106 protein-coding genes, 1 pseudogene and 2 riboswitches (1 of these 109 only partly in view) are annotated in these 115,343 nt (G+C 67.0%); of the genes and pseudogenes, 48 read left to right on the forward strand and 59 right to left on the reverse strand.

Features of this window, described 5'->3' with window-relative positions; all coding sequences use genetic code 11:
* From lgt to AB0N05_RS30890, 7 genes are all read right to left on the reverse strand, one after another.
* Positions 1-298 carry the start of a prolipoprotein diacylglyceryl transferase gene (gene lgt, locus AB0N05_RS30860; protein ID WP_364700352.1) on the reverse strand. 896 nt of this gene lie to the left of the window's left edge, so the window shows 298 of its 1,194 coding nt (coding positions 1-298); it begins with the start codon at positions 296-298; its stop codon lies off the left edge, out of view.
* A gap of 133 nt (positions 299-431) precedes the next feature.
* Positions 432-1,787: a glycerol-3-phosphate transporter gene (glpT, locus tag AB0N05_RS30865; RefSeq protein WP_364700354.1), complete on the reverse strand. Its 1,356-nt coding sequence runs from the start codon at positions 1,785-1,787 to the stop codon at positions 432-434.
* Between the two features lie 187 nt (positions 1,788-1,974).
* Positions 1,975-2,775 carry a tryptophan synthase subunit alpha gene (gene trpA / locus AB0N05_RS30870; protein ID WP_364700357.1) on the reverse strand — a complete coding sequence of 267 codons (801 nt, stop codon included), beginning with the start codon at positions 2,773-2,775 and terminating at the stop codon, positions 1,975-1,977.
* On the reverse strand, positions 2,772-4,055 hold the full coding sequence (gene trpB, locus AB0N05_RS30875) for a tryptophan synthase subunit beta (RefSeq protein WP_364700359.1): 1,284 nt from the start codon (positions 4,053-4,055) through the stop codon (positions 2,772-2,774). Before trpB ends, trpA begins: the two co-directional genes overlap by 4 nt.
* A gap of 8 nt (positions 4,056-4,063) precedes the next feature.
* Entirely contained in the window at positions 4,064-4,882 is an 819-nt protein-coding gene (gene trpC, locus AB0N05_RS30880) for an indole-3-glycerol phosphate synthase TrpC (RefSeq protein ID WP_364700361.1), read from the reverse strand.
* Between the two features lie 148 nt (positions 4,883-5,030).
* Positions 5,031-6,104 carry a TIGR02234 family membrane protein gene (locus AB0N05_RS30885; protein ID WP_364700363.1) on the reverse strand — a complete coding sequence of 358 codons (1,074 nt, stop codon included), beginning with the start codon at positions 6,102-6,104 and terminating at the stop codon, positions 5,031-5,033.
* A complete protein-coding gene (locus AB0N05_RS30890; RefSeq protein ID WP_364700365.1) occupies positions 6,101-7,645 on the reverse strand; it encodes an anthranilate synthase component I in 1,545 nt (514 codons plus the stop codon). The genes AB0N05_RS30885 and AB0N05_RS30890 overlap by 4 nt, the downstream gene beginning before the upstream one ends.
* A gap of 187 nt (positions 7,646-7,832) precedes the next feature.
* Between AB0N05_RS30890 and AB0N05_RS30895 the strand changes: the two genes are divergently transcribed.
* From AB0N05_RS30895 to AB0N05_RS30910, 4 genes are all read left to right on the forward strand, one after another.
* Complete coding sequence (locus AB0N05_RS30895; RefSeq protein ID WP_364700367.1) at positions 7,833-8,129, forward strand: hypothetical protein; 297 nt, start codon at positions 7,833-7,835, stop codon at positions 8,127-8,129.
* Positions 8,130-8,256: 127 nt separating this feature from the next.
* A complete protein-coding gene (locus AB0N05_RS30900; RefSeq protein ID WP_364700369.1) occupies positions 8,257-8,715 on the forward strand; it encodes a peroxiredoxin in 459 nt (152 codons plus the stop codon).
* Positions 8,716-8,835: 120 nt separating this feature from the next.
* Positions 8,836-9,450, forward strand: coding sequence for a permease (locus AB0N05_RS30905; RefSeq protein ID WP_364700371.1), 615 nt, complete (start codon positions 8,836-8,838; stop codon positions 9,448-9,450).
* Between the two features lie 135 nt (positions 9,451-9,585).
* Positions 9,586-10,137 (forward strand): MarR family transcriptional regulator, encoded by a 552-nt coding sequence (locus tag AB0N05_RS30910; RefSeq protein WP_364700881.1) that lies wholly within the window; start codon positions 9,586-9,588, stop codon positions 10,135-10,137.
* Positions 10,138-10,148: 11 nt separating this feature from the next.
* On the opposite strand, the gene hisI is transcribed toward AB0N05_RS30910, so the two are convergent.
* A complete protein-coding gene (hisI, locus tag AB0N05_RS30915) occupies positions 10,149-10,505 on the reverse strand; it encodes a phosphoribosyl-AMP cyclohydrolase (RefSeq protein ID WP_364700373.1) in 357 nt (118 codons plus the stop codon).
* 99 nt (positions 10,506-10,604) lie between these two features.
* Positions 10,605-10,781: riboswitch (M-box (ykoK) riboswitch) on the forward strand.
* 297 nt (positions 10,782-11,078) lie between these two features.
* Between hisI and AB0N05_RS30920 the strand changes: the two genes are divergently transcribed.
* Positions 11,079-11,288 (forward strand): hypothetical protein, encoded by a 210-nt coding sequence (locus tag AB0N05_RS30920; protein ID WP_364700923.1) that lies wholly within the window; start codon positions 11,079-11,081, stop codon positions 11,286-11,288.
* Positions 11,289-11,522: 234 nt separating this feature from the next.
* On the opposite strand, the gene hisF is transcribed toward AB0N05_RS30920, so the two are convergent.
* The 8 genes from hisF to hisD form a co-directional block, all read right to left on the reverse strand.
* A complete protein-coding gene (gene hisF, locus AB0N05_RS30925; protein ID WP_364700375.1) occupies positions 11,523-12,296 on the reverse strand; it encodes an imidazole glycerol phosphate synthase subunit HisF in 774 nt (257 codons plus the stop codon).
* 4 nt (positions 12,297-12,300) lie between these two features.
* On the reverse strand, positions 12,301-13,119 hold the full coding sequence (locus AB0N05_RS30930; protein ID WP_364700377.1) for an inositol monophosphatase: 819 nt from the start codon (positions 13,117-13,119) through the stop codon (positions 12,301-12,303).
* 3 nt (positions 13,120-13,122) lie between these two features.
* Positions 13,123-13,854 (reverse strand): bifunctional 1-(5-phosphoribosyl)-5-((5-phosphoribosylamino)methylideneamino)imidazole-4-carboxamide isomerase/phosphoribosylanthranilate isomerase PriA, encoded by a 732-nt coding sequence (priA, locus tag AB0N05_RS30935; protein WP_364700379.1) that lies wholly within the window; start codon positions 13,852-13,854, stop codon positions 13,123-13,125.
* Positions 13,855-13,906: 52 nt separating this feature from the next.
* Positions 13,907-14,359: a MarR family transcriptional regulator gene (locus AB0N05_RS30940; RefSeq protein ID WP_364700381.1), complete on the reverse strand. Its 453-nt coding sequence runs from the start codon at positions 14,357-14,359 to the stop codon at positions 13,907-13,909.
* A gap of 353 nt (positions 14,360-14,712) precedes the next feature.
* Positions 14,713-15,354 (reverse strand): imidazole glycerol phosphate synthase subunit HisH, encoded by a 642-nt coding sequence (hisH, locus tag AB0N05_RS30945; RefSeq protein ID WP_364700383.1) that lies wholly within the window; start codon positions 15,352-15,354, stop codon positions 14,713-14,715.
* Positions 15,351-15,965, reverse strand: coding sequence for an imidazoleglycerol-phosphate dehydratase HisB (gene hisB / locus AB0N05_RS30950; protein WP_364700385.1), 615 nt, complete (start codon positions 15,963-15,965; stop codon positions 15,351-15,353). The genes hisH and hisB overlap by 4 nt, the downstream gene beginning before the upstream one ends.
* Before the next feature lie 32 nt (positions 15,966-15,997).
* The gene (locus AB0N05_RS30955; protein ID WP_364700387.1) at positions 15,998-17,128 is read right to left on the reverse strand and encodes a histidinol-phosphate transaminase; all 1,131 of its coding nucleotides are present in this window, start codon (positions 17,126-17,128) and stop codon (positions 15,998-16,000) included.
* Positions 17,125-18,462 (reverse strand): histidinol dehydrogenase, encoded by a 1,338-nt coding sequence (gene hisD, locus AB0N05_RS30960; protein ID WP_364700389.1) that lies wholly within the window; start codon positions 18,460-18,462, stop codon positions 17,125-17,127. The genes AB0N05_RS30955 and hisD overlap by 4 nt, the downstream gene beginning before the upstream one ends.
* A gap of 857 nt (positions 18,463-19,319) precedes the next feature.
* On the opposite strand from hisD, the gene AB0N05_RS30965 reads away from it, so the two are divergent.
* Positions 19,320-20,162: an LLM class flavin-dependent oxidoreductase gene (locus AB0N05_RS30965; RefSeq protein WP_364700391.1), complete on the forward strand. Its 843-nt coding sequence runs from the start codon at positions 19,320-19,322 to the stop codon at positions 20,160-20,162.
* A 31-nt stretch (positions 20,163-20,193) separates the two neighbouring features.
* Positions 20,194-21,018, forward strand: coding sequence for a PH domain-containing protein (locus tag AB0N05_RS30970; RefSeq protein ID WP_364700393.1), 825 nt, complete (start codon positions 20,194-20,196; stop codon positions 21,016-21,018).
* 59 nt (positions 21,019-21,077) lie between these two features.
* Here the strand turns inward: AB0N05_RS30970 and yidC are convergent, their stop codons facing one another.
* The 4 genes from yidC to AB0N05_RS30990 form a co-directional block, all read right to left on the reverse strand.
* Positions 21,078-21,875 carry a membrane protein insertase YidC gene (yidC, locus tag AB0N05_RS30975; protein ID WP_364700395.1) on the reverse strand — a complete coding sequence of 266 codons (798 nt, stop codon included), beginning with the start codon at positions 21,873-21,875 and terminating at the stop codon, positions 21,078-21,080.
* 112 nt (positions 21,876-21,987) lie between these two features.
* Positions 21,988-22,287, reverse strand: a complete 300-nt coding sequence (locus AB0N05_RS30980; RefSeq protein ID WP_364700397.1) for a DUF6412 domain-containing protein — start codon at positions 22,285-22,287, stop codon at positions 21,988-21,990.
* A gap of 181 nt (positions 22,288-22,468) precedes the next feature.
* The gene (locus AB0N05_RS30985; protein ID WP_364700399.1) at positions 22,469-22,756 is read right to left on the reverse strand and encodes a putative quinol monooxygenase; all 288 of its coding nucleotides are present in this window, start codon (positions 22,754-22,756) and stop codon (positions 22,469-22,471) included.
* A 44-nt stretch (positions 22,757-22,800) separates the two neighbouring features.
* On the reverse strand, positions 22,801-23,832 hold the full coding sequence (locus AB0N05_RS30990) for an aldo/keto reductase (RefSeq protein WP_364700401.1): 1,032 nt from the start codon (positions 23,830-23,832) through the stop codon (positions 22,801-22,803).
* A gap of 141 nt (positions 23,833-23,973) precedes the next feature.
* Here AB0N05_RS30990 and AB0N05_RS30995 point away from each other — a divergent pair, with 141 nt between their 5' ends.
* Positions 23,974-24,828, forward strand: coding sequence for a helix-turn-helix transcriptional regulator (locus tag AB0N05_RS30995; RefSeq protein ID WP_364700403.1), 855 nt, complete (start codon positions 23,974-23,976; stop codon positions 24,826-24,828).
* Here AB0N05_RS30995 and AB0N05_RS31000 read toward each other — a convergent pair.
* On the reverse strand, positions 24,821-25,543 hold the full coding sequence (locus tag AB0N05_RS31000; RefSeq protein WP_364700405.1) for a thioredoxin domain-containing protein: 723 nt from the start codon (positions 25,541-25,543) through the stop codon (positions 24,821-24,823). The two genes, AB0N05_RS30995 and AB0N05_RS31000, sit on opposite strands and share 8 nt — an antisense overlap.
* 242 nt (positions 25,544-25,785) lie before the next feature.
* Between AB0N05_RS31000 and AB0N05_RS31005 the strand changes: the two genes are divergently transcribed.
* The 6 genes and pseudogenes from AB0N05_RS31005 to AB0N05_RS31030 all read left to right on the forward strand — a co-directional run.
* Positions 25,786-26,091 carry a hypothetical protein gene (locus tag AB0N05_RS31005; RefSeq protein WP_364700407.1) on the forward strand — a complete coding sequence of 102 codons (306 nt, stop codon included), beginning with the start codon at positions 25,786-25,788 and terminating at the stop codon, positions 26,089-26,091.
* 93 nt (positions 26,092-26,184) lie between these two features.
* Entirely contained in the window at positions 26,185-30,453 is a 4,269-nt protein-coding gene (locus tag AB0N05_RS31010) for a hypothetical protein (protein WP_364700409.1), read from the forward strand.
* 69 nt (positions 30,454-30,522) lie between these two features.
* A complete protein-coding gene (locus AB0N05_RS31015) occupies positions 30,523-31,056 on the forward strand; it encodes a hypothetical protein (RefSeq protein WP_364700411.1) in 534 nt (177 codons plus the stop codon).
* A 27-nt stretch (positions 31,057-31,083) separates the two neighbouring features.
* Positions 31,084-31,356 carry a hypothetical protein gene (locus tag AB0N05_RS31020; RefSeq protein WP_364700413.1) on the forward strand — a complete coding sequence of 91 codons (273 nt, stop codon included), beginning with the start codon at positions 31,084-31,086 and terminating at the stop codon, positions 31,354-31,356.
* 40 nt (positions 31,357-31,396) lie between these two features.
* Complete coding sequence (locus tag AB0N05_RS31025; protein WP_364700415.1) at positions 31,397-31,963, forward strand: hypothetical protein; 567 nt, start codon at positions 31,397-31,399, stop codon at positions 31,961-31,963.
* Between the two features lie 246 nt (positions 31,964-32,209).
* A pseudogene (locus AB0N05_RS31030) lies at positions 32,210-33,475 on the forward strand (ATP-binding protein); the annotation flags it as partial.
* A gap of 237 nt (positions 33,476-33,712) precedes the next feature.
* Here the strand turns inward: AB0N05_RS31030 and AB0N05_RS31035 are convergent.
* The 3 genes from AB0N05_RS31035 to AB0N05_RS31045 form a co-directional block, all read right to left on the reverse strand.
* A complete protein-coding gene (locus AB0N05_RS31035) occupies positions 33,713-34,315 on the reverse strand; it encodes a maleylpyruvate isomerase family mycothiol-dependent enzyme (RefSeq protein ID WP_364700417.1) in 603 nt (200 codons plus the stop codon).
* A gap of 101 nt (positions 34,316-34,416) precedes the next feature.
* Positions 34,417-36,018: a serine/threonine-protein kinase gene (locus tag AB0N05_RS31040; RefSeq protein WP_364700419.1), complete on the reverse strand. Its 1,602-nt coding sequence runs from the start codon at positions 36,016-36,018 to the stop codon at positions 34,417-34,419.
* Between the two features lie 296 nt (positions 36,019-36,314).
* Entirely contained in the window at positions 36,315-37,259 is a 945-nt protein-coding gene (locus tag AB0N05_RS31045; RefSeq protein ID WP_364700421.1) for an NAD(P)-dependent oxidoreductase, read from the reverse strand.
* 107 nt (positions 37,260-37,366) lie between these two features.
* Here AB0N05_RS31045 and AB0N05_RS31050 point away from each other — a divergent pair, with 107 nt between their 5' ends.
* Positions 37,367-39,856: an FtsX-like permease family protein gene (locus AB0N05_RS31050; RefSeq protein WP_364700423.1), complete on the forward strand. Its 2,490-nt coding sequence runs from the start codon at positions 37,367-37,369 to the stop codon at positions 39,854-39,856.
* On the opposite strand, the gene AB0N05_RS31055 is transcribed toward AB0N05_RS31050, so the two are convergent.
* Both AB0N05_RS31055 and AB0N05_RS31060 read right to left on the reverse strand, forming a co-directional pair.
* Positions 39,857-42,157, reverse strand: a complete 2,301-nt coding sequence (locus AB0N05_RS31055) for an MMPL family transporter (protein ID WP_364700425.1) — start codon at positions 42,155-42,157, stop codon at positions 39,857-39,859.
* 94 nt (positions 42,158-42,251) lie between these two features.
* On the reverse strand, positions 42,252-43,235 hold the full coding sequence (locus AB0N05_RS31060; RefSeq protein WP_364700427.1) for a prolyl oligopeptidase family serine peptidase: 984 nt from the start codon (positions 43,233-43,235) through the stop codon (positions 42,252-42,254).
* A 166-nt stretch (positions 43,236-43,401) separates the two neighbouring features.
* On the opposite strand from AB0N05_RS31060, the gene AB0N05_RS31065 reads away from it, so the two are divergent.
* Positions 43,402-44,580: a winged helix DNA-binding domain-containing protein gene (locus tag AB0N05_RS31065; protein WP_364700429.1), complete on the forward strand. Its 1,179-nt coding sequence runs from the start codon at positions 43,402-43,404 to the stop codon at positions 44,578-44,580.
* 320 nt (positions 44,581-44,900) lie between these two features.
* On the opposite strand, the gene AB0N05_RS31070 is transcribed toward AB0N05_RS31065, so the two are convergent.
* Genes AB0N05_RS31070 through AB0N05_RS31085 form a run of 4 tightly spaced genes read right to left on the reverse strand, consistent with a single transcriptional unit; the run spans position 44,901 to position 48,532 of the window.
* Positions 44,901-45,872: a glycine betaine ABC transporter substrate-binding protein gene (locus AB0N05_RS31070; protein ID WP_364700431.1), complete on the reverse strand. Its 972-nt coding sequence runs from the start codon at positions 45,870-45,872 to the stop codon at positions 44,901-44,903.
* A complete protein-coding gene (locus AB0N05_RS31075) occupies positions 45,869-46,669 on the reverse strand; it encodes an ABC transporter permease (protein ID WP_364700433.1) in 801 nt (266 codons plus the stop codon). The genes AB0N05_RS31070 and AB0N05_RS31075 overlap by 4 nt, the downstream gene beginning before the upstream one ends.
* Positions 46,666-47,889, reverse strand: coding sequence for an ATP-binding cassette domain-containing protein (locus AB0N05_RS31080; protein ID WP_364700435.1), 1,224 nt, complete (start codon positions 47,887-47,889; stop codon positions 46,666-46,668). Before AB0N05_RS31080 ends, AB0N05_RS31075 begins: the two co-directional genes overlap by 4 nt.
* The gene (locus tag AB0N05_RS31085; protein WP_364700883.1) at positions 47,882-48,532 is read right to left on the reverse strand and encodes an ABC transporter permease; all 651 of its coding nucleotides are present in this window, start codon (positions 48,530-48,532) and stop codon (positions 47,882-47,884) included. The genes AB0N05_RS31080 and AB0N05_RS31085 overlap by 8 nt, the downstream gene beginning before the upstream one ends.
* Before the next feature lie 166 nt (positions 48,533-48,698).
* Here AB0N05_RS31085 and AB0N05_RS31090 point away from each other — a divergent pair, with 166 nt between their 5' ends.
* Positions 48,699-50,585 carry a CocE/NonD family hydrolase gene (locus AB0N05_RS31090; protein WP_364700886.1) on the forward strand — a complete coding sequence of 629 codons (1,887 nt, stop codon included), beginning with the start codon at positions 48,699-48,701 and terminating at the stop codon, positions 50,583-50,585.
* On the opposite strand, the gene AB0N05_RS31095 is transcribed toward AB0N05_RS31090, so the two are convergent.
* The 3 genes from AB0N05_RS31095 to AB0N05_RS31105 are packed head-to-tail and all read right to left on the reverse strand — an operon-like array spanning position 50,489 to position 52,724.
* Complete coding sequence (locus AB0N05_RS31095; RefSeq protein ID WP_364700437.1) at positions 50,489-52,000, reverse strand: sodium:solute symporter family protein; 1,512 nt, start codon at positions 51,998-52,000, stop codon at positions 50,489-50,491. The two genes, AB0N05_RS31090 and AB0N05_RS31095, sit on opposite strands and share 97 nt — an antisense overlap.
* Positions 51,997-52,269 (reverse strand): DUF3311 domain-containing protein, encoded by a 273-nt coding sequence (locus AB0N05_RS31100; RefSeq protein WP_364700439.1) that lies wholly within the window; start codon positions 52,267-52,269, stop codon positions 51,997-51,999. Before AB0N05_RS31100 ends, AB0N05_RS31095 begins: the two co-directional genes overlap by 4 nt.
* Before the next feature lie 56 nt (positions 52,270-52,325).
* Complete coding sequence (locus AB0N05_RS31105) at positions 52,326-52,724, reverse strand: nuclear transport factor 2 family protein (RefSeq protein ID WP_364700441.1); 399 nt, start codon at positions 52,722-52,724, stop codon at positions 52,326-52,328.
* A 73-nt stretch (positions 52,725-52,797) separates the two neighbouring features.
* On the opposite strand from AB0N05_RS31105, the gene AB0N05_RS31110 reads away from it, so the two are divergent.
* From AB0N05_RS31110 to AB0N05_RS31120, 3 genes are all read left to right on the forward strand, one after another.
* Positions 52,798-53,451, forward strand: coding sequence for a TetR family transcriptional regulator (locus AB0N05_RS31110; protein ID WP_364700443.1), 654 nt, complete (start codon positions 52,798-52,800; stop codon positions 53,449-53,451).
* Positions 53,430-54,314, forward strand: coding sequence for an LLM class F420-dependent oxidoreductase (locus AB0N05_RS31115; protein ID WP_364700445.1), 885 nt, complete (start codon positions 53,430-53,432; stop codon positions 54,312-54,314). The genes AB0N05_RS31110 and AB0N05_RS31115 overlap by 22 nt, the downstream gene beginning before the upstream one ends.
* A gap of 150 nt (positions 54,315-54,464) precedes the next feature.
* Complete coding sequence (locus AB0N05_RS31120; protein ID WP_364700447.1) at positions 54,465-54,950, forward strand: TerB family tellurite resistance protein; 486 nt, start codon at positions 54,465-54,467, stop codon at positions 54,948-54,950.
* Positions 54,951-55,021: 71 nt separating this feature from the next.
* Here AB0N05_RS31120 and nadC read toward each other — a convergent pair whose 3' ends face one another.
* Positions 55,022-55,882 (reverse strand): carboxylating nicotinate-nucleotide diphosphorylase, encoded by an 861-nt coding sequence (nadC, locus tag AB0N05_RS31125; RefSeq protein ID WP_364700449.1) that lies wholly within the window; start codon positions 55,880-55,882, stop codon positions 55,022-55,024.
* A gap of 25 nt (positions 55,883-55,907) precedes the next feature.
* A complete protein-coding gene (locus AB0N05_RS31130; RefSeq protein ID WP_364700451.1) occupies positions 55,908-57,539 on the reverse strand; it encodes an L-aspartate oxidase in 1,632 nt (543 codons plus the stop codon).
* A gap of 68 nt (positions 57,540-57,607) precedes the next feature.
* On the opposite strand from AB0N05_RS31130, the gene AB0N05_RS31135 reads away from it, so the two are divergent.
* Positions 57,608-57,829: a cold shock domain-containing protein gene (locus AB0N05_RS31135; protein WP_364700453.1), complete on the forward strand. Its 222-nt coding sequence runs from the start codon at positions 57,608-57,610 to the stop codon at positions 57,827-57,829.
* A 26-nt stretch (positions 57,830-57,855) separates the two neighbouring features.
* Here AB0N05_RS31135 and nadA read toward each other — a convergent pair whose 3' ends face one another.
* On the reverse strand, positions 57,856-58,893 hold the full coding sequence (gene nadA, locus AB0N05_RS31140; protein WP_364700455.1) for a quinolinate synthase NadA: 1,038 nt from the start codon (positions 58,891-58,893) through the stop codon (positions 57,856-57,858).
* Between the two features lie 269 nt (positions 58,894-59,162).
* Here nadA and AB0N05_RS31145 point away from each other — a divergent pair, with 269 nt between their 5' ends.
* The gene (locus tag AB0N05_RS31145; protein ID WP_364700457.1) at positions 59,163-59,813 is read left to right on the forward strand and encodes an NUDIX domain-containing protein; all 651 of its coding nucleotides are present in this window, start codon (positions 59,163-59,165) and stop codon (positions 59,811-59,813) included.
* Positions 59,814-59,986: 173 nt separating this feature from the next.
* Entirely contained in the window at positions 59,987-60,193 is a 207-nt protein-coding gene (locus AB0N05_RS31150; protein ID WP_364700459.1) for a DUF5988 family protein, read from the forward strand.
* 37 nt (positions 60,194-60,230) lie between these two features.
* Here AB0N05_RS31150 and AB0N05_RS31155 read toward each other — a convergent pair whose 3' ends face one another.
* The 4 genes from AB0N05_RS31155 to bioB form a co-directional block, all read right to left on the reverse strand.
* Positions 60,231-60,410, reverse strand: coding sequence for a hypothetical protein (locus AB0N05_RS31155; protein ID WP_364700461.1), 180 nt, complete (start codon positions 60,408-60,410; stop codon positions 60,231-60,233).
* 113 nt (positions 60,411-60,523) lie between these two features.
* Positions 60,524-61,237 (reverse strand): DUF2567 domain-containing protein, encoded by a 714-nt coding sequence (locus AB0N05_RS31160; protein WP_364700463.1) that lies wholly within the window; start codon positions 61,235-61,237, stop codon positions 60,524-60,526.
* Positions 61,237-61,452, reverse strand: a complete 216-nt coding sequence (locus tag AB0N05_RS31165) for a hypothetical protein (RefSeq protein ID WP_364700888.1) — start codon at positions 61,450-61,452, stop codon at positions 61,237-61,239. Before AB0N05_RS31165 ends, AB0N05_RS31160 begins: the two co-directional genes overlap by 1 nt.
* A gap of 97 nt (positions 61,453-61,549) precedes the next feature.
* Positions 61,550-62,587 carry a biotin synthase BioB gene (gene bioB, locus AB0N05_RS31170; protein WP_364700465.1) on the reverse strand — a complete coding sequence of 346 codons (1,038 nt, stop codon included), beginning with the start codon at positions 62,585-62,587 and terminating at the stop codon, positions 61,550-61,552.
* A gap of 111 nt (positions 62,588-62,698) precedes the next feature.
* Here bioB and AB0N05_RS31175 point away from each other — a divergent pair, with 111 nt between their 5' ends.
* The 4 genes from AB0N05_RS31175 to AB0N05_RS31190 all read left to right on the forward strand — a co-directional run bounded on the left by AB0N05_RS31175 (position 62,699) and on the right by AB0N05_RS31190 (position 66,685).
* Entirely contained in the window at positions 62,699-63,283 is a 585-nt protein-coding gene (locus AB0N05_RS31175; protein WP_364700467.1) for a TetR/AcrR family transcriptional regulator C-terminal domain-containing protein, read from the forward strand.
* A 219-nt stretch (positions 63,284-63,502) separates the two neighbouring features.
* Positions 63,503-63,572: riboswitch (cobalamin riboswitch) on the forward strand.
* Positions 63,573-63,627: 55 nt separating this feature from the next.
* Positions 63,628-64,659, forward strand: a complete 1,032-nt coding sequence (locus tag AB0N05_RS31180; RefSeq protein WP_364700469.1) for an iron ABC transporter permease — start codon at positions 63,628-63,630, stop codon at positions 64,657-64,659.
* On the forward strand, positions 64,656-65,669 hold the full coding sequence (locus AB0N05_RS31185) for an ABC transporter ATP-binding protein (RefSeq protein ID WP_364700472.1): 1,014 nt from the start codon (positions 64,656-64,658) through the stop codon (positions 65,667-65,669). The genes AB0N05_RS31180 and AB0N05_RS31185 overlap by 4 nt, the downstream gene beginning before the upstream one ends.
* Positions 65,666-66,685, forward strand: coding sequence for an ABC transporter substrate-binding protein (locus tag AB0N05_RS31190; RefSeq protein WP_364700474.1), 1,020 nt, complete (start codon positions 65,666-65,668; stop codon positions 66,683-66,685). Before AB0N05_RS31185 ends, AB0N05_RS31190 begins: the two co-directional genes overlap by 4 nt.
* Positions 66,686-66,689: 4 nt before the next feature.
* On the opposite strand, the gene AB0N05_RS31195 is transcribed toward AB0N05_RS31190, so the two are convergent.
* From AB0N05_RS31195 to AB0N05_RS31230, 8 genes are all read right to left on the reverse strand, one after another.
* On the reverse strand, positions 66,690-67,838 hold the full coding sequence (locus tag AB0N05_RS31195) for an alpha/beta hydrolase (protein ID WP_364700476.1): 1,149 nt from the start codon (positions 67,836-67,838) through the stop codon (positions 66,690-66,692).
* A 42-nt stretch (positions 67,839-67,880) separates the two neighbouring features.
* On the reverse strand, positions 67,881-68,348 hold the full coding sequence (locus AB0N05_RS31200) for an SRPBCC family protein (RefSeq protein WP_364700478.1): 468 nt from the start codon (positions 68,346-68,348) through the stop codon (positions 67,881-67,883).
* 116 nt (positions 68,349-68,464) lie between these two features.
* A complete protein-coding gene (locus AB0N05_RS31205; RefSeq protein ID WP_364700480.1) occupies positions 68,465-69,676 on the reverse strand; it encodes a HAMP domain-containing sensor histidine kinase in 1,212 nt (403 codons plus the stop codon).
* Between the two features lie 272 nt (positions 69,677-69,948).
* Entirely contained in the window at positions 69,949-70,635 is a 687-nt protein-coding gene (locus AB0N05_RS31210) for a response regulator transcription factor (protein ID WP_364700482.1), read from the reverse strand.
* Entirely contained in the window at positions 70,632-71,876 is a 1,245-nt protein-coding gene (locus tag AB0N05_RS31215; RefSeq protein ID WP_364700484.1) for a DUF1501 domain-containing protein, read from the reverse strand. Before AB0N05_RS31215 ends, AB0N05_RS31210 begins: the two co-directional genes overlap by 4 nt.
* A gap of 22 nt (positions 71,877-71,898) precedes the next feature.
* Positions 71,899-73,134: a DUF1800 family protein gene (locus tag AB0N05_RS31220; protein ID WP_364700486.1), complete on the reverse strand. Its 1,236-nt coding sequence runs from the start codon at positions 73,132-73,134 to the stop codon at positions 71,899-71,901.
* Between the two features lie 310 nt (positions 73,135-73,444).
* Entirely contained in the window at positions 73,445-74,134 is a 690-nt protein-coding gene (gene bioD / locus AB0N05_RS31225; protein ID WP_364700488.1) for a dethiobiotin synthase, read from the reverse strand.
* Between the two features lie 84 nt (positions 74,135-74,218).
* On the reverse strand, positions 74,219-75,376 hold the full coding sequence (locus AB0N05_RS31230) for an 8-amino-7-oxononanoate synthase (RefSeq protein ID WP_364700490.1): 1,158 nt from the start codon (positions 75,374-75,376) through the stop codon (positions 74,219-74,221).
* 85 nt (positions 75,377-75,461) lie between these two features.
* Here AB0N05_RS31230 and AB0N05_RS31235 point away from each other — a divergent pair, with 85 nt between their 5' ends.
* On the forward strand, positions 75,462-75,773 hold the full coding sequence (locus tag AB0N05_RS31235; RefSeq protein WP_364700492.1) for a hypothetical protein: 312 nt from the start codon (positions 75,462-75,464) through the stop codon (positions 75,771-75,773).
* Between the two features lie 343 nt (positions 75,774-76,116).
* Here the strand turns inward: AB0N05_RS31235 and AB0N05_RS31240 are convergent, their stop codons facing one another.
* Positions 76,117-77,385, reverse strand: coding sequence for an adenosylmethionine--8-amino-7-oxononanoate transaminase (locus AB0N05_RS31240; protein ID WP_364700494.1), 1,269 nt, complete (start codon positions 77,383-77,385; stop codon positions 76,117-76,119).
* 119 nt (positions 77,386-77,504) lie between these two features.
* Between AB0N05_RS31240 and AB0N05_RS31245 the strand changes: the two genes are divergently transcribed.
* Genes AB0N05_RS31245 through treY form a run of 3 tightly spaced genes read left to right on the forward strand, consistent with a single transcriptional unit; the run spans position 77,505 to position 83,125 of the window.
* Complete coding sequence (locus tag AB0N05_RS31245) at positions 77,505-78,578, forward strand: bifunctional helix-turn-helix transcriptional regulator/GNAT family N-acetyltransferase (protein WP_364700496.1); 1,074 nt, start codon at positions 77,505-77,507, stop codon at positions 78,576-78,578.
* A gap of 9 nt (positions 78,579-78,587) precedes the next feature.
* Positions 78,588-80,705 (forward strand): glycogen debranching protein GlgX, encoded by a 2,118-nt coding sequence (gene glgX / locus AB0N05_RS31250; protein ID WP_364700498.1) that lies wholly within the window; start codon positions 78,588-78,590, stop codon positions 80,703-80,705.
* Positions 80,706-80,716: 11 nt separating this feature from the next.
* On the forward strand, positions 80,717-83,125 hold the full coding sequence (gene treY, locus AB0N05_RS31255) for a malto-oligosyltrehalose synthase (RefSeq protein WP_364700500.1): 2,409 nt from the start codon (positions 80,717-80,719) through the stop codon (positions 83,123-83,125).
* 13 nt (positions 83,126-83,138) lie between these two features.
* Here treY and AB0N05_RS31260 read toward each other — a convergent pair whose 3' ends face one another.
* Positions 83,139-84,389, reverse strand: coding sequence for a DUF2235 domain-containing protein (locus AB0N05_RS31260; protein ID WP_364700502.1), 1,251 nt, complete (start codon positions 84,387-84,389; stop codon positions 83,139-83,141).
* A gap of 186 nt (positions 84,390-84,575) precedes the next feature.
* Between AB0N05_RS31260 and AB0N05_RS31265 the strand changes: the two genes are divergently transcribed.
* Positions 84,576-85,259, forward strand: coding sequence for a response regulator transcription factor (locus AB0N05_RS31265; RefSeq protein WP_364700504.1), 684 nt, complete (start codon positions 84,576-84,578; stop codon positions 85,257-85,259).
* A 147-nt stretch (positions 85,260-85,406) separates the two neighbouring features.
* Here AB0N05_RS31265 and ilvA read toward each other — a convergent pair whose 3' ends face one another.
* Both ilvA and AB0N05_RS31275 read right to left on the reverse strand, forming a co-directional pair.
* Complete coding sequence (gene ilvA, locus AB0N05_RS31270; RefSeq protein ID WP_364700506.1) at positions 85,407-86,762, reverse strand: threonine ammonia-lyase IlvA; 1,356 nt, start codon at positions 86,760-86,762, stop codon at positions 85,407-85,409.
* Positions 86,763-86,985: 223 nt separating this feature from the next.
* Positions 86,986-87,420 (reverse strand): nitroreductase family deazaflavin-dependent oxidoreductase, encoded by a 435-nt coding sequence (locus AB0N05_RS31275; protein ID WP_364700508.1) that lies wholly within the window; start codon positions 87,418-87,420, stop codon positions 86,986-86,988.
* A gap of 101 nt (positions 87,421-87,521) precedes the next feature.
* Here AB0N05_RS31275 and AB0N05_RS31280 point away from each other — a divergent pair, with 101 nt between their 5' ends.
* Together AB0N05_RS31280 and AB0N05_RS31285 are read left to right on the forward strand one after the other, a co-directional pair.
* Positions 87,522-87,743, forward strand: coding sequence for a hypothetical protein (locus tag AB0N05_RS31280; protein WP_364700510.1), 222 nt, complete (start codon positions 87,522-87,524; stop codon positions 87,741-87,743).
* 62 nt (positions 87,744-87,805) lie between these two features.
* A complete protein-coding gene (locus AB0N05_RS31285) occupies positions 87,806-88,420 on the forward strand; it encodes an MspA family porin (RefSeq protein WP_364700512.1) in 615 nt (204 codons plus the stop codon).
* A gap of 11 nt (positions 88,421-88,431) precedes the next feature.
* Here AB0N05_RS31285 and dnaE read toward each other — a convergent pair whose 3' ends face one another.
* Entirely contained in the window at positions 88,432-91,980 is a 3,549-nt protein-coding gene (gene dnaE, locus AB0N05_RS31290; RefSeq protein WP_364700514.1) for a DNA polymerase III subunit alpha, read from the reverse strand.
* Positions 91,981-92,161: 181 nt separating this feature from the next.
* Here dnaE and AB0N05_RS31295 point away from each other — a divergent pair, with 181 nt between their 5' ends.
* The 7 genes from AB0N05_RS31295 to acs all read left to right on the forward strand — a co-directional run bounded on the left by AB0N05_RS31295 (position 92,162) and on the right by acs (position 100,247).
* Entirely contained in the window at positions 92,162-93,346 is a 1,185-nt protein-coding gene (locus tag AB0N05_RS31295) for a histidine kinase (protein ID WP_364700516.1), read from the forward strand.
* 39 nt (positions 93,347-93,385) lie between these two features.
* The gene (locus AB0N05_RS31300) at positions 93,386-94,180 is read left to right on the forward strand and encodes a LytTR family DNA-binding domain-containing protein (RefSeq protein ID WP_364700518.1); all 795 of its coding nucleotides are present in this window, start codon (positions 93,386-93,388) and stop codon (positions 94,178-94,180) included.
* Positions 94,177-94,530: a hypothetical protein gene (locus AB0N05_RS31305; protein WP_364700520.1), complete on the forward strand. Its 354-nt coding sequence runs from the start codon at positions 94,177-94,179 to the stop codon at positions 94,528-94,530. Before AB0N05_RS31300 ends, AB0N05_RS31305 begins: the two co-directional genes overlap by 4 nt.
* 1 nt (position 94,531) lies before the next feature.
* The gene (locus tag AB0N05_RS31310; RefSeq protein ID WP_364700522.1) at positions 94,532-96,073 is read left to right on the forward strand and encodes a cation acetate symporter; all 1,542 of its coding nucleotides are present in this window, start codon (positions 94,532-94,534) and stop codon (positions 96,071-96,073) included.
* A gap of 204 nt (positions 96,074-96,277) precedes the next feature.
* Entirely contained in the window at positions 96,278-96,568 is a 291-nt protein-coding gene (locus AB0N05_RS31315) for a DUF485 domain-containing protein (protein WP_364700890.1), read from the forward strand.
* Complete coding sequence (locus AB0N05_RS31320) at positions 96,565-98,199, forward strand: cation acetate symporter (protein WP_364700524.1); 1,635 nt, start codon at positions 96,565-96,567, stop codon at positions 98,197-98,199. Before AB0N05_RS31315 ends, AB0N05_RS31320 begins: the two co-directional genes overlap by 4 nt.
* 86 nt (positions 98,200-98,285) lie before the next feature.
* The gene (gene acs, locus AB0N05_RS31325; RefSeq protein WP_364700892.1) at positions 98,286-100,247 is read left to right on the forward strand and encodes an acetate--CoA ligase; all 1,962 of its coding nucleotides are present in this window, start codon (positions 98,286-98,288) and stop codon (positions 100,245-100,247) included.
* Between the two features lie 48 nt (positions 100,248-100,295).
* Here the strand turns inward: acs and AB0N05_RS31330 are convergent, their stop codons facing one another.
* A complete protein-coding gene (locus AB0N05_RS31330; protein ID WP_364700526.1) occupies positions 100,296-101,549 on the reverse strand; it encodes a serine hydrolase domain-containing protein in 1,254 nt (417 codons plus the stop codon).
* Positions 101,550-101,687: 138 nt separating this feature from the next.
* Between AB0N05_RS31330 and AB0N05_RS31335 the strand changes: the two genes are divergently transcribed.
* The gene (locus AB0N05_RS31335; protein ID WP_364700528.1) at positions 101,688-103,070 is read left to right on the forward strand and encodes an alpha/beta fold hydrolase; all 1,383 of its coding nucleotides are present in this window, start codon (positions 101,688-101,690) and stop codon (positions 103,068-103,070) included.
* Between the two features lie 61 nt (positions 103,071-103,131).
* Positions 103,132-103,770 carry a class I SAM-dependent methyltransferase gene (locus AB0N05_RS31340; RefSeq protein WP_364700530.1) on the forward strand — a complete coding sequence of 213 codons (639 nt, stop codon included), beginning with the start codon at positions 103,132-103,134 and terminating at the stop codon, positions 103,768-103,770.
* Here the strand turns inward: AB0N05_RS31340 and AB0N05_RS31345 are convergent.
* From AB0N05_RS31345 to AB0N05_RS31360, 4 genes are all read right to left on the reverse strand, one after another.
* Positions 103,736-104,140: a VOC family protein gene (locus AB0N05_RS31345; RefSeq protein WP_364700894.1), complete on the reverse strand. Its 405-nt coding sequence runs from the start codon at positions 104,138-104,140 to the stop codon at positions 103,736-103,738. The genes AB0N05_RS31340 and AB0N05_RS31345 overlap by 35 nt on opposite strands.
* Before the next feature lie 150 nt (positions 104,141-104,290).
* Positions 104,291-104,497 carry a hypothetical protein gene (locus AB0N05_RS31350; protein WP_364700532.1) on the reverse strand — a complete coding sequence of 69 codons (207 nt, stop codon included), beginning with the start codon at positions 104,495-104,497 and terminating at the stop codon, positions 104,291-104,293.
* A gap of 104 nt (positions 104,498-104,601) precedes the next feature.
* A complete protein-coding gene (locus AB0N05_RS31355; protein ID WP_364700534.1) occupies positions 104,602-105,282 on the reverse strand; it encodes a response regulator in 681 nt (226 codons plus the stop codon).
* A complete protein-coding gene (locus AB0N05_RS31360; RefSeq protein WP_364700536.1) occupies positions 105,264-107,336 on the reverse strand; it encodes a sensor histidine kinase in 2,073 nt (690 codons plus the stop codon). The genes AB0N05_RS31355 and AB0N05_RS31360 overlap by 19 nt, the downstream gene beginning before the upstream one ends.
* Before the next feature lie 162 nt (positions 107,337-107,498).
* On the opposite strand from AB0N05_RS31360, the gene AB0N05_RS31365 reads away from it, so the two are divergent.
* The 3 genes from AB0N05_RS31365 to AB0N05_RS31375 are packed head-to-tail and all read left to right on the forward strand — an operon-like array spanning position 107,499 to position 110,292.
* Complete coding sequence (locus tag AB0N05_RS31365) at positions 107,499-108,326, forward strand: ABC transporter ATP-binding protein (RefSeq protein WP_364700538.1); 828 nt, start codon at positions 107,499-107,501, stop codon at positions 108,324-108,326.
* On the forward strand, positions 108,316-109,221 hold the full coding sequence (locus AB0N05_RS31370; RefSeq protein WP_364700540.1) for an ABC transporter permease: 906 nt from the start codon (positions 108,316-108,318) through the stop codon (positions 109,219-109,221). The genes AB0N05_RS31365 and AB0N05_RS31370 overlap by 11 nt, the downstream gene beginning before the upstream one ends.
* An 18-nt stretch (positions 109,222-109,239) precedes the next feature.
* Entirely contained in the window at positions 109,240-110,292 is a 1,053-nt protein-coding gene (locus AB0N05_RS31375) for an ABC transporter substrate-binding protein (RefSeq protein WP_364700542.1), read from the forward strand.
* A gap of 89 nt (positions 110,293-110,381) precedes the next feature.
* On the opposite strand, the gene rarD is transcribed toward AB0N05_RS31375, so the two are convergent.
* Positions 110,382-111,260: an EamA family transporter RarD gene (gene rarD / locus AB0N05_RS31380; RefSeq protein WP_364700896.1), complete on the reverse strand. Its 879-nt coding sequence runs from the start codon at positions 111,258-111,260 to the stop codon at positions 110,382-110,384.
* A 263-nt stretch (positions 111,261-111,523) separates the two neighbouring features.
* Between rarD and AB0N05_RS31385 the strand changes: the two genes are divergently transcribed.
* Together AB0N05_RS31385 and AB0N05_RS31390 are read left to right on the forward strand one after the other, a co-directional pair.
* Positions 111,524-114,151 (forward strand): cation-translocating P-type ATPase, encoded by a 2,628-nt coding sequence (locus AB0N05_RS31385; RefSeq protein WP_364700544.1) that lies wholly within the window; start codon positions 111,524-111,526, stop codon positions 114,149-114,151.
* Positions 114,152-114,460: 309 nt separating this feature from the next.
* Positions 114,461-115,288, forward strand: a complete 828-nt coding sequence (locus AB0N05_RS31390; RefSeq protein ID WP_364700546.1) for a PhzF family phenazine biosynthesis protein — start codon at positions 114,461-114,463, stop codon at positions 115,286-115,288.
* Positions 115,289-115,343: the final 55 nt, after the last annotated feature.

Here is a 115,343-nt window from a genome sequence, read left to right on the forward strand (position 1 = left end):
GGTGCCCGCCCTCGCCGAAGTACTTCTGATAGTCGGTGGCCACGTGGTAGAGCCGCCCGCCGACCAAGCCGAACGGGACCGCGAACATGGCCACGTCCAGGACATTGCCCGCCTGCCCACCGCGCTGCTGCCACCGCTTCTCGCCCAGCCAGATGGCGACGACGATGCCGATGATGATGCACAGCGCGTAGGCGCGCAGTGGAAACGGTCCGAGGTCCCACACACCGCGGGACGGACTCGGAATGTAGGCCAGCACGTCGGAGGCCGGGAGGCTGTCGGCCAGGGCTCGTATGGTCACGCGCCCACCCTAGTGGAATCGGCGACGAACCCGGCGGCCCCGCACGCCGCGCCGCGACACGCACGACTCGCCGGGTAGCCGACACTGCCCCGGGCACATACTCGCGCCCGGGGCAGTTGTGTTGCGGCAGAGGCTACTTGACCTCGACCAGCTCCAGTTCTTCTTTATGCTTCTTCTCGCTGATCACGGTCAGGATGAGCAGCAGTACCGCGGCCACGGAACCGCCGATGAGGATGGTGAAGCCGCCATTCCAGCCGAAGTGATCGACGGTGAATCCGACCACGGCGCTGGCCGCGACCGAACCGCCCAGGTAGCCGAACAGGCCGGTGAAGCCCGCCGCGGTGCCCGCGGCCTTCTTCGAAACCAGTTCCAGCGCATGCAGGCCGATCAGCATGACCGGGCCGTAGATGAGGAAGCCGATCACGATCATGCAGGCCATGCTGACGGCGGGCATATCGGCGGGGGCCAGCCAGAAGGCGACAGTCGCCACGGTCACCAGGGTCATGAAGAACACGCCCGTCGCGCCGCGATTGCCACGGAACACCTTGTCCGACATCCAGCCCGCGAGCAGCGTGCCCGGAATGCCCGCGTACTCGTAGAGGAAATACGCCCACGAGGACTTGTCGACGGTGAAGCCCTTGACCTCCTTGAGGTAGGTCGGCGACCAGTCGAGCACGCCGTAGCGCAGCAGGTAGATGAAGACGTTGGCGAAGGCGATGTACCAGAGCAGCTTGTTCGGCAGGATGTACTTGCGGTAGATCTCCTTGGCCGTGAGCTCCTGCTCGTCCTTCTCCGAGTAGTCCTTCGGGTAATCGTTCTTGTACTGCTCGATCGGCGGCAGGCCCTCGGACTGCGGGGTGTCCCGCATGAGCACGTACGCGATGACGGCGATGACGATCGCAAAGAACGCGGGCATATAGAACGCCGAACGCCAGTCGTGGAACCAGGCCATGCCCAGCAGGAACAGCAGTGCGGGCAGGCCGCCGCCGACATTGTGCGCGGTATTCCACAGCGACACCACGCGGCCGCGTTCCTTCTGCGACCACCAGTGCACCATGGTGCGTCCCGCGGGCGGCCAGCCCATGCCCTGCACCCAGCCATTGATGAACAACAGCACGAACATGATCAGCACGCTGGAGGTCGCCCATGGCACGAAGCCCATGAAGAGCATGACCGCGGCCGACAGCAGCAGGCCCAGCGGCAGGAACAGCCGCGGGTTCGAGCGGTCGGAGATCGCGCCCATGACGAACTTGGAGACGCCGTAGGCGAGGGAGAGCGCCGAGAGCGCCAGGCCGAGCTGGCCGCGGCTGTAGCCCTCGTCGATCAGGTGCGGGAAGGCCAGCGCGAAGTTCTTGCGCACCAGGTAGTAGGCGGCGTAGCCGACGAAGATGCCGATGAAGATCTGCCACCGCATCCGTTTGTAGTACGGATCGATGTCCTTTTCCGGCAGCCGCTCCTTGTGTGGTGCGGGCGCGAGGAAGCTCAGCATGGGCGGACATTAACTGAGAGTTGTCTGTAACTGCAAATTCGGTTTACCTGGGCAAATAAGCGCGCTTGGAGGTCGGACTTATCCGACTGCCGCCCGATCGCTAGCTAATTGCCCATTTACCGGACCGCGACACGAGCAAAAGGCGCGTATCGAATTCGATACGCGCCCTTCAGCTTTCGAGAACGACCTACGAGGTGACGGCCGCCGAGCGCACGCCCAGCGCCAATTCCTCGGTCAGCGTGCGGACCGCGTCCAGGCCCTGCGCAGCCGCGGACACCAGCGCCGAGCCGACGATGACACCGTCCGCATAGGAGGCGATTTCGGCCGCCTGCGCGCCATTGCGCACACCCAGGCCGACACCGATCGGAATATCGGAGTGGGCGCGAATGCGGGCGCACAGCGCGGGAGCCATCGAGGACACCGCGTCACGCGCGCCCGTCACACCCATGGTGGAGGCCGCGTACACGAAGCCGCGCGAGGCCTCCAGGGTCTTGACCAGACGCTCCTCCGTGGAGGACGGGGCCACCAGGAAGATGCGATCCAGATCGTGCGAGGACGAGGCCACGAACCAGTCGTCGGCCTCCTCCGGAATCAGGTTGGGCGTGATCAGGCCGAGGCCGCCCGCCGCCGCGAGATCGCGGGAGAAGGTGTCGACGCCGTACTGCAGCACCGGATTCCAGTAGGCCATGACGACGGCCTTGCCACCGGCCTGGCTGATGGCCTCCACGACCTTGAACACGTCGCGTACGCGCACACCGCCGCGCAGCGCCTGCTCGGCGGCGGCCTGAATGGTCGGGCCGTCCATCACCGGATCGGAGTAGGCGACGCCGACTTCGATGACGTCACAACCGGATTCGACCATGGCGACGCAGACGTCGATGGAGCCCTGCACATCCGGGTAACCGGCGGGCAGGTACCCGATCAGCGCGGCACGATCCTCTTCACGGCAGGCCGCGAAGGTATTGGCGAGGCGAGACTGCTGGCTCACTTGTGTTCGCCCTCCTTGTCGAAGAGCCCGAACCAGCGGGCCGCGGTGTCCATATCCTTGTCGCCGCGACCGGAGAGGTTCACCAGAATGATCGCGCCCTCGCCCAATTCCTGGCCCAGCTTCAGCGCACCGGCGACGGCGTGCGCCGACTCGATGGCCGGAATGATGCCCTCGGCCCGGCTCAGCAGCAGGAGCGCGTCCATCGCCTCGGTATCGGTGATGGGCCGGTACTCGGCGCGGCCGATATCGTTCAGGAGCGCGTGCTCCGGACCGACACCCGGGTAGTCCAAACCGGCGGAGATGGAATGGGATTCGATGGTCTGGCCGTCCTCGTCCTGCAAGAGGTACGAGTACGCGCCCTGGAACGCTCCGGGGCGGCCACCGGCGAAAGTGGCGGCGTGGCGGCCGGTTTCGACGCCGTCGCCCGCGGCCTCGTAGCCGATCAGGCGCACGTCGGCGTCATCGATGAAGCTGTGGAAGATGCCGATGGCATTGGAACCGCCACCGACACAGGCGGTCACGGCATCGGGCAGCCGACCCGTGAGCGCCTGGATCTGCACCCGGGCCTCCATGCCGATAATGCGTTGGAAGTCGCGCACCATCATGGGGAACGGGTGCGGGCCCGCGGCGGTGCCGAAGCAGTAGTAGGTCTCGTCGGCATTGGTGACCCAGTCGCGCAGCGCCTCGTTGATGGCGTCCTTGAGCGTCTGCGAACCCGTTGTCACACTGATGACTTCGGAGCCGAGCAGGCGCATGCGGGCCACATTCAGCTGCTGCCGGACGGTGTCGACGGCGCCCATGTAGATGACGCACTCGAGGCCGAGCAGCGCGCACGCGGTCGCCGTGGCGACGCCGTGCTGGCCCGCCCCGGTCTCCGCGATGACGCGGGTCTTGCCCATGCGCTTGGCAAGCAACACCTGACCCAGCACATTGTTGATCTTGTGAGATCCGGTGTGGTTCAGGTCTTCTCGCTTGAGCACGATGCGAGCGCCGCCCGCGTGCTTGGCCAGGTTCTTGCATTCGAACACCGGCGACGGCCGCCCGGTGTAGTCGCGCTGCAAGCGGTCCAGCTCATCGAGGAAGTTCGGGTCCACGCGGCACTTGTCGTACTCGGCGGTGACCTCCTCGATCACGGCCATGAGCGCCTCGGGGACGTGCCGCCCGCCGTAGACACCGAAGTGCCCGCCCAGATCGGGCTCGTGCGCACTCTTGTGCGATACGCCCTCACTGGCCTGCGGGAGGCTGTTGTTCTTACCGAGAATGTGATTCGTCTGAGTCATCGGCTCTCTCACCGGCCCCGACGGACCGGCTTAGGGCAGGAGGGGTGAGTTCCGGCGGTCACCAGCTCGGCGACGGCCGCGCGAGGATCACCGCTGGTCACCAGGCCCTCGCCGACGAGCACGGCATCCGCGCCCGCACCGGCGTAGGCCAGCAGATCGGCGGTGCCGCGAATGCCGGACTCGGCAATGCGGATCACTTCGCTGGGCAGACCGGGTGCGATGCGCGCGAACACATCCCGATCCACCTCGAGGGTCTTGAGATTTCGGGCGTTCACGCCGATCACGGAGGCACCGGCCTGAAGCGCGCGATCCGCCTCTTCCTCGGTGTGCACCTCGACCAGTGCGGTCATGCCGAGGGATTCGGTGCGGTCGATGAGCGAGGCCAGCACGTCCTGCTCCAGGGCCGCCACGATCAGCAGGATGACATCCGCGCCGTGGGCGCGGGCCTCATGGATCTGGTACGGGCCGACGATGAAGTCCTTGCGCAGGACCGGGATGTCGACGACCGCGCGGACCGCATCCAGATCCGCGAGCGAACCATTGAAGCGGCGCTGTTCGGTCAGGACGCTGATGATGCGCGCGCCACCGTCTTCATAGGCGCGGGCCAATACGGCCGGGTCCGGGATGGCGGCCAGGGAACCCTTGGACGGGCTGGCCCGCTTCACCTCGGCGATGACGCCGATGCCGTCCGCATGCAGAGCGGCCTTGGCGTCTCGCGGGGAAGGCGCTTTTGTGGCAGCCTGCTTCACAGCCTGGAAATCCAGGAGGGCTTCCCGAGCGGCCACATCCGCGCGGACCCCGTCGAGAATCGAGTCGAGTACCGTCATCTGGCTCGAATCCTTTCTGGGGAGACGGACTTGCTGCCTGAGAATCCCCCCAGGCGCTGTCTCACCGATGACTGAAAGAGTAAATGGCTATGTTCCCGCCGCTGACGGCGGGGGCGGAACCAGGAGCAACGCTGCTCCAACTTCCTGTTCACGCGGGCTTGTGGCCCGCTGCCCCGCTACCTGGATCATCGTGTGCGGCAGGGGCATTGGTTTCATCGTCGGTCGGATCCGCACCGGCATCCAGGGCATCCCAGAGCACACGGCCCGACAACTGCTCGCGCGGCCCGGATTGTGACCCGGATTCCCCGCCCTGAGCATGGGCGTGATGTTCGGCAACCTGTTCGGCCGCCGCCGACTTCCGGAAGACCGGATTGTCGTACTTCCCGGACATTCGCGCGGACTCGGCGGGCATGCGCGTGAGCAGGACACCGGCCGCGAACGCGGCCACCGCGCCGATGAGCGTCAGCACCGCGGGAAGCGACGAGGTATCAGCTTTGTCCGCATGCTCCCAAGTACGCAACTCGGCCAGCCGCCCGGCCCGCTCCACGGTCTTGCCCTGCCCCATGAGCAGCGCATACGCGGGCACGGCGGACACCGCGGCCAGCACCGCCACCACAACACCCAGAATGCGGCGCACCCAGCCTCTCGCGGCGAACACCGCGGCCATGGTGGCCACCAGCGCCAGCGCCAGTGGGGTCAATGCGCCGAACCACGTCGCACCGCCCAGATTCACGGTGCGTGGCGGCCCGAGCTCACTGGTGACATCGAGCTTTACCCACGTCATCCGCGACGCCACCCACAGCAGTCCCGCCGCGATCGCCAGCAACGCCACGGCACCGATCGGCTTGCGCCGCTTGGCCGCAGCGTCCGCCTCAGCGGCTCGCGCGTCCGCCTCGGCCTGGGCCGCATCCGATTCGGCGGCTGCCACATCCGATTCGATCCCCGCGACGTCGGATTCGATCGCCGCCGCATCGGATTCGGCGGCCGCGACATCTGCTGCGACAGAGCGCAGCTCAGCATCCAGGGCGGCGGTCTCCGCGGCGGCGGATCGCGCATCGCCCTCGGCGGTGGCACGGTCGGCGGCCGCGGCCTTCCGGTCGGCCTCGCGACCGTCCGAATCACGCTGCGAGGCAGCCGCGTCCGCCGAGGCCGGTTCGGGGGTCTGCGAGTCGTGCTGTGCCGCCGTGCTTTCCGAGGCCGGGGTGGGCTTCGGATCGGTCATTGCCCGTCACCGTTCGGCTTGTAGGCCCGCAGTGTTTCGGCGGCGGCGACGGCCTTCAGGACGGCCATGGCCTTATTGCGGGATTCGACGTCCTCGTAGTCGGGGTCGGAGTCGGCTACGACGCCCGCGCCCGCTTGGACGTAGGCGGTGCCGTTCTTGAGGAGGGCGGTGCGGATGCAGATGGCGGTGTCGGCGTCGCCCGCGAAATCGAGGTAGCCGACCACGCCGCCGTAGATGCCGCGGCGAGTGGTTTCGAGTTCCTCGATCAACTCCATGGCGCGGACCTTCGGTGCGCCGGAGAGGGTGCCCGCCGGGAAGCAGGCGTTCACGGCGTCGAGGGCGATCTTGCCGTGGGCCAGACGGCCGGAGACCGTGGAGACCAGGTGCATGACGTGTGAGTAGCGCTCGATGTGGCGGTACTCGGTGACGCGCACGGTGCCGGGCTCGCAGACGCGCCCGAGGTCATTGCGGCCGAGGTCGACGAGCATGAGGTGCTCGGCGTTCTCCTTCTCGTCGGCGAGCAGGCCCTTTTCGAGGAGGAGATCGTCCTCCTCGGTGGTCCCGCGCCAGCGCGTGCCCGCGATGGGATGGGTCGTCGCGACCCCGTCCTTGACCGTCACGAGCGATTCGGGGCTGGATCCGACTATGGAGAAGGCGGTGCCGCCGGAGCCGTCCGGAATGTGCATGAGGTACATGTACGGGCTCGGGTTGGAGGCGCGCAGCATGCGGTACAGGTCGATCGGGGTGCCGCCGTACTCCATTTCGAAGCGCTGCGAGAGCACCACCTGGAACGCCTCGCCCGCCTCGATCTCCTTGATCAGGCGGCGCACCCCGGCCCCGAATTCCTCGGAGGTGCGCTGGCGGCGGTAGTTCGGCTCGGGGCGGTCGAACACCGACACGGTGGAATCGGCGGGCGCGGCCAGGGCCTCGGTCATGCGGTCCAGGCGGGCGACCGCGTCGTCGTAGGCCTCGTCCACGCGCTCGTCGGTGCCATTCCAGTTCACGGCATTCGCGATGAGCGTGATCGCACCCTCGTGGTGGTCGAAGGCGGCCAGATCGGTGGCCAGCATGAGGACCATCTCGGGCAGTTCGAGGTCGTCGTCGGCCAGGCTGGGCAGGCGTTCCATCCGGCGGACCGCGTCATAGCCGAGGTAGCCGACCATGCCGCCGGTCAAAGGCGGCAATCCGGGCAGGCGTTCGGTGCGCAGGACCTGCAGGGTTTCGCGCAGCGCGGCGAGGGGGTCACCACCGGCCGGAGCGTCGGCCGGAGTCTGGCCGAGCCAGGCCGCCTCGCCGTCGACCACGCTCAATGCGGTCGGGCTGCCCGCGCCGATGAACGACCATCGAGACCAGGAGCGGCCGTTCTCCGCGGACTCCAGCAGGAAGGTTCCCGCCCGGTCCGCGGCCAGTTTGCGATAGGCCGAAAGAGGAGTCTCGGAGTCCGCCAACACCTTTCGAATCACCGGTACGACCCGGTGATCGGCCGCGAGCAGACGGAACTGTTCACGGGAGGTGGTGGAGGTGGTCGACGTGCCGCTCATGCACCCATCATTCCAGGCCCACCTACCGGTATGTAATTCGCGCTCCCCGCCCAGCCGAAGCGCCACCGGCCGCGAATACTCGATGCGGTCGTCACTACACTCGCGGCAATCTGCTCTGCCCGCAGATATGAGAGGTCGCACGGATATCTGAATCTTGCTCCGCCCAATCGAGAGGAGTTCAACACAGATGTACCCCTCGCAACCGGTCGCACCGGAGGGTCCCCGGCACGCTCAGCAGCTCGGCTCGCACCCCGGTCAGCCGCCGCGGATGATGAATATGAACCAGGGCGGCAAGGCCTCCGCCATCGCCTCGTTCGTCACGTATGTGAAGGCCTTGGAGGCACTCGACCCGCGTAGCTTCCCAGAGGAGTATGCCGAGCACACCGACCGCATTCGGGAGCTCAAGCCGTTCCTGCGGGCGCACGGCATTCTCGATGTCATGGATATCAAGAACCCCGAGGTGGCCGCTCTCATCGGCGTCTAGCGACTCCGCAGGCTTTCCGGCCCGCGCACGGACCATCCGGTCCGGCGCGGGCCCGCTCATCTCCGGGGTATCCCCCCGAAACTTTCCCGGAGGCGCGACCTCCGAATAGGCCTGTAATCTCCTGCGTATGAAGCCAGGTCAGCTCGCTCCCAACTTCGAGCTTCCCGATCAGTCCGGCACCACCCGCTCCCTCGATTCGCTGCTGGCGGAGGGGCCGGTCGTGCTCTTCTTCTATCCCGCCGCGAACACGCCGGTGTGCACCGCCGAGGCGTGCCATTTCCGGGATCTCGCAGGCGAATTCAAGGCGCTCGGCGCGTCCTGCGTCGGCATCAGCGCGGACTCGGTGGACGTGCAGTCCGGATTCGCGGAGAAGCAGGGCCTGGGTTACCCGATCCTGTCCGACGCGGGCGCGAAGGTGGCGGCCGAGTTCGGCGTCAAGCGCGGGCTGCTCGGAGCCATCGCGCCGGTCAAGCGCACCACGTTCGTGATCGACAAGGACCGCAAGATCGCCAAGGTGATCTCCAGCGAGATCCGCGCCAATGTGCACGCCGACGAGGCCCTGGAATTCTTGCGTCAGCGCGGCTGATCCGGACAATCCTCGCGGTGCCTCTGAGCGGCACCCGGTTGGTGAGCCCTGAGCGGCGCACCCGAGGGGCCCCGCGCGGCGCTGCCTGACGCGCCGGGCGGGGCGGCATACGCTGGGTCTATGACTACGCCCAGCGAGGTGACCACGCCCGGCGGAGATGTGCCGGAGCGCAAGCATTCGTCGTTCGTCACGTGGCGCAATCGGATCATCGCGGGCGTGATCGTCGCGGTGGTGCTGTGGGTGTCGTATTTGATTCTGGCCGCGTTCATTCCACGGTGGTGGGCGCAGCGAATCGCCGAAAACGTGCACGGGAGTTTCGCCAAGGGCATTTGGTCCGGTTTGGCAATGGGTGCCGTATGTACGGCGGTGCCACTTTTCCTGCTGTTGCTGGCGGTGCTGATCCGGGGTAAACGGGGCGGTCCGTTTATTGCGGGCGCTGCGGCCGTTCTCGCCCTCGCGGCGGCCATACCGAATTTGATGACGCTGACCATCGTGCTCGGGAACTCGAATGCCGCACACGCCGGTGAACGCATTCTCGATGTCGACGCGCCGGGATTCCGCGGGGCCGCGCTGGTGGGTGCGATCGCGGCGGCGGTGCTGTTCCTGCTGGTGGCATTTCTCTTGGTGCGCAGGCGATTCCGCCGCCATCGTGCCGAGAAACAGCGCACCGAACCGGAAAAGCCTCGCGTATCGACCGAACCGCCGATGAATCCCGCCGAACCGCGCGAGTACTGAATTCGCATCCGACACGCGTGATGGATGTCACGTCATTCAGCAACCTCGTGCGTGCTGAGCGAAATCGTGGCAAACTTTGACGTGCGGGTGACTGGTGTTGCTGTTCCGCCAATCGTTTGGTTAGAGCGCACAACGATGTCACTTGGCTGCTACGAGAGGGCTGGCACGGTGACCAAGTGGTTGAATCCCATGGAACAGGGAGCTTGGCGAGCCCTTGTCGCCCTCACGACCCGCCTCCCCGCCGCACTGGATACTCAGCTCCAACGTGAGTCCGGGATTACCCATTTCGAATACTTCGTGATGACTCTGCTCTCCGAAGAACCAGGCCACCGGTTGCAACTGAGTGAGCTTGCGCAAAAGGCAAACGCATCGCTATCGCGTCTCTCGCATGTGATCTCGAAACTTGAACGCCTGGGCTGGGCGCAGCGCGTCACCATCACGGGCCGCCGCGGGGCGCAGGCCGTGCTCACCGATGCGGGATTCCGCAAGGTCACCGAGGCCGCGCCCGGATATGTGGAAACCGTGCGCGGCTTGGTGTTCGACGGTCTCGACAAAGACCAGACCAAAGAGTTGCTCGAATTGAGCGAGGCCCTGGTGGCGCAATTGGAGAAGGGCCTGGCCCGGGGCCTCGGCCGATCCGCCCGCCAGGCACCGCATTTCGATGCCGACGGGACCGAAAAGCTCTGATCCACAAGCTGTTACAGGAGCCGATCACCCTGGGACAGCAGCACATCGGTGTCGAAGCAGGTGTGCGTGCCGGTGTGGCAGGCCGCGCCCTCCTGATCGACGACCAGCAGCACGGTGTCGCCATCGCAATCCAGGCGCACCTCGTGCACGTACTGGGTGTGGCCGGAGGTCTCGCCCTTGACCCAGTACTGCTGCCGGGACCGCGAATAGTAGGTGCCCTTGCGGGTTTCCAGCGTGCGGGCGAGGGCCTCGTCGTCCATCCACGCCATCATGAGCACATCGCCGGTGCCACGCTCCTGCGCGATGGCGGCGAACAGGCCGTCCTCATTGCGCTTGAGGCGGGCGGCGATTGCGGGATCGAGACTCATGCACACTGTTATACAGGGCGAGTTCGGGCGGTCCGGCAATCACCCTGCCCGGTAATCGCCTTGACGAAATGGAAAACCTGCACCACTATGGGTGGAGTTCATGCACCTCGATAGGTGAGGCTCCTACGCGAACACAGGCCACTGATCTGACGACGTCGAGAGACGCCCAAGGTTAGGACAGGTTTTCCCGGATTAAGGGATAACCCGAAGTGGCTTCCCGGCTAACCCGCCGGGACACGTCGCGTAGTGCCGAAACTCTGACGAGAGGGGTGCTCACCAGGCTTTTTGCCCGTGATGCGACTCCTGCAGTGCCCTGCTTCGGCGCCCCCGTACGCCCATGCCGCCAGGAGGTGAGTACCACAGTTGAAACCCGGTGACAGTCCGCATCCGGATGCACTCGACTGCATTCACTTACCCCGTCGCGGCTCGCATTCCCACTGATTCTTCAGCGGCGCAGCGCATTTCTCTTCGACAATTGTCCTATTGACGACAATTGCCGGTGAGTCATGCCCAGCAAACCCTGAAATCATTTCGGCGCGTGCAGATTGCGACTCGCAATTCAGGAGTTAGACCATGACCAACGCAACCCTTACCACCAACACCCCAACCCGCCGCACCGGCCCCTCCCGCCTCACCGCCGCGGTCCTCACCAGCTGCCGCCGCGGTGCGGGCCGAATCTGGGCCCGCACCAACCTGACCCCGGAAGAGCGCGCCAACCTCCTGGCCAGCCACACTCCCCCGGCCATTGTCAGCGCCTCCCTCGGCTACCACTCGCCCCGCTAGGCCCGGCCCGCCGAGCTGGGCAGACTCAGGCCCTCGAAACGTCGACGCCCTGACCGAAGCGCTGAACGCTGCTCGCATACTGCCGCACGGTGCAGTGGGCTAAGACGCAGTACATCAACAGGTTTCAGAGCTGGCTGTAGCTTCCGACCGCTCGTCCGCTACAGCTCAGGGGAAAGGCACGGCCTCCGGTGCGTCACCGGGGGCCGTGCTCATTTCCGCAAAGTGTTTCTGCCGTCAGCGGACGATGATGCCTTCGGTGCGCATGGCGTCCTTCACCTGGCCGATGGTGAGATCGCCGAAGTGGAAGACGCTGGCGGCCAGTACGGCGTCCGCGCCGGACTGCACGGCGGGGGCGAAGTCTTCGACCTTGCCCGCGCCGCCGGAGGCGATGACGGGGACCGAGACCGCGGCGCGGACGGCGCGAATCATGGGCAGGTCGAAACCGGCCTTGGTGCCGTCGGCGTCCATGGAGTTGAGCAGGATCTCGCCGACGCCCAATTCCGCACCGCGCACGGCCCATTCGACGGCGTCGATGCCGGTGCCGCGCTTGCCGCCGTGCGTGGTGACCTCCCAGCCCGAGGGCGTGGGGTCCTGGCCCTGCGGCACGGTGCGGGCATCCACCGACAGCACGATGCATTGCGAGCCGAAGCGTTCCGACATCTCGCGCAGCACTTCGGGTCTGGCGATGGCGGCGGTATTCACCGACACCTTGTCCGCGCCCGCGCGCAGCAGCCGGTCCACGTCCTCGACGGTGCGCACGCCGCCGCCGACGGTGAGCGGGATGAAGATCTGCTCGGCGGTGCGGGTGACCACGTCGATCATGGTGCCGCGGTCGCCGGTGGAGGCGGTCACGTCCAGGAAGGTCAGTTCGTCCGCGCCCTGCGCGTCGTAGGCGGCGGCCAGTTCCACGGGATCGCCCGCGTCCCTCAGGTTTTCGAAGTTGACGCCCTTGACCACGCGGCCGGCGTCCACGTCCAGGCACGGAATTACGCGCACTGCCAACGTCATTGCTCTACCTCTCGTCGGAACTGTCAGCGACGCGGCTCACTTCGTCGTTGATCATGTCCAGTAGTTCCTCGTGCACTCCGGGCGCGGCGGCCAGCACCGATCCGGATTCGATGGTCCAGTCCCGCCCGCGCAGGTCGGTGACCACGCCGCCGGCGGCGCGCACCAGCGCCACTCCGGCCGCATTGTCCCAGGGGTGGTGGCCGAAGACCACTGCCCCGCCCAAGACGCCGGATGCGGTGTAGGCCAGGTCGATTCCGGTGGAGCCGTGCATGCGCATCCGGCCGGACAGGCGGCTCAGCGCGCCCATCAGGTTGAACCGGAAGATGCCCGGAATGCGGCCTTGCCCATCGATATTGAAGGTTCCGAAGCCGATCATGGCGTTGGAGAGTTTGCCGGGTTCCAGGCGCGGCAGGGGCTGCCCGTTCAGGTAGACCGGTCCGCCCACGCGGGCGGCGTAGCGCTGTCCGAGGCCGGGCAGCCAGGTCAGACCCAGCACCGGCACACCTTCCTGCACCAGCGCCAGCAGCATGCCGGACAGTGGGTGCCCGGAGGAATAGTTGAAGGTGCCGTCGATGGGGTCGAGCACCCAGGCGGTGCCCGAAAGCAGCTGCGGCCCACCGAATTCCTCACCGTGCACCGGAATCCCGGTGCGCGCCAGCAGTTCCCGCGAGAGCGTGCGCTCCAGCTCCAGGTCCAGCTCGGTGGCGAAGTCATTGCGGCCCTTCTGGACCGCGCTGGGTGCGCCGACGCCCTCGACGAACCGCGAGGCAGCGCCGTCGAGTGCGTCTCGGGCAATGCTGAGCAGTTCGTCGAGGTCGGTCACGGGCTAGCGCACCGCCGCGAGGGCTTCGGGCAGGGTGAATCGGCCGGCGTAGAGCGCCTTGCCGATGATCGCGCCCTCCACGCCCTCCTCGACCAGGCCCGCGATGGCGCGCAGGTCGTCGAGGACGGAGATGCCGCCGGACGCGATGACCGGGGCGTCGGTGGCATTGGCGACCATGGTCAGCAGTTCCAGGTTCGGGCCGGTGAGGGTGCCGTCCTTGCTCACGTCGGTGACGACGTAGCGGGAGCAGCCGTCACGTTCGAGGCGCTCGAGTACTTCCCACAGGTCGCCGCCGTCGGTGACCCAGCCGCGGCCGCGCAGCCGCCAGTCACCGTCGATCAGTTTGACGTCCATGCCGACCGCGATCTTGTCGCCGTATTCGCCGATGGCGCGGGCGCACCACTCCGGGTTCTCGATGGCGGCGGTGCCGAGGTTGACGCGGGCACAACCGGTCGCGAGGGCCGCCTTCAGCGATTCGTCATCGCGAATGCCGCCGGACAGCTCCACCTTCACATCGAGCTCACCGATCACCTCGGCCAGCAGGTCGCGATTGCTGCCCTTGCCGAATGCGGCGTCCAGATCCACCAGATGCACCCACTCGGCCCCGGCATGCTGCCAAGCCAGAGCGGCATCGCGCGGCGAACCGTAATTGGTTTCGCTGCCCGCCTCCCCCTGAACCAGGCGCACGGCCTCACCATTGGCGACATCGACGGCAGGTAGCAGCACAAGACTCACGGGAGCATCCTAGTGGTTATCGATCGGCGAGCCGTCGTCGGCCTGGGGTCGGTCAGCCCCGGTCGTGGGTTTCCAGAATGCGGGTGAGGGTCAGTACGAAGTTGGCTCGCTCGGCGGCGGTGAAGCCCGGGAGGAGTTCGGATTGGGCTGCTTCCAGGCGGACGTCGAGGTCGTGGAGGTGGGTGGCTCCGGCCTTTGTGAGGGTGATGGTGTTGCGGCGGCGGTCGGCGGGGTCGGGGGTGCGGTTCACGAAACCGCGGTCGGTGAGGTCGTTGATGGCGGCGACGATATCGCTGCGGTCTATGCCGGTGCGGCGGCCGAGGTCGGCCTGGCTGAGGGGGCCGGACTCGTCGAGGGTGACGAGTAGGGCGTAGTGGTAGCGACGCGAGCCCGTGGGCTCCAGGGCTCGGTCCGTCGCACGATTCGCGAGTATGGCGACCTGATTGACCAGTCGTGTGGGCAGCGCACGCAGCCTGCCGGATGCTCCCTCGTGTGCGGTCTCCATGCCCGCACTCTAACAACACTTGTTGGTTCCACCCACGATCGGATACATTGGTGCCACCAACGTTGGATCAACCAACAGTTTGTTCGAAAGGCCCCACCGATGAACAAGATTCGCTACGCCTTGCCGCTGCTCCCAACCCTTCAGCCCAAGTGACGAGCATGCACTGACTGAGTGGCCACTCGACGTATGCCCCAGCCATTACATGCTCGTGCTCGGATCGATGGCGAGTGTTCATTCATGCAGAGGTTCGGCGGCGTGTTGCCTGCACCATTGGACGCTCGTTGGGGTGGGGGTGGGATGAGATGGCGAAACCCCCGCTGGTGGCGGGGGTTTCGGTGGTTGCGGGGTGGGCTCTAGAGGGATTGGACCCAGTTGTGGAGGAGTTGGGCACCTGCATCGCCGGACTTTTCCGGGTGGAATTGGGTGGCCGACAACGGGCCGTTCTCGACTGCGGCCAGGAAGGGGACGCCGTGTTCGGACCAGGTGAGTTTGGCGGGGGCCAGGTTGCTGTTGTTGTCGTCCCAGGCCCAGTTCTGGGCGGCGTAGGAGTGGACGAAGTAGAAGCGGGTGTCGGCGTCCATGCCTGCGAACAGGACGCTGCCCTCGGGAGCCTTGACCGTGTTCCAGCCCATGTGCGGGAGGACGGGGGCGTCCAGGCGCTCGACGACGCCGGGCCATTCGCCGCAGCCTTCGGTTTCTACGCCGAATTCGACGCCGCGTTCGAAGAGGATCTGCATGCCCACGCAGATGCCGAGGACGGGGCGGCCGCCCGCGAGGCGCTTGCCGATGATGCGGTCGCCGCGCACGCCGAGCAGGCCTGACATGCAGGCGGCGTAGGCACCGACGCCGGGGACCACGAGACCGTCTGCGTTCAAGGCGATTTCGGGGTCGGCGGTGACGGTGACGTCCGCCCCCGCGCGGACCAGGGCGCGTTCGGCGGAGTGCAGGTTGCCGGAGCCATAGTCGAGCAAGGCAAGGGTCTTCTTGGCGCTCATAGGGTTCCCTTGGTGGAGGGGACGCCGCTCACGCGCGGGTCGAGTTCGACGGCGGCGCGCAAAGCCCGTGCCACCGCCTTGAATTCGGCTTCGGTGATGTGGTGCTGGTCGCGGCCGTAGAGGACGCGCACGTGCAGGGCGATGCGGGCGTTCAGCGCGATCGACTCGAAGACGTGGCGGTTCAGGACAGTCGAGTAGGACGCGCCGGGGCCCGCGGACGGAATCACGGTGTGCAGCAGGTGTTCCGGTTCGCCGACGTGCACGCAGTACGGGCGGCCGGAGACATCCACGATGGCCTGGGCGAGGGTTTCGTCCATGGGGATGAAGGAGTCGCCGAAGCGGCGGATGCCCTTCTTGTCGCCGAGCGCCTGCGCCAGGGCCTGGCCGATGACGATGGCGGTGTCCTCGACGGTGTGGTGCGCCTCGATCTCGATATCGCCCTTGGCCTGCACGGTCAGGTCGAAGCTGCCGTGCTGGCCGAACGCGGTCAGCATGTGGTCGTAGAACGGGACGCCGGTGGAGATATCGGTCTTGCCGGTGCCGTCGAGGTTCAGTTCGACCATGATGCTGGATTCGCGGGTGGTGCGTTCCACGCGGGCGATTCGGTTCATGCTCGCTTCCATGTTTTTCATAGGCCGGGCGCTCATAGGGCGACCAGCTCGGTCGCGGCCAATTTCGCGCTGACACGCAGGAATTCGTCGTTCTCGGCGACCAGGCCGATGGTGGTGCGCAGGTAGCCGGGGATGCCGACATCTCGGATGAGGACGCCCTCGTCCAGATAGTGCTGCCAGGCGCGGGCGGAATCGGCGAAGCGGCCGAAGAGGACGAAGTTGGCGGTGGAGGGGATGACCTCGTAACCCATGTCACGCAAGGCGGCCATGACGCGATCGCGTTGCGCCGCCAATTCGGCGACGCTGGCGAGGGTTTCATCGGCATGGCGCAGGGCCGCACGCGCGGCGGCCTGAGTGACCACGGACAGGTGGTACGGCAGGCGCACCAGCAGCATGGCGTCGATGACGGCGGGTGCGGCCACCAGATAGCCGAGGCGACCGCCTGCGAAGGCGAACGCCTTGCTCATGGTGCGGCTGATCACCAGCTTGGCGGGGTAGCGGTCGATGAGCTCGATCGCGCTTGCCTCGCTGGAGAATTCGCCGTATGCCTCGTCCACCACGACGATGCCGGGGGCGGCCTCGAGGATTCGGACCAGGTCGTCCTGCGGAATGCTGTGGCCGGTCGGGTTATTGGGGCTGGTCACGAAGACCACGTCGGGGCGGCGATCGTGAATCACCATGACCGCGTAGTCGATATCGAGCGAGAAGTCGCCATTGCGCTTCGCCTCGATCCATTCGGTGTCGATGCCCTCGGAGATGATCGGGTGCATCGAGTACGACGGCACGAAACCCAGTGCGCTGCGGCCGGGTCCGCCGAAGGCCTGCAACAGCTGTTGCAGGATTTCATTGGATCCATTGGCGGCCCACACATTCGAGACGTCCACCGCGACACCGGTTTGCCGGGTCAGGTAGGCGGCCAGGTCGGTGCGCAGGCCGACGGCGTCGCGGTCCGGGTAACGGTGCAGGTCGGCGGCGGCGGCGCGCACGGATTCGGCCACGTCGTCGATCAGGGCCTTGCTCGGCGGGTGCGGGTTCTCATTGGTGTTCAGCTGCACCGGCACCGTCAATTGCGGTGCGCCGTAAGGGCTCTTGCCGCGCAGGTTCTCGCGCAGCGGCAGATCATCCAGGGAGATACCGGCCCCGGGAACGGTCACAGAGTTCACGAGAGCTCCCCGAAACGCGCCTGCACGGCCTGACCGTGGGCGGGCAGATCCTCGGCATTGGCGAGTGCGACCACATGCCCGGCGACATCCTTGAGCGCCGCCTCGGTGTACTCGACGACGTGAATGCCGCGCAGGAAGGTCTGCACGCTCAAACCCGAAGAGTGCCGGGCACATCCGGCGGTCGGCAGCACGTGGTTGGAGCCCGCGCAATAGTCGCCGAGGCTGACCGGGGCCCATGCGCCGACGAAAACCGCTCCGGCACTGCGCACCTGGGCGGCGACGGCGGAGGCATTCGCGGTCTGGATCTCCAGGTGCTCGGCGGCGTAGGCGTTCACCACGCGCAGGCCCTGGGCGATGTCATCAACGAGCACCGTGCCGGACTGCTTGCCGGACAAGGCTTCCGTGACGCGATCGTGGTGCTTGACGACCGCCATTTGCGCGGTCAGGGCGGCATCCACCGCGTCGGCCAGTTCCGGGCTGTCGGTGACGAGCACGCTGGCGGCCAACACATCGTGCTCGGCCTGGGAGATGAGGTCCGCGGCCACGTGCACCGGATCGGCGGTGGCGTCGGCCAGAATGGCGATCTCGGTCGGGCCCGCCTCGGCATCGATGCCGACCAGCCCGCGGCACAGCCGCTTGGCGGCCGTCACATAGATATTGCCCGGACCGGTGATCATGTCCACCGGCTCGAGCTGCGCGCCATCGGTATCGGTGCCGCCGTAGGACAGCAGTGCGACCGCTTGCGCGCCACCCACCGCCCACACTTCCTCGACACCCAGCAGCTGAGCGGCCGCCAGAATGGTCGGGTGCGGCAGTCCGCCGAACTGCGCCTGCGGCGGGGAGGCGACCACGAGCGATTCGACGCCCGCGGCCTGCGCCGGGACAACGTTCATGACCACGCTCGACGGGTAGACGGCATTGCCGCCCGGCACATACAGTCCGACCCGCTCGACCGGCACCCACCGCTCGGTGACGGTGCCGCCCTCGACGACCTCGGTGGTCTTATCGGTCCGCCGCTGATCCGCGTGCACCTTGCGAGTCCGCTCGATGGCGACCTCCAGCGCGGCCCGCACGGCCGGATCCAGTTCCTCGAGCGCCTTGGCGAGTTCGGCCGCGGGTACCCGCACCACCGCAGGGGTCACGCCATCGAACTTCTGGCTGAACTCCTGCGCGGCCTGCACGCCCCGATCGCGAATAGCCTCCACGACCGGCCGCACATGATGCAGCACCGAGTCCACGTCAACCCCTCCGCGCGGCAGAGCCACGCGCAGTTCGGCGGCAGTGGGCGTACGTCCGCGCAGATCAGTGCGGGCGAGCTCGATGCGGCTAGTCATAGCGCTGTGCAGTCCTTGTCTGTGCTGAATCGAAGGGGTCCGCAAGCAGCCGAAACTGCCCACGACCAGCTACCACACTATCCGGTCGCCCCCAGCCCTTTTCCGCCCCACCGTGGTCCACCGCCCCCGCAACCCCCAGATGCGACCCACCTCACACCCAACCACCCCCACACCCAGCATCCGACCAGCGTGACACCGCGATCCCTCTCATCCCCCGCAAGCACCCGCGATCCGAACCGATGAGGGACCTGTGGTGGCGCGAAAAACGCTCTCATTCCGCCACTACAGCTCCCAAGTGCGGCAGCAGTTGCCGATGAGTCCGGCCCAGAGGTCGCAGATTGCCGACCCAGGCCACCTGAGCGAGGGCTTGGCCAATGGGCGAGGGAGCTGTGGTGGCGTGAAAGGCGCTCATATTCCGCCACTACAACTCCCTCGGCTCGGCGGCCGTGCCGATGAGTGCGGCCCAGGCCATCTGCGCGAGAGGTGGTCGGTGGGGTGAGGGAGCTGTGGTGGTGTCGAATGCCCCGAAATTCCGCCACCACAGCTCCCTCGGCCGCCAGCGGCTCGAGCCCAGCGCGGACGAGCCGAGCGATTGACCATTGGCCGAGAGAGCTCTGGCGGCGGTGGGGTCCGGATTCCCGACATCATTGCTCCCTCGGTCGCCAGCGGCCCCGGCGCGGGCACACGATGGGTGAGAGGCGAGTGCCGTGCCGCCGAGTTGGGCGCCGGCACGGACTAATCGAGCGGTCAGCCAACGGCTGCGGGAGCTTTTGGTGGTGGAAGGTCTGGGGAATGGGATGCGGGGGTGGGGGTGGGGTGGATAGGTTGGTGGGGTGACTGTTCTCGGTGCTGTGTCGATGCCTCAGATTGCTCCTGAACGTCTTGCGGCCGTGGGGGTTGCGGCTGAGGAGAGTGGGGTGGAGGAGCTTTGGTTGTGGGAGGACTGTTTTTGGGGTGGGGGGATTGCTTCGGCGGCAACGGTGTTGGCTCGGACCGAGCGGGTTCGGGTGGGGATCGGGGTTATGCCGGTGCCGCTGCGGAATGTGGCTTTGACGGCTATGGAAGTGGCCATGTTGGCGCGGATGTATCCGGGGCGGGTGATTCCCGGGTTCGGGCATGGGGTGCAGGAGTGGATGGGGCAGGTGGGGGCTCGAGTGGACTCGCCTATGACGCTGCTCAGAGAACAGCTCGGTGCGCTGCGGGGGCTGTTGAATGGTGAGAAGGTCAGTGTCGCAGGGCGATACGTGACGCTCGAGGAGGTGGCCTTGGATTGGCCGCCGATCGAGACGCCCGTGATCGCTGCCGCCGCCACCGGACCGCGCACCGTGCGACTCGCGGGCGAGCTTGCCGATGCGACCATTCTTACTTCGCGGACTTCGCCCGATGGGGTTCGCTCCGCGCGGGCGCTCATCGATGAGGGGCGCGCGAAGGCTGGGCGCACCGATGACCATCGAGTGATCGTCTATGTCCGCACGGCGACCGGGCCCGATGCCGCCGCACGCCTCGAGCTCGCGCAGGATCGTGAGGGCACCGAGGTGGGCGCGGGTGTCGCGGGTGGGCCGGAGACGGTTGCGGATGCGGTGCGCCGGTATGCCGAGGCGGGCGCGGACACCGTTGTGCTGGAACCGATCGCGGATCACCCGGACCCGGTGGAATTCATTCGCTTTGTCGGAGAGCAGGTGCGGCCGCTGCTCGCGTGATCGCGCCACAGCACGCTAGAGTCCCGCAGCCATGGGGAGCGACACGGTTGCGGAGTTCACGACGGCACCGGCCGGGTACTGGCCGACCGGGGCGCCTCGCCCGCCTTCGGTGAGTTTGGGAGCCGGGCTCACGCTCGGGGTCATCCCGCTCGGATTGGGTGTGGCGGCGGTGCTCGCGGGTGCGCGGGTGTTGCGCGATGGCAGTTTCGAGATCTATGGCGCGTTCGGGATCGCGCTCGCGTGCCTGCTGTCGATCGCCTGCATTGCTGCCATGGTCGTGGGTATCGCGATGCTGCGCCCGCCGGTGCTGCTCGAGTCGGACGGCATTGTGATCACCCGGGGATTGTGGACGAACGGGCTGTTCTATTGGTTCGCGTGCTCGACCCTGTGTGCCGGACTGTGGCTGCTGGTGAGTGTGAGCGCGGGCGCGTGGCTGGCGGCCGCGCTCGGGCTGATCTTGTTCGCGGTGGCGGCGGTCTGCCTGTGGGCGCTCGTGCACGAGAGCCGTGCCCGTCTGGAGATCGACTCCGAGGGGATGCGGCTGACCGTCCCGCATCGCGATCGCGAATTCCCCTGGGATGCCATCTCCGATGTCCGCCTCGAGCGGGTGCGGGTCGGAAGCGCCGATGTCCCTCAGATCGAATTCCATTGCCGGACAGCCGCGGTGGTCACCCACCGCGGCTCCCGGCCAACGGCCTTCGAGAAGGACGGCCCGACCGGCCGCCCCTACCGAATCAAGTTCAAGGGCCTCCCGGTGCGCCCGGAAGCGCTGCTGGCGACCATCGAATTCATGATCGCCCATCCGGACGAACGCACCGGGCTCACCGCGCGCGAGATCGCCGCGACTCTGGGCTGATCAGACCACGACCTCGAGTTTTCGATTTCAGATTTCCCACCGGGACGAGTGCGCCAGGCTCACCGCCTCGGAGATCGCCGGGACTCTGGGCTGACCACCACGGCCTCGGCATCCAGCTTGCGGTGGACCAGGTGCTGCTGCGCGAAGGTGCACGCGTTCTGGGCCACGAAATACAGCAGGATCGCCACCGGGAAGATGAAGCCCGCGATGAGCGCACCGGCCGGAAAGACCCACAGCGCCAGCATGTTCATCACATTCGTCTGAGCCGTGGGTTCGGCACCGGTCTCCCGCTGCCGGGCCACCGAGAAGCGCGCGGTGAAATGCGTGGCGATCGCGGCGATCGCCATCAGCGGAATCGCCACCGCGGCAACGGATCCGAAGGTGTCACCGGCACTGGACAGCGTCGCGCCGAGGTGCACCCCGAACAGCTTCGCCTCGAGGAACGAGTCCACCTGGTCAGCGGAGAACACGTAGTTGGCGGTGTGTGCGTCCTGGAACGAGCGCAGCACATGGAACAGCCCAAGGAACACCAGCGTCTGCCCGACGAGTGGCAGGCAGCCGAGCAGGACATTGACCCCGTTCTCCTGCTGCAACTTCTGCATCTCGGCGGCCTGCTTCTCGGTATTCCCGGCGTGCTTGCGCTTGATCTCCTGCATCTGCGGAGCCATCCGGGCCAAAGCCCGCTGGAACCTCATCTGCGCCAGGAACGGCCGGAACAGCAATGCGCGCAAGGTAATCACCAGGAACACGATCGCCAGCACCCACGCCACCCCACTGGCAGCGCCGAACACCGAAGCGAACACCGTGTGCCACACCCACAGCACACCGGACACGGGATAGTAAACGAAATCGAGCACGGAAAACCCTCACTACGAGGACCCGCGACACCGCCGAATCAGGCGAATGAATGGCACCGCGAGCGAAGCGAATCAGGACAGCTGAAGGCCCGTCCGCGCATTCAACACGCGATCAGGCCGCAGCCAGCCCCGGCGCTCTAGCCCGTACCCGCCCCGCGGTATCCGGATTGCTCTGCCGCAGGAACGCTCCCCGCCGACGCCGACGCGCCGACTCGGGAGGCCCCGAACTCCCGGCAATCGCCACCATCGGCCCGCGAGCGGCCAACAACACGCCCGCACTCAAAACCAGAATCGCCGCGGCACCCAACACCACCAGCGAATTAGGCTCAGCCACCCCGAACCCGATCACGGCCCACGCGGACATCACAAGCCCCAGCACCATGAGTGCCAAAGCCCGACCCCGCGTAATCACGCCCCCACCCTACAGTTCCCACCCACCCCCGCGAACCCCCCAACGACTTCCCCCACCTTCACCGCTTCAACCACTGCGGCGCTCTGCATAGACGGCTTCACCCACTTCTCCGGCTCTTCGCCCGGGAATCGCAGGGGATTCGGTGGGGGAAGTGCGGGGGAAGTGGGTGGAGTCGGTGGGGCTACTCGGCGACGAGGCGGCGGATGGTCAGGGGCTCGGCGAGGATCGCTTCGAGGACCTTGGCGACGTGGAGGAAGTGGGGGGTGGTGAAGTGTTCCTCGAGGGCTTCGGGGGACTTCCATTCTTCGACGATGACCTGGTGGGTGGGGTCGTTGGGGTTGATGAAGAGTTGGTAGGCGTAGCAGCCGGGTTCGGCCAGGGAGGGTTCGATCATCGATTCGAGGGCTGTGCGGAGGCGGTCTTCGTTGCCGGTGGCGGCGCGGAGTTCGGCTACGACGTGGAGGGACATTGGGAGCTCCTTGGGGATGAATCAGGGTGGTGGGTTCGCTGAGGTCAGGGGCGGGCGGGGCCGGTGCCCGCACCGGTGGTGGTGATCGCGGTGGCGATCTCCTCCTGATCAGCAGGGGTGAGGGTCAAGGTGGAAGCGCCTGTCCAGCCGTCGATTTGGGCGGGGGTGCGGGCTCCGACAATGGCACCGGTGACGCCGGGCCAGGAGGTGGCCCAGGCCAGGGCTACTTCCGCGACCTTGGCGTTGTGACGGGCGGCGATGGGGCGCAGGGCGTCGACCAGGGCGAGGTTGGCGGGGAGGTTGGTGGTGAAATCCGGGCTGGCGGAACGCCAGTCGTCGGCGGAAAGTACTCGGTCGGGGGTGAACGCGCCGGTCAAGAGTCCCGATTGCAGGGGAGAGTAGGCGATGACGCCGGTGGAATGGGCTTGGGCCCAAGCAATTTCGGGCGCGGAGGTGCGGTTGATCGCGGAGAAGGGAGGCTGAATGGCGTCCACGTGGGCGACGGCCTCGGCGCGGTTCAGTTCGGCCACACTGTGATTGGAGAGGCCGATGGCGCGAACCTTGCCTTCCTTCTTCAGGTCGGCCATGACCTGCCAGTACTCCTCCAGGGGAGTCGGTGCGGCGACGCCCTCGCCTTCACCGCCGTAGACGAAGACCGCGCCGGTGTCGGGCCAGTGCACCTGGTACAGGTCGATGTGGTCGAGGCCGAGGCGGCGCAGCGACTGTTCGAGTTCGGCGCGGACGGCCTCCGGGCGCATGATGCGGCGCGGCGGGCCCTGACGGTCGTCGCCGTCCTCCCAGATGAGCCCGGTCTTGGTGAAGACGTACGGCCGATCCGATTCGGGTAGATCGGCGAGCGCGCGGCCGACCAGGGTTTCGGCATGGCCGAGACCGTAGGCCGGGGCGGTGTCGAGCCAGTTGAGGCCGCTGTCCACCGCGTGCCGGATGGCGGCGATGGAGTCGGCGTCATCGGTGGCACCCCACGAGTACTGCCAGCCGGGTCCGGCGATCACCCAGGTGCCGAAGCCCAGCGGGGTGATGTCCATGCCGGTGTCGCCGAAAGGTCGGGTGTTCATTCGAATCTCCTGTTCGAAGCCGGATCCGTTCCGGCTGTGACCACTACTTTGGCGATCCGCAAGCGAGGTAAACAGTGCTGCGCGAGCCTGGGCACGGCATGACCAGGATGCGGTCCGCGCCCACCCGCGATACTGGTTGGCATGACTTTGGACCGGCGTGCCGAACTCGGCGAATTCCTGCGCTCCCGCCGCGCCCGGCTGCGGCCGGAGGAAGTGGGCCTGATCGATCATGGCGCGCGCCGCCGCGTCCCGGGACTGCGGCGCGAGGAACTGGCCATGCTCGCGGGCGTCAGCGTGGATCACTATGTCCGCCTGGAGCAGGGCCGCACCCTGCACTTCTCGGAGTCGGTCCTGGATGCCGTATCGCGGGCGCTGCGACTGAATCCGGTTGAGCGCGAACACTTCTACCGCCTGGCCCGGCCGTGGTCCGGCGAGGAGCCGCCCGCCGAGCAGGAGGTGCGCCCGGGTCTGCGCAGGCTGCTCGACTCCTCCGACGTACCCGCCTACATTGTCGGCCGCGGCACCAATGTGCTGGCGTGGAATCGCCTGGCAGCGGCCCTGATCACCGATTTCTCGGCGCTCCCGCCGCGGGACCGCAATCTGGCCAGGCTCGTCTTCCTCGACGAGGGCATGCGCGAGCTCTATGAGGACTGGACCGCCAAGGCCGCCGATGTGGTCGCCTACCTGCGCCTCGACTCCGCCCGCAATCCGGGCGACCCCGGCATCGCCGCTCTCATCGACGAATTGCTCACCGAGAGTGCGGAATTCCGTGAGCTGTGGGAGCGGCACGAGCTCAAGGACAAGACGCACGGCCACTACATCTACCTGCACCCGGTGGTCGGCCGCATCGACCTGGGCTTCGAAACCCTGCGTCTACCGGACGATCCCGATCAGGCCCTGATCGCCCACACCGTCGAGGCCGACTCCCCCAGCGCGACCGCCCTCAGCCTGCTCGCGGCCTGGGAAGCGGAATCCCCACCACGGCAATCTATTTGACGGCCCCCGCACGAGTGATGGCCGCCTGCACCCCATCCGGCGTGAGATTCTCGACCGTCTGATCGCCCACCCGCACCACCGGGACATGGTTGAGTCCGTCCTTGATGGCCGCCTTGCCGTGCGCCTCGCCGAATCCCGCATAGCGCGCGGACCGAATGCACTCCCCCACGTCCTGGCCGCCCGCCCCGGCCGCGGTGGCCAGCTCGATCAGCCGGTCGTCGGTGAGTCCGGGCCCGTTCTCCAGCGGTTGCGCGGTGAACAGGCGCTGCGCGAAATCGAGCCAGGCGTCCTTGTTCGCGACGGCCACGCAGGTCCCGGCATTGGCCGCGCGGGAGGAGTAGCCGTCCGTGGACGCGCCGTCGAGCACGGCGACCGTGTCGTAGTCGACCGCGATCGTGCCCGCGTGCATGAGGTCGTTCAGGGTGGGTTCGGTGATCGCGGCGAAGTGCTTGCACACGGGACATTGGAAGTCGGTGATCACGGTGACCGTGGTCGCCGCATCCCCGAAATGCAACCGGCCGTCGCTGGTGAAGACCGCGGGTGGGCCGACCTCCGCCTCGGCACGGTCGCGGTCGCGCTGGTTGGCCACGAAAGCCACGACGATCACGACGATGAGTGCGGTCAGCAGCACGGCGGCGGAGACCCGGGCCGGTGTGAGCAATCGGCGGCCATGCGCCGCGCGCGCCACGGTGCGGCCGCTGCGATTCTTCCCCATTCGACTTCACGCATCCTTTCGGAAGCATTGCTGCCGGGAATGTTCGGACGGTTAGCCATCGTATTGCTGGTCATTCGATCAGGAACCCACGACACGAAATTCGTCAATATCCGCCGCCATAAACATTCCGTATCGACAATCCGCAGCGGACACCCTGAAAAAGTCTCTCCAACTGGGCGAATCACCTCACTGTAGCCCCGGTCACATTGACCCTCCCGGGCGCGCCTCCGGACTATCGGCAGATGATTTACAGCCGACTCGCAGCATTTGCTGCACTGACAGTTCTCGCCCTCACGGGTGCGGCGCTCGGAAAGCCGGTATCCCCCGCGGCCACCGCCGAACCGGCGCCCGCCGAGTGCGTCACCGATACGTCGGTGCCCAACCAAGTCACTGTCACCTGCCCGCCGGGCGCCGGTGCCGGACAGCACGCGTTCATTCGCTGCAGCGATATCGGCGGCATACCGCACACCCGGATCGGTCCCACCCTGAGTGAGGAAGGAGGCGTCTCCCAGGCCAACTGCGCGACCGGCGAAACCGGCCCGGTCTGATCTCCCCGGGAGCTCTTCGCGAGCTCGGCAAGTCCCGGCCCCACGCCGGATTCCGCAGTCGATCGTGTGAATCCTTCGAAAGAGGTTCCGCTCATGACCGCATCCCTCGCCCGAACCCGGACGACCAAGCAGTCCGCCCGGCAGCTCAAGGAGTGCAAGCGCAATCGCCGCGGCCTGTACGCGGCGGCCGCCTTCGCCTCGCTGGCCACCGCCATGGTGTCGACCGGCACGGCGGCGGCCCAGCCATTCCAGCCACCGGCACCCGTCTCGCCCATAGCGCCCGCCGATCTGGGTGTCCGTTCGGCCGTGGGCGGTCCACAGCAGAGTGGGCTTCCCGATCTCGGCGTCCCCATCCCGAATCTGGGCGTCCCGCTGCCAAATCTGGGCGGACTCACCCCGGGAAACGGTGCGAATTCCGGTGCGCCGATGCCGGATCTGAGCGGATACATCCCCGATATCGGTTCGAATGTCCCGAATCTCGGCAATGCGCTCGGCCCTGACCTGGGCCCGGCCGCGCAGAACGTCATCGATCAGACCGTGAACGCGTTGGGCGGAAAGCCCGGCAACCCGGGTCTTACCAAGGCACCGCCGAATCTCGGCCCGGCGCTCGCCGGTCCCGCTCGCACCAATGCGATCGGCACCGCACCGGTGGCCGGTAACGCACCGGCGTCACAGTTCCCGGGCCTGCTCGGCCCCGTCGCCGCGCCCGTCACGGAGATCGCGGCCGTCGCCGCACAGGTGGTCGGCTCGGGCCTGGATCTGTCGAAACTGGCCGAATGGACCGACGCCACCTTCCCGGATGGCCCGCTGCGGCAGCCGGTCGAGGACCTGCTGAGCTTCGTGAACAAGGCACTGGAAGGCGTGGGCGCGCGCCGCCGCGACGGCTTCGACGACCCCATCGCCGAGCTGATCGACCGTGGCCGTGCGCTTTTCGGCTTCCCCGTGGAGGGCACGGACTCCGCCAACCCGCTGCGTGACCTGCTCCAGCCGATGCTCGGCGACACCGTGGGCACCGGCGATCCGCTTCAGCAGCTGGTCGAGGCCGTGCGACGGCTGACCGCTGATCCGGGGGCAGGGCTGGAGGCGCTCGGGGCGGCCGTATTCGGTTTTGCCGCACCGGCTTTCAGTGGACTTGCCCCGATGCTCGGGTTCTTGACCCCGGCGCTCGCGTTCATGAACGATCCCGCGGCTGCCTTCGCGCCATTGCTGCATGACATTCGCGGGATGCTGACCGGGCAGGGCATGACCCGTGACGCCGCGTTGCCCCTGCTGGCATTGCCGGTGGTGGGGCTGTTCGCGATCATCCCGTTGTTGTTCGCCGGTGCGCTGGCGATCGGCGCGATCGGTATAGGCGCGGTGGTGCTGCTGGCGGCGATTGTGGCCGCACCGTTCGTGATCGGTGCGCTGGTGATCGGGGCCCTCATTCTCGCGGTGCTGGCTTTGCCGGTGCTGGTGGTGCTGGCCATCATTGCGATCCCGGTGCTGATCGTGGCGATTCCAGTGGCGTTCATTGCCTTCCAGGTGCTGGCCCCGGTGATCCTGGTGGCGGGTATGGCGGCCTTCGCGGTGACCGTGGTCGGCGGTATCGCGCTGGCCACCGTGCTGCTCGGGCTCGGCGGTGCCGCACTGGCGGCCGGGTTCGTGGGCCTGCTCGCCGTGGGCCTGGTGACCACCATCTTCATTCCGTTCCTGGGCTTGTTCATCGCGCCGATCGCATTCTCCGTATTCGCGTTCGGGTTCCTACTGCTCGGCTCGATTGCCCTGGCGGCCACCGTATTCGGCGCACTGGGCGCGACCTTCGCGGTGTCGGCGGCGCTGTTCGTCGCGCTCGTGGTGGCGTCCTTCTTCACCCCGTTCGGCCTCATCACACTGCCCGCGCTGGCGGTGCTCGGCCTCGCGGGCCTGATCCTGCTCGGTGCGGCCGGGATTGCGGCCGCGGCGGTGATCGGGTCGCTGTTCATCGCCGGATTGGCTGCCCTGTCCGTGGTCGGGTCGGCGGCGGTGATCGTGCTGCTTGCGCTGGCGCTGGCGGCGACCGCCATCCAACTCGCTACCGCGGTGCTGGTGTGGTTCGGTGGTGCGGCGGCCGTGCTGCTCATCGCGGCGGCCGGTGCCATTGCCGCCGCGGTGGCCACGGTCGCGGGCTTGGCCGCGACCGCGCTGCTGACCTTCGCCCTGCCGGTGATCGGTCCGCTGCTCGCGCCGCTGTTCCTGCTGGTGCTGGTCGGCATTCCGGCCGCGCTCGGATTGCTGTTCCTGTTCGGCGGTCTCGGCGCCTCGGGCCTGCTGCTCGCGCTGTGCACCAGCCTGATCCTGGGGTTGGCGGCCACCTTCGCGTCGGTCACGGTCATGGCCGGCGGGCTGCTGCTCTTGTTGATGCCGTACACGATTCCGTTCGTGCTGCCGGTGTTGATCGCCTTCGCGGCGGTCGTCGCGGCGGCGGTCATGGGCCTGTCCGCGCTGAATTTCGTCTTCACCTTCGGCGGTCTGGCCGCGTTGACCGCGGGCGCTGTCGCCGTGGGACTCGCCGTGGTCGCGGCGGTGGCCGTGGGCGGGCTGGCGATCAATGTGCTCAGCTTCGGCATGCTGACGGTGGCGCTCCTCGGGCTGATCCTGATCAACCCGCCGCTCGCCCTGCTGGCCTTGCCGTTCCTGCTGGGTGCGCAACTGCTCACCGTGCTGGCCGGTATCGGCGGCACGGCGATCGTGACCGGCCTCCTCATGGGCCTGGTCGCCGCCTTGACCGTGGGAAGCGGAATTCCGTTGGCGCTCACCGCATTGCTGATCATCGGCACGTTCCTCTACGGTGCGATGCTCTTCCCGCCGTTCCTGCTGGCCGCCATCCCGGTGGCGATCGCGGCGACCGCCGTTGCGGGAGTGCTGATTTCGGCGATCATCGCGGCCGGGCTCACCATCCTGGGCGCGGAGGCGGTGGCCGGTACGATCTTGGCGCTGGCCGTCGCGCTCGCGGCGGTGGTGGCCATGCTGCCGGTGGGTGTGGCCGCGCTGATCGTGGCCATCGCGTTCAGCCTGCCGTTCCTGATCGTGGGCCCGTTCGCCCCGATCCTGTCCACCGCGCTCTCGCCGATCATCGCGCTGGCGCTGGCCGCGATCTGGGCACCGGTCCTCGCGGCCGGATTGACCGCCGCCGGTGCGGCACTCCTGGTGAGTGCCCTGGGCCTATTCGGAATCCCGCTATTGGCGCTACTCCTGGCCGGTGGCCTGTGGGCAGTCGTCAAGGGCGTGGCGCTGGCCGCCTGGCTGGTGAGTATGGCCATCAGCTTCTCCGCCCCGGTAATCCTGGGCCTGATCGGCATACTGGCCCTGGCTCCGATCGCCGCAGCACTGGCAGCCCTTGCGGCAGCGGTGATTCCGCTTCTGGCCCTCGCCGCCTTGGCCGCTGCGGCCGCCGCAGCACCCGTGGTCGCGATCGGCGCGGCAATCATCGCCTTCATCGGCCTCCCGCTACTGGCGGTCGGCGTCCCACTGGCCATCGCGAGCCTCATCGCCCTGGCCCTGCTCCCCCTCCTCCTGCTGGCAATCCCGGTGGGCGCGTTCGTCCTTGCGCTGGGTCTGCCGCTGCTGGCAGTAGTCGCGGCCGGTGGCGGCGCGGCCCTGCTGACCGGTCTTGCCGCAGTGGCGATTCCGGCGCTGGCCCTGCTCGCCGCAGTGGCGATCCCAGTGCTCGGCGCGGTTGCTCTCGCGGTAGCGGGTGGGGCGGCGCTCGCTGTCCTGGCCGCGGTGGCAGTACCGGTGTTGGGTGGGGCGGCTGTCCTGGCTTTGGCCGGTCTCGCACTGGCGGCCGCAGTGGCAATTCCGGCACTGGCAGTGGCTGCTGCGGCGGCACTCGCTGCGCTGGGAGTGGCTGCTGCGGTAGCGATCCCAGTGCTCGGCGCGGTTGCTCTCGCCGTAGCGGGTGGGGCTGCGCTCGCCGTACTGGCCGCAGTGGCGGCACCGGTGTTGGGCGGGGCCCTCGTGCTCGGGTTGCCGCTGTTGGCGGGGGTGCTGGCGCTCGGTGCACCGTTGGCGTTGCTGGCGGTGGCCGGGCTCGTCGCGCTGGTTTTGCTGCCGTTGCTGATCCTGTTGGATCCGGCGTTCCGGTCGTATCTGATCTCCGCTATTCGGGCGGCGATGGATTCGCAGGGTAGCGGGGGTGCGGCGGCGGCCGGGAGTCAGTTCCTGGACGGCATTTCCGATACCGCGAGCCTGGATCAGGTGATCGCGGGGTTGCAGGCGCTGCTCGCGCCTGCTGCCAAGCCCGCCGCGGCGCCCGTCGCGCATGCCGATATTCCGCTGGTGGGCGTCGATGCCGCGGATGGCTTGCGGGACAGCGATACCCGGCGATTGGTCGAGGTCGGCTGATCCGCATCGAAAGCTCTTTCCACTCAATGCAGTGCCTCCTGAAACACCCATCCAGTGAAGGAGTTAGCCATGAATCCCGAAATGAATGACACCGCTGTCCCGTTCGATCCGACCGATCCGGCCCTGCACCTGGAATACCTGTACGGACCGCAGTGGCGAGCGGTGGCGCGGATCGTGGAGCGCGCCGCGCAGCTGACCGCCGAGGAGCGGGAGCGGCTCAATACCGAGGCGGGCAAGCAGTTGCAGACCGGGGCGGCCGCGCTGACCGGTGGCGGTGGGCTCGCAGGGCTGTTGTCGGGGCTCGGGCAGCAGCCTGCGGCCGATCCTCAGCCCTTACAGATCGCGACTGAGACGGCCAAAGAGTTCGGCCGGGCGCGCAATGTGCAGATCGCCGGAATGATTGCGGGGCAATCCATTTCCTCCGGTTCGGCGGTAGCCGGTGATATAGCCGGGCTCTTGCAATCGCTGGGCTCGATCGGCGCGCTCACCGTGGTGAGCCAGGCCGTCACCGCGGCCGTGCTGGGCGATCTGGTCGGCCGGGGCCGCTTCACGCAGGACGTGTACGACGCCCTGCTGCGACCGTGGGCCGACACCATCTCCTGATCCCTTTCGGACATTGAGGAGTACGCCATGTTGGAGACGCGATTCACCGGTGGCACCACCGTCGATCCGCTCGGCGGCCTGCTCGATATGCGTTCCGCGCCAGTCGCTTACGGGTATTACGACGAGAACGCGGGCGATGCCGCGCCCATCGCGGTGCACCATCGCCCGCGCGGCCCGGTGGGCTGGTGGAACCGGCACCGGCGAATCCGGCTCGGCGTCGGGATGGCACTGGTGCTGAATCTGGGCTTCCTGCCCGCCGTGCAGGATGCCGTGCTGACGGGGTTGTCCCATGTCGGGTAGTCCCCGGCGACGGGTGGCGGCGGTCATCGCAGGTTGCGCGATGACCGTCGCGGCCCTGGCCGGTTGTTCGCGACAGCCGGACGCCGCCGCGCCCCCGGATCCCGATACCGCCGACTGCACCGCGGGCAGCCGCACCGTCGGCCAACTCCAGAGCACCTTCCGTGACCTGTCCGACCAGCTGAACGGCATTGCCCCGGCCTCCGATCGCGGCGATACCGCCGAGGTCGGCCAGCGGCTGCAGGCCGCGGCACGCCTGTCGGCCACCATCGACGCCGACTTCGGCACCGCGACCGATACGATGGCATCGCCGCTGTCCCGGCGGGCGTTCACGGCCGTTGCCGACGCCGGCGCCGCATTGCACGACGCTTTGACGCAACTCGCTCAGGCCATCGACGGCTCGGCTCCCGCGACAACGGTGCCGGATACGGACGCCGTCGGCTCGGTACAGCGCTCATTGCAGGCGCTGAACACATCGGTGGAGGGTATGCGCTTGTCCTGTTCCACGGTTTTAGCGGATTCCACGATCGCGCCGCGCCCCGCGCCCGGCCCGCAACCCGTGTCCGGCCCGGGCATCGAGCGGCAGCCCGCCGCGGGCGGACGCCGGTAGGCGCGCTTGCCGGAACCGGGTGCCGCACAGCTTCCCCACCGCTCGGATGCGACCGGTGGGGTAACCCCGAGCGCGTCCGGCGGCCGGGCCGCGTTCGCCGCGCGCCTGTCCGCGCTCTTGTCGGCGGCCGGTGATCCGCCGGTGAAATCGGTTATCCGCGCGGCCAATACGCGCCTGCGGCCCGGCTGCACCCCGATCACCGCGCAGCGGATCAGCGATTGGCGGCGCGGGAATCGCACCCCGGCCATGTTCGAATCGGTACTGCCCGTGCTCGAGGTGCTGATCCGCGAGACCCGCAACCGTCCGCCGAATTCGCGGACAGACGGTTCGCTGCTGGATCTGCGGCGCTGGCAGGCGGATTGGGAGGCCGCGCGGGCGAGCCACGAGCCCATCGCCGATTCCGGCCGCGCCCCATTTCGCGGCGTGGAGACCTATCGGATCCAGGACCGTGACCTGTTCTTCGGGCGGGATGCGGCGCTGCACCGGCTGCGCGATCTGATCGCGACGGCCGAATCCGGCCCGGGCCCGGCCCTGGTACTGCTGCTGGGCGGGCGCTGGTCGGGGAAGTCGTCGCTACTGCACGCCGGATTGCGGGCCGATCCGGGTCCTCGGGTGCCGGTGCTGGTGACGCCAGACGACGATATCGCGGCGGCGCTGGAGGCTGCCCCGCCCGGACATCGGCTGCTGCTCGTCGATCAGGTCGAACGGCTCTTCACCAGGCGCACCTCGGAGGAACCCGACCACTTTCTGCACACGCTGGCAACCTTGGCCGCATCGGACGAGACCGCCCGCACACCAGAGACATCGGCCGCACGTGCGGCGATATCTCGCACCACCGTCGTCATCGCCTGCGACAGCGGCTATTTCACCGAATTGACCGCACGACCCGTGCTGGCCGCGGCGCTGCGCAATCCGTCCATGTTGCTCGAGCCCATGACGGAAGCCGAAGTGCGCGAGGTGATCACGCGTCCGGTGGCGGCCACCGGATTGAAGATCGAGAACAGTCTGGTCGAGGTTCTGGTGCAGGATCTGGCCACCTTCGAACCGCACAGCCCGATCCGCCTGCCCATGCTGTCCCATGTGCTGTCCGTCGTCTGGGAGAACCGGCGCGGCAATACGCTGACCCTGGATGCCTATCGCGAATCCGGTGGTGTGGAAGCGGCTTTCGCCCAGGGCTGCGAGCTCATGTGGTCACGATTGAACGAGCGCAGTCGGCTGGCCGCCCGGCATGTGCTGATGGCGCTGACCTTCATCGGCCCCACCGCGACCCAGCGCGACCGCATCGCACCCGAGGTGCTGATCCAGGAATCCGATGACCCGCAGGCCACCGCCCGGGTGATCGACTGGCTCATCAAGCGACGAATCGTCCTGCCGCACAAGGGCCAGATCGAGCTGGTGCACGACATGATGCTCACGGTCTGGCCCCGCATGGCCGAATGGGTCGCCGAGGAAAGGGAATTCGCCGCCCTGCGGCCGAGCATCCAGGCCGATGCCAGGGAGTGGGCGCGCCGGGATCGCCCCCACAATCTGCTCTACCGCCGCACCCGCCTGGAGGAGGCGACCGCCTGGCTGCGCCGTTCCGAAACGCCGAATCGTCTGGTCCGCGAGTTCCTTTCGGAATCGGCGGCCCGGCATCACCACCGCATGCTGCGCCTGCGGCTGATCCAGATCACCATTGTGGCGCTCGCGATCATCGCGGCGGCGCTGGCGGTGGCGCTATTGGTCGTGCACACCGTCGAACGCGACGACTCACGCGGCGCAACGCACCCGGAGCGTAGGCACGCCGCCGCCTTCGAGCTCGTCCAAGGCGACGGTGCGGCCGACCATGGCCAGCGCGAGGGCCTCCCCCGGCCCGCGAACCAACGGACCGGAGCCCTTGGTCCAGTCGGCGTCGGTGGCCTCCCAGCGCAGGCCCTTCAGATAGCGGCCGGGGAAGGCGAACGGATCGGGCTTGCCGAGCACCCGAACCAGACGCTCCGGCGGGACCTTTCGGCTGTACCCGAGCGGCCGCCGAATGTCCTGCTGATGGACGAAGAGATCCGCCAACACCAAACCCGGTAAGAGCTTTGTACCCAAGCCATCGGTTCTCGCCAGCCGATCCACCAAAACGCCGGTCGGCAGCTGCCGAAACTGTTCCACCAGTGCATTGTTGGCCTTGTCGACCGAAGGGTTCCGTACCCCGAGCCGCAGCCAGTCGGTCACGGAGAGGGTATCGGTTTGCAAGTGGCACACCACGTCACGCACGGTCCACCCCGTGCACAGCGATGGCGTCGCCCATTCCTCGTCGGTCAGCGAACGGAGCAACTCGACCAGCTCCCCACGCTCTTCATCGAGCATCTGGCGCACGTTCATACCAAAAGCTAATCACCGCAAGGGGTTATGCGAAAGGGCCCGGCGCCGACGCGATTGCGCCTTGCACCGGGCCCCTTTCCGGGCTTGACACCCGAACAGACCTACTTGGTGTCGCTGTCGATCAGGAGATTGCCCCCGCCGCCGTCGACCACGCGCAGGGTCATGCCCTTCGACCTGTCAGCGTAGGTGACGCTGGCCAGCGAGATATCCACCGAGCCATCGGAGTTACTGCTATCGGTGCCGCGCGCGCCTTCGATGGTCGAGTATCGGGTGACGCGATTGGTCGTCCAATAGCTCTGGAAGGCTTGCTGATTGCCGTAGACCTTCTGCGCGGCCGGAGTCAGGTGATTCCAGGCGTCGCTGAAGCTCAGATTGGACAGATTGCCGTAGAACCGGTCCACCGTATCCGCGCCGCCCAGCACCGATACGGTGCTGGCGCTCTTGGCCTGACCCAGCGCGGGCGCGCCACCGGTGCTGGTGTTCGGCGCGGCCGAGGTGGCACCGGCCGTCGCACCACCGGAATTGCCACCCGAGCTGTCCGAACCGCCCGAGCTCAGAATGCCGAAGATAATGCCACCGGCGATCACGGCCGCGGCCACCACGGCCGCCAGCACGATCTTGGTCCGCGAGCCGGAAGCGGGCTCATCGTCGTAGTCGTACTCCAGATCCGGTGCCGGAGTGGAACGGGTGGGCGGTCCGCCCGGGGCCGGGCGACGCGGCGGCGGCGTCTCGAGCAGGGCGGCCGTGCTCATGGCACCGGTCGGAATGTCGGCATTCTCGGCCGGTCGACGACCCGCCGAACGCGGTGCGGGCCGTGGGGCGGAAGGCTTTTCGGGCTGCCGGGTCGCGGGTCCGCTGGCGCGGCGCGCGGCCAGCACGCGAGTGGCCTCGGCATCGGGCCCGACCTCGGCGAAGTCCGCCATATGGTCGCGCACCTCATGCATGCTCGGCCGGTCCTCCGGCTCGAAGCTGAGCAGCGCGAGCAGCAGGTCGCTCAGCGGTCCGGCATTGCGCGGCTCGCTGATCTGCCCATTCGCCGCCGCGTACAGCAGGGCGAGCGGATTCGGGTTGGTGCCGTAGGGCGGTTCGCCCTCCAGCGAGTGGAACAGGGTCGCGCCCAGGGCGAAGACGTCGGCGGCCGGGCTGGGTTCCGCACCGCGCGCGACCTCGGGGGCGAGGTAGGCGGCGGTGCCGGAGATGAGTCCGGTGGCGGTGAGGGTCACGTCGCCCTTGGCCTTGGAGATGCCGAAGTCGGTGATCTTCACGGCGCCATTGTCGCCGAGCAGGATATTGCCGGGCTTGACGTCGCGATGCACGATGCCGACGCGGTGCGCGGCAATGAGCGCCGACGCGACCTGCTCACCGATGCGGGCGACCTGCGGCAGGGGCAAGGTGCCCTGCGCGGACAGCACGACGGCGAGGCTCTGCGAGGGCAGGTACTCCATGACCAGGCATGGGTCACCCTCATGCTCGAGGATGTCGAATACGACAATGGCATTGGGATGCTGGAATCGGGCCGCGTTGCGCGCTTCCCGGGCGGCGCGCTGACGCACCACATCCCTATCGGCCTGCGACAGGCTCGGCTGGGTGATGATCTGTTTGATCGCCACCGAACGTTCCAGTCGTTCGTCGACGGCACGCCAGACGACACCTGTGCCGCCGCTACCAATCCGTTCGACCAGGCGGTAATGCCCTGCGATCACTTGGCCGGTTTCGATGGCACTACTCCGAAGTTCTTTTCGATACGACTGTGACGAGGCGGTTGCCCGCGTGTTTCCCCGCATGAGTGTAGCGGTCGCCGGGCCTCCCGCCGACGTCAAGGTGAGATATGAGCGAGATCTCGGTGAGATCTATGCCGCACTCCGGTGACGTTTATGTGACGGGTCACGTGTTTTTGCTGCTCAGAGCCGCTCCATGACGTGACACAGACTGGGCGGTTTGCCAATAGTGCTTGCCGCCACGTGCCGCTTGTCACCCGTTCGCGTGTCGCGGAGCCCGATCAGCTCGGCGTCTTCGCCACTGTGACGACGCCCTCTCGGTAGGTCGGATAGGACGGCTTCCAGGCCAGCTCGGCCTGAGCCTTCGCATTGGACGCCCGGAGGGATAGATCGAGCATCTGGGCCGCCGCGAGCGGAGCGCTCAGGCGGAGCAATCGCGGTGGGACTCGGAGCGGGCGGCGCGCACCGATGGCCGCGGCCATGGCGTCGAACATGGTGTCCCAGGTGATCGGTTCGTCGTCGACAATGTTGTAGGACTGTCCGGGACGACCGTGTTCCAGCGCGGCGACCGTGGCCGACACGGCGTCCTCGATATGCACGAAACCGGTGTGCCCGGAGCCCGTGGAGGGCAGCGGCAGCAGGCGCAGCTTCAGGCCGCGGGTGATCATGTCCGATGCGCCGGGGCCGTAGAAGAAGCCGTAGCGCAAGGCGATTCCGTCCATGCCGCGCGCCTGCCAGGCCTGCGATTCGGCCTCGTGCAGGGCGGCCAGGTTGGCGTCATTGGCATCGCCCTGAGCGCGCCCGAAGGGCTCGAGCTCCGTCACCGGTTCGGTGCCGTGATCGCGAATGCCGTAGCCGAGAATCAACGATTGGGTCAGATACCGTGTCGCCCCGATATTTTCGGCCAGCTCCACCAGATTGCGGCTGCCGACCGTGCGCAAGGCATTGGTGCGCAGTAGGCCCGGACTGCGGTAGTGCGTGGGCGGCGAGCGCTTGTAGGCCGTGAGCTGATGGATAACCGCATCGGCGGTGAGGGTTTCGGTGGCGCGCAGGAGATCGTCGCGGTCCAGCACCCGCGCGTGCACCGGGGTCGCGCCCAGTGCCCGGGCGAGTTCGGCACCGCGTCCTCCCCTGGTCAATGCGTAGACCTGATGCCCGGACAGACGCAGCGCGGTGACCAGTGGCCGCCCGATCGCTCCGGTCGCTCCCGCAATCACGACTTTCATTGCGCACCACCCCATATCGGTTCGGCCGTCCCTTCCCGAGCATAGCGTCTGGGACGGCCGGGATTTCGGTCATGGACAGTTCCACCGCAGGCACATAGCATTTTTCCATGATCGCGCTGCTGGATCGACTGCGGTTGTTCAATATTCGCGAGTTCAGCACGCATTGGGGGCGGACGGCGGCCTCGGTGTTCGTCATGGCGGTGTCGGCGGCGTTCGTGGTGACGGTGATCGGGATTTCCGGATCGTTCACCGGGTCGATCGAGCAACTCACGTCCGGGCTGGCGGGGAATGCGGCGCTGGAGGTTTCCGGGGTCACCGACGCCGGGTTCGCGCAGGCCGTGCGCAATGACGTGGCGGCCGTGCCGGGGGTCAAGGCCGCGGTGCCCATGCTCCGAGCCGCGGTGGGGCCGGACAATGATCGGCTGCTGGTGCTGGGCGTGGATGGTTCCGCTTCGGCGCTCGACAGCACTCTGAAGGGGGCCGTGCAGAGCGAGGCAATGACCTCGCTGCTGACCGTGCCCAATGGCGTATTGGCCGGGCCGGGATCGGGATTCACGAAGGGCCAGTCGATTCGGGTGGGGTCGAATCAGGTCACGGTGGCCTCGGTGCTGGAGGGCGCGGATCTCGCGAAACTCAATGGCGGGCATTACGTGATCGCGCCACTGCCGCTCGCACAGCGCATTACGGGCCGGAACGGGCAGCTGGATTCGATCCTCATCGTGGCCGCATCCGATACCGATGCGGCGCAACTGAAATCGGCGGTGACCACGGCCGTGGCCGGGCGGGCACTGGTGGCCGAGCCGAGCGCGCGGGCGGCGCAGACCGGCAATGGCATTGTGATGCTGCGATTCATGGCGTCCATGGGCGTGGGCATCGCGTTCGTGGTGGCGGCGTTCCTGATCTACAACACCATGAGCATGGCCCTCGCGGGGCGGCGGCCGGTGATCTCCATGCTGCGGGCCATCGGCGGGCGTAAGCAGACCATCGTGCGGGATGTGCTGGCCGAGGCCATTGTGCTGGGCTTGATCGGCGGGCTGATCGGGGCCGGGATCGGCGTGCTCACCGGGCGATACGCGATCGGCCTGCTGCCGGGCGCGTTCACTCAGATGACCGAGGCGCGGCTGGAGTACATGCTGCCCTGGTACGCGGTGCCGGTCGCGATCCTGGCCGCCGCGCTCACCAATGTGGCCGCCACGGCGGTGGCCGCACGGCAGGTCTATTCGATGTCACCGGTCGAGGCGCTGGCTCCGGTCGGGGTCGCGCAGGCCGATGTGGTGCCGCGCCGGTTGCGGGTGATCGCCGCGGTGGCGGGCGTCGTGCTGGCGATCGCGACCGTGCTGACCACGCGCGCGCATCTCGGGCTGTTCGCTTCCGTGGCACTGGGTTCGGCGTTCTGCGCGGAGATCGCCTTCGCCTATGCGGCGACCGCTCCGATCGTGCGATCGACCGGTGCCATGGCGCGGCGGTTCGGCGCGGCCGGAGTGCTGGCCGGGGTGAATATCGATCGTGCGCCGCGCCGGGTGTGGGCCACGCTCATGACGGTCACGATCGCCGTCGCCATGACCATCACCATCACCGGATCCAATGCGGATGCGGTGCGGTCGGCACGCGATACCTTTGCCTCCCTTGCCGATACGGATGTCTGGGTGGCGGTCAGCCCGGAGGATATGGTGCCGACCCAGCTGCTGCCCGACGGCCTGTCGGAGCGGGTCGCGACCGTGTCCGGGGTCGGCAAGGTGATTCAGGGTCAGCTGGCCTTCGCGACCCTGGGCGGCACGAAAGCCCTTGTGTACGGCGTGGAACCGGGCAGCGACTACGCCATGGTCCAATCCCTCGACGCCGACACCCAGCGGCGGGTGCAAGCCGGGGAGGGTGTGGTGCTCTCCCGGGATCTGGCTCGGACACTGGGGGTTTCGGCCGGTGACGAGCTGACGGTGCAGACGCCCAGCGGCGAAAAGCGGACGCGGGTGCTGGCCTCGGTGTCCTACTTCTCCGCGCTCTCGGGCACCGCGTCGATCAGCCTGACCCTCATGCGGGAGTGGTTCGCGCGGCCCGGGGCCACCACCCTCCAGGTCGATGCCGCACCCGGCACCGATCCGCGGCAATTGCTGTCGGACATACAGAACATCGCGCCTCCGGACGTCCACGTGTACTCCGGCCGGGCCGCCCTGGACGGCGTGAGCAAGGCCATGCAACAGGGCCTGGTGCTGTCCCGCATCATGCTGGTCATCGTGGCGATCATCGCGGCCATGTCACTGCTCAATACGCTGACACTCGCACTGCTGGAACGCCGCCGGGAACTCGGCATTCTGCGCGCGGTGGGTTCGAGCCGCCGTTTCGCCCTGCGCATGGTGCTGGCCGAGGCCGCCGCCATCGGTGTGGTCGGCGCGGCGCTGGGCGTCGCGTTCGGCCTGGCCAATCAATTCCTGTATTCGCTCATAGCCACCGATCTGATGGGCCTGGACGTGCACTTCCGGCCGGGGCCGCTGCTGCTCGTATTCACCTTCGGCGCACTGGGTTTGAGTCTGCTCGGCTCGATTCCACCGGCCGTGCGCGCGGCACGGCTGAATATCGTGGACGCCGTCGGGGCCGAATGATCAGTTGACGGAGACCTTCTCGGCGTCACCGGGCTCATGCAGCTCGTGCAGCCGCGCCCCTTCCACATCGATATCGGGCACGATCTTGCTGAGCCAGCCGGGAATCCACCAGGCGGACTTGCCCATCAGGATGAGCAGCGACGGAATCAGCACCATGCGGACCAGGAAGGCGTCGAACAGCACGCCCGCGGCCAGCGCGAAACCCATGGATTTGGCGGTGGTATCGGATTCCAGCATGAACGAGCCGAAGACGAAGATCATGATGAGCGCGGCCGAAGTGACCACCCGCGCACCGTGGTGATAGCCATTGACCACGGCATCGCGGGGTGAGGCCCCGTGCACGTACTCCTCGCGCATGCGGGTCACCAGGAACACCTGGTAGTCCATGGCGAGCCCGAAGACCAAGCCGATCAACATGATCGGCAGGAAGCTCACGATCGGGCGGGGCTCGTCGACCAGGCCCAGCTTGCCCTCCTGGAAGATCAGCACGGTCGCGCCGAAGGTGGCTGCCATGGACAGCAGGAAGCCCAGGGCCGCGGTCAGCGGGACCAGCACCGAGCGGAATACCGCAATGAGCAACAGGAATGCCGCACCCGCGACGATCGCCAGGTACGGCAGGATCTTGCTGAGCAGGGCGTGGTCGACGTCGGCGTAGATGGCGGTGGTGCCGGTGATGCCGTATTCGATGCCGTACTGGGAGTTCAGCGCCGACTCGGCATCGCGGGCCGAGCGGACCAGATCCTTGGTCTCCTGATTGTTCGGACCGGTCTTGGGGACCGCGTCCAGGAGCGCGCCCGCGCCGTCCTCGCTGAACTTCGGCTCGGTCACGTAATCCATGTCCGAATACCCGGCGAGCTTGTCGCGCAAGGCATTCGCGGCGGCCTGGCGCTGCTCCTGCGGCACCTTGCTCAGATCGGCGGCGACCATGAGTTTGCCATTGCTGCCCTCGCCGAAGCCCGCGGTGCGCAGGTCGTAGGCCTTACGGATGGTCGTGGTCTTGGGCATGCTGTCCTCGCCGGGCAGGCCCAATTGCAGATGGATGGCCGGGAGCGCGAGCAGTCCGAGCACGATAATGCTCAGCACCAGGGTGAGCGCGGGGGCCTTGCCGATGAAGCGGGCCACGCGGGTGCCATTGGTGATCGAGGAGTCGTCCTCCGGATCGTGCTGGGCAATCAGTGGCAGCTTCGGCTTGAACAGGAAGCGGCCGAACGCGCCGAGCAGGGCGGGCATCAGCGTGATGGCGGTGAGCACGGCGAACGCGGCCGCCAGCGCACCACCCAGGCCCATGAAGGTCAGGAAGCGAATGCCCACGATGCTGAGCCCCACCAGGGCGATGATCACGGTGCCACCGGCGAAGACGACCGCCGCGCCCGCGGTACCCAGCGCGGTGCCCGCCGCGGCCTCGGCCGAATCCTGCACGGCCAGTTCGTGTTTGTACCGGGACACGATGAACAGCGCGTAGTCGATGGACAGCGCGATGCCGATCATCGAGGCCAGGAAGGTGGTGAAGCTGGGGATCGACAGGAACGAGGTGCCCAGCAGGATCACCGACATGGCCGCGCCCAGGCCGACGAGCGCGGTGATGATCGGTACGAAGGCGGCGACGATCGCGCCGAAGGCCACGATCATGACCACGAGCGCAAAGGCCATACCGATCATTTCCGACTTGCCGCTGGGTTGCTGCTGTTCCATGGCAATGGTGCCGTCGACCTCGACGGTGAGCCCGGCCTGGCGCGCCTGGTCGGCGATGTCGTAGGCGGCCTTGCGGTCGTCGGCCGTGACCGCGGAGAAATCCTTGATGGCGAACGGAACGGTCAGCACCGCAACCGAATCCGGATCGGTCTTATTGAGCACATTGAGCGGCGCGCCGCTGCACTTGGAGAGGAACGCGCTCGAGGTGCGATCGGGTGCGAGACAGCCCATCTGCTCGGCCGCGGCGATCGGGTCATCGAGGGGTTTGGCGTGATCGACGATATCGAGTGTGCCGATCTTGCTGATCAAACCCTTGATCGCCGCGTGATTCGCCGGATCGGTGAGCGTCTGCCCGGCCGGGGCGGCAATGACATAGGTGCCGGTCACCGCGTCGAATTGGAATCCCTGCGACATGCCCGGGAAGTGTTCGTCCAGGATCTTGGTGGCCCGCTCCGACGGCAGGTTCGGGATATTGAAGTCATTGCTCATCGGTTCCTGGAGCTTCGCGCCCAGGCTGCCGAGCAGCATGAACAGCACCAGCCAGATGGGCAGGACGATCCATTTCCGTCGGAATGCGAATCTTCCCCACCGGTACAGATAGACGGACACGAGAGGTCTCCTTGCGGTCGCCGGGTCGTGCTGCGCGTTCTGTGAAACTGGAACCGGTACGAGTCTGCTGTGAATTCGCTACAAGATCAAGCGTTCAGGCCGCGCACTTGGCATCCGGCGGGGCGGGCGGGGCCGTTTGGATGCCCAGCGCCACGTCGACGAGATAGTCGCGATCCCCGCCGGAGACCGGTTCGGCATTGCGCAGGAGTCGTTCGACCACGCAGCCGGATTCGTAGAACACCGGGCCGAGCCCGTGCGTGCCGGGCACGATCGTGCCGTCCAGCTCCCGGCCGGTGACGACCGTGTACAGGGAGACGGGCTTGCCGGTGAGGGTCAGCGCGGCCCGCATCTCCAGCGACTGGGTGTACGGAACGACGGGGTCGGCGGTGCCGTGCAGGAGTACGGCGCGGCGCACGGTGATTCGACTGGCCAGGAAGGCCGGTGACCGGGCGAGGTAGGCCTGCGGGCAGGTGAGCGGCGTGCAGTTGCCCGCATCGCGTTCGATCTGCGGACGCAGGTCCGGCTTGGCCAGATCCGCCTGCAGCCAGGAGGTCATCGCATCCGCCTGCCCGAAGGTGTCGACCCAGTAGTCATAGGTGCCGGGCGGCGCATAGGCCGCGGCCAGCCCGCTGGTCACCCCGCCCTGACTCCACCCCCACAGCACGGTCCGCCCGATCCCCGGATGCTCCCCCCGATACCACTGCGTGGCGGCGACCGTATCCCGCCAGCCCACCCACACATTCCATTCGCCGGTCCGCCAGGAGCTCGCATCCGAACGCTGATCCATGCTCAGCAGCGCGGCCCCCGTACCGCGCACGATCGAACTCATATACCCCTCGTAATCCGAGGCGCTCCCGTCATGCCCGTGCACCGCGACAATGAGATCCCGCGCCCCGCCCGCCGGTTCATACACCCGCCCCGTGGCCCGCTCCCCATCCACCGTCAATGCCACATCCCGCACCGAAACCCCCGAGTCCCCCACCGGATCGGCCGAAACCTGGCTGGCCGCAACCCCCGTCGCAGCCACCACCCCCAACACCATCGAGAACACCGCCGACGCCCGATATCGACCTCGCATCGCCGAATCCTCCCACGCAATCCCCCACCCACCCGGGCACCGCGCCGCGCCCGAGCGGTGAGGGAGCACTGGTGGTGGGGAATCGGACAGAATCCCGCCATGAGTGCTCCCTGATCTTGTTGCGTATCGGGGGGATGCTGTCGGGGGCGGGGGCTAGGATTCGCGCATGCGTTCGATGGATGCGGCGGAGCGGCGGGCCCGGGTGGGGGTGCGGCATCGGTTGGCGATGAGTGCGCGGGCCGAGGACGTGCGGGAGATCGCGCGGTCGATGGTGGTGCTGCATGCCACCGATCCGGCGACGGTGTTCCTGTCGGTGGCGGCGCGGTCGCGCGGGATCGAGCCGGGGCATATCGAGAAGGCGCTCTACGAGGATCGGTCGATGCTGCGCATGCTGGCCATGCGGCGCACCATGTTCGTGGCGCCGATCGAATTGGTGCCCGCGCTGCAGGCATCGTGTGCGGATGCGCTGGCGCATAAGCAGCGCAAGACTTATGGGCGGTTCCTGGAGCAGGCCGGGGTCATCGACGGGGATGTCTCGACGTGGCTTGCCGAGGTCGAGGCCGAGACGCATGACGCGCTGCTAGGGCTCGGGGCCGCCACCGGGGCGCAGTTGAGCAAGGCTGTGCCGCGCCTGCGGACACAGGTGGATACCGCGCCGGGCAAGTCGTATTCGAAGCCGACCAGTATCACCACCTGGGTACTGGTGATTCTCGGCGCGGAGGGGCGCATTGTGCGCGGGCGGCCCAATGGGAGCTGGTCCAGCAGTCAATACACCTGGGCTCCCGTCGAATCCTGGATTCCGGACGGGATTCCGGCTCTTCCCGCCGATACGGCGCGTGCCGAGCTGGTGCGCGCCTGGTTGCGCACCTTCGGTCCCGCGCCGGTGAGCGATATCAAGTGGTGGACCGGCTGGACCCTCGCCGAGGTGCGTAAAGCCTTGGCGCAGTTGGATATCACCGAGGTCGACCTGGGTGGCGAGACCGGACTGGTGCTGTCCGATGATCTGGAGCCCACCCCCGAGCCCGAGCCGTGGGTCGCCCTGCTGCCCGCGCTGGACCCCACGCCCATGGGCTGGCAGTCGCGGGACTGGTATCTGGGGCCGCACGCCTCAGCATTGTTCGATCGCAATGGCAATGTCGGGCCGACGATTTGGCATAACGGCCGCATTGTCGGCGGCTGGGCGCAGCGCTCCGACGGTGAGATCGCCTGGCGTGCGCTGGAGGATATCGGCTCCGACGCCGAGGCGCTGATCGAGGCCGAGGCCGCCCGGCTCGGCCACTGGTACGGCAAGGTCCGACCCATCCCGCGCTTCCGCACGCCTCTGGAACGCGAACTCACCGCGTAATCCTGACGGCGAGATCACAAGCCCGCCAATATGATCGAGAAGGTGGGAGAAGAGCAGAAAGCATCCGGCGCGACCAGCCGGGGCCGAGCTGGTCCTGAATCACATCGGGGATGCGGACGCACCGGCTGATCAGCAGAAGTATCTTCCGGGTGCGCAGCTCTGGGTCGACAATCAGAGCGGGACCGGGCTCGATCTGTGTGATCAGCAGGGGCGGCCGCGAATTCGGCTGCATGTGGCGATGGACGGCACGCCTACCATTGCCGTTCTCGACGAGCAGGGTGCTGTCGTCAGGCAGCTCTGACGTCGGGCGGCTTCGATCGTCAGCCCTTGGTGACGAAGCCTTGCTCGATCATCCAGTCGCGGGCCACATCGGCGGGTTCCTGACCGTCCACGTCGACCTTGCGATTGAGTTCGGTGATGACCGGGTTGGTGAGCAGCTTGGTGATGGGGGTCATGAGGGCGGCGACCTGAGGGTGGGCGCGATGGAAATCGTCCCGCATGACCAGGGCCGCATTGTATTTCGGGAAGAAGGACCGATCGTCGGTCAGCAGCACCAGGCCGAGTGCGGGGATGCGGCCGTCGGTGGCGGCCACGGAACCGAAGCGGCATTGTTTGGCGTCGGCGGTGGCCTGATAGACGAGGGCGTCCTGGACGATCTGTTTGCTCACCTTGCCGGTGTCGATGCCGTATTTGGCCGCCATGCCGGGATAGCCGTCGGGGCGGACATTGAATTCGGTGCCGACGCAGGTGGCGGCGGCCGAGGGATCCTTCGCGATCAGTGCGGCATAGTCGGAAAGTGTTGCCACGCCGGTTTCTTCGGCGGTGCGCTTGCTGGTGACCAGGGCGTAGGTGTTGTTCATCGGGGCCATGACGGTCCACGCCATGTCGTGGGCGGCGAGGTCGGCGTCGCGGAGGGCCTCGAACTGGCCGACCTCGTCCGGGACGGGCTGCTCTTTTCCGAGGTAGTTGACCCAGCCGGTGCCCGTGTAGTCGTAGGCGACGTCGATCTGCCCGTGCAGCTGGGCATCGCGAAGGCTATTGGAGCCCTGGATATTCGTCAGGTCACGGACGTTCGCACCGGCCGCGGACATGGCGAATTCGATGAGATAGCCGAGGATATTCTGCTCGGTGAAGTCCTTGGAGCCCACCGTGATCGTCACGCCTTTGAGCTCGGGCACCGGGCGAATACTTCCCGGCCCCACCCGGAGTGGCACCGCGCTACCGGATTCCAGCCCGCACCCAGCCAGTAGCAGCCCGATCACCAAGCAGCACAACCATTTACCGACCTTCACCGCAACCCCCTCGGCCCCAGGAACCGTTCGGCCACTGCCCCGAGCCAGTCGACGAGCAGCGCCAGCGCCACCGCGAGCACCGCGCCGACCGTGAGGGTGACGTTGTCGCGCAGCTTGTATCCGGTGTCGATCAGAATGCCGAGCCCGCCCGCGCTCACCAGGAAAGACAGCGTCGCAGTGCCGACCGCCAGGACCAGCGAGGTCCGCAGTCCCGCAAGGATGTACGGCACGGCCAGCGGAAACTCGATGCGCCGCAAGACCGTAGCCGTGGACATCCCCTGCCCGCGCCCGGCGTCGATCAGGGTCGGATCGACCTGCTGATAGCCCAGAATCGTATTGCGCAGCACCGGAAGCAGTGAATAGAACGCGATCGGCAGCACCCCGATCCAGAACCCGGTGGTGCGGGTGACGAGGTAAAACAACACGATCAAACCGATCGCCGGTGCGGCGGCCCCGACATTGGCGATCCCGATGAAAATCGGTGCGAGCCGCCGATATCCGGGCCTGCTGAGCACGGTGCCGAGCGGTACCGCCACCACCAGCACGATCCCCACGACCGCCGCCGTGATCAGCACATGCTGCCAGGTCACATGCGCGATATTGCCCGCATTGACACTCGCCTTCTGAACGACCGTGCGATCACGGGCGAATGCCCACGCCAGCACTCCGGCCGTGAGCAATACGACCACCACGGGTTGAACCAGCAGCCGCAACCGCTCGGCCCGCCGCGCGGCGGCCCCTTCCCGCAGGACGGTGTCCGTCCCCACACCCGCCGTAGCGCCGGTGGCCGCGGTCATGGCCGCGACTCCGGCTCGGCCGCCCCACCGGACTCCTCAGCAGCCGCGACGGTGGCGGCGGATTTATCCGGGTGCTCGTCACGTACCACGGACAGGTGGGTGACGAGGGTTTCGATGGCGATGAGCCCGGCGTATTCGCCGCGGGCACTGGTGATTACGGCTGTCGCGTTCTGGTCGGCCAGCAGGGCTTCCAGTGCGTCCTGCAAGGTCGATCGGAGGGAGAGCAGGTTGCCGATCGGGCGGCCGATGCCGTGCAGGGATTGGGCGTCGGCGAGCTGGTCGGCCGATACCCAGCGCAGTGGGCGGCGGTGGTTGTCGAGGATCAGGGCCCAGGGCCAGTCGCGGCCCGCGAGGGCCTTGCGCAGGGTTTCGACCGACTCATCCTCGGCTGCCGTTGGGCAGTCGCCGAGTTCGACATCCGAGACTCGGGTGAGGGTCAGTTGTTTGAGGGAGGCGTCCGCGCCGACGAAACCCGCGACCGTGTCGTCCGCGGGGTGGGCGAGGATGGCGGCGGGGGTGTCGTATTGCAGGATGCGGGATTGATTGCCCAGCACCGCGATTCGGTCGCCGAGTTTGACCGCTTCGGAGAAATCGTGGGTGACGAAGACAATCGTTTTGCCGAGTTCGGCTTGCAGGCGCAGTAGTTCGTCCTGGAGCAGGCCGCGGGTGATCGGGTCCACCGCGCCGAAGGGCTCGTCCATGAGCAGGACGGGCGGGTCGGCGGCGAGGGCGCGGGCCACTCCGACGCGTTGCTGCTGGCCGCCGGACAGTTGGCGGGGATAGCGGCCGCGATATTCGCCGGGGTCGAGGCCGACCAAGTCCAGCATGTCGTCCACGCGGCCCGCGATCCGCTTGCGATCCCAGCCGAGCAATCCGGGCACGGTGGAAATGTTCTTGGCCACCGTCATATGCGGGAACAGCCCGGCCTGCTGGATGGAATACCCGATGCCGCGCCGCAATTCGTCCGGATTCATGGCGGTGGCATCGCGTCCGCCGATGGAGATGGTGCCGGAGGTCGGTTCGATGAGCCGGTTGATCATCCGCATGGTGGTGGTCTTACCGCAGCCGGACGGGCCGACCAGCACCACGATCTCCCCGGCCGGAATGGTCATGGAGACCGCCTCCACGGCCGGATCCCGCTGTCCCGGATAGAGTTTGGTGACGGTGTCGAGCACGATCTCGACCCCGGACACCGTGCCGGTCGTCTCGGTTTCAGTCACGAATCCCCCTCGGGGTGGTGAAACGTCCGACGAGCAGGAATATCCCGTCGAGCAGCAGGGCGAGCACGATGACGAGCACCGTGCCGGTCAAGGCCTGAGGCACCGCATTCGGGCTGCCGAGCCGCGACAAACCGGAGAGAATGACATTCCCGAGGCCGGGCCCCTTGGCGTAGGCGGCCAGCGCGAGAATGCCCATGCTCAATTGGGTGCTGACCCGCATACCGGTCAGGATGGCGGGCCAGGCCAGCGGAAGTTCGATCACGGCGAGCACCCGCCAGCGATTCATCCCCACCCCGCGCGCGGCGTCGACCACGGCCGGATCGACCGAGGACAGCCCGATAATCGCATTGCGCAGAATCGGCAGCAGGGCGTAAATGACCAGCGCCACGATGGTCGGCGCGACCCCGAGGCCGAGAAACGGGATCAGCAGCCCCAGGAGCGCGAAGGACGGCACGGTCAGCACCGCGCTGGCCGCCGCCGTCGCGGCGGACGATCCGAGCGGGCTCCGATACACCAGCACGGCGATCGCCACGGCCACGACGGTCGCGATCAGCAGGGCCTGAATCACGGCCGAGACGTGCAGATATGAGTCGACGAGCAGCTGGTGCCGGCGCGTCACGATGAACTTCCAGAGCGCTTCCAGAGTCCCCACCTCCCAAATCCGCTGCCCCGGAGCCTAACCCGGAAACGGTTGCCCCATATCGATGTCCGCCAAACCAACTGCTGGGTAAGATCGGGTCCGGCAGCTCCATCGCATGCAAGCGAGGTGCGGAATGTCCGAACGCACGCTGAGGATCGTCCGACTGCTCATGGCGGCACTGGGTGTGGCGGTGCTGGTGGGCGGATGCACCACCGATTCCGGCACGAAGCCCGCGGCGGACGGCGCATGGCCGCCCTCCGAGGGGCGCGGCGACTGCACGGTCGACAAACAGGCCGATGTCGGGGCCACCATGCGGGACGGGACCGTGCTGCGATCCGATGTCTATCGCCCGAAGACCAGCGATCCGGTGCCGGTGATCCTGATGCGCACCCAGTACGGCAAGGACGCCGCGCAGATTCAGCCCTCGCGGTATCAGACGCCGGATTGGTTCGCCTCGCACTGCTATCTGGTGGTCATTCAGGATGTGCGCGGCCTCGGGAAATCCGAGGGGACCTTCACCGAGTTCGGCAATGACATTCAGGACGGCTACGACACGGTGGAGTGGGCGGCGGGGCTGTCCGGCTCGAATGGCAAGGTCGGCATGTACGGGTCCTCGTATGTCGGGGCCACGCAGTGGCTGGCCGCGGTCGCGACGCCGCCGCATTTGACGACCATCGTCCCGGCGAATACCGCCTCGGATTACTACGACGGCTGGACCTATGAGGGCGGCGCGTACCGGCTCGCCTTCATCGAACCGTGGGCCATGGGCACCATCGGGCTCGAGTCCGCACAGCACCGCAATGACACGGCTGCGGCACAGCAGCTCAAGGCGGCGAGCGCCAATGCGACCTCGTGGCTGAACCACCTGCCCTACAAGGACTTTCCGCCTATGCAGCCGGACAATCCGGCGGTCGCGCCGTGGTTCTTCGACTGGATTCGGCACTCCACCCGGGACGACTACTGGAAACAGTGGAGCATTCGCGACCGCTACCCGAATGTGCGTGTGCCGGTGCTCGATATCGAAGGCTGGTACGACGCGTTCCTGTCGGGCGGGGTCGAGAACTTCACCGGTATGACGGCACAGGGCGGCACCCCGGACGCTCGCGAGCACCAGCGTCTGGTGATCGGGCCGTGGGACCATGTCGGCTGGGGCAGAGCGACTTCCGTATCCTCACCCCGGCTCGAACAGATCGGAAAGGTGGGCAATAGCCCGGTCAATGAGCTCATGCTGGCCTGGTTCGACCACTTCCTCAAGGGAAACGACAACGGCGTGTCGACCGGCTCCCGGGTCGATTACTTTCTCATGGGAGCCAATCGGTGGAAGTCCGCGCCGAGTTGGCCACTGCCGCAAACCCAGTGGCGTGACTACTACTTCAGCGGCAGCGGCGCGAATGCCAATAGCGGCCGGGCGGGCAAGCTCACCACCACGGCGCCGACCGGCCCCGCCGACGCCGACAGTTATGTGTACGACCCCACCGATCCGGTACCCAGCAGCGGCGGGCACTCCTGCTGCGGCGCGACCTCAGGGCCACAGGGGCCGATGGAACAGTTTGCGGTGGAACAGCGTTCAGATGTGCTGACCTATGACACCGATCGCTTGGCCGAGGACACCGAGGTGACCGGGCCGATCACGGTGAAGCTGTGGGCGTCCTCGACGGCGGTCGACACCGACTTCGTCGCGCGGCTGGAAGTGGTCTCGCCGGACGGGTCTGTGGTCAGTGTGAACAATGGCATCCTCCGGGCCGCATTCCGGGACTCACTGTCCGCGCCCGCACCGCTCGTGCCGGGTCAGCCGTATCAGTTCACCATCAAGATTTGGCCGACCAGCTATCTCTTCAAGGCGGGCGACCGGATTCGGATCGCGGTGGCCAGCAGCGACTATCCGCAGTACGCGCCCAATCCGAATACCGGCGACCCGTTCGGCGACAATGCCCGCACCGTGCCCGCCACGCAGACCATCTACAAGGATGCCGCGCATCCCTCCTCGGTATCTCTGCCCTTCATTCCCGCCGGTGACAGCGGTAGCACCACATTTGATTTGCGGCCGGGCAAGTAGAGCGAAACCGTCATGGCGACAATCAGGTTCGCGGTCAGTGCGATCAGACCGCCGTTCACGCCGTGGAAGGGATCGTTTCCGGTCGCGTGCAGCACTCCGACCAGGGCCGCGCCGACCAGCAATCCGGCGGTGACGCCGGTCGCGGTGAGGCGTCGCCAGTAGAGGCCGACCAGAACGGCCGGAAGCAGTTGTGCGACACCTTCATAGGACAGCAGCGACAGGCTGACCATCACATGCGGGAAGTACAGCGCACCGGCCAGTGCGATGATTCCGACGATCAGTCCAGCCAGCTGCGACCACCGGCGCTGGCGTTCACCGTCCGCATGCGCCGCGCCATGCAGTCCGCCACCGAGAATGGTTCTGCCCCACAGTGTTCCGATGGCGATCAGGAACACGCTCATCGGCACGATCGCCGAGAGCGCTCCCGCTATGCCGATCACCGCCACCACGGCCGGCGGCAGCGAATCGGTCACCAGGGCGAACAGCGCGAGATCCGGATTCGACAGGGCCGGGACCACCAGCAGCGCCGCGAATCCGATCATTACCGGAATCACCAGTAGCAGTTGATACCACGGCAGCAGGATCGAATTCTTGCGTAGCGCGGTCGGATTCGCGGCAGACAGGTATCCCGCGACCGTGGTCGGGAAGATGCTGATCGTCGCCACATTCAGCACGATCGTGGACACGAACCAGGTCGCGCCGAATGTCCCGCCGCCCGAGCCCGGAAAGGTCAGCCACTGCGGCCTTTCGGTGACCAGGCGATCCAGCAGCTCCCCGGGACCGTCGAAGTAATGCCACGGCACATAGACCGCCAGAAAGACCACTGCCAGCACCGCGAGCCCGTCCTTCAGCACGCTCACCCAGGCCGAACCGCGCAGCCCGGAGGTCAGAATGAACGCCTCCGCCACCAGGAATGAGATCACCGCGGCGACCTTCAGGTCGATCGCGCCATAGGACATGGCATGCACCACCACGCCCATTCCCTGAATCTGCAACTGCACGTAGGGAATCAGGAACACCGTGCACATCACCGCGACCACCACGCCGAGCCGCCGCGACCGGAATCGGTGCTCGGCGATATCGGCGATCGACACCAGTTTGTGCTTGGCGCAATAGCTCCAGATCAGAGGCGCGACCAGATACGCCGCCACCTGCCCGGTGCTCAGGTACGCGATGAGATAGAAGATCGGCACCCCATACCGATAGGACCATCCGGCGGCCCCGAGGAACGAGAAGCTCGTATACGTCTCCCCCGCCATGAGCAGCAGTACGAAGACCGTGCCCAGCCCGCGCCCCGATACCGACCATTCCGACATCGAGCGCGCCCGGCCGCGCCCGGACCAGACCCCGATGGCGACCGTCACCACCATGGCCGCCGCGAACAGCGGTACGGCCACCGCTGCGGGCCCGCTCACTCCTCGACCTCATCGGCGGGCACGTATTCCATTGCCCCCGAACGGAATACCGGATCGAATCGCGCCACCAGCGCCACCACCGGTCCGGTCAGCGCCGCCACCGCCAGCAGGTAGAACACCAGAAACGGCAGCCCGAACACCCGCGGCTCGATCCGATTGGCAATGAAGGGGGCGAGGCAGAACAGCACACCGGGTAATACCAGCAGCCACAACATCCGCCCGCGCCCCCGCGCCCCGTCCCCCGGTTCCTCGCCTGTGCGTTCCACCATGCCGTTGGCTATACGGCAATTTCGGAACCGCGGCCAGCCGACATTCCGAATCGCGTCTATCGAGCCCAGGGTGGACGCTGACCCGGCGCGATCAGCGGGCCGCTGAGCTGGACATTGGCGATCATCCAGCGCTGTGCCTGCCGCACGACGACCAGAACGACGCGGAACGATCCGCTGGTGTCCTGCCCCATGACCGTGGCCTGCTGCTGGAGTACGGCTTTCACGAGGGCGGTGTCGCCGTAGGTGCGCACATCGGGGTCGATGATGCTGAATTCGGCGTACTTCAGCCCATGGTCGGTGAATCGTGCCGCCCATTGCGTCCGGTCGAGGACGAAGCCGACGGGTCCGACGCCGATGAAGTCCGGCGCGAGCAGGTCGGCGTAAGCGTCGCTGTCACCTTCCAATTCGGCTTCGGCCCAGCACTGGACGAGATCGAGGACTTCTTGATTGCTCATGGTTCCGAACCTTTCATGAATTTACAGTCACTCTAAACTTGGAGTCACTCGACGTCAATGCTAGGCTGGGCCCGTGACCTCGGAACTGGGACTACGCGAACTCAAGAAACGGCAAACACGGCAGCGGATCACCGAGACTGCGCTGAGGCTGTTCGCCGAGCGCGGCTTCGACAATGTCCGGGTCGCCGAGATCGCCAGGGCGGCACAGGTTTCCGAGGCCACGGTGTTCAACTACTTCACCGGCAAGGAAGCACTCATCTACGAGGGCATGGACGCCTTCGAGGACGCCCTGCTCGACGCCGTGCGCGAGCGTCCCACCGGAACCTCGACGGTCCGGGCCTTCCGCGAGTTCGTGCTGAGCTCGCGCGGCAGCCTGCTCGAGGCGGAACCGATTGGGGTGCAACAGATCGCGACCGCGGCCCGGATCATCCACGACAGCCCGGCCCTACAGGCCTATGAGCTGCGCTCCGTCGAGCGCTATACCCGCCTGCTCGCCGAGCTCATTGCCACAGAACTGAATGAACAAGCACCCGGTCCCCACGACGGCGAGGCGTACGTGGTCGCCCACGCGCTCATGGGAGTCAACCGGGCCATGAAAGACGTCGTGCACGCGCACGCCATGGCCGGACACGATGCGCACCGCATTGTCACCGATGCGGCCGAGTGTGGCCGCCGCGCCATGGACCTTCTCGAACGGGGACTGATATGCGAATCAGCATCGCGGTAAGCAAATTCTCCACACCCGACGGCGCGGTCGAAGAGCTGACCCGCGTGGCCCGCGCGGCCGACGAGGGCGGCCTCGACACCCTGTGGGTCCCCGACCACCTCCTGCAACTCGAGCCCGGCCGCGAACCGCACGAAGCCATGTTCGAGGCGTACACCACCCTCGGCTACCTGGCCGGCCAAACCCGCCGAATCCGCCTCGGCACCATGGTGACCGGCGCGACCTTCCGCCCACCCGCCCTCCTGATCAAAGCCGTGACCACCCTCGACGCCCTCTCCGGCGGCCGCGCCTGGCTCGGCATAGGCACCGGCTACCACCAGTTCGAAGCCGACGCCATGGCCCTCCCACTCCCCCCGCTCCCCGAACGCTTCGAGCGCCTGGAGGAAACCCTCCGCCTGGCATTACAAATGTGGTCAGGCGACGAAACCCCCTTCCACGGCAAGCACTTCCGCCTGGACCAGCCGATCTGCAGCCCCCTCCCCACCACCAAGCCACACCCCCCAATCCTCATCGGCGGCACCGGCGAACAAAAAACCCTCCGCCTGGTAGCGCGCTACGCCGACGCCTGCAATGTCTTCGACATCCCCGACGGCGGCGCAACCATCCGCCACAAACTCGAAGTACTCGCCCGCCACTGCGAAACCGAGAACCGCCCCTACTCCGAAATCGAGAAGTCGGTAAGCACCAGACTCTCCCCCACCGAATCCCCCGCCTCCTTCGTCGACCGCTGCGGCGCACTGGCAGAGCTGGGCCTCGACCACATTTCGGTACTCACCGCAGACCCCGTGACCGAAGCCGACATCGCCACCCTCGCCACGGCCGCGGCGCAACTCCGGGGCACGGGACCCGAATCCGCCACCGAGTAATCCGAGCCCGAGTGCTCACCGTGCCCCTGGGCTGGGGGTGAATTTTCGTACGTCTACCGGGCGGCAGGCTGTTAGGGTCGGGGTTGTTGATCTGCACAGTCTGGGCGTGGGCACGGGGGTGTCGGTCCGGGAGTCTATTCGGAGTGTGTCATGGCTTTCACCAATCGCCTTGTGTCCGACTCGACTTCAGCGGGGCGCTCGATCGAACTTGCGCCGCAGTGGCGGGAGGAGCTACTGGGGCGACGAGACGAGTTGTGCGGCAGCTCATTTCGTGATGCCACGGTGGGGATCTGCGCGCTCATGGCGGCCGCCGATGGGAGCATCGACCCGAACGAGCGCCACCGCGCCGCTCAACTTCTCGGGGCCGATCTGCTGCTGCAGCACTTCCCCGCCGACGAACTCCGAAACCTGTTCGAGGACAACTGCGCCCGCCTGTCCATGGACCCGGCCTTCGGCCGCGCCTACGTCATGCAGCAGATTGCCAAATCCACCGGCAACCCCGCCGAAGCGCGAGCCGTGGTCCAGATCGCCATCATGCTCAGCAATACCGAAGGCCGCTTCGACACCCACGAAATAGCCGCAGTCCGAGAAGCCTGCCAGGTCCTACACCTGAACCCCTCCGAATTCGGCCTGTAGAAGCCCGTGAGCATGCAATGGTGGAGAGCCTTCTCGCACAATGCCGCCACCATTGCATGCTCGCGAGGGAGTTACATGTCCAGGCCCAGGTCCAGGACTCGGATGGAGTGGGTTAGTGCGCCCACCGATAGGTAGTCCACGCCGGTGCGGGCGTAGTCGGCGGCCGCGTCGAGGGTGAGGCCGCCGGAGGATTCGAGTTTGGCTTTCGGGGAGCGGTTGTTGCGGCGTTGGACGGCGGCTTGGGTGGCCCAGAGGGGGAAGTTGTCCAGGAGGACCAGTTCCACGTCTTCGGCCAGGACGGCGTCGAGTTGGTCGAGGCTGTCGACCTCTACCTCGCACTCGATATTCGGGTCGAGGGCGCGGACGGCGCGGAGGGCGGCGACCACGGAACCCGCTGCTACCACGTGGTTGTCCTTGATCAGGGCGGCATCGCCCAAGCCCATGCGGTGGTTGACGCCGCCGCCTACTCGGACCGCGTATTTCTGGAGGGCGCGCAGGCCGGGGAGGGTTTTGCGGCTGTCGCGGATGCGGCAGTCGGTGCCTTCGACGGCGTCGACCCAGGCGGCGGTGGCGGTGGCGATGCCGGAGAGGTGGCAGACCAGGTTGAGCAGGGTGCGTTCGGCGGTCAGCAGGCCGCGGGTGGGGGCGACCAGGCGCAGGACGGTGTCGCCGGGCTGGACGCGGGTGCCGTCGGGGACGCGGTCGGTGATCTCGTAGTTGCCCGCGCCGAGCACCTCGTCCAGGACGAGCAGGCCGACGTCGAGTCCGGCGACGGTGCCGGGCTGGCGGGAATCCATGGCCGCCTTGGCGACCGCGTCCTCGGGGACCGTGGCCAGGGTGGTGATGTCGGGGCCGTAGCGCAGGTCTTCGCCGAGGGCCGTGCGGATGAGCGCGATCACCTCATCGCGGTCGAGTCCGGCGTCGAGAGTCATTACTGCACTCCTTCTTCGATAGTGGTCATGATGTGGACGGCACCGCGGTGCGACCCCAGGTGGGCGTCGATCCGGTTGCGTCCGTGAGCAATTGCGGGCGGCCATCCGAGCCCAGTCTCACGGCCGTGCTGCGGTGCAGCTCCTCGCGCAGGTCCGGGTGGTCCGAACGGGTATGGCAGCCACGGCTTTCGGTGCGGGCCGCGGCGGTGAGCAGCAGGACGCGGGCGGTGAGGGTGAGCGCGGAATCCTCCAGCTCACGGATCACCGACGCCGAATCCGCATGGGACTGTTCGCCGGTCACGGACATATCGGCGATCAAGCCCACCATGCGGAGCACCGCGGCGCGGAGTCCCTCGCCGTCGCGGACGACGGAGGCATGCTCGGTCATCAACTCCTGCAAGAGTTTCCGGTCCGCACGCGAGTGCCGGACCCAGTTCGCCTCGGTGATCCGACCGGCCGCACCGAGCCGCTCGGCCGCCGCAGCTCCCGCCCGCTCCCCCACGACCAGGCCTTCCAGCAGGCTGTTGGAGGCGAGCCGGTTGGCCCCGTGCAGCCCGGTCCGGGCGACCTCGCCCGCCGCGTACAGCCCGGGCACGGTGGTCCGTCCGTGCGGATCGGTGAGGATGCCGCCGCACTGGTAGTGGGCAGCGGGCGCGACGGGAATCAGATCCGTGCGCGGATCGATCCCGACCTCCCGGCACGACGCCGTAATGGTCGGAAACCGTTGCGCGAACCCGTCGATCGACCGTGCGTCGAGATACACATGGTCGGTCCCCAACTCCTGCATTCGAGCCGCGATGGCCCGCGACACCACATCCCGGGGCGCGAGATCCCCGCGCGGATGCACCCCCGCCGTCACCGAATTGCCTTCGGAGTCGACGAGAACGGCACCTTCCCCGCGCACGGCCTCGCTGATCAGCGGCCGTCGCCCGAGCCCGCCGGGCGTGAACAGCACGGTCGGATGGAACTGCACGAACTCCAGATCCGACACCACCGCACCGGCCCGCAGCGCCAAGGCGATCCCGTCCGCCGTGGCCCCCGCGGGATTGGTGCTGCACGCGTACAGCTGACCCAGCCCGCCGGTGGCCAGCAGCACGGCGGGCGCGTGCACGATCCCGAATCCCTGCTCCGACACCACGACAACGCCCCGCACGCCGTTCTCCCCGGTGACGATCTCGACCACCGCGGCCCCGAATATCACCGGCAGTCCGGCCGCATTCAAGGCCCGCTGCACCTCGGCCCCGGTGGCATCCCCACCGGCGTGAATGATCCGCCGAGTGCTGTGCCCGCCCTCGCGGGTCCGCGAAACCTGGCCATCGCGCCCGAGATCGAAGACCGCGCCGAGGTCGGTCAAGGCCGCGACGGCATCGACCCCGCCCTCGACGATCGACCGCACCGCCCCGGCAGCACACAGTCCGGCCCCCGCCTCCACGGTGTCCTGCACATGCGATTCCACCGAATCCCCGTGCGGCGCAACCACGGCAATCCCACCCTGCGCATACTGCGTCGAGGTATCGGTGGCCCCGCCCTTACTCAGCGTCAGCACTCGCAAGCCGCGCCGGGAGGCGGTGCGCGCGGCGGTCAGCCCCGCGACGCCGCCCCCGACCACAACCAGATCAGCTTCGGATTCCCAAGCGATCGGCAAAGACGTACTCACTTCAAATCACCTCTCGAGGTGGCGGCCGCGATCCCGCTCGACCTTCGACCGAGCGGCATGCTCGTGGCATGGCAACCGGCATTGTGAAGTTCTTCAAGCAGGAAAAGGGCTGGGGGGCGATCGCATCCGCGGACCTGCCCGACGGATGCGACGCCTGGGTGCACTTCAGCGAGATCGAGGCCACCGGCTTCCGAGCGCTGGAGGCCGGTGACCGCGTCACGTTCGATATCGAAGCCGCCAGGCAGGACAGCTTCCAGTACCGCGCGATCCGGGTGCGCAAGCTCGATTAGCTCGCGCCCGGTGCGGCCGGGCATGGCTACTCGCCTCCGCCAGGGTTGCCGATCTCGATCATGCGCTGAACCGAATTGCGGGCCAGGGCAGCGGCTTCGAGGTCGACGTGCACCTCGTCGCGGTTCTCCACCAGGCAGCGGAGCAGGGCGGCGGGGGTGATCATCTTCATGTACTGGCAGGACGCGCGGTCATTGACGGCCTGGAAATCGATGCCGGGAGCCGCCTTACGCAGCTGGTGCAGCATGCCGACCTCGGTGGCGACCAGGACCTGCTTGGACTTCGCCGCCTTGGCGGCGTCGATCATGCCGCCGGTGGAGAGGATGTGCACGCGGTCGGCGGGGAACTCGCCAGCGCCCGCGAGGTACAACGCCGAAGTGGCGCAACCGCATTCGGGGTGCACGAAGAGTTCGGCGTCCGGGTGGGTGCGGGCCTGCTCATTGAGCTCATCGCCATTGATGCCGGCGTGGACGTGGCATTCGCCCATCCAGATGTGCATGTTCTCGCGGCCGGTGATGCGCTTGACGTGCGCGCCCAGGAACTGGTCCGGCAGGAAGAGCACCTCGCGGTCCGGATCGATGGAGGCGACCACGTCGACGGCATTGGAGGAGGTGCAGCAGATGTCGGTCAGGGCCTTCACCGCGGCGGTGGTGTTCACGTAGGACACCACGACGGCGTCGGGGTACTCGGCCTTCCAGGCCCGCAGATCCTCGGCGGTGATGGAGTCGGCCAGCGAGCAGCCCGCGCGCTGGTCGGGGATGAGGACGGTCTTCTCGGGGCTGAGGATCTTCGCGGTCTCGGCCATGAAGTGCACGCCGCAGAAGACGATGGTGTCCTCGGGCGCTTCCGCCGCGATTCGGGACAGGGCGAGGGAGTCGCCGACATGATCCGCGATGTCCTGGATCTCGGGCAGCTGATAGTTGTGCGCCAGGATCGTGGCATTGCGCTCGCGCGCCAGCCGCTTGATCTCCTGTGCCCATTCGGGGGTCGCGTCGACGCCGGTGAATCCCGCGGGCCCGTCCACAATGCGCTCGGTGAGCGTCATCGTCGCACCTTGTGCAGCCATGGTCTGGCTCCTTCTCTCATGCGTTCGGCCACTTCGCCGATTCGCATATAACCGGTTTTCGACTTAGAATCGAAAACGTGGCCCATCGTAGCACCATCCACGAAACGCTCACCGCCGTGTTCCAGGTTCGTCGGTTCCCGTTTACCATCGCCGCAGGTGAGGGCATTTCTGTACCCACAGAAGGCAGTACACGGGATGCGAATGATGGTTCAGGGCGCACAACTGCGGCCACTGGACGCACAAACCCCGGACCGGTTGCGAAGGATGCCATGGCACGGCGCTGCCCGCCCGGTCAGCGCACGGAATTGGCGGTGCTGCTGTGGGAACGCGCGCTCGATCCGGCCAAGGGCACCTGGTCGCTGCCGGGCGGGCGGCTGCGCGATGACGAGGACCTCAACGCCTCGGCGGCGCGCCAGCTGGCCGAGAAGGTCGATGTGCGGGAACTGACGCATCTGGAACAGCTTGCGGTGTTCAGCAATCCGCATCGAGTGCCGGGCGATCGCCGGATCGCCTCGGCCTATCTGGGATTGGTGCCGCTGACCGCCGAACCCGCACTGCCGCCGGACACCCGATGGCATCCGGTCTCGACGCTGCCCGACATGTCCTTCGATCACGGCATCGTCGTCGAGCACGCGCGAAACCGGCTGGCCGCCAAGCTTTCCTACACGAATATCGCGTTCGCCCTCGCCCCGGAGCGCTTCACCATGTCCACGCTGCGGGAAATCTATTGCGCCGCACTCGGATACGACGTGGATACCACCAACCTGCAACGAGTCCTGACCCGCCGCAAGGTGATCACCCCCACCGGCGCGACCGCCTCCCCCGGCCGCACGGGCGGACGCCCCGCCGCCGTCTACCGCTTCACCGACTCCGAAATCCGAGTCACCGACGAGTTCGCCGCCCTGCGCCCGCCCAGCTGATCCGCCCCACCAGGGCGACGCCACCGGGCCGAGCTCGAGTCGGCCGAGCCCGATTGGCGTTTGCTGAGCCGGGTTCAAACCAACCGATCTCGCTTCGAGCAAATCTCGCGCGAACCCAATGCGCCCCAGCCGATTCGGCCCCGGGGCCGGAAGCGGGCCGCGATACTTGGTGGATGGCAATCGCACCCAATGCTTTTCTCGCGGGCGGTCCCAGCGATCTGCCCGAACGCATAGTTCCGATCGTGCCTTCGGGCCCCGATATCAAGATTCCGCACCGCGGCGGCTATGAGCATTTCCGGCCGACCGTACGCACCAAGGAGACGGCGGTGGGCACCCTGCCCATCTACGAGTGGTTCGAGCGAACCAAGGTCGCCGAATAGCCACGGTCGGAACCGGCCGCGATCGACCCCGACCGCGTCAATCCTGGTTGCGGCCGCGGTGTTTGGTGGTGCGGCGGTAGCGCCGGGCATTCGGGATCGGCTGCGCGGCATTCGAGCGGCGCAGCTCGTGGCGCTGCCGCCAGGCTGCTAGGTCGGGTCGTTCCGCGGGAGCTTGCGTAGCTGCCGGGGAACGATCGAGTTGTTGATCGGCTTTCATCGCCGTCCCCTGACTGATCCGGTATCCGTGAGAAGGTCACGGTATTCGCATCAACAGGCGGACTCCACCGAATATTGCCGGTGAGCCGACAGTGTCTCTGAGTGAAAAGCCGCTCAGCGTGTGGCGTCGGACTCCGGGACGCCCGGAGCCTCGAAGGGGACCACCGGGTCTTGGCGGACGTAGCCCTGCGGCGTACCCGGATACGGGCCGTAGCTGATCGCCGAGCCGAACTGCCCGGGGGCGACCACCGCCGGTGCCGAAGGCTCACCGCCGAAAGGGAGGTACTGGCCGCTGCCCAGGTCATCGGAGGTACTCAGCGCCGAGAGGATCAAAACCACCAGCGACGCGATCAGCGGCTGCACGATCAATACCGCCCAGCCGTCGACCGTCGGCGCGAACTCCACGATGCTGTGGATGGCGGGATGCGCGGGGCGAGTGTGCAATTGCTCCGCTACCGCCTCACCGACCCAGCGCATGACGACCGCGCCCGCGCCGGAGCCGAGCAGCAGACCGGCCAGCAGCACCGGCCCGCGCGCCCGCCGCCACCTCCAGGCAGCGGCGACCGTCAGCACGGCGACGACGAATCCGATGAGGACGTACATGGCGACCGCGTCGAAACGGTGCGCACTCTCCCCCGTCAGCGCCGACCCGCGATCCGGATCCACCACCAGCAACTGTTCGGCGGGGGCCAGGAATGCCCACACCACCCCGGCCAGGGCGCTACTCACGGCGACCGCGGCGAAAACCACCGCCGCCGCGCGGACTTCACGCAGGAGTAGGTCGACGTTCAGCCCGGGCCGCTCGGCGGCGGTGAATGCGGTTGCCACTAGCGGTGTTCCAGGCTCTTGGAGTCGAGGACGCCGTGGCGGGAGCATTTGGCCCACCAGCCGTCCGGACTCACCTGCACGATCATGCGACGGCCGCACTGCTCACAGAACCGCGGCGGCTCCAAACCCAATGCGGCGGCGGCCGGTACGACATCGTCCAGGCCCGGCACCACGCGCTTGCCCGTGAACGGGTTGTAGCGCTCCTCTATGTCCACGACCACCTCGAGGGATTCCTTCACGTCGCAAGTGAGTGCAGCCCGCGCGAGCCGCGCCGGTACCGCTACGGTACCGGCTTCCGATAACCCGCCGATCTCAGAGGGTTTCGTTGAGCGCCTTGATCGGCATCTTCAGCTCGCCGAGCAGATCCAGGTCGGCCTCGGCGGGTCGGCCCAGCGTGGTCAGGTAGTTGCCGACGATGACGGCATTGATGCCGCCGAGGATGCCCTGCTTGGCTCCCAGATCGCCGAGGGTGATCTCACGGCCGCCCGCGAAGCGCAGGATGGTGCGCGGCAGCGCCAGGCGGAAGGCGGCGACGGCACGCAGCGCATCGGCCGCGGGCAGCACCTCGAGGTCACCGAACGGGGTGCCCGGACGCGGGTTGAGGAAGTTCAGCGGCACCTCGTCCGGCTCGAGCGAAGCCAGGTCGGCGGCGAATTCCGCGCGCTGCTCCAGGGATTCGCCCATGCCGAGGATGCCGCCGCAGCAGACCTCCATACCGGCCTCGCGCACCATGCGCAGGGTTTCCCAGCGCTCGTCGTAGGTGTGCGTGGTGACCACGTTCGGGAAGTGCGAACGCGCGGTCTCCAGATTGTGGTTGTAGCGGTGCACGCCCATGGCGGCCAGCTGGTTCACCTGATCCTGGTTGAGCATGCCGAGCGAGCAGGCGACCTGGATGTCGACCTCATTGCGAATGGCCTCGACGCCCGCGGCGACCTGCGCCATGAGCCGCTCGTCCGGGCCGCGAACCGCTGCCACGATGCAGAATTCGGTCGCACCGGTCTTGGCGGTCTGCTTGGCGGCCTCGACCAGGCTGGGGATATCCAGCCAGGCGGCACGCACCGGCGACTGGAAAAGGCCGGACTGGGAACAGAAGTGGCAGTCCTCGGGGCAGCCGCCGGTCTTGAGCGAAATGATGCCCTCGACCTCGACCTCGGGGCCGCACCACTTCATGCGGACATCGTGGGCGAGTCCGAGAAGTTCCTCGAGCCGGTCGTCGCCGAGCCGCAGGACCTCGAGAGTCTGCTCCTGGGTCAGGCCGACGCCGCCCTCGAGCACCTGCTCACGAGCGATCGCGAGGATGTCTTCGCCGGTGGTGGCGTCTGCTTCGGAGCTGACGGTTGCCTGGGTCATGGCGTACGAATCCCTTCGTCCGGCCGGGTGTGGCCGAGCAACTTGAACGGTGTTCAGGGTAGGCTAGCAGCCGAGAACGTGAGCCGGAACACGAGAGGGTCGGATTTTTCAGTGCAACTTCACAGCACCGATGTCGTCGACGGGGCGATCGGCATTCTCGACCAGTACGGACTCGCCGATCTGACCATGCGGCGGCTGGCCGGATCCCTGCACGTGCAACCCGGGGCGCTCTACTGGCACTTCCCCAATAAGCAGGCGCTGCTCGGGGCGGTCGCGGACCGCATTCTCGCGCCCATGGACGAGCCGGTCGAATCCGACGAATGGTCCAAGCAGATCACCGAATTGGCGCACCGGCTGCGCTCCTGCCTGCTCGCCTACCGCGACGGGGCCGAATTGGTCTCCGCCACATACGCTTCGCGGCTCACCACCAGCAAGGGGCGGGAACGCTTGGCCAGCGCGGCCATTCGCGCGGGCATGACCCGCGAGGAGGCCGACCTCGCGGCCTTCACGCTGCTCTACTACGTCCTCGGCCAGACGGTGGACGAACAGTCGCGCATCCAAATGGATTCCGCCGGTGCGCTGACCGAGGAGAACTCGCCCCTCTACGACACCACCGACGCCACGGCCCGCTTCGACTTCGGCCTCCAGCTCTTCATCAGCGGCGTCCGCCACCTGCTGGGCACCCGCGTGCGCTGAGCCTCGCTCCACCCTTTCCGGCTCTTCACCCACGTGATCGCGTGGGTGAAGAGCCGGAGTCATGTGCGGAGTCGGGAGGCTGTACAGTTATTGGCAATCGTTTTCAATAACTGTGAGATCGGAGCTGCCGGTACTGCTCTGGCAATGCCACCGCTACCCGCCCGAGTCGGACGAATCGGGCAGGGCGGTAGAGTGCCTGGCGTCAACCTTGGTGGGTGCGGGAATCCGGTGTGAATCCGGAGCGGTCGCGCCACTGTGACCGCGGGCCTCGGCTCGCGGAAGTCAGACCTCCCCCACCGAGCAGATCTCTGGAGAGGCCGCGACTTGCCGATGGAGCTTGTTCGATGACCCGTGTCCGGGCATCGATAGCCCTGCCCGTACTCGGGCTGCTGTTACTCGGCGCGATGATCGTCGCCACCGGGTTCGGAGCCGAAACCGTCCCGTTGCATGCCGTGGTGGACGTATTGCACCGGCGCATAACCGGACTCGCGCCCACCGACCTCGGCCGCGACACCATCATCTGGCAGCTGCGGGTGCCCCGCACCGTGCTCGCCGCGATCGTCGGCGCGGGCCTCGCCGTGGCCGGGGCCGCCATGCAAACGCTGGTGCGCAATCCCCTCGCCGACCCCTACCTGCTCGGAGTGTCCTCCGGCGCGGGCGTCGGAGCCGCCGCCGTCATCACCTCCGGTCTCTTCGCCGGGGCCGGACTCTGGGCGCTTTCAGCCGGAGCTCTAGCCGGTGCTCTGATTGCCGCGGCGGCCGTCTTCCTCATAGCGGTGGCGCAAGGCGGCATCACCCCGCTCCGATTGGTGCTCACCGGAACGGTTCTCGGCTCGGCCTTCGCCGCCCTGAGCAGCTACCTCATCTTCCGCAGCAGCGACCCGGCGGCCGCCCAGTCCGTCCTCTTCTGGCTACTGGGCAGCCTCTCCGGCGCGGACTGGACCCGAATCCTCCTACCCGCCTCCGTAGTAGGCCTGAGCACCCTCGCCCTATTCCTCGCCGCGAACTGGCTGGACGCCCTCAATCTGGGACCGGACGCCGCCGCCTCGGTCGGAGTCCCCGTGCGCGAGTTACGAATCGCCCTCTTCATCCTCCTAGCCATCCTGGTAGGCGTCCTGGTAGCGGTCTCCGGCGGCATAGGCTTCGTAGGCCTGGTAATCCCCCACGCCGCCCGCCTCCTGGTAGGCCCCCGCCACCGCCTCCTCCTCCCAACCTCCGCCCTCTGCGGAGCCCTCTTCCTGGTAGTCGCCGACGCCGCCACCCGAGTCCTGGTCCGCCCCACCGAAATCCCGGTAGGCGTCCTCACCGGCCTCATCGGCGCCCCAGCCTTCCTCCTCCTCATGGGCCGCCGCCGCTACCGCTTCGGTGCCGCATGACCCGAGACATCACCGCACCCGGCCCGGACCATCCGGCCCGCACCGGAACCGCGGCGGCCACAGACGACACCACCGCGGAGCAGCCGGAAACCAAGGCCGCAAACGGACAACTCGGGGTCGACGTACTCGGAACCAACGACGCCGCGATTGCGCGAAGGCGACTGCTGCCCTGGGCGTTCGGGGCGAAGCGGGCGTCAGCGCCGACTACGGCCGGGCACACGCACGCGGCGGCGGGCGGACTCGAGGTGCGCGGGCTGGCGTGTACGGCGGGGAGGCGGACGGTGCTCGCCGATGTGGGGTTCTCGGTTCGGGCCGGGGAGACGATCGGAATTGTCGGGCCCAATGGGAGCGGAAAGACGACTCTGTTGCGGACGCTGGCCGGGCTGACGCGGCCGGTGCGGGGGGACGTGCGCGTCGGGGGGCAAGTGCTGCATCGGGTTTCAGCTCGGGAGCGGGCTCGACTCGTGGCATTGGTGGGGCAGGATGAGCAGCCGCCTGCGGATCTGCTGGTGGGGGAATTGGTGGTGCTGGGGCTGACGCCGTATCTGCCGCCCTGGGGTGCAGGCGGGCCGGGGGAACGAGAGGCGGTCGAGAAAGCCCTGGGGGCAGTGGATCTCGCGGGGTTCGCCGGGCGGGCGGTGAGCAGGTTGTCGGGGGGCGAGCGGCAGCGGGTGTTGTTGGCTCGGGCGTTGGTGCAGGACACGCCGCTGTTGCTGCTGGACGAACCTACTAATCATTTGGATATCACGCATCAATTGGAGTTGCTGACGTTGACGCGCGGGCTGGAGCGGACCGTGGTCATGAGCCTGCACGATTTGGCGTTGGCGGACCGTTATTGCGATCGGGTGCTGGTGCTGCATGACGGGGGTGCGCAGCCGCTGGAAGTGCCCGAGATCGCTTTGCGGACAGACATTCTCGACACCGTATTCGGGGTGCACGCCACCCGGGTCATGCATCCGGATAGCGGCGCACCCCATTTGCTGATCACCGCGCGAAAGGCACCGTCTTGAGGCATCTAGCCCGAATCATTTCCGCGACCGGACTGGTCGCTGCGCTTGCCGCCTGCGGGTCGCCGCAGGCGGCTACCGGCGATTTGACGGTTCGTAATTGTGGTGTGGAGCAGCGGTTTCCGTCGCCTGCGCAGCGGATGTTCGTCAATGACGGGAATCTGATCTCGATGGTGCTGGCATTGGGGGCGCAGGATCAGGTGGCGGCGGTGTCGAGCCTGAAGCGGGATGCCGAGACGCTGCGCAAGCATTATGGGGATGCGGTGGATCGGCTGAATTCCGTTGCGCCGGATTATCCTTCGCGGGAGACCGTGCTGGCGCAGCGGCCCGATGTGATGGTCGCGGGGTGGAATTACGGGTATTCGGAGGCGTCGAATCTGACGCCGGAGTCGCTGCGGACCGCCGGAGTCGCACCGTATGTGTTGACCGAGAGCTGCCGTCGGGCCGATGGCGAGAAGGGCATTGTCGATGCCTGGACGGCGCTGCAGACGGATCTCACCGATCTGGGCAAGATCACCGGGCGCACCGATCGCGCGAGCGAGGTCACCGCCGATCTCGAACGACGGCTCGCGGTCCTGCGCGCCGCACCGCAGCCGGAGCGCCGCCCCACCCTGTTCCTGTTCGACAGCGCGTCCGACACCATCATGTCCAGCGGAAAATTCGGTGCGCCACAAGCCATTCTGGATGCGGCGGGCGCGCGCAATGCGCTCGATGATGTGGCCGATACCTGGACGGCGGTGTCGTGGGAGCGGCTGGCCGCGGCCGACCCGGATGCGATCGTCTTTGTCGACTATCCGCCGCAGTCCTTCCAGCAGAAGGTCGATCTACTGCGCGCCAAACCGGGGATCAAGGATCTGCGGGCCGTCACGCAGGGGCGGTTCCTGAATCTGCCGTACGCGCTGTGGACCAGCGGGCCGCTGAATATCGATGCCGCCGAGCAGGTGCGCACGCAGCTGGAACGCTGGAACCTGGTGCCGCACTCGGGTATTCAGCCAGCCTCCGACGATGTCGTGCGCTGATCCACTACCTGGCGGCCGACGAGGGCGTGGCGGAATCCCGTTGAACCTGGCGGACGAACGGGACTATCTGATCGGTGATGACCGTGTTGTATTCCTGGGGACGCTGAATCGGGTTGGCGTGCTGAGTGTTTCGAGTGGTCACCACGAGCAGCGTGCCGCCGACCCCGCCGACCTGCTCGATGAGCACGCGATGCGAGTAGTCGACATCGACGATCGGGTCGCGCCACGCCTCGTGCGGGCGAATGAAAACGATGGCGGGACGCGGCTTGCCCAATGCGGGTTTGGCCAGGGCGCGCAGGTCGTCGATCGCGCCGCCGGACACGATCGCCTTGAACTGGGCTTCGATCAGGCCATTGCTGGCGGTGTCCTGATTCAGGATCTTGTCGCGCAGCACCTGTAGGAGTACCTCCCGGAATTCCGCGCCGCGAATGCCGTACCGGCCGCCGGTGAATCGTTCATGGCGGGCATAGGTTTCGACGGTGAAGCGCAGCAACCGGCTTTCGCGCGCACCGGGAATCCAGCCCATCCAGCGCTGCATGTCCTCGCCTTGATCGCGGCTCTCCGAGCGCACGGCATGCAGGTCCACCGGGGTGCAATCCAGAATCACGCCGAGGACTTTCCGGTCGCTCTCGGTGTGCAGATGGTTGGCGATCTCGAGGGCGATGACCCCGCCCATGCTGTGCCCGACGAGCACCACGTTCCGCGCGTGAGCCGCGGCGGTGACCTTCACGATGAGGTCGGCGATCACCTTGGTGTCGATACCGGTGTTGTCGTAGCGCACCGCCCATACCGAGCCGAGCCGGGTCAGCGCGGGTAGCGAACGCGCGGTATCGCTGGCATCCAGGACCCCCAGCCCGACCAGATCGAAGACCGCGGTATCGGCCGCCTGCGGCTCGGACGGTCCGGCAATGGACAGCACCGCGGGTTCGGTGCGCGCCAGCCGCGCCCGCTCCGGCAGCACATCCCAGGCCAGGTACTGCGAGAAGATCCCCAGCAGCACCAGCGGAATCATCCCGGCCCGCATGAGCGCCAATCGCGGTCGCCGCCAGCGCTGCCAGTCGTGCCCGAGCTGGGTTTCGCGCAGGCGCGCCCGCCGCCGATCATCGTCGTACTCGGCGGCCGTGGACGGATTCGGGTAATCCGGCAGCGCCATACCAAACCACTGTAGGCACCTATTGCGAGGCTTTCAGCGTGCCTACTCGCGCTCGGCTTGTTCGGCGAGGGTGGCGAGCTTGGCCAGGGACATGCGAAAGCCCAGCTCATTGTCCTCCGAGGACAGTCCCGGCGGCAGATTGTCGTGCTGGGCGACGACGCGGGTGCCGCCCGGCGCGTCGGCCAGGGTGTAGGTGATGGTCATCTCGCCGCGTAGTTCGGGATCCTCGGTCTCGAACTCGACCAGCTGCACGACCTCACGGTTGGGCGCGAGCCGCGCGAAATGCCCGTGGAAGGTGTCGGTGTGCGCGGAGGTCTTGCCCTGCGCGGTGGGAATGTCATAGGTGAGCGAGATTCGGAAGCGTCCGCCGACGCGCGGATCGAATTCGTGGATCCGACTGGTCATCCCGTCAGGAACCATCCACGTTCGCACCGACCGTGCATCCAGTAGCGCCCGAAAGACATTCGGGCGCGGTGCGCTCACGAACCACTCGACATGGGTGGAGTTCACCAGCGAGACGATACGCCGGACGAGACGCTTTCATAGCGTGTTCGAATGAGTCCGGCGCGGGTGGTGCGCAGGGTGTGAGCGCCTCTCCGATGCGGGGAGTTGACTGGGCGAGAGCGTCAGTCCGGAACGGGAGAAGGCAGGGTCAACGTGGCGACCGTGCCACCACTCTCGGCGGATCGCAGTGTGACGGAACCGGAATGCGCGCGGGCCACCCAGCGCACGAGCGACAGGCCGATGCCGTGATTGCCGCCCGCACCGGTCGCACCGCGCTCGAACGGGTCGGTCAGCGCGGGATCCAGACCCGGGCCGTGATCGCGCACGGTGACGCGGCCGTCCGCGACGGTGACCTCCACATGCGGACCGCCGTGCACCAGTGCGTTATCGATCAGATTGCGCACGGCCAGCGACAGCAGATCCGGATCTGCCTGCACCACAGTCGGTTCGGTGTGCACCTCGATCTCCGGGCCACCGCATTCGGCGACCACGCCCTCCACCAGTTGATCCAAATGCAGTCGCTGCATGTCGAGCTCACCCAGACCGGTTTCGGTGCGAGTGCGCGCCAGCAGGCCGGTCACCAGCCGTCCCATTCGATCGGTCAGCGATCGCGCATCGGTGACCGCGCGCCGGGTATCGCCCGAATCCCGCAGCGCCGCATCCAGATACAGCCGCAGCGTGGCCAGTGGCGTCCGCAGTTCATGCGAGGCATCGGCCAGGAACCGCTCCTGCTCATCGAGCATCCGCACCGCCGGACGCATACTCACCCCGGACAGCAGATGCCCCGCCAAGGCCGCCAAGGCGATCAACGCCAGCCCGCCGAGCTCCAGCGCCAGCACCAGCCGACCGTGATCCCGCTCGGACTGGGACGGGTCGGCCGCCGCGAAAACCACCGCACTGGGCGTGGATTCGAGATCCCAAACGGGCGACGCCGCCACCCGCACGGATTGCCCGGTGCGATCGGTCTGCGTACTCAGCACGGTCTCCTCCGCCTCGGCCGTCTCCGCCGCGAGCGCACTCAGATCCCCCGGCAGCGCCGACCGCAAATGCCCGAACTTCTCACTCCACTGCCCATCCGGCTCGCGAACCACCACCGCGACGGCGAACAACCCCTGCGCCAAATCATCATCCCGAAACGTCTCGAGATCGATCTTGCCTTCCCCATCCCAATACACCACCCGAGCCAGCCCGGTGACCACCCGATCCACCCCGTCATCGAGCGCCCGATCGCGCGAATGCGAATCAATCGACGCCGCAACGGTTCCGAGCACAATCAGGCAGACCGCCGTCAGCGTGGTGAACAACGCCGTCAGCCACCACCTCGTGCGCCGCAATCGCGCCGGAGTAGCCGGTTGCGCCCGCCGCCCACGATCCCGACGGAGTCGCGGCCAACCCCGGCCGAATCGCTCGCCCCGGTCCGACGATGGCGACTCGGCGAGATCTCCCGCAGGGGCCGCGGAGTCAGACCTACGACGCCCAGTGGGAAAACCGGCGTCAGGGCCGCGCTGACCGGCGCGGACGCCAGACTCATCCCCCACTCTCCCAACGGAACTCGCATGGGTGAGGCCGAGGCGGCCCCGCGCGCGGGCGAGCAGGCCGCCGAGACTCACGGCTGCTGCGCGATCGTGAAGCCCGCACCACGGACGGTTTCGACCAGTGGGGGGCTGCCGAGTTTTCGGCGGAGTTGGGCCACTACGACGTCGACGACGTTGGAGGCGGGTTCGGCCATTTCATCCCAGCAGCATTCGATTAGTTCGGCGCGGGTGACTACGGTGCCAGCGCGGGCAGCCAGGAGTTCGAGGACGCCGAACTCCTTGGGGGTGAGGGTGAGTAGGACGCCTGCGCGGTGGACTCGGCGGCGGGGGCGGTCCACGATGAGGTCGCCGACGACCGTGCGGGTGGGGGCGGGGAGTTCGCGGCGGCGGCAGAGGGCGCCGACTCGGGCGGCCAGTTCGTCCATGGCGAAGGGTTTGATCACGTAGTCGTCGGCACCTTGGGCGAAACCGTCCAGGCGGTCGGCGAGGGCGTCGCGGGCGGTGAGGATGAGGACGGGGGTGCGTTCGCCGGATTCGCGGTGGGCGCGGACCAGGTCGAGGCCGTCGCCATCGGGGAGGCCGCGGTCGATGACGAGGCAGTCGTAGTCGTTGACGGCGATCTTCAGGTCGGCGTCGGCGTAATCGCGGGCCAGATCGACCGCGAAACCGGCCGCCCGCAAACCCGCGGCGATCTCATCGCCGAGGTTTCGATCGTCCTCGCACACCAGCACCCGCACCCGCGTCATTACATCACTCATGCGGCGATCAGCCCCGGGATGGGGCGCGGCGAGCCGGGCAGCACCTCGGTGGCGGGGATGCCGAACCAGCTCTCGGCGATGGTGGCGTAGAACTCGGTCATATCGACGGTGGCGCGCAGATTGTCGTCGGAGTCGAGGTTCTTCAGTGACGGGAGCTCTCCGAAGACGCCGTGGTTGGTGGGGCCGAGCAGCAGCGCGGTTCCGGCGGCACCGTGGTCGAGGCCGTTCGAGCCATTGTCGGGGACGCGGCGGCCGAACTCGCTGTAGGTCGCGATCAGCACTCGATCGGCGATACCGCGATCGGCGAGATCCTGTCGCAGCGCGGCCAGCGAGGCGTCCAGGTCGCTCATGAGGTTCGCATAGCGCGTGGAATGGTCGCTGTGGGTGTCGAAGTCCGCGCCGACCGGCACGTGCACCACGCGCAGACCATGATTGTCATCGGCGAGCAGTCTTGCGGCCAAACGCAATTGGATGCCCAGATCACTGTCGGGATACCCGTCAGCGGCGGGAGACAGCGTCGCCGCCACATCCGAGAAGCGCAGCGCCGCAGCACTACCCGCCCTGGCCGTCGCGATCAGCGGTGCATCGGCGCGATCCGGATGCGCCATGGCCCGCTGCGCCGCCAGCCAGGCGTCACGGACGTTCTCATCCTCGAAAACCGGGAACAGGCCGTCATTTCCGGCATCCACCGACAGCGTGGTGACATGCTCGCAGGCCAGCGCCGGACTGGAGCCGACACCCAGCGCCACCCCCACCGCGGGCGAACTCGCCTCGCCGAGGCGGTCGCACAGTCGGCCGAGGAATCCGGTGTCCGGCCGGGTGGTGCCGTCCGGATCGCCCGTCTGCCAGCGATGCAGCATTTCGAAATGCGACAGATCGGGTTTGGCGATGCCGACCCCGGGAATCACCGCCGCACCGGTCGCCGCGAGCTTGGCCAATTCCGGATGGAACCCGAGCGCGTCATCGATCCGATGCACCTTGTCGGCGGCAATGGCCGTGGCACGCCGCAGATCCCGATAGCGGGAGTCCGTATAGGGCACGGCCATCGACAATCCGTCACTGCCACCGACCATTTCGATGACCAGCAGCCGACGGCGGTCCACTGCCGCCGCCCGCACCGGAGTCGGTGGCCGCCACGGCTGCGCGGTCGGCGACCCGGCCAGCTCGTACGCCGCCAGCCCGCCGACCGCCGCCACGGCACCCACACCGAGCCCGGCGCGCAATATGGTGCGTCGATCCACTGTGACCATGGGATGTCCCTTCTCAGGCAAGCGTGAATTCGGGGGCGGTGAGTACCAGGGCCAGCAGCCCCGTCGCGGCCTGCTCGGCATCGCGGCGAAGTGCGAAAGCCATATCCCGCGCGGCTGTTTCGGTGGCGGGCGTCGGATCGTAGATCCCGGCGCGCGCGAATACGGCGGCCCCCGGATCCTTCGCCGCGGCGATCTCCCGAATGACCGGGGCATCCACCGCGAGCATCGCCCGCGCGACCGCCGCTCCCGGGTCGAGCCAGCGCGCACCCGGCCATCCCGCCACATTCGGCGGATAGAACGGTGACTGCCCGAGCGCGGTCATGGTGCCGAAAGCCAGTTCAGGGTCATCGATTCCGCACACGGCGAAGGCCGCGGTCACCCACTCGACCGGATACCGAGCCCGAGTCCGAACAGCCGTCGCGAACGACCCATCCCGCAGGATCGCCTCCACCAATGGCCGAATCTCCCACCGCGCCTGCGTGAACACCGCGGCAAGCTCATCGACCCGCTGCTCCGAAGCAGGCAGCCCAACCAGGTAGTAATGCAGCTTCGCCGCCACGAATCGCGCACACTCCGGCCGATCGCACAGCACATCGACCACATCGTGCACATTCACCACGCCACGCCCCAGCAGCTGCACGGCCTGCCCGTTCCCGTCCTCCCGTACGAACCCCACCTCCCCGTCCTCCACGGTCCACCCCGCCATGGCCGTCGCGGCCGCCCGCACATCCTGTTGCGAGTAACTCCCCCGGCCGATCGTGAACAGCTCCATCAGCTCTCGCCCATGGTTCTCATTGGGCGCGGCAGCCACCGACCCCGCCCCATCCAGCCACTGCAACATGGCCCCGTCCACCGTCACCGCATGCGCCAACTCCCGAAAATTCCCCATCGCATGCCGCCGCAACACCACATGCTGCCGCCACATCAACTCCCAGGTCTCCACCTTGTCGTGACTGGAAGTGAAGTGCCCATGCCAAAACCACACCAGCTTCTCGTGCACCCCCGCCCCCGGATCCCGCATGAGCCCCAACCACCGAGCCACCGGCCCATTGGCCCCGGCCTCGACATCCTCGTCGAATTCCGGTGTCACCGGACGCAGCGCCTTGGCCCCCAAAGCCCACTCGACAGCCCCCGCCGCTCCCCGCCCCACCAAGCCCTCCGCCACCCCCGGAAACGGCCCAAAGGTAGTGCGCCGCAAAACATGCGCCACAGCAGCCAGTTCATCCACCCCACCACCCTGGCACCCCACCCATTAGGAATTCATGAGCCCAAGATCAAGCAGCACTAATAGCGGCGAACCCGACAATTTCCCACCACCACAGCTCCCTCATCACGAATTCGCCCAGCGGGACCAAGCACCCGCACCAGCCGCGCGGCCCACCCCATCGTGCGCATCAGGCGCGAGGGAGCACTGGTGGCGGGGAATCGGACGAAATCCCACCACCACAGCTCCCTCACCGTGATTTGCCGTGGGTGCGCGCGAAGGTGCTGGGTTCGTGTGAGTGGGCGGCCGGACGAGATGGGGTGACGCTGCGACGACGGATTCGCGGGTGAGGGTCTCAGCTGTGGGGGTTGAGGTGGCGAGTGATCCAGTCCGGGTCGAACCAGGTGGGGGCGGTCGCGGTGAAGTCATCGGGGGTGCGGCGGGCTGCGCCCTCGGGGATTGCGCCGACCAGGTCTACGCCTGAGACGGCGGGGAGGTCGGTGCGGTTGCATTCGGCGGCGAGGTCGGGGGTGGTGGGCCAGGAGCCGATTACCAGGCCGGGGCAGTGGATGCCGGCGGATTGGAGGGTGCGGGTGGTTAGTTCGGTGTGGTTGAGGGTGCCCAGGCCTGCGGCGGTGACGAGCAGGACTGGGGCGTTCAGTTTTTGGGCTAGGTCGAGGAGGGTGAATTCGCCTATGCGGACCAAGAGGCCGCCTGCGCCTTCTACGAGGGTGAGGTCGGCGTCCGAGGTGGACTCGATGGCTGCGGCGGTTTCGGCCAGGGTGAGGAGGGGGTGGCCGCTGCGGCGGGCGGCCGTGTCGGGGGCGAGGGGGTCGGGGTAGCGGGCCAGTTCGAGGGTGCGGGTGACACCAGTCAGGCGGGTGATTTCGGCGAGGTCGCCGGGTTCGCCGGGGGCTACGCCGGTTTGGGCCGGTTTGCAGACCGCCACCTCGGCACCTGCCGCGCGGGCGGTCGCGGCAAGAGCGGCGGTCACGATGGTCTTGCCGACTTCGGTCGAGGTGCCGGTGATGAAGAGGAGGCTCACTTCGAGGTCACTTCCTGAGCGGGCGATTCGCCGAGAACCGCTGCGGTGAGTCGAATTCGGTGGTCGGACTGGACGCGGCGGCCCTCACGCGAGGACCGGCCGACGGCCACGCGCTTCGGCGAGAACCTCGCCGAGAATTGTTGCGATGGCGGCCAGTTCGGTCTCGGTGAGGTTGGCGCGGGCGGTGAGGCGGAGGCGGGAGGTGCCTTCGGGGACCGAGGGCGGGCGGAAGCAGCCGACGCTGAGGCCTCGGGCTATGCAGGCCTGGGCGGCCTCGTAGGCGATGTGTGCCTCGCCGAGGACGACCGAGACGACGGCCGAATCCGGCTGTGGGACACCGGCTATGCGGGCCAGATCGGCGGCTCGGGCCAGGACGCGGCCCGCCATGCCGGGGTCGCGGCGGAGGATGCCGAGAGCGGCGCGGGCCGCACCGACCGCGGCGGGGGCCAGGCCGGTGTCGAAGATGAAGGTGCGCGCCGAGTCGATGAGGTGGGCTCGGACGCGCTCGCTGGCCAGGACCACACCGCCCTGGGCGGCAAAGGCTTTGGAGAGGGTGGCGGTGATGACCAGGTCGGGTTCACCGGCCAGGCCGTGCTCGTGCACGAGTCCGCGACCGCCCTCGCCACGCACGCCGAGGCCGTGGGCTTCGTCCACGATCAGGACCGCGCCGTTCGCGCGGGTGACGCGGTGCAACTCGTCAAGGGGGGCTAGATCGCCATCGGCGCTGAAAACCGAATCGGTGAGGACCAGCGCGCGTTCCTCGGTGCGCGAGAACAGCAGACGATCGACCGCCGCCACATCGCGATGCGGGGCGATCTCCACCCGCGCGCGGGACAATCGGCAGGCATCGACCAGCGACGCGTGGCTGCCCGCGTCCGAAACCACCAGCGTCCCACGCCCGGCCAGTGCGGTGACCGCGCCCAGATTGGCGGCGTAGCCGGAGGCGAAGACCAGTCCGGCTTCCGCGCCGACGAATTCGGCGAGCTCGGTTTCCAGGAGTTCGTGTTCGGCGGTGGTGCCGGTGACCAGGCGCGAGCCGGTCGCGCCGCCGCCCCAGCGGCGTACGGAGTCGATCGCGCCGTCGATCACCTCGGGGTGGTGCACCAGTCCGAGGTAGTCATTGGAAGCGAGGTCGATGCTCGCCGCCCCGGCCGCGCGCGGTCGTAGTTCGCGGCGCAGTCCGGCGTCCACGCGCTCGGCGGCCCGCCTGTCCAACCAGCTGAGAGGATCGGCACTACTCACAGCTCGGCAGCATACTTGAACGGCGTTCAGGACGGTACCCCGCCCGTGACCGGGGCTATGCTGGAGGTGCTAAGGAGGCTGCGCGATGCCACGATGGGCAATAGTGGTCGAGCAGACGACCGGCTTCGGAGACAGCAAATCCTGGTCCCCGAAGGTCCTCACCGAGGTTGTGGGAACACGCGAACAAGCACTCGCGAAAGTGCCCGACCTCGTTTCGAAATTCATCCCCGATCATCCGAAGCTGATCAGCCGCCGCACCATCCTCCGCGACGGCGACACCTTCATGCTGATCGCCCGGGGCTGGTCCGATGACTACCACTGCGTATTTCGAGTCTGGGAAATCCTCGCGGACAGCGAGAATGCCGACCGCGTCCGAGAGAAACGCGCCAGTGGCTGACCGCCCGACCCGCTGACCCGGCATCCCGTGGGAGACCGCACCCACTACCCCGACACAGCGACCAGGGCGCAAGCACATTCGCGACGAAGCCGATCCCCGGCACAGAGGGCAGCCGGACTCGGCCCGCCGCCATCCGACAGCGCCGCCGATACGACGGAGCATCGCTCCACGCCGAGGGAGCTGTGGTGGCGTGATTTCGTCCGATTCCCCGCCACCAGTGCTCCCTCACGCTGCGGAGCTACGAGTTCGCGCCTGACCTGCGATCCACTCCACCCGTGACTCCTGCTCTCCACCCAGGCAATTGCGTGGGTCGAGAGCGGGAAACGTGAGCAGAGTCGGTGAGTCAGACAGCTGCCGCGGCGACCATGGCTGTGGTGATGCGGGATACGTCTTCGGGCGTGCTGATGAATGGCGGCATGGCGTAGATGAGGTTGCGGAAGGGCCGCAACCAGACTCCGGATTCGACGGCCGCGTGAGTGGCCTTGCGCATGTCCACGGGATGGTCGAGTTCGATGACGCCGATGGCGCCTCGAACGCGAACTTCACTTACGCCCGAGTGGGATTGAGCCGGGGCCAGGCCCTCGAGGAGTTCGGATTCGATGCGGCGGACTTCGGACTGCCAGTCACGGGAGAGCAGGAGTTCGATGGAGGCGACCGCCACAGCGCAGGCCAGGGGGTTGGCCATGAAGGTGGGGCCGTGCATGAGGCCGCCGTGGACCCGGCTGATGGTTTCGGCGATTTCGGAGGTGCAGAGGGCGGCGGCGAGGGTCATGTAGCCGCCGGTCAATGCCTTGCCGACGCACATGACGTCGGGGCGGACACCGGCCTGGTCGGCGGCGAAAAGGGTTCCGGTGCGGCCGAATCCGGTGGCGATCTCGTCGAAGACCAGCAGGACGCCGTGCTCATCGCAGAGGCGGCGGAGGTCGGCGAGGTAGCGCGGGTCGTGGAAGCGCATACCGCCCGCACCCTGGACGACGGGTTCGACTAGGACGGCGGCCAATTCGTGGGCATGGGCCGCGATCAGGCGTTCCAGTTCCGAAACATACTGCGGCTCATAATCCTTCGGCGGGGTGGGCGCGAAGAACTGTTCGGCCAGAATGTCGGTCCACAGCGCGTGCATGCCGCCTTCGGGATCGCACACGCTCATCGGGGTGAAGGTGTCGCCGTGGTAGCCGCCGCGCCAGGTGAGCAGGCGGTGCTTCTCCGGATGGCCGAGCGCGCGCTGATATTGCAGGCACATCTTCACCGCGACCTCGACGGACACCGAGCCGGAGTCGCACAGGAACACCTTGTCCAACCCGTCGGGCGTGAGTTCCACGAGCAGCTGCGACAAGCGCACCGCGGGCTCGTGGGTAAGGCCGCCGAACATCACGTGACTCATCTTCCGCGACTGCGCGAGCAGCGCCGCATCCAGCACCGGGTGCTGATACCCGTGCACCGCGGCCCACCAGGAACTCATGCCGTCGACCAATTCGCGCCCATCGGCGAGCGTGAGGCGGGTGCCGGACGCGGAGGCGACCACCAGCGGTTCGGTGCTGGCCGGGAATCCGCCGTACGGATGCCACACATGCGCCGCGTCGAGGGCGGTGATCTCTTCGGGAGTCAATGCCACGGGATGCCCTTCGTGGGAAGCTTGAACGCCGTTCAAGTTACCACCGGATTCCCGCGGATCCCACCCCGACCGGCCACTCCGGCGTTATTCTTTGACTTGGTCAAAGGATTGGAGTCGAGATGACAATCAGCGCACCCGACACCGGGCCCACGGTCGACGCCCAGCACATCGCCGCCGTCCGAGCCTTCAATCGCCGCTACACCCGCATTATCGGAGTGCTGCGTAACGGCCTGGTGGGCACCGAGTTCTCCCTCACCGAGGCCCGAATCCTCTTCGAACTGGCCCACTTCGGCCCCGCCGAGGTGGTGGACCTGCGCCGCACGCTCGACCTCGACGCCGGATATCTCAGCCGCATCCTCGCCAAATTCGAGGACCGCGCACTGGTCGAACGCCGCCGCTCCGACGCCGACGCCCGCCGCCAAATCGTCGAACTCACCGACACCGGCCGCACCGTCTTCGCCGAACTCGACGACCGCTCCCAGCGCGATGTCAATGACCTCCTGACCCCGCACTCCCCCACCGCCAGAGCCCACCTCGTCGACGCCATGCACACCATCGAGAAAATCCTGGACGCCCCCGCTGCGAATGCGACTGCCGCTCCTCACATTGCCGCAGCGCAAACAACCGCCGCGCCGGGCGCAAGCCACAGGCCGACCGCGTCCGCAGCACCTGATGCGCCGGTTGCTGTCGCCTCGGAAGCCCCTGCGCTCAGGATCCGAGACCCCCGGCCGGGCGACCACGGGTGGGCGATCCAGCGGAACGCGGCGATCTATGCGGAGGAGTTCGGGTGGAACGGGGAGTACGAGGCACTTGCCGCCGAGATCATCTCGAATTTCCTGAATTCCCATGACCCACAGCGGGAACGAGCCTGGATCGCCGAATACCGGGGCGCTCCGGTCGGCTGCGTCTACTGCATGAAGGACAGCGAGACCACGGCCCGGCTGCGGGTCCTGCTGGTCGAGCCCTCCGCCCGCGGACTCGGGGTCGGCAGCGCACTGGTCCAGGAATGCCTGCGCTTCGCGACGGACGCCGGATACCGCGACATGGTGCTCTGGACCAATGACGTGCTGACCTCGGCCCGCCACATCTACGAACGCGCGGGATTCACACTGGTCGAATCGAATCCGCACCACAGCTTCGGCCAGGATCTGGTCGGGCAGACCTGGCGAAAAGAGCTCGTCCCGGACCGATAGGGTCTGGGCATGGCTCCCGCTCACCCCACCACGGCACCGGTCGGTGTGTGGCCCGGGGCCGCCTATCCGCTGGGGGCCAGCTACGACGGGGCGGGCACGAATTTCTCCCTGTTCTCCGAGGTCGCGCGGCGGGTGGAGCTGTGCTTGATCGGGGCGGATACCCGCGAGACCCGGGTTCCGCTGGAAGAGGTGGATGGGTATGTCTGGCATGCCTATCTACCGGGGGTCGGGCCGGGGCAGCGGTACGGGTTTCGAGTGCACGGGCCGTTCGATCCGGAACGGGGGAAGCGGTGCGATCCCAGCAAATTGCTGCTCGATCCCTATGGGAAGGCCTTCGAGGGCGATTTCGGGGCGAATACCGCGCCCTACAACTACGGCCAGAACACGCTCGGGCACACCATGACCGGGGTCGTCATCAACCCGTTCTTCGATTGGGCGGATGACCGAGCGCCGAAGCGGCCGTACCACGAGACCGTCATTTACGAAGCCCACGTCAAGGGCATGACCTTCACCCATCCGGAGGTGCCGCCGGAATTGCGCGGAACCTTCGCGGGTATGGCGCATCCTGCGATCATCGAGCATTTGCTGCGACTCGGCGTCACGGCGGTGGAACTGATGCCGGTACACCAGTTCCTGCACGATCGGATTCTGCTGGATCGCGGGCTGCGAAACTATTGGGGGTACAACAGCTTCGGCTATTTCGCGCCGCACGCCGGGTACGCCTCGAACCAGTCCCCCGGCGCGGCCGTCACCGAATTCAAGGCCATGGTGCGCGCCCTGCATGCCGCGGGCATCGAGGTGATTCTGGATGTGGTCTACAACCACACCGCGGAGGGCAATGAGTTCGGCCCCACGCTGTCCTTCCGCGGTATCGACAATGCCGCGTATTACCGTCTGGTGGACGATGATCCGCAGCATTACATGGATTACACCGGCACCGGCAACAGCCTGAATGTGCGTCACCCGCACACCCTCCAGCTGATCATGGACTCCCTGCGCTATTGGGTCCTGGACATGCATGTCGACGGCTTCCGCTTCGACCTCGCGGCCGCCCTGGCCCGCGAGCTGCACGATGTCGACCGCCTGTCCACGTTCTTCGATCTGGTGCACCAGGATCCGGTGGTGAGCCAGGTGAAACTCATTGCCGAACCGTGGGATGTCGGCCGGGGCGGTTATCAGGTCGGCAATTTCCCGGTGGCCTGGACCGAATGGAACGGCAAATACCGTGACACCGTGCGGGATTACTGGCGCGGGCAACCGGCCACCTTGGGCGAGTTCGCATCCCGGCTCACCGGCTCCTCGGATCTGTATGAGACCACCGGCCGCCGCCCCGGTGCGAGCATCAATTTCGTGACCGCGCACGACGGCTTCACGCTCGCGGACCTGGTGTCCTACAACGAGAAACACAATGAGGCCAATGGCGAAGGCGGCCTCGACGGCGAGAATTACAACCGCTCCTGGAATTGCGGTGCGGAGGGACCGACCGAGGATCCGGAGATTCTCGCGCTGCGCGCACGCCAGAGCCGCAATCTGATCGCCACCCTCATGCTGTCGCAAGGCACTCCGATGCTGCTGCACGGCGATGAGCTGGGCCGCACCCAGCGGGGCAATAACAATGCCTACTGTCAGGATTCCGCACTGTCGTGGATGGATTGGGAACTCATGCACACCAATGCCGATCTCTTCGCATTCACTTGCCGCGCAGTCGCTTTGCGCAAGACCCATCCGGTATTCCGCCGCCGCCGCTTCTTCGACGGCCGCCCCGCGCCCACCCATGACCATCCCGATGACATCGCCTGGTTCACCCCGGGCGGCGCGGAGATGACCGACGCGGATTGGGAAACCGGCTTCGGTCGCGCGCTCACCGTCTTCCTCAATGGCGACGGCATTCGCGAGCCCGGCCCGCACGGTGAGCGCATCACCGATGATTCATTCCTGCTCTGCTTCAATGCCCACGACGAACCGATCGGCTTCACACTCCCCGATCCCGACCACGGCACCTCCTGGTCGACGGCCCTGGACTGCTCCACACCCGACGGGCAACCACACAGCAACACAATCCATTCCGCCTCCTCGACGGTGCAAGTACCCGCACGTTGTCTACTCGTGCTCCGGCGTACGGCATGATCGATACCGCCATGACCAGCTCGCTCGAACACATCACCGGACCGATTGCCCGGCAGACGGCCGTGCGCAGCACCTACCGGCTGCAACTGCGACCCGACGCGCTGACCTTCGCCGATGCCCGGGGCATCGCCGAATACCTGCAGCAACTGGGTATCTCACACCTGTACCTGTCGCCGGTCCTGACCGCGACCCGCGGCTCCACGCACGGCTACGACATCACCGACCCCACCACCGTCGCGGCGGCGCTGGGCGGCCCGGGCGGCTTCAAGGCGCTCGCCGACGAGGTGCGCAGCCGCGGCATGGGCCTCATCGTGGACCTGGTCCCCAATCACGTGGGCGTGGCCGATCCCCGGCAGAACCCGTGGTGGTGGGATGTGCTGCGGGTCGGCAAGGAATCGCAGTACGCCAAGTTCTTCGATATCGACTTCAGCCCGGGCAATGGCGCGGGCGGGCGCATCGCCCTGCCGGTGCTGGCCAATGAGAACGATCCGGCCGCGCTCACCGTCGACCGCAGCGGCCCGGAACCCATGCTGGCGCTGCACGATATGCGCTTCCCCATCGCGCCCGGCACCGATGGCGAGAACGCGCTGCGCATTCACGATAAGCAGCACTATCGCCTGGTCAACTGGAAGTCCGGGCTGTGCGGGTACCGCCGCTACTTCACCGTCGGCGGTCTGGCCGCGCTGCGGCAGGAAGTGCCCGCGGTCTTCGAGGCCACCCATCGCGAGCTGGCCGCCTGGTGTGAGCACGACCTCATCGACGGTGTGCGCGTGGATCACCCGGACGGCCTGGCCAAGCCCGCCGAATATCTGGCCCGCCTGCGCAAGCTGATCGGCCCGAACCGGCTGCTGCTGATCGAGAAGGTGCTCTCCAATCGCGAGCCCCTGGACGCCACCCTCCCCATCGACGGCACCACCGGATACGACTCGCTCGCCGATATCGGCGGCGTGCTCATCGATCCGGAGGGCGAGAAGCAGCTCACCGAACTCTCCCGCCAGTTCACCGGCCACGGCAGCGACCGCGCCTGGTTCACCGAGCATGAGCACCGCATCAAACGCGCGGTCGCCGAGACCATGCTGGTACCGGAGGTGCGCCGCCTGGTCGCCGCCATCAAACGCGATGCCCGCGCCGACGCCTTCGACACCATGGCGGTCACCAATGCCGTCATCGAGGTGCTCTCGTTCATGCCGGTGTACCGCACCGACTACGCGCCGCTGGCGGGCATGGTCGGGGCCGTGGTGGCCGAAGTGGCAAGGCGCAATAGCGAACTCACCGCGCCGCTGCAGGTGCTGGTGACCGCGCTCGGCGTGAATGGCGAGGCCGCCACCCGCTTCCATCAGGTCGGCGGGGCGATCACGGCGAAGGCCGTGGAAGACACCATGTTCTACCGCGCCGCCCGCCTGGTCTCCCTGCAGGAGATGGGCGCGGATCCGGCCCGATTCGGCTGCTCGCTCATCGAATTCCATCTCGCCAATGCCGAACGCGCCGCCCGCTGGCCCGCCACCATGACCGCGCTGTCCACCCACGACACCAAGCGCGGCGAGGATGTGCGCGCCCGTATCGGCATGCTCTCGCAGGTGCCCGATATCTGGGCGCGCGGCGTCACGGCGTGGAATGACATCGCGCCCGGACCGGACGGCACCACCACACTCTTCTTGTTGCAGAACATGTATGGCATCTGGCCCGCCGACGGGCGCCCGGCCAGTGCCGTTCCCGGGTTCCGGGAGCGCGTACATCAGTTCGCGGAGAAGGCCGTTCGCGAGGCCGGGACCCAATCCTCCTGGGAGGAACCCGATATCGAGTTCGAGACCTCGGTGCACCGGTGGATCGACGCGGTCATCGACGGCCCGGTGGGAGCCGAATTGGGTGAGTTCGTCACCGATCTCGCCTCGCATGCCTGGTCCGACTCGCTGGCGCAGAAGCTGCTGCAATTGTGTGGCCCGGGCATCCCCGATATCTACCAGGGCTGCGAGCTCTGGGAGGACTCCCTCGTCGATCCGGACAATCGCCGCCCGGTCGATTTCACGCATCGCTCGCTATTGCTGCAATCGCTCACCGGCACACCGGATCTCGACCCGTCGGGCGCGGTGAAGATGTGGATCGTGGCCTACGCGCTATGGCTGCGCCGCGAGCGCCCCGAATGCTTCGTGGGCGGCACCTACACGCCGCTGTTCGCCTCGGGCGACCACTCCAACCACCTGATCTCCTACGCGCGCGGCCGCAATGGCGAAACCCCCGAGGTGATCGTCGCCGTCACCCGCCACAGCATTCGTCTGGACGAGGCGGGCGGCTGGGCGGACACGGTTCTCGATCTCCCGCAAGGACATTGGACCGACCGCCTCACCGGCCACACCTTCTCCGGCCGCGCCCGCCTGGAGAAGCTCTTCGCCCGCCTGCCAGTCGCACTGCTGGTGCGCTGACGGCGCTACACAGCTAGGCCGCGGATTCGTCGTCCTCCCCGCCCTCGCCATCGACCGTGATTCCGCCGACGGATGCGGACGACACCGGATCCGGGAGGGGAACGAAGATCGCGTGGGTGGCGGGCGTGGGTGGCCGCGGGGCCACACGCGGCGTCACGAGTTCGATCAACGCCGGCGGCATCGGGCCGGTGCGGGATTCGACCCAGCGGCGCAGATTGGCGGGGTTGTAGTCCTTGCGGTCCGCGACCGTCGACGCCAAGTAGCTGCTCTGGTCGTGCGGCTGGAGCAACTTGCGCCAGGAATCCCAATAGAAACGGTGGCTGCGCGGACTGCGCAGCAGGCGCACGAAGTTCAGAACGCGGAAGCCCATGCTCAGCGAGTCGTGCAGAGTGGTGGCGTCGGTGCGGCAACGGTCCAGCAGCGTTTCCAGCCGGTCGTGGTCGAAGGCCAGACCCTCGGCCTCGGCCTCGGCGATCATCCAGCGCAGGGTGATATCGGACAGGCCGCAATCGCTGTAACCGCCGCCGATATCGCTGTGCGCGCCCTCGAACCAGACCTGCTTCACCCGGTCGGTGCGCCGGTACTTCTGCTGGATCTCGACCGGCACATTCCACAGGCAGGGCTCGAACGCGCGGCGACGTTCATCGATGGCCAGCGCTTGGCGTGCGCAATGCACGATGCTGGACAGCCGCACGTCATGGAAGCGATGCCGCCACGAGGTGACACCCGGAATGCCCATGGCCCCCACGGTGTCGAAGACGCCCAGGAAGTGGATCTTCACCGGATCGGGATAGCAATGGACCCTGCGGAATTCCTCCCATTCGGGCGGATCGGGAGCGTCCGGATGCGGCTTGCGCGTCTGATAGATCTTCAGCGCCTCCGGATACTTCCCGTCGATCATGGCCGTGTAGGTGAGGATGCCGAGTCGGCTGATCATGCCCGCCAGACTGCGCGCGGTGTACGCGCCGCGGCTGAAACCGAAGATGAAGATTTCATCGCCGGGTTCCCAGTTCAGCGCCAGCTGCCAATAGGCGGCGGACAAATTCGCCTCGAGACCCAATCCGAACGCACCGCCCAGCAGGCGATCGGACATGAATCCGCGGGCGCCCGGCCCGGAGACGTAATAGACGCGCTGACCGACGGACTTCCCCTCCCGGTCCGCCCCCGTCAGTCGCACCGTCTGCGCGATCTTCACAATGTTCGATACGGTGCTGCTGGACTCGGCCTTCCAGGTGCCGTCACAGCACACGATGAGCCTTTTCATGAATGGGATCCTCCCGCCCTGGATCTCTGGGTTCATGCGTAGTGAACTACTCGACTCGTATCGGTTGAGGTGCGCGTTCCCGTTAACTCCGCGCACCTACGCACTTATCGCAACCGTCGTTAACACCGAACGACCAGTACGCGATGCTCATGAATCGTTCACGATCGACATGGCACCGTGGGTGCCATGCCCGACGATGGAGTGAGCACCCGCAGCGTGTGGGTGCTGGTGTGCGAAGACGATGACGTCTTGGGGGAACAGGTCGCCACCGGCCTGCGGGACGCCGGGTTCACCGTCGATCTGACCCGCAATCTCGCCGACGCCTGCCGGTACTGCGGCACCCATCCCTATGACTGCCTGGTCGTGGATCGCGGTCTGCCCGATGGGGACGGGCTGGATCTGGTTCGGCAACAACGGCGATCGGGATATCGGACGCCCGCGCTGATCATTACCGCCCGGGACAGTCCGATGGATCGCTCGGAGGGCTTCGCGGGCGGGGCGGACGACTATCTGGCCAAACCGTTCTCGCTCGGGGAGCTCGCCGCCCGGGTGCGGGCACTGTGCGCGCCCCGGCCCGCACCGCAGTTGCCGGTCGTCACCGTCGGCGATCTGGTGGTGGATCGGCTGCGGCGCAGGGTGCAGCGCGGCGGCATCCTGCTCACCATGTCGGCGCGGGAGTACTGCGCGCTGGAGCTGCTGCTCGCGCATGTCGGAAAGCCGGTCACCTACACCGAATTCGCCGACTACTGCGGTGAGAAGCCATCGCAGGCCACCATCGACGACGTGGTCTCGCGGGTGGATCGCAAACTCGGCACCCCGCAGCTCATTCACACCACCGGGGCGGGATACCTGCTGCGCTTCGGGCGCTGAACACCCAGACTCGCGATCCCGCCGTGAGGGGGGATCGCGTGGCCGCCACTCGGACCGGGGAGCTTCCCCCACCGGTTCGGGTGGGCCGGTACGCAGAAGGCCCCGAGCCGAATTCGACTCGGGGCCTTCCTCATTCGATTGATTCGATCAGGTGAGGTAGCGGTAGGCCGGGGTGCCCGGCTCCAGCCGTTCGCCCTGGATCGGCGATTCGTCCATGCGCTTGACCAGTGATTCGAGGCCGTCCGGCGAACCCAGTTCGATGCCCACCAGTGCCGCGCCCGTCTCGCGATTATTGCGCTTGACGTACTCGAACAGGGTGATGTCGTCGTCCGGGCCGAGGACCTCGTCCAGGAAGCGGCGCAGTGCGCCGGGCTCCTGCGGGAAGTCCACCAGGAAATAGTGTTTCAGGCCCTGATGCACCAGCGAGCGCTCGATGACCTCGCCGTAGCGGGAGACGTCATTATTGCCGCCGGAGAGAATGCAGACCACGGTCGAACCCGGTTCGACGCCGATCTCGCGCAGCGCCGCCACCGACAGCGCGCCCGCCGGTTCCGCGACAATGCCCTCGCTCTGGTACAGCTCCAGCATGGTGGTGCAGATCGCGCCCTCGTCCACATGCATCATGCGGAAAGAGCTTGCGCCCCGGCCGGATTCGGTGGTGGTCAGTAAAGGCAGCGAGGCGTGCGAGCGCACTCCTCCGCCGAAGCGCGACACCGCCTGATAGGGCACCCCGCCGATGCGGCGCACGGCCGCGCCGTCCACGAACGGATCGATCTCCGGCAGCGTCACCGGGCCGCCCGCGACCAAGGCGGCCGTCATGGAGGCGGCACCCGAGGGCTCCACGCCGAGGAGCGCGGTGTGCGGGGAACGCTCACGCAGATAGGTGCCGATACCGGCCAGGCAGCCACCGCCGCCGACCGGCACCACCACGAGATCCGGTGTGCGGCCGAGCTGTTCGAGGAATTCGGCGGCAATGGTGCCCTGCCCGGCCGCGGTGCGCGGATCGTCGAAGGGCGGGACCATGGTCGCGCCGGTCAGGCGCACATCCTCGGCGGCCGCCGCGGCGGCGGCATCGTAGGTGTCGCCGATGGCGATCAACTCCACGAATTCCCCGCCGTGCACGCGGATTCGGTCGCGCTTCTGCTTGGGGGTGGTGGTCGGCACGTAGATGCGGCCGATGACACCCATCGCCTTGCACGCGAAAGCCACACCCTGGGCGTGATTTCCGGCGCTGGCGGCGACCACGCCGGCGGCGCGCTCGGTGTCGGTCAGCTGGACCATGAGGTTGTACGCGCCGCGCAGCTTGTAGCTGCGCACGGCGGTGAGGTCCTCGCGCTTGAGGTAGACCTCGGCCCCGGTCAGTGCCGACAACCGCGCATTCCGCTGCAACGGCGTCGGCTCGATAATGTCGGAAATTCGCTTCGCGGCCGCATCGATCTCATCCGCCGTCAATTCGGGCAGCGGACCGGACACTTTCTCAGCGACTACAAGCGGATCAGACACCCGAACATGCTAGCCGGGAGCCGGTCACGTCCTCGTAGCGGAGCCGATAACGGCGTGAATCGTCCGGTTCGGCGGCGTGGCGGGAGTAACTCCCGCGGAATTCGCAGCTCCGCCGGGCATGGCGAGCAAATATCTAGCTAAGGAAGACCGCGTGATGAAAATGCCCCGATCATGAAGTGATCGGGGCACATTCGTCGGTCGACTCGATGTGGGGAATCGGCGATCAGAGTGGGTCGAGGACGAAAACGGGGATCTGGCGGTCGGTCTTGGTCTGGTAGACGGCGTAGTCGGGCCACGCCTCGACGGCGCGCTCCCACCAGACGGCCTTTTCCTCGCCGGTCACTTCGCGGGCGGTGTAGTCCTTGACCTCCGCGCCGTCGCGCAGTTCCACGTGCGGGTCGGCCTTGATATTCCAGTACCAGACGGGATGCTTCGGGGATCCGCCCAGCGAGGCGACGATCGCGTACGTGCCATCATGCTCGACGCGCATGAGCGCCGACTTGCGGAGCTTGCCGGTCTTGGCACCGCGGGAGGTCAGCAGGACGATCGGCTTGCCCTTGATGGTGGTGGCCTCGGCCCCGTTGGATTCCTCGTACTTCTCAGCCTGATCGCGTGCCCAGTCGCTCGTGCTGGGTTCATATTCTCCGATGAGTGGCATGAATCGAGTCAACAGGATGTGATCCTCGAGTGTTCCCGACGGGCCGGACGTCACAGAAAGTTCGGTTGACCGAACTTTAGGTCGCCGCGTAGCCTGAGCAGATGGCTTTGGTTCACCCTACGCAGACTGTGCGCACCCGGTCCCGGGGTGCGACCGTGGATATCGCGGGCACGGCGTGGCCGGTATACAAGCTCGAGGCGCTGGTCGCAGCGCTATTGACCGGTCTGGTGCTGTTGCTGATCATCGGATCCTCGCAGACCGCTGTGCTGGCGGCGGCCACCGTTGCCGCGCTGCGCTGGATCGTCGGAGCCGTTCGCGCCTGAATTCCGACCAGTTGGTCGTGTCATATGGCCGGGTAATGCCATTCCTCTATTACCGTTGATGCATGCGGTTGAACCCGTTCGGAGCGGTATTGCTGTCGGTCGGGGCCGCACTATGCGGCGGCCTGCCTTCGGCGCGGGCGGACATCATCACCCTCGCCGCGCACGAACAGACCTACGAATCCCTGTTCGGCAGTTTCACCGTGGGCAGTCGGGGCGAGCTGGTCAATCGGATCGCGCCGCTCAATCAAATGGGCACCACGCGGGAAGCGTTGGTGAGCACCATTGCCTACAGCCGAATCAACGGTACAGCCGGCGGCCAAATGAAAGTCGGCTACCACGTCGGGTGCGCGGTGAACATCGGCGCAGGCACGCTCGGCTTCAACCCCAACCCGGCCGTCACCCTCCCTGGCGCGGGCACACCCCCGGTACCGAGTGTGACGTTCAATCCCAACTTCATCGCCACGATCAACCTCAATCCCGGTGAGGTGAAAGAGCTCGCGGTCGCCGACAAGGATGTCGCGCCCAATATCACCGCGAGCATCGTGATTCGCGATTTCCACATCGTCGTGAACCAGTGCACCGGGCCGGTGACCATCCGCCAGTACACCTACCTCTATGCCAAATCGGCGGAGGTAGATGACAGCGGTGCGGTGTTCGGCGATCCGACCTGGTTGTAGCCCATCGCAATTCAGGCCAGGCAGCCCGGACCGAGCAGCGCCTTCAGGTCGCCCATGAGTGCCGAGGAGTGCGAGACCCGCAGGTTGTCGTTCACCTTGAGCACCGTGGTGCGCTCACGCGAACCCACATGCCGGATGTGTACGTCGGCGGTGCCGGGATGGCTGCTCAGCACCCGCTTCAGCGCGCTGATCTTGTCCGGGGTGCAGAGCCGGGTGGGGATGACCACCGACAGCGGCCGATCCACGCCGATAGACGAAAGGTCCGGCACCACAAGGTCATTGGCGATCAGCGAGATGCGATCGTCGCGGGCATTGACGCGGGCCTTCACCAGCACGATGGCGTCCTCGGTGACGTCCATGCCGTAGACCGAGTAGGACTGCGGGAAGAACAGCACCTCGATGCCGCCGGTGAGGTCCTCGAGCTGCGCGGACGCCCACGGCAGACCGTTCTTGTTCACGCGGCGGGTGACGCTGGCGAAGATGCCGCCGATGGTGACCTGCGAGCCGTCCTTGATATCACCTTCGAGGATGGTCGGGATATTCGTATCCGATTGCGCGGCAAGGACATGCTCGACGCCATTGAGCGGATGGCCGGATACGTACAGGCCCAGCATTTCCCGCTCCAGGGCGAGCTTGTGCTTGGACTCCCACTCCTCGTCGGGGACCTTCACATTGAAGACGCTGGCGATCGAGTCATCACCGTCGTCGAGTCCACCGAAGAGGTCGAACTGGCCGATGGCCTCGGCCTTCTTGGTGGACATGACCGCGTCGATGGCATCGGAGTGCACCAGCAGCAGGCCCTTGCGCGGATGACCCAGCGAGTCGAAAGCGCCTGCCTTGATGAGGGATTCGGTGACCTTCTTGGAACAGGCCACCGCGTCGATCTTGTTCAGGTAGTCGGAGAAGTCGGTGAACTTCGACTTCTCCTCGCGCGCCGCGATGATCGAGGACACCACGTTCGCACCGACATTGCGGACCGCGCCCATGCCGAAGCGGATATCGCCACCGACGGAAGCGAATTCGATCTGCGACTCGTTCACGTCCGGCGGCAGCACCTGGATGCCGAGGCGGCGGCAGTCGGCCAGATAGATGGCGGCCTTGTCCTTGTCGTCGCCGACGGAGGTGAGCAGACCGGCCATGTACTCGGCCGGATAGTTGGCCTTGAGGTACGCGGTCCAGAACGACACCAGGCCGTAGCCCGCGGCATGTGACTTGTTGAACGCGTACCCGGCGAACGGAAGAATGGTGTCCCACAACGCCTTCACGGCGGGCTTGGAGAAACCGTTCTCCACCATGCCCGCCTCGAAGCCCTCGTACTCGGCTTCCAGGATCGAGGCCTTCTTCTTACCCATGGCGCGACGCAGAATGTCGGCTCGGCCGAGGGAGTACCCGGCCACCTTCTGCGCGATCTGCATGATCTGCTCCTGATACACGATCAGGCCGTAGGTATCACGCAGGATTTCCTTCAGGGGCTCCTCGAGCTCCGGATGGATGGGTTTGACCTCTTGCCGCCCGTTCTTGCGGTCGGCGTAGTCATTGTGGGCGTTCATGCCCATGGGGCCGGGGCGGTAGAGCGCGAGCACGGCGACGATGTCCTCGAAGCCGGTGGGGATCATGCGGCGCAGCAGGTCTCGCATGGCGCCACCGTCGAGCTGGAAGACGCCGAGAGTGTCACCGCGCGCGAGCAATTCGTAGGTGGGGACATCCTCGAGCGGCAGGGTGTCGAGATCCAGTTCGATGCCGCGGTTGGCCTTGATATTGACCAGCGCGTCACCGATGACGGTGAGGTTGCGCAGGCCCAGGAAGTCCATCTTCAACAGGCCGATGGCCTCACACGACGGGTAGTCCCAGCCGGTGATGATCGCGCCGTCCTGCGCGCGCTTCCAGACCGGGATGGCGTCGGTGAGCGGTTCGGACGACATGATGACCGCGCAGGCGTGCACGCCCGCATTGCGGATCAGGCCCTCGAGGCCGCGCGCGGTCTCGTAGATCTTATTGACGTCCGGATTGGTATTGATGAGCTCGCGGACCTCGGCGGCCTCTTTGTACCGCTCATGCTCAGGATCCATGATGCCGGACAGCGGAATGTCCTTGGCCATGATCGGCGGCGGCAGCGCCTTGGAGATCTGATCGGCAATGGCGAAGCCGGGCTGGCCGAACTGGACGCGGGCCGAGTCCTTCAGTGCCGCTTTGGTTTTAATCGTACCGAAGGTGATCACCTGGGCGACGCGGTCGCTGCCCCACTTGTCGGTGGCGTAGCGGACCATTTCACCGCGGCGGCGATCGTCGAAGTCGATATCGATATCGGGCATGGACACGCGCTCGGGGTTCAGGAAGCGCTCGAACAGCAGACCGTGCGGAATCGGGTCGATATTCGTAATGCCCATGGCGTAGGCGACCAGCGAACCGGCCGCCGAACCACGGCCCGGGCCGACATTGATGCCGACCGAGCGGGCGTAGGTGATGAGGTCACCGACGACGAGGAAGTAGGCGGGGAAGCCCATTTCATTGATGACGCCGAGCTCGTACTTGGCCCGGCTGACGTATTCCGCGGGCGGGCCGCTCGGGAAACGGCGGTCCAGGCCGACCATGACCTCATGCTCGAGCCAGGTTGCCTGGGTGTAGCCCTCGGGCACCGGGAAGACCGGCATGCGGTCCCGGTGCGCCCAGACATCGTCATAGGACTGCACGCGTTCGCCGATGAGAACCGTGTTGTCGCATGCGCCGGGGACCTCCGCGTCCCAGATGGCGCGCATCTCCTCGGCGGACTTGAGGTAGTAGCCGGAGCCGTCGAATTTGAAGCGGGTCGGATCCGAGAGCGTCTTGCCGGTCTGAATGCACAGCAGCGCTTCGTGATTGGCCGAATCGGACTCGTGCACGTAGTGGCAGTCATTGGTGGCCAGCGGCGGAATGCCGAGCTGCTTGCCCACATTGAGCAGGCCCTCGCGGACCCGGCGCTCGATGGACAGGCCGTGGTCCATGATCTCCAGGAAGAAGTTCTCCGGACCGAAGATCTCCTGCCATTTGGCGGCGGCCTCGAGGGCCTCGCGCTCGTGGCCCAGGCGCAGGCGGGTCTGCACCTCGCCCGAGGGGCAGCCGGTGGTGGCGATGATGCCCTCGGCGTACTCGGCGATGATGTCGGCGTCCATGCGCGCCCACTTGCCGAGCTGGCCCTCGATGGAGGCCAGGCTGGAGAGCTTGAACAGGTTGCGCAGACCGGTCGCGTTCTCGGCGACCATGGTCATATGGGTGTAGGAACCCGAACCCGAGACGTCGTCGCCCTTCTGCGACGGGTCGCCCCAGAGCACACGCTTGGTATTGAAGCGGGACTCCGGCGCGATGTAGGCCTCGATGCCGATGATCGGCTTGATGCCCTGTTTCTTGGCGGAGTTGTAGAACTCCGAAGCGCCGTACATATTGCCGTGGTCGGACATGCCGACGGCGGTCATGCCCAGCCTGGTCGCCTCTTTGAACAAGGGCGTGATCTTCGCCGCGCCGTCGAGCATCGAGTACTCGGTGTGGTTATGGAGATGAACGAATGATCCCGACGAGGCTGACACGCAGACATACTAAGCGTCCCCACCGACGGGTTTCGAAGCCACGCGGAGGCGAGGTGCTCGCTCGGCGTGGCGGCCTCGCGTGTCGCGTTTTTCGGGTGCCGATCCGGTGGTGAATGTCACTGGGACACCGGGCCATAGATAATCAAGCGATGACTTGGTTGCGGCGCGGTTGCGGAGTGCGATGACGGCCGTCGCGATCATTCTCTCGGGTGTGCTGATCGCCGGTGCGCTGCTGGCGTGGCCACGCACCCGGCGCACCGTGACCACTCCCGCCGAGCGGGCGGTGCACATGGCCCTGCACACCGCATCGCAGGCGGCGCGACCGCTGCGCCGCGGGCTCACCACGGAATCGGCGGAGGAGGCCGCGCCGCATCTTCGGGCGCTCACCGGTGCGGAGGCCCTGGGGCTCGCCGATGCGGAGGCGACGGTCCTCGCGTGGGACGGCCCGTATGACGAACTGCGGGAGGTCTTCGCCGACGCCGCCCGCCGCGCGGTGGCGACCGGTCGGCCCGTTCTGGTCTCCGGTCCCGGCACCGGCGGCCGCACCCTGATCGCCCAGCCTCTGGCCACCGAATACGGAGGGATCATCGGCGCGCTCGGCGCGGTGACCACCGAACAACCCGATCCGGGCAAACTCGGCGCGATCGCCGAGGTGGCCCGATACGCCTGCGGGCAGGTCGAATTGGCGGAACTCGACGCCTCCCGGGCGCGCCTGGATCGCGCCGAGGTACGGGCGCTGCGCGCGCAGATCAGCCCGCATTTCATCTACAACGCCCTCAATACGATCGCCTCGTTCGTCCGCACCGATCCGACGCGGGCACGGGAGCTGATCCTCGATTTCGCCGACTTCACCCGCTATTCCTTCCGCACCGCAGGCGAATTCACGGTGCTGGCCGACGAGTTGAAGAACATCGACCGCTACCTGGTCCTGGAACGCGCCCGATTCGGCGACGCCCTGCAGGTCCGCCTGCAGATCGCCCCCGAGGTCCTGAATGTCGTGCTCCCCTTCCTGGCCCTGCAACCGCTGGTCGAGAACGCGGTCCGGCACGGCCTCGCCGGGAAGCCGAATGGCGGCACGGTGAGCATTGTCGCCGCCGACGAGGGCACCGACTGCGTGATCAGCGTCGAGGACGACGGTGTCGGAATCGATCCCGAACTCCTGCGCTCCGGAGCCCTGGACGCCATTCAAACCGGTTCCGGCCCAACCGGTTCCCGCGAATCCGCACACGTCGGCCTGGCCAATGTGGACGACCGCCTGCGCGCGGCCTTCGGCGACGACTACGGCCTGGTCGTGGACACCGCCCCGGGCGCGGGCACCAAGGTCAGCATGAGAATCCCCAAATTCCGCGCGGGTATTCATGCCTGAGCACCGCGGCGAAACCTCTGCACATACGATGGAATACCTGTGACTCAGACCACCGACAAGGAGCTCGGCGTGCTACGCGTGCTGGCCGTGGACGACGAGAAACCGGCTCTCGACGAGTTGGTGTATCTGTTGCGCACCCAACCCGAGGTCGGCGAGATTCACGGCGCGAACGATGCGACCTCGGCCCTGCGGCTCTTGCGCGCGCATACGGTCGACGCGGTTTTTCTCGATATCAATATGCCGGGCCTGGACGGCCTGGAACTGGCCGGGATTCTGTCCGAGTTCGCCAATCCGCCCGCGGTGGTTTTCGTGACGGCGCGCGATGACAAAGCGGTGGCGGCCTTCGATCTCGGGGCGGTCGATTATCTGTTGAAGCCACTGCGCGAGGAGCGACTGGCCGAATCGGTGCGGCGCATTGCCACCACCCGGGGGACGCAGGTGCCCGCCGCGCCCGCCAGCGACCCCCACGAGGTGATCCCGGTCGAACTCGGCGGTGTCACCACACTCGTGGACCGCGCCGCCGTCTGCTGGGTGGAAGCCGAGGGCGACTACGCACGACTACACACCGGCACCGGATCCCACCTCGTCCGCATACCGCTCTCCGAGCTGGAAAATCGTTGGAGCGAAGCGGGATTCGTGCGCGTGCACCGCTCGTACCTGGTCGCCCTGCGCCAAGTGACCGGTCTGCGCACGGTGGGCACCGGCACCGTGGTCTGCCTGCGGGCCGAGGGCAGCGCCCCGGCCGTCGAACTCCCGGTGGCCCGCCGTCAGGTTCGCGAGTTGAAACAGCGCCTGATCCCCACCACCCACCGCAATCGGAGCAACCGAACGTGAGCGGGCGGCAGCGGGAACGGGTGGTGCTGGCCGAGCGGCGGGGAGCTCGGGTGGTCAGGACTCGGGTGGAGGTCGAGGAGCAGACCGAGGTCGGGGCGGCGCTGATCGGTGGGTTGATTCGGGCGCAGTTCGGGTTGGCGGTGCGGTTGGCTTTGGTGACCGTCGCGGCGTTGGGGGCTTTGCCTTTGGTGTTCTCGAGCCCGGTGGGGACGGCGGCCGTGTTCGGGGTGCGGGTGCCGTGGTTGTTGTTGGGGCTGTTGGTTTATCCGCTGCTTTACGGGGTGGGGCGGGTGTATGTGCGATTGTCGGAGCGGAATGAGTTGGACTTCGGCGAATTGACCGGGGACTGAAGTGGATTCGGCTTCGGGGATCACGGTGGCGGCGCTGTTGTTGGCGGCGGCTGCCACGGTGGGGTTCGCGGTGTACGGGGTGCGATTGGCCCGGACCACTTCGGATTTCTTGGTGGCCTCGCGGAGTGTGGGGGCGCGGTGGAATGCTGCCGCTATTTCGGGTGAATATCTTTCCGCTGCCTCGTTTTTGGGTGTGGCGGGGCTGATCGCCAAGTATGGGGCGGATGCGCTGTGGTATCCGGTGGGATTCACTGCGGGGTATCTCGGGCTGCTCATGTTTGTGGCCGCGCCACTGCGGCGGTCGGGGGCGTATACCGTGCCGGACTTTGCCGAATTCCGTTTGGGGTCACTGCGTTTGCGGCGGTTGGCGGCGCTGGTGGTGGTGCTGATCTGCGCGGTGTATTTGATTCCGCAGTTTCAGGGGGCGGGGCTGACGCTACGTATTCTGCTGGGGCTGCCGAGCTGGGTGGGGGCGGTTGCGGTGGGCGGCATAGTCATCGGGACCGTGGTGGGCGGCGGGATGCGGTCGATCACGTTCGTGCAGGCGTTCCAGTACTGGTTGAAATTGACGGCCGTGGCGATTCCGGCGCTGGTGCTGGCGGTGCACTTCTTCGGCAATGGGCCGGTGAATATGGCGGCCGAGATGACCTCCGAGGGCGCGCCGTGGCTGGAGCCGGGCGGCGGGCTGGGTGGGCCGCATCCGCTGTACTCGGTGTATTCGCTGATCATCGCCACATTCCTGGGCACCATGGGATTGCCTCACGTGCTGGTGCGGTTCTATACGAATCCGGACGGGCGGGCAGCGCGCGCAACGGCTTTGACGGTCATCGGGCTGGTCGGATTGTTCTATCTCTTCCCGACCCTGCTCGGCGTGTTCGCGCGGTTGTATGTGCCGCAATCGCTGACGGACGGGAACTCCGATGCGGGGGTGCTGCTGCTGCCCGGATCCGTGGTGTCGGGACTGCCGGGGCAGCTGCTCGGCGGCCTGGTCGCGGCGGGTGCGATCGCCGCGTTCCTGTCCACCTCCTCCGGGCTGCTGGTCAGCCTGGCGGGTGTGATCAGCACCGATCTGCTGCCCGGCCGAATCCGGGATTTCCGGGCGGCCGCACTCGTCTCCGGCGCTGTGCCGCTGGTGCTTTCGCTGGCGGTCGCCTCGCTGGATCTTTCGCGCACCGTCGGGCTGGCGTTCTCGGTGGCGGCATCGACCCTGTGTCCGCTGCTGGTGCTCGGCATTTGGTGGCGCGGGCTGACGGCGGCCGGAGCGACGGCCGGACTGGTCGTCGGCGGCCTCACCGCGGGTGCCGCCACGGTGGTGTCGGTGACGGGCGGCGTCTCCACCGAGTTTGCCGGGGGCTGGCTCGCGGCCGTGCTCGGATACCCGGCGGCGGTGAGTGTGCCGCTCGCATTCCTGGCAATGATCTTGGCCAGCAAGTTCACCCACCGGCAGTCATCGCACGAGGTGAGCCGCATTTTCGTGCGCCTGCACGCGCCCGAGCGACTGGGCCTGGGCGCGGATCGCGAGCCGGGGACGCGCCCGGCCTGAACCGCTTGTCGTACGGCAGGGACCGCTCGGCGCAAGAGCGGGCACCTTCGGCGAGTGACCCGCGCCACATCATGTTTCGGTCACAAAGAGACCGCTACGGTTCAGCGGTTAGTAAGCCACGCCACACGCTAGGACCGTTCAGTGAGCAGCACCGAGCTCGGCGGCAGTTCGCCGCATACGCCTTCGGCAGCGGAATTCGCTGCCATGCAGGCCAGTCCGCAGTTCCAGGAACTGCGAAACCGGCTGCGCCGGTTCGTCTTCCCGATGGCCGCACTGTTCCTCGCCTGGTATGTGGTGTACGTCGTGCTCGGCGCGTACGCACACGACTTCATGGCCCACAAGGTGTTCGGCAATATCAATGTCGGACTGCTGTTCGGCCTCGGGCAATTCGTGTCCACATTCCTGATCACGGGCCTGTACGTGCGGTTCGCCAATAGGGAACTGGATCCGCGCGCGGAAGCCATTCGCCATGAGATGGAAGGGGTCCGGGCGTGAGCACCAGGTTCTATGCCGCGGCCGAGACCGTCGGCAATCCGGCCGCCAATATCGCGATTTTCGCGCTGTTCGTGGCCATCACCATGGTCGTGGTCATCCGCGCCAGCCGCAAGACCACCACCGCGGCGGACTTCTTCACCGGTGGCCGCGGCTTCTCCGGACCGCAGAACGGCATTGCCATCGCGGGCGACTACCTTTCGGCCGCAAGCTTTCTCGGTATCGCGGGCGCCATCGCGGTCTACGGTTACGACGGCTTCCTGTACTCCATCGGCTTCCTGGTGGCGTGGCTGGTCGCGCTGCTGCTGGTGGCCGAAATGCTCAGGAACACCGGCAAATTCACCATGGCCGATGTGCTGAGCTTCCGGCTCAAGCAGGGGCCGGTGCGCACCGCCGCCGCGCTCACCACCCTCGCGGTCTCGCTGTTCTATCTGCTGGCGCAGATGGCGGGCGCGGGCGGCCTGGTCGCGCTGCTGCTGGATATCAAGTCCAAGGCCGGACAGTCGGTCGTGATCGCCGTCGTCGGTCTGCTCATGATTGTGTACGTGCTGGTCGGCGGCATGAAGGGCACCACCTGGGTGCAGATCATCAAGGCCGTGCTGCTGATCACCGGTGCGGCGGTCATGACCGTGATGGTGTTCTCGAAGTTCAGCTTCAACCTGTCCGACATTCTGGGTTCGGCGCAGCAGCATGTGTCGGAGGCGACGACCAAGGGCGTCAAGTCGCGTGATGTGCTGGCGCCCGGCGCGCAGTACGGCGGCAGCGGCACCTCCAAACTGAACTTCCTGTCTCTGGGTCTGGCGCTGGTGCTGGGCACCGCGGGTCTGCCGCACGTGCTCATGCGCTTCTACACGGTCCCGACCGCCAAGGAAGCCCGCCGCTCGGTGGTCTGGGCGATCGGCCTGATCGGCGCGTTCTACCTGTTCACGCTGGTTCTCGGTTACGGTGCGGCCGCGATTGTCGGCCCGGACAAGATCCTGGCCGCGGCGGGCGGACAGAACTCCGCGGCCCCGCTGCTGGCATTCGAACTCGGCGGTGTGGTGCTGCTCGGGATTATCTCGGCGGTCGCCTTCGCCACCATCCTGGCGGTCGTCGCGGGCCTGACCATCACGGCCTCGGCCTCCTTCGCGCACGATATCTATGCCGGAGTCATCAAGCGCGGCAAGGTTTCCGAGAACGAGCAGGTCCGGGTTTCGCGGATCACGGCCGTGGTGGTCGGTGTGATCGCCATCGGGCTGGGCATTCTCGCCAATGGCCAGAACATCGCGTTCCTGGTGGCTCTGGCCTTCGCGGTCGCGGCGGCGGCGAACCTGCCGACCATTCTGTTCTCGCTGTTCTGGAAGCGCTTCAATACCACCGGCGCACTGTTCAGCATGTACGGCGGCCTGATCTCCACCATCGTGCTGATCGTGTTCTCCCCCGCCGTCTCCGGCACCAAGACGTCGATGCTGTCGAGCATGGACTTCGACTGGTTCCCGCTGTCCAACCCGGGCATCGTGTCCATTCCGCTGGCCTTCGCGCTCGGCGTGATCGGCACCTTCGTGGGCCGCGATAACGAGGACCCGCTCAAGCAGGCCGAGATGGAGGTGCGCTCGCTCACCGGTGTCGGCGCGGAGAAGGCCGTCTCGCACTAGGCACACAGCGCACTAGGCGCGCATCGCGTCGAAAAACCTTGTCCAGCACGTTCGTTCGAGGAGTTGATTCAGCAGTGACCAGCACGATGTCCGGGGCCGACAATGCCGTCGCACACCGGCCCGTCTCCTACCCGCCGAGCGCGTCCTTCGCGGCACAGGCCAATACCGGGTCGTCGCTGTACGACCGGGCGCAGGCCGACCGGGAGGCGTTCTGGGCGGAGCAGGCCGGGAGGCTGCACTGGGACCAGCCGTGGACGCAGGTCCTGGATTGGTCCGATGCGCCCTTCGCTCGCTGGTTCGACGGCGGCACGCTGAACGTCGCGTACAACTGCGTCGATCGACACGTGCTGGACGGGTACGGCGACCAGGTCGCCATCCATTGGGTCGGTGAGCCCGGCGATTCCCGCGATATCACCTACGCCGACCTGCTGGCCGAAGTGTCCAGGGCGGCAAATCTTTTCACCGAACTCGGCCTCCGGGCCGGGGACCGCGTCGCCATCTATCTGCCCATGATTCCCGAAGCGATCGTGTCCATGCTGGCGTGTGCCCGGCTCGGACTCGTGCATTCGGTGGTGTTCGCCGGATTCTCGGCGAGCGCCTTGCGGCAGCGGGTGGACGACGCACAGGCGCGCCTGGTCATCACCGCGGATGGCCAGTGGCGACGTGGTAAGGCGGCACCGCTCAAGGAGGCAGTGGATGAAGCCCTCGCTGCCGATGGCGACGAGAGCGGTGCCGCCGCCACGGTCGAACACGTACTGGTGGTGCGGCGCACCGGCATCGAGACCTCGTGGACCGAGGGCCGCGACCTGTGGTGGGACGAGACCGTCGCGAACGCGTCGCCCGAACATGAGGCGGAGGCCTTCGACGCCGAGCACCCGCTGTTCATCCTCTACACCTCCGGCACCACCGGAAAGCCCAAGGGCATCCTGCACACCAGCGGCGGATACCTGACGCAAGCGTCGTACACCCATCACTACGTGTTCGATCACAAAGCGGGACAGGACGTTTACTGGTGCACCGCCGATATCGGCTGGGTCACCGGGCACAGTTACATCGTGTACGGGCCGCTCTCCAATCGCACGACCCAGGTCGTCTACGAGGGCACCCCGAACTTCCCCGATGAGCACCGGCACTGGCAGATCATCGAAAAGTACGGCGTGAGCATCTATTACACCGCTCCGACACTGGTCCGCACATTCATGAAGTGGGGCAGGGAGATTCCCGACGCCCACGACCTGTCCTCGCTGCGGCTGCTCGGTTCCGTCGGTGAGCCGATCAATCCGGAGGCCTGGCGCTGGTATCGGGAAGTGTTGGGAGCCAATAAGACTCCCGTCGTCGACACCTGGTGGCAGACCGAGACCGGCGCGATCATGATCTCCCCGCTGCCCGGTGCCACCGCCGCCAAGCCGGGCGCGGCCATGACTCCGCTCCCCGGCATCTCCGCCCGCATCCTCGATGACGACGGCGTCGATCTGGGCGACCGCAATGCCGACGGCCTCCTGATCATCGACCAGCCCTGGCCCTCCATGGCTCGCGGCATCTGGGGCGACAATGAGCGCTTCCGCGCCACCTACTGGGACCGATTCGCCGCCCAGGGTTGGTATTTCGCGGGTGACGGAGCGAAATTCGACGCCGACGGCGACCTCTGGGTCATGGGCCGCGTGGACGATGTCATGAACGTCTCCGGGCACCGGATCTCCACCGCCGAAGTCGAATCCGCGCTCGTCGGGCACTCCGGTGTCGCCGAGGCCGCGGTCGTCGGCGCGAGCGATGAGACCACCGGTCAGGGCATTGTCGCGTTCGTCATTCTGACCGCCGAGGCCACCGACACCGGCGACGAGCTGGTGCGGGATCTGAAGGCCGAGGTCTCCCGAGAGATCAGCCCGATCGCGCGCCCGCGCGAGATCCACGTGGTCCCGGAACTGCCCAAGACCCGCTCGGGCAAGATCATGCGCCGCCTGCTGCGCGATGTGGCCGAGGGCCGCGATCTCGGCGACACCTCAACCCTGGTGGACCCCACGGTCTTCGAGTCCATCGCCCGCCGCTGACCGAATGCGGTGGAACCCGTCGATGAGGGCGGGTCCCACCGTCTCGGGTTAGGCCACCTGGCGATCCGGGAGAACGGTGGTGGTGCGGCGCGCGGCGCGTGCGCCCCGCACCACCAACGGCAGCACCCACGCCGACGCCAATTGATCGGTCGCGAGCGCACCGAGCGAGAGCCGGTTGTGCACGAAGCCGACGGAGAGTCCCAGGCGAGGTTCGGCCCAGCCGAACGAACCGCCCATGCCGATGTGGCCGAATCCGGCGCGCGCACCCGGGATCGGGAGCGAGTGGTAGCCCATATGCCACATCATCGGGATGTAGAAGAGCGCGTGGTCGAGGCGGTAGGTCTCGACGTGGCGCATGGCCTTGATCGTTTCCGGGGACAGGAAGCGGCGGCCATGGCTCATGCCGCCATTGGCGAGCGCACCGTAGAGGGTGGCCAGGCCATTGGCGGTGCAGACGCCATTGCCCGCGGGGAGTTCGGTGTCCAGGACGGGCGGATCCTCGCCCTCCAGAAAGTCTTCCAGGCCCGGCAGGAACAGCGCGCGGGCCGCCGCGCCGAGGGGTCCGGGCAGGCCGTAGGCGCGGCCCAGGAACATCGAGATGTAGGTGGTGCCGACGAAGCCCAGGCGGCCGCCCTGCATGACCGCGGCCGTGGTGGGAGCGCTGCGCGGCGGACGGCCCAGGTGGATGCCGTCGGTGCCCAGGGGTTCGGCGATCTCGGTGCGGAACAGTTCCGCCATGCCGCGGCCGGTGACGGCACGGGCCAGGCCCGCCAGCAGCCAGCCGTAGGTGAGGGCGTGGTAGGTCGGAATGCCCAGCAGGTGATCGGGTTCGGAGGCGGCTAGTCGCTGCTCCATCAGCCGGTGGTCGAGAATATCGTCCAGACCTGCGGCGATAGCGGGCAGGCCGGATAGGCCCGCACGGTGGGAGAGCACCTGCCGCACCGTGATTCGCTCCTTGCCCTTGGCCGCGAACTCGGGCCAGTAGGAGGCGACGGGAGCGTCGTAATCGATCAGGCCGCGGTCGGCGAGCCGGTGGATGACGGTGGCCGCGATGCCTTTGGTGGCGGAGAAGACGACCGCGCCGGTATCGGGGCCCCACTGCGCGGCGGAGCCGGAATCGCCGGTCCAGATCTCGACCAGCGGCTCGCCGTGCAGGTGCACCGTGAGGGCTCCTCCCGCGCCGGGACGACCGCCGACCATCCGTGCGAAAGTGCGTACCAGCGGTGCGAATTCGCTGCCCGCGTATCCGTCCACTCCGGCGGGAAGGTCCAACAGTCCCCGGGAGTCAGCGTCATTGCTCACCCACCCCACGGTACGAGTCACAGGTCACATCCGGCAATGATGTGACCCCGAGCGTTATTGCCGTTGGCCTAGAGGTTATTTCGAGTGTCCGAGCAGTGATGACAGCGTTACCGGAATGCCGTGCGTACCCTGGGAACCATGCGTACGCTGCGGTCGCTGTCACTGGCGCTGTTCGTCGTTCTCGCCCTCATCGTGGCGGGATGCTCCCGTACCGAGTCCGCACCGGCCCGGGTGAGCGGGGATTGGCACGGGGACATCGAGATTCCGGATCGTCCTGTCGCGGTAGGGGTCACCTTCACCGAGGGGAAGGCGACCATCGACATTCCGGTACAGGGCTACAGCGGCAAAGAGCTGACCGAGGTGAAGACCGATCCGGACGCCGTGGCCTGGACGATCCCGAATATCCCCGGAAACCCGTCGTTCCAAGGCAAGTACGACAAGGCCTCGGACAGCATCCAGGGCACGGTCACCCAGTCCGGGCAGACCTTCACGCTCAATCTGACCAAGGGCAAGGTCGCGCAACCGGCCCGGCCCCAGGAGCCGAAAGCGCCCTTCCCGTACAAGTCCGAGGACGTCAGCTATCGCAGCGGGGATATCACTATTGCGGGCACGCTGACCGAGCCGAACACCGCCGGACCGCATCCCGCGGTCGTGCTCATCACCGGCAGCGGGGCCCAGGATCGCAATGAGACCATCCTCGGGCACAAGCCGTTTCTGCTCTGGGCCGACACCCTGACCAGGGCCGGATACGCCGTGCTGCGCACCGACGACCGCGGCGTCGGCGGAACCGGAGGCAAGCTCGAAGACGCCGATTACAAGACCCTCGCCGATGATGTCGGCGCGGGCGTCACCTTCCTGCAGGGGCGCTCGGAGATCGACGGCAAACGCATCGGTTTGCTGGGGCACAGCGAGGGCGGATACCTCGGCCCGCTGTATGCCTCGCGACCGGACAGCGGGGTGGCGTTCGTGATCATGCAGGCCGGACCGGCGGTGATCGGTTCCGAGATATTGATCGAACAGACCAAGCTGATCCTCGCCGCACAGGGTGCGAAGCAAGACGCGATCGACCGTCAGATCGACTTCCTGAACGGCGCGATTCCGCTCTATCGCACCGGCGACCTCGAGGCCGTCAGAACGTACTGCCACCAGTACAATGAGAAGCTGCCGCCGGACGAAAAGATGTCCGACGCGGCCATCGACTCCCAGACCACGATCTCCATGGCCGCATTGATCAATTACGATCCGGCCCCGGCACTTTCGGCGCTGCGCATGCCGGTGCTCGCCTTCTACGGCAGCAAGGACCTCCAGGTCCCAGCCGCGCAGAGCGAGGGTCCGGCGCGCGCGGCCCTGGCCCAGTATCCGGATGCCACCGTGCACGTCTTCGACGGCCTCAATCATTTGATGCAGCCCGCCGGTACGGGCACTCCCCAGGAGTACGCGAAGATCGAGACGACGATCGATCCGCAGGTACTGAGCTACGTCACCGCCTGGCTCACCCAGCGCTTCCCGCCCAAGAGCTGACCCGGCCGTCGGGATGTCGAGCGTGCTGGCGCACGCGCTGATTCGTTGACAGAGTGGGGTCGTGGGAATCTATGGAGACCGGGTCTTGCCGCGGCTCGTCGATCTGACGTGCGGCTCGAAGTTCCTCGATCCGGTGCGGGAACGGGCCTGCGGCGGGCTGCACGGGCGGGTGGTGGAGATCGGATTCGGGTCCGGGCGGAATGTGCCGTTCTATCCGGCCGCGGTGACGTCGGTGAGTGCGGTCGAACCCGCCGATCTGGGCTGGCGGATGGCCGGCTCGCGGCTGGCGGCGGCCACGGTGCCGGTGGAGCGCTCCGGATTGGATGGGCAGTCATTGCCGTTCGCGGACAATAGCTTCGATACGGCGCTGTCGACCTGGACGCTGTGCACGATCCCCGATGTCATGGCGGCGCTGGCGGAGATTCGGCGAGTGCTGGTGCCCGGCGGGACTTTTCACTTCGTCGAACACGGGCTCGCGCCCGATCACGGGGTGCAGGTCTGGCAGCATCGGCTGAATCCGGTGCAGAAGACCCTGGCGGGCGGCTGCCATCTCGATCGCGAGATTCCGAAGCTCATCGAGGCCGCGGGCTTCGAGCTCCGCGACCTCGACAGCTTCTACGAGAACCACTCACCCAAGTTCTTGGGCGCGCTCTCGCTGGGTGTGGCTACGACTCAGGCCAGCCACCGTATGGAACGGTGATCAACTCCAAGTAGTGGCCGCTGGGGTCGAGGAAGTAGATCCCGCGACCGCCGTCATTGTGGTTGATCTCGTTTTCCTGCTGCTGCCGCGGATCGGCCCAGTAGGTGAGCCCGCGTTCCTGGATCTGCTTGTAGGCCGAATCGAATTCGTCCTCGGAGACCAGGAAGGCGTAGTGCTGCGGCGTGATACCTCCGCCGGGGAGGTTCGGGGGGACATTGGCGAAATCGAAGGTGACGCCGTTTCCGACCACGACCGGAATGAACGGGCCCCACTCCTCACCTACGTCCAGACCTAGCAGGCTCGCCCAGAATTCGGCGGAGGCCCGGCTGTCATTGCTGAAAACGATGGTGTGGTTCAACTGAATAGTGATGGGAATTCTCCTGTACTCGTGGCGATCCCGACCCTGGACCGGTACAAGTCGGCCGACAGGAGCACCGCCACGAGTTCGAAGTTAGTCAAAAATCGGCCGAACCGCCAAGGAAAATGTGACCACGGTCACAGTTTTCGACGGATCATCCCACTACTTCTTGAATGAGCCGGAATCCGAAGACAGCGAGCTCAATAGGCAGAAAAGACTCGCGGGCCACTCCTGGGCACAGACCTTGGCGACCTGGTCGACCTGGGCGGGCGCGGACTCCAGCGGAACGGCCGAGGCCGAGGCCACGGCGCCGAGCGGGGCGAGCAGCAGCGCGCAGGCCACCACGCCGATACGGAAACGGTTGCGCATGAGGGGATTTCCTTCCTGGACGGCAAGGGGTCGTGCGACCGCCCGCCCGAAAGGTACTGAGACAACTACGTTTTCGACAACCCCCCAGAGTTTTCGACAACCCCTCAGCGAGGTCCGGCCGAGTACTCCTGCTCCGGGCGACCGGTGCTGCCGTAGCGCAACTGCATGCGCAGACTCCCCGCACCGACCAGCGCGGCCAGATAGCGCTGCGCGGTAGCCCGGGAAATACCGATGGCGGCCGACACTTGCGCCGCCGACATGGGCTCCGATGCGGACCGGACCGCCTGCAACACAAGATCTTTCGTCGGCTGCGCCACCGCCGATCCCGATGCGGCCACACCGCCCGAAGAGGGCGCGGGCCGCAGGGCCGCCAGCGCCGCGTCCACCTCCCCCGTCGACACCTCCGCCCCGGACAGCAGCTTCCGATACCGCGCGTACCCGGCCAGCCGCGCCGCCAGCACCGCATGATCGAACGGCTTCACCAGATATCCGAGCGCCCCCGCCGACAATGCCGCCCGCACCGTCTCGGGTTCGATCGCGGCGGTGAGCATCATGGCGTCGAACCGCATCTCCCGCACCAGCTCCACCCCCGACCCGTCCGGCAGATAGACATCCACCAACGCAAGGTCGAACCCCTGCCCCGCAATCGCCGCCCGCGCCGCGCCCACCGAATTCACCACGGCCCCCACCTCGAACCCCGGCAGCGCGGAGACGATTCCGGCATGCAGATTCGCCACCCGGAAGTCGTCATCGACGACCAGCACCGTCAAATCTCCTCGGCCCATGCCGACTCTCCTTCCGCCAGCACACCCGGCAACCGGGCATGAAACTCGGCCCCCCGCAACACTTCCGCCCCCGCGCCCGACTCCCCCAGCCGCTCGCCAGGCCCCTCACCGACACTCCCGCCCATCCGTACCAACCGCACGTCCCCGCCCCGAGCCCGAGCCACCTGCCGCGACAAGGCCAACCCCACCCCGCGCCCACCCGGCACCCCCGCATCCACCCGAGTCGAAACCCCCTCGGTGAACACCGAATCCCCCAACTCAGCCGCCACTCCCGCCCCGCTGTCCGCAACAGCGATGTGCAACGTATCCCCGTCCCGCACCAACTCCACCTCCACAACCCGCCGAGGAAGCTCTGCTGGCGCAAATTCAACCCCTTCAGCGCCACCACCGCTCCCCGATCTTGATGCGTCCCCGGCAGCTTCGAATTGCTGAGGGAGCTCTGGTGGTGCGAATTCGGGCGTGTCCCCGCCACCACCGCTCCCTGATCTTGATGCGCCCCCGGCAATTCCCCGCCCGATCGCATCGCCACCCAGACGCGGCGGCAACTCTCGCTCCGACGCATCAAGATCAGGGAGCTCTGGTGGTGTGGATTCGGGCGTGTCGCCGCCACCAGAGCTCCCTGATCTTGATGCGGGGGCGGTGACTTCGGGGGCGGGGGCGGTGCGGGCGGCTTCTATGGCGTTGTCGAGGAGGTTGCCCAGGACCGTGGTGACGTCCACGGGGTCGGTGAGGTTGGCGTCTACCCAGGTGTTGGGGCCGAGGCGGAGGTGGACGCCGTTTTCTCGGGCGTGGGCGGCCTTGGCGGAGAGGAAGGCTTGGAGGTAGGGGTCTTGGATGGTGTCCATGCCGGGGAGGGCCGCGCCCAGGGGGCCGGAGTCGAGGAGTTCGGTGAGGTAGTGGGTGGCTTCGTCGGGGCGGTTGGTTTGTAGGAGGCCGCTGAGGAGGTGGAGGCGGTTGGCGAATTCGTGGCGTTGGGCGCGCAGGACGGTGCTCATGGAGCGGACGGCATCGAGTTGGCGGGTGAGGGATTCGACGTCGGTGCGGTCGCGGACGGATAGGACCGCGCCGAGGGGGCGGCCGTCGCGGTGGACCGTGCGGGCGGTGACCACCACTATGCGCTCGCCCACCGCCGCCTGGACCGGTTGGCCGTCGGCGGCGCGGAAGGCCTCCAATACCCTTGGGGTGAGACCGATCTCGTCGACGGGGCTGCCGGGGGACGGGTCGACGCCCAGGAGGCGGCGAGCCTCGTCATTGACGACGGTGCTGCGCCAGGCGGTGTCGGCGGCGACCACTCCCTCACCGATGCCGTGCAGGACGGCGTCCTGTTCGCGGACTAGTTCGGCTAGTTCGGAGGGCTCCAGCCCCAGGGTCAGACCATGCCAGCGACGGGCCAGCAATACCGATCCGGCTATGCCCGCCAGGAGCGCTCCGCCGATGAGCAGTCCGGCGCGGCGCAGATCGCGGAACAGTTGGGAGCGGACCGCCTCGGTCGAAATGCCCACACTCACTTCGCCGACCACGCGCCTGGCGTTCGATGCACCGGCTGGAACTTCACCGTTGGCCGGATCCGGTTCCAGGACAGGTACTTTGGCTCGGACGGATTCACCGAGCGTGCCATGTTCGCGAATGACCACCTCGGCTCCGGACAATGCCTTGGAGGGGTCCGTGCTGACCATTTCGCCGAGGCGGGAGCGGTCGGGATGGGCCAGGCGGATGCCCGCGTCGTCGGTGATCACTACGAACAGCGCGCCGGTGCGCAGGCGGGCCTCATCGGCCAGGTGCTCCAAGTCGCCATCGGCCAGTTGCTGACGCAGTTCCGGGCCAGGACGCAGCTGAATACTCGCGTAATGCGCGACGTCGGCGCGAACCTCCGGATCGGAGGCGACGGTGCGGGCGATGGCGAGGGCACGCTGGCCGTATTCATCGGACAGGCGCTGGCCGCTGACATAGGCGAAGACGCCGAAGGCCAGGCCCAGAGTCAGCCCGACCACCGCCACCTGAAGCAGCAGGATCTGTGTCCGGAGCCGGACTGAGCGCGGGCCGAGCGGTTGCACGCGGTCAGTCTAGATAACCCCCCGCAAACCGCTGAGCACAACGCGCAAAACGTCCGAATTGCCGTTTGCGCGACTAGCGCACACAACCCCACCCAATGTGACCCGGGACACGTAACTTCTGTCCAACGCCGCAGCGACGCGGCAGGAAAACAGGAGTACCTGATGAAGAACCCGCTCCCCGAGAGCAGTGGCGCATTGATCGAATTGCGCGGCGCCACCAAGCGTTTCCCCGGCACCGACGGCGGTATCCACACCGCGGTGCGCGATCTGAACTTCACCGTCGCGCCCGGCGAATTCGTCGCCGTGGTCGGCCCGACCGGATGCGGAAAATCCACCACCCTGTCCCTCGTCTCCGGCCTGGAGCCCGCGTCCGCCGGGCGCACCCTGGTGCGCGGCAAGGATGTGCGCGGCATTCCGGACGGCGTCGGCTACATGTTCCAGCAGGACGCCGTGCTGCCGTGGAAGACCGTGCTCGACAATGTGGCGCAGGGCCCGACCTTCCGGGGCGTCTCCAAGAAGGAGGCCCGCGACCGGGCCGGGCAGTGGGTGCGCACGGTCGGCCTGGCCGGGTTCGAGGACTACTACCCGCATCAGCTCTCCGGCGGTATGCGCAAGCGGGTGTCGCTGGCGCAGACCCTGGTCAATGAGCCCGAGATCATTCTCATGGACGAGCCGTTCAGCGCGCTCGACGTGCAGACCCGCCAGCTCATGCAGGACGAGCTGCTGCGCGTGTGGTCGGGCACCAATGCCGCGGTCATCTTCGTGACGCACGATCTGGAAGAGGCCATCGCGCTTGCCGATCGGGTGGTCGTCATGACCGCCAGCCCCGCCACCGTCTGCGGCGATTTCCGGGTCACCCTGGAACGCCCGCGCAATGTCGAGGAGGTCCGGCTCACCGAGGAGTTCCGCGATCTCTACAAGGAAATCTGGGAAACACTGCGCGATCAGGTCGAGGCAGCCCGGAAGAAGGGTGCCTCCCGTGTCGCTTGATCAGATGTCGGCAACCGCGTCCACCGCACCTGGCCAAGAAGACGAATACCGCGAGGTGGAGACCGAGGAGCAGATCCTCAACCGGGTTCGCACGCAGGCCCGTAAGAACAAGGCCCGCACCTGGGGTCTGCGCGCCCTGCTGGTGGCATTGTGGCTGGGCTCGTGGGAGCTCACGGCCTCGCTGTGGATCGACCCGTTCTTCTACTCCAAGCCCTCCCTGATCTGGGACCGCCTGGTCGAATGGTTCACCGAGGGAACACAGTTCGGCTCCATCTGGCTCCAGCTGTACACCACCGTGCAGGAGGCCGTGCTCGGCTTCGTGATCGGCACCGTTGCCGGTGTGGTGCTGGGTGTGCTGCTCGGCCGCAGCCGCTACTGGGCGGATGTGCTCGCGCCATTCATCAAGGCGCTCAACGCGGTTCCGCGTATCGTGCTGGCCTCGCTGTTCATCATCTGGTTCGGCCTGGGCCTGCAGTCCAAGGTCGCCACCGTGGTGGTGCTGGTCTTCTTCGCGGTGTTCTTCAATGCCTTCACCGGCGCGCGGGAAGTCGACGGCAATGTCATCAACAATGCCCGCATTCTGGGCGCGAGCCGCCGCCAGGTGCTGACCGCCATCGTGCTGCCCAGCGCCACCACCTGGATTCTGTCCAGCCTGCACACCGCGTTCGGCTTCGCGCTGATCGGTGCGGTGGTCGGTGAATACGCCGGTGCCAGCAAGGGTTTGGGGCTGCTGATCAGCAATTCGCAGGGCACCTTCGACGCGGCGGGCATTTACGCGGGCATGATCATCATCACCGTGGTCGCGCTGGTCGCGGAGTGGTTGATCGGCATTGCCGAGAATCGCCTGCTGAAGTGGCGTCCCTCGCAGGCCTCCGCGGGCCACGGTGGGATCTGAGATACGGTGCGATCTGAAATGAAGTACCGCAAGCATCTCGCCGTCATTCTGCTGGCGATCAGTTCGCTGCTGCTGGTGACCGGCTGTCGCGACTCGCGCACCATTCCGTTCGAGAACGGGCGGCCCAAGATCACCATTATGGTCGGCGGGCTGGAGAAGGTGATCTACCTGCCCGCCATGCTGACTCAGCAGCTGGGCTTCTTCGAGAAGAACGATATCGATGTGCAGCTGCTCGGCGAGCAGTCCGGCGCTAATGCCGAAACCGCGCTGCTCACCGGCGATGTGCAGGGCGTGGTCGGGTTCTACGACCACACCATCGACCTGCAGGCCAAGGAGCAGTGCCTGAAGACGGTCGTGCAATTCGCCGATGTGCCGGGCGAAGTGGAGCTGGTATCCAAGGCCGACGCGGGAGACATCCGCTCCCCCAAGGACTTCAAGGGCCGCAATCTCGGTGTGACATCGCTGGGTTCGTCCACCGACTTCCTCACCCAGGGGCTCGCCGGGCAGGCCGGACTGGACACCTCCGACTACACACGGGTGAAAGTCGGTGCGGGACAGACCTTCATCGCGGGCATGAACCACAATGGCATCGACGCGGGCATGACCACCGACCCGACCGTGGCCAAGATGGTCTCCTCTGGTGAGGCGGAAATCCTCATCGATATGCGCAATGAGGCGGGCACCCGGGCCGCGCTGGGCGGGCTCTACCCGGCCGCCTCGCTCTACATGCGCTGCGAGACAGTCGAATCGCATCCGGACATCGTGCAGAAGCTGGCCACATCGTTCGTGCAGACGCTCCAGTGGATCAAGTCGCACACTCCGGAGGAGATCGCCGCCAAGATGCCCTCACAGTACGCGGGCGGCAATCCGGAGCTGTACGTCAAGTCGGTGCGTGACTCGATCGTCATGTTCAATGGCGACGGGCTCATGAAACGCGAAGGCGCGGAGAACGTGCTGCGCATCCTCGGCCAGTACTCGCGCAATGTGAAGCCGGTGCGCGACCGCATCGATCTGGACGCGACGTACACCAATGAGTTCGCCCAGAAGGCTCAGGCGCCACAACCGCAGTAACCGCTGAAATCGAAGCCGCACATCCCGTGTCGCGACTCCACTCCCAATGAGGGGGGTGTGGATGGACCGGGATGTGCGGCTTCGTCTGTTCAGACCTTTTTGGCGACCGATACCGGGGTTCGCCGGGACCGCCGCAACGCATCGCCCGTAAAGATGGCCAGCGCCAGCCAGATCAAGGCGAACCCGGCCCACCGCGATGCGGGCATGGGCTCATGCCCGACCGCCACGCCCCACGCCATCTGCAATGCGGGCGTGAGATATTGCAGAATCCCCATGGTGGACAAGGGCACTCGCGGAGCCGCCAGCGCAAACAGCAGCAAGGGCACCAGGGTGACGGGCCCGGTGATCATGAGCAGCGCCGAATGTCCGGCGCTGGAACCGAATGTCGCATTCCCCGTCACCGCCAGCACGACCACCACGATCACCGCGAACGGCGCGGCCGCAATGCCCTCGGCGGCCAGACCCGGCAGCGCGTCCAGCCGAATCACCTTCTTCACCAGCCCATACGTGGCGAACGAACAAGCCAGGATGAGCGCGATCCACGGCGGCCGCCCATAATCCACGGTCAGTACCACCACCGCGGCCGCACCCAAACCCAATGCGGCCCACTGCATCTTCCGCAGTCGCTCCCGGAAGATCAGCACCCCGAACCCCACCGTCACCAGCGGATTGATGAAGTACCCGAGCGCACACTCCACCACCTGCTCGTTCATCACCCCGTACACATAGGTGCCCCAGTTCAGGGACAACGCCAGCGAAGCGACCGCCGCCAGCCGCCAGGTCCGCGCGTCGATCCGCCGCAATTCCCGGATCCGCCCGGCCACCAGCAGCACGATCAACCCGACGACGAGCGTCCACAGAATCCGCTCCGCCACCACCTCCACCGGGCTCGCGAAGCTCAGCAACCCGAAGAACGCCGGGAACAACCCCCAAATGAAGTACGCCCCGACCCCGAACGTAATCCCCAGATCCCGCCCGGCCCCAGCCGCGCCCCGCGCATCCCGCACGGCCACCGCGCTCTCCCCCGAGACCTCCCCTGATACCGGCTGCCTATCGCTCACCCAACTACGTTAGCCCGCGCAACTATCTGGCGATAATGGGCAAACGCCCGATCAGTCCAGTAATCCCGGACTGGCATGACACTGCGCCAGCACGGGTTCGCGATCGGCCGAGACACCACCCAGCAACGCGGTTACCTGCAATTTCGGGGCGGGGTTCTAGGCTGTGGGACATGTCGATCACCGCCAAGGAATCGAGTCCGCCCAGTCCGGCCGCGCTAGGGCTTTCCACCGAGGAGGTGGAGCAGCGGCGGCGGGAGGGGCTCACCAATGATGTGCCGCAGCGGGCCAGCCGGTCCACGCGCGACATTGTGCGGGCAAACATTTTCACCCGGATCAATGCGATCCTCGGGGTGCTGTTCATTCTGGTGCTGGCCACCGGGTCGATCATCGATGGGATGTTCGGGCTGCTGATCATCGCGAACAGCGCGGTCGGCATCATTCAGGAGTTGCGGGCCAAGAAGACCCTCGATGAGCTGGCCATTGTGGGGCAGGCGCGGCCGATGGTGCGGCGCGAGGGCGTGGCGCAGGAGATCGCTCCGCAGGAGATCGTGCGGGACGATGTCATCGAGTTGGGGCCGGGCGATCAGATCGTCGTGGACGGCGAAGTGCTGGAGGCCGAGCTGCTCGAGGTGGACGAGTCGCTGCTCACCGGTGAGGCCGACCCGATCGACAAAACCACTGGGGCACAGATCATGTCGGGCAGCTTCGTGGTGTCCGGCAGTGGCGCGTATCGGGCCACCAAGGTTGGCAAGGAGGCTTACGCCGCCAAGCTCGCCGATGAGGCCAGCAAGTTCACGCTGGTGAATTCCGAACTGCGCAATGGCATCGACACCATTCTGAAGGTCATCACCTATCTGCTGATCCCGGCGGGGTTGCTGTCCATCTACAACCAGCTGGTGTCCAGTAAGGAATCGTGGCGGCCCGCCGTGAACGGCATGGTCGCGGCACTGGTGCCGATGGTGCCCGAGGGCCTGGTGCTGATGACCTCCATCGCGTTCGCGGTCGGCGTGGTACGGCTCGGGCGGCGGCAGTGCCTGGTGCAGGAACTGCCCGCCATCGAGGGGCTGGCGCGGGTGGATGTGGTGTGCGCGGACAAGACCGGCACGCTCACCGAGAACGGCATGCGGCTCAGCGACATTCGACCGGTCGGCGCGAACGGGATTGTCGCCGCCCACGGTGTCGTCCCCGCTGGCGGCGCTGTGTCCGGCGGCGGCGCTGCCTCCCCCTACGGCGCTGTGTCCCCTGACGGCGCGGTGTCCGGGGACGGCGCTGCGTCCCCCTCCTCCGACGGCACTGCCTCCACCAATGGCGCTGCGTCGGTTCACGGGCACGGCGAATCCGCCGGTGCCGGAAGCGAATTGCGGCAGGTGCTGGCCGCACTGGCGGCCGACGATCCGCGGCCGAACGCCAGTGTGCTGGCCATCAAGGAGGCGTTGCCGCAGGCTCCGGGGTGGGCGACCACCGGGGTCGCGCCGTTCTCCTCGGCCAAGAAGTGGAGTGGCTTCTCCTACGGTGAGCACGGCAACTGGCTACTCGGTGCGCCCGATGTGCTGCTCGACCCACACTCCGAAACCGCCGCCACCGCACAGGAAATCGGGGCCAAGGGGCTGCGCGTGCTGCTGCTCGCGAGCAGTGACCGGCCGGTGGACGCGGCGGACGCGCCCGGTACGGTGACGCCCGCCGCGCTGGTGGTGCTGGAGCAGCGGATTCGGCCCGACGCCCAGGAAACCCTCGAATACTTCGCCTCCCAGCACGTGGCGACGAAGGTGATCTCCGGCGACAATGCGGTCTCGGTCGGCGCGGTCGCGGCCTCGCTGGGGCTCGAGGGCGGCGAGCATCCCGTCGACGCGCGCAAGCTGCCGAGCGATCAGGACGAGCTCGCCGATGTGCTGGCCGAGCAGACCGTATTCGGCCGGGTGCGCCCGGATCAGAAGCGCGCCATGGTTTCCGCGCTGCAATCGCGCGGGCACACCGTCGCCATGACCGGCGATGGCGTGAACGATGTACTCGCCCTCAAGGATGCCGATATCGGCGTCGCCATGGGCTCGGGCAGCCCGGCCACACGCTCGGTGGCGCAGATCGTGCTGCTGGACAATAAGTTCGCGACGCTGCCCTACGTGGTGGCCGAGGGCCGTCGCGTGATCGGCAATATCGAGCGGGTCTCCAACCTGTTCCTCACCAAGACCGTCTACTCGGTGGTGCTGGCCTTCCTGATCGGCATCGCCGGCATCGGCTCACAGATCTTCCACTACAAGGCGATCGGCTACCCGTTCCTCCCCCGCCACGTGACAATCGCCGCCTGGTTCACCATCGGCATCCCCGCATTCATCCTCTCCCTCGCACCCAATAACGAGCGCGCCCGCACCGGATTCGTAGGCCGCGTCATGCGATTGGCGATCCCTTCCGGCGTGGTGATCGGCGTAATGACGTTCATCTCCTACTTGATCGCCTACGACGGCCCCGATGCAGGCGAGACCTCCAAAATCCAAGCAGGCACCACCGCCCTGATCACCCTCCTGATCATCGCCGTCTGGGTACTGGCCATAGTCGCCCGCCCCTGGAACTGGTGGAAGCTCATCCTGATCTCGGGATCCATTGCCGGCTACCTGATCCTGTTCGCAGTCCCCTTCACCCGCCACTTCTTCAAACTCGACCCCTCCAACCTCACCCTCACCACCTACGCAATCATCTGCGGCGCAATCGGCGTCGTCCTGGTCGAGGCAGCCTGGTACCTGAGCGCCCGCCTCCAAGGCGAAACCCCCCACCTCCTCCCCACCCCACCCGGCGAAAACCCCTGACCCCAACCCCAATCGGCGGCCTCGCCAGGTGAAAGTCGCAAGACTTCCCCGGCGAGGCCGCAGCTTTTCCGGCGAAGCCAAGAACTTTCCGGCGAAGCCAAAGCCGAGCGCGCTTCCGACGAAGCCAAGAGCTTTCCGGCGAAGCCGAGAGCGTTTCCGGCGAAGCCGAGAGCCTTTCCGGCGAAGCCTCGGGGTTTCAGGGGCGGAAGCCCCTGAGAGCCAGGAGAGTTCCAACTGGTCGCATGGTTTGGCTCGCCGTGAACTGCTTTGTCCTGGGCAGTAATTGAAACGGCGGGTACTTTGTGCCGCATGGAGGTCCTGCTGCATCAGATCGACGCGTTCGCGGACGCACCGTTTTCAGGCAACCCCGCGGCGGTCATGCCGCTGCTGTCCTGGCTACCGGACGAACTGCTGCAACACCTCGCCGAGGAGAACAATCTGGCGGAGACGGCCTTTTATACCTCGGCGTTACCGGCGGACGCCGGTGCGCCGCCGGACAACTCGCCCGCCTTCCATCTGCGGTGGTTCACCCCGGCGGTGGAGGTGGATCTGTGCGGGCATGCCACGCTCGCCTGCGCCGCACAGATTCTGGAGGACATGCACCCGGGCGCGGATCGCGTGCACTTCTATACGCGCAGCGGCTGGCTGCGGGTGGATCGGGATCGCGATGAACTGATCCTGGATCTGCCGGTGGTGAACTCGGTGGAAGTCGATGTGCGGGAAGATATTCCGAGCTCCTGCGCGAAGGCCATCGGAGTGCGCGCGCTGCGGGCCTATGAGGGCACCGATGTGGTGCTCATCCTCGGCTCCGAACTCGAAGTGCGCGAGGCCCGCCCGAATTTCGCGGCCTTCCCCAAGACCAATCGGGCCGTCATCATCACTGCTCCCGGCCAGAACACCGACTTCGTCTCCCGAGTCTTCGCCCCCGGCGTCGGCATCCCCGAGGACCCCGTAACCGGTTCCGCCCACGCACAACTCACCCCCCTCTGGGCGAAGACCCTCGGCCACACCACCCTCACCGCGCGCCAACTCTCCCAGCGCGGCGGCTTCCTGCGCTGCACCCTCAGCGGCGAACGAGTCCGTCTCTCCGGCCGCTGCCGCCGCTACCTCGACGGCGTAGTCCGCCTCCCGGACTGAACAATTCGCGCGCACCCGAGTCGCTCCAAGATCAAGGAGCTCTCATGGCGGAAAA

Origin of the sequence: Nocardia sp. NPDC051030, from assembly GCF_040683015.1 — a bacterium.
Lineage (GTDB): Bacteria > Actinomycetota > Actinomycetes > Mycobacteriales > Mycobacteriaceae > Nocardia.

Coding starts and splice junctions, on each gene's coding strand:
- glpT (WP_364700354.1), bottom strand. CDS start 1,787: ATGCTGAGCTTCCTCGCGCCCGCACCACACAAGGAGCGGCTGCCGGAA.
- trpB (WP_364700359.1), bottom strand. CDS start 4,055: ATGACTCAGACGAATCACATTCTCGGTAAGAACAACAGCCTCCCGCAG.
- trpC (WP_364700361.1), bottom strand. CDS start 4,882: ATGACGGTACTCGACTCGATTCTCGACGGGGTCCGCGCGGATGTGGCC.
- AB0N05_RS30885 (WP_364700363.1), bottom strand. CDS start 6,104: ATGACCGATCCGAAGCCCACCCCGGCCTCGGAAAGCACGGCGGCACAG.
- AB0N05_RS30890 (WP_364700365.1), bottom strand. CDS start 7,645: ATGAGCGGCACGTCGACCACCTCCACCACCTCCCGTGAACAGTTCCGT.
- AB0N05_RS30895 (WP_364700367.1), top strand. CDS start 7,833: ATGTACCCCTCGCAACCGGTCGCACCGGAGGGTCCCCGGCACGCTCAG.
- AB0N05_RS30900 (WP_364700369.1), top strand. CDS start 8,257: ATGAAGCCAGGTCAGCTCGCTCCCAACTTCGAGCTTCCCGATCAGTCC.
- AB0N05_RS30905 (WP_364700371.1), top strand. CDS start 8,836: ATGACTACGCCCAGCGAGGTGACCACGCCCGGCGGAGATGTGCCGGAG.
- AB0N05_RS30910 (WP_364700881.1), top strand. CDS start 9,586: ATGTCACTTGGCTGCTACGAGAGGGCTGGCACGGTGACCAAGTGGTTG.
- hisI (WP_364700373.1), bottom strand. CDS start 10,505: ATGAGTCTCGATCCCGCAATCGCCGCCCGCCTCAAGCGCAATGAGGAC.
- AB0N05_RS30920 (WP_364700923.1), top strand. CDS start 11,079: ATGACCAACGCAACCCTTACCACCAACACCCCAACCCGCCGCACCGGC.
- hisF (WP_364700375.1), bottom strand. CDS start 12,296: ATGACGTTGGCAGTGCGCGTAATTCCGTGCCTGGACGTGGACGCCGGC.
- AB0N05_RS30940 (WP_364700381.1), bottom strand. CDS start 14,359: ATGGAGACCGCACACGAGGGAGCATCCGGCAGGCTGCGTGCGCTGCCC.
- hisH (WP_364700383.1), bottom strand. CDS start 15,354: ATGAGCGCCAAGAAGACCCTTGCCTTGCTCGACTATGGCTCCGGCAAC.
- hisB (WP_364700385.1), bottom strand. CDS start 15,965: ATGAACCGAATCGCCCGCGTGGAACGCACCACCCGCGAATCCAGCATC.
- hisD (WP_364700389.1), bottom strand. CDS start 18,462: ATGACTAGCCGCATCGAGCTCGCCCGCACTGATCTGCGCGGACGTACG.
- AB0N05_RS30965 (WP_364700391.1), top strand. CDS start 19,320: ATGCCTCAGATTGCTCCTGAACGTCTTGCGGCCGTGGGGGTTGCGGCT.
- AB0N05_RS30970 (WP_364700393.1), top strand. CDS start 20,194: ATGGGGAGCGACACGGTTGCGGAGTTCACGACGGCACCGGCCGGGTAC.
- AB0N05_RS30985 (WP_364700399.1), bottom strand. CDS start 22,756: ATGTCCCTCCACGTCGTAGCCGAACTCCGCGCCGCCACCGGCAACGAA.
- AB0N05_RS30990 (WP_364700401.1), bottom strand. CDS start 23,832: ATGAACACCCGACCTTTCGGCGACACCGGCATGGACATCACCCCGCTG.
- AB0N05_RS30995 (WP_364700403.1), top strand. CDS start 23,974: ATGACTTTGGACCGGCGTGCCGAACTCGGCGAATTCCTGCGCTCCCGC.
- AB0N05_RS31000 (WP_364700405.1), bottom strand. CDS start 25,543: ATGGGGAAGAATCGCAGCGGCCGCACCGTGGCGCGCGCGGCGCATGGC.
- AB0N05_RS31005 (WP_364700407.1), top strand. CDS start 25,786: ATGATTTACAGCCGACTCGCAGCATTTGCTGCACTGACAGTTCTCGCC.
- AB0N05_RS31010 (WP_364700409.1), top strand. CDS start 26,185: ATGACCGCATCCCTCGCCCGAACCCGGACGACCAAGCAGTCCGCCCGG.
- AB0N05_RS31015 (WP_364700411.1), top strand. CDS start 30,523: ATGAATCCCGAAATGAATGACACCGCTGTCCCGTTCGATCCGACCGAT.
- AB0N05_RS31020 (WP_364700413.1), top strand. CDS start 31,084: ATGTTGGAGACGCGATTCACCGGTGGCACCACCGTCGATCCGCTCGGC.
- AB0N05_RS31025 (WP_364700415.1), top strand. CDS start 31,397: ATGACCGTCGCGGCCCTGGCCGGTTGTTCGCGACAGCCGGACGCCGCC.
- AB0N05_RS31035 (WP_364700417.1), bottom strand. CDS start 34,315: ATGAACGTGCGCCAGATGCTCGATGAAGAGCGTGGGGAGCTGGTCGAG.
- AB0N05_RS31045 (WP_364700421.1), bottom strand. CDS start 37,259: ATGAAAGTCGTGATTGCGGGAGCGACCGGAGCGATCGGGCGGCCACTG.
- AB0N05_RS31050 (WP_364700423.1), top strand. CDS start 37,367: ATGATCGCGCTGCTGGATCGACTGCGGTTGTTCAATATTCGCGAGTTC.
- AB0N05_RS31060 (WP_364700427.1), bottom strand. CDS start 43,235: ATGCGAGGTCGATATCGGGCGTCGGCGGTGTTCTCGATGGTGTTGGGG.
- AB0N05_RS31065 (WP_364700429.1), top strand. CDS start 43,402: ATGCGTTCGATGGATGCGGCGGAGCGGCGGGCCCGGGTGGGGGTGCGG.
- AB0N05_RS31075 (WP_364700433.1), bottom strand. CDS start 46,669: ATGACCGCGGCCACCGGCGCTACGGCGGGTGTGGGGACGGACACCGTC.
- AB0N05_RS31090 (WP_364700886.1), top strand. CDS start 48,699: ATGGCGGCACTGGGTGTGGCGGTGCTGGTGGGCGGATGCACCACCGAT.
- AB0N05_RS31100 (WP_364700439.1), bottom strand. CDS start 52,269: ATGGTGGAACGCACAGGCGAGGAACCGGGGGACGGGGCGCGGGGGCGC.
- AB0N05_RS31105 (WP_364700441.1), bottom strand. CDS start 52,724: ATGAGCAATCAAGAAGTCCTCGATCTCGTCCAGTGCTGGGCCGAAGCC.
- AB0N05_RS31115 (WP_364700445.1), top strand. CDS start 53,430: ATGCGAATCAGCATCGCGGTAAGCAAATTCTCCACACCCGACGGCGCG.
- AB0N05_RS31120 (WP_364700447.1), top strand. CDS start 54,465: ATGGCTTTCACCAATCGCCTTGTGTCCGACTCGACTTCAGCGGGGCGC.
- nadC (WP_364700449.1), bottom strand. CDS start 55,882: ATGACTCTCGACGCCGGACTCGACCGCGATGAGGTGATCGCGCTCATC.
- AB0N05_RS31135 (WP_364700453.1), top strand. CDS start 57,608: ATGGCAACCGGCATTGTGAAGTTCTTCAAGCAGGAAAAGGGCTGGGGG.
- nadA (WP_364700455.1), bottom strand. CDS start 58,893: ATGGCTGCACAAGGTGCGACGATGACGCTCACCGAGCGCATTGTGGAC.
- AB0N05_RS31145 (WP_364700457.1), top strand. CDS start 59,163: ATGGCACGGCGCTGCCCGCCCGGTCAGCGCACGGAATTGGCGGTGCTG.
- AB0N05_RS31150 (WP_364700459.1), top strand. CDS start 59,987: ATGGCAATCGCACCCAATGCTTTTCTCGCGGGCGGTCCCAGCGATCTG.
- AB0N05_RS31155 (WP_364700461.1), bottom strand. CDS start 60,410: ATGAAAGCCGATCAACAACTCGATCGTTCCCCGGCAGCTACGCAAGCT.
- bioB (WP_364700465.1), bottom strand. CDS start 62,587: ATGACCCAGGCAACCGTCAGCTCCGAAGCAGACGCCACCACCGGCGAA.
- AB0N05_RS31180 (WP_364700469.1), top strand. CDS start 63,628: ATGACCCGTGTCCGGGCATCGATAGCCCTGCCCGTACTCGGGCTGCTG.
- AB0N05_RS31185 (WP_364700472.1), top strand. CDS start 64,656: ATGACCCGAGACATCACCGCACCCGGCCCGGACCATCCGGCCCGCACC.
- AB0N05_RS31195 (WP_364700476.1), bottom strand. CDS start 67,838: ATGGCGCTGCCGGATTACCCGAATCCGTCCACGGCCGCCGAGTACGAC.
- AB0N05_RS31210 (WP_364700482.1), bottom strand. CDS start 70,635: ATGAGTGATGTAATGACGCGGGTGCGGGTGCTGGTGTGCGAGGACGAT.
- AB0N05_RS31235 (WP_364700492.1), top strand. CDS start 75,462: ATGCCACGATGGGCAATAGTGGTCGAGCAGACGACCGGCTTCGGAGAC.
- AB0N05_RS31245 (WP_364700496.1), top strand. CDS start 77,505: ATGACAATCAGCGCACCCGACACCGGGCCCACGGTCGACGCCCAGCAC.
- glgX (WP_364700498.1), top strand. CDS start 78,588: ATGGCTCCCGCTCACCCCACCACGGCACCGGTCGGTGTGTGGCCCGGG.
- treY (WP_364700500.1), top strand. CDS start 80,717: ATGACCAGCTCGCTCGAACACATCACCGGACCGATTGCCCGGCAGACG.
- AB0N05_RS31260 (WP_364700502.1), bottom strand. CDS start 84,389: ATGAAAAGGCTCATCGTGTGCTGTGACGGCACCTGGAAGGCCGAGTCC.
- AB0N05_RS31265 (WP_364700504.1), top strand. CDS start 84,576: ATGCCCGACGATGGAGTGAGCACCCGCAGCGTGTGGGTGCTGGTGTGC.
- AB0N05_RS31275 (WP_364700508.1), bottom strand. CDS start 87,420: ATGCCACTCATCGGAGAATATGAACCCAGCACGAGCGACTGGGCACGC.
- AB0N05_RS31280 (WP_364700510.1), top strand. CDS start 87,522: ATGGCTTTGGTTCACCCTACGCAGACTGTGCGCACCCGGTCCCGGGGT.
- AB0N05_RS31285 (WP_364700512.1), top strand. CDS start 87,806: ATGCGGTTGAACCCGTTCGGAGCGGTATTGCTGTCGGTCGGGGCCGCA.
- AB0N05_RS31295 (WP_364700516.1), top strand. CDS start 92,162: ATGACGGCCGTCGCGATCATTCTCTCGGGTGTGCTGATCGCCGGTGCG.
- AB0N05_RS31315 (WP_364700890.1), top strand. CDS start 96,278: ATGCAGGCCAGTCCGCAGTTCCAGGAACTGCGAAACCGGCTGCGCCGG.
- acs (WP_364700892.1), top strand. CDS start 98,286: ATGTCCGGGGCCGACAATGCCGTCGCACACCGGCCCGTCTCCTACCCG.
- AB0N05_RS31335 (WP_364700528.1), top strand. CDS start 101,688: ATGCGTACGCTGCGGTCGCTGTCACTGGCGCTGTTCGTCGTTCTCGCC.
- AB0N05_RS31350 (WP_364700532.1), bottom strand. CDS start 104,497: ATGCGCAACCGTTTCCGTATCGGCGTGGTGGCCTGCGCGCTGCTGCTC.
- AB0N05_RS31355 (WP_364700534.1), bottom strand. CDS start 105,282: ATGGGCCGAGGAGATTTGACGGTGCTGGTCGTCGATGACGACTTCCGG.
- AB0N05_RS31365 (WP_364700538.1), top strand. CDS start 107,499: ATGAAGAACCCGCTCCCCGAGAGCAGTGGCGCATTGATCGAATTGCGC.
- AB0N05_RS31375 (WP_364700542.1), top strand. CDS start 109,240: ATGAAGTACCGCAAGCATCTCGCCGTCATTCTGCTGGCGATCAGTTCG.
- AB0N05_RS31385 (WP_364700544.1), top strand. CDS start 111,524: ATGTCGATCACCGCCAAGGAATCGAGTCCGCCCAGTCCGGCCGCGCTA.
- AB0N05_RS31390 (WP_364700546.1), top strand. CDS start 114,461: ATGGAGGTCCTGCTGCATCAGATCGACGCGTTCGCGGACGCACCGTTT.